Source organism: Streptomyces sp. NPDC043876 (assembly GCF_056435825.1).
Window position 1 is genome coordinate 281,802 of sequence record NZ_JBWKDV010000006.1, and the last position, 115,343, is coordinate 397,144.

At 73.4% G+C, this 115,343-nt stretch carries 92 protein-coding genes, 1 tRNA gene and 1 pseudogene (1 of these 94 only partly in view); 48 read left to right on the plus strand and 46 right to left on the minus strand.

Going from position 1 to position 115,343, the window contains the following annotated elements; translation table 11 throughout:
- Window positions 1–308 precede the first annotated feature (308 nt).
- The 4 genes from acnA to AC0693_RS20840 all read left to right on the plus strand — a co-directional run bounded on the left by acnA (window position 309) and on the right by AC0693_RS20840 (window position 6,804).
- Entirely contained in the window at window positions 309–3,038 is a 2,730-nt protein-coding gene (gene acnA, locus AC0693_RS20825; RefSeq protein WP_468464862.1) for an aconitate hydratase AcnA, read from the plus strand.
- Between the two features lie 356 nt (window positions 3,039–3,394).
- Window positions 3,395–4,843 carry an N-acetylglucosamine/diacetylchitobiose ABC transporter substrate-binding protein gene (ngcE, locus tag AC0693_RS20830; protein ID WP_468465123.1) on the plus strand — a complete coding sequence of 483 codons (1,449 nt, stop codon included), beginning with the start codon at window positions 3,395–3,397 and terminating at the stop codon, window positions 4,841–4,843.
- Between the two features lie 77 nt (window positions 4,844–4,920).
- A complete protein-coding gene (locus tag AC0693_RS20835) occupies window positions 4,921–5,865 on the plus strand; it encodes a carbohydrate ABC transporter permease (protein WP_356405419.1) in 945 nt (314 codons plus the stop codon).
- A gap of 12 nt (window positions 5,866–5,877) precedes the next feature.
- Window positions 5,878–6,804 carry a carbohydrate ABC transporter permease gene (locus AC0693_RS20840; protein WP_356405421.1) on the plus strand — a complete coding sequence of 309 codons (927 nt, stop codon included), beginning with the start codon at window positions 5,878–5,880 and terminating at the stop codon, window positions 6,802–6,804.
- A 62-nt stretch (window positions 6,805–6,866) separates the two neighbouring features.
- Here the strand turns inward: AC0693_RS20840 and mgtA are convergent, their stop codons facing one another.
- Complete coding sequence (gene mgtA / locus AC0693_RS20845; RefSeq protein ID WP_478802509.1) at window positions 6,867–9,587, minus strand: magnesium-translocating P-type ATPase; 2,721 nt, start codon at window positions 9,585–9,587, stop codon at window positions 6,867–6,869.
- Window positions 9,588–10,142: 555 nt separating this feature from the next.
- On the opposite strand from mgtA, the gene AC0693_RS20850 reads away from it, so the two are divergent.
- The 6 genes from AC0693_RS20850 (at window position 10,143) to AC0693_RS20875 (ending at window position 18,840) form a co-directional block, all read left to right on the plus strand.
- Complete coding sequence (locus AC0693_RS20850) at window positions 10,143–11,345, plus strand: ROK family transcriptional regulator (protein ID WP_356405425.1); 1,203 nt, start codon at window positions 10,143–10,145, stop codon at window positions 11,343–11,345.
- Between the two features lie 118 nt (window positions 11,346–11,463).
- The gene (locus tag AC0693_RS20855; protein ID WP_356405426.1) at window positions 11,464–12,573 is read left to right on the plus strand and encodes a sugar ABC transporter substrate-binding protein; all 1,110 of its coding nucleotides are present in this window, start codon (window positions 11,464–11,466) and stop codon (window positions 12,571–12,573) included.
- Window positions 12,574–12,773: 200 nt separating this feature from the next.
- On the plus strand, window positions 12,774–13,562 hold the full coding sequence (locus tag AC0693_RS20860; RefSeq protein WP_356405428.1) for an ATP-binding cassette domain-containing protein: 789 nt from the start codon (window positions 12,774–12,776) through the stop codon (window positions 13,560–13,562).
- Between the two features lie 86 nt (window positions 13,563–13,648).
- Window positions 13,649–14,869, plus strand: a complete 1,221-nt coding sequence (locus AC0693_RS20865) for a sugar ABC transporter permease (RefSeq protein ID WP_356405650.1) — start codon at window positions 13,649–13,651, stop codon at window positions 14,867–14,869.
- 291 nt (window positions 14,870–15,160) lie between these two features.
- Window positions 15,161–17,077, plus strand: a complete 1,917-nt coding sequence (dxs, locus tag AC0693_RS20870; protein WP_469334147.1) for a 1-deoxy-D-xylulose-5-phosphate synthase — start codon at window positions 15,161–15,163, stop codon at window positions 17,075–17,077.
- A gap of 170 nt (window positions 17,078–17,247) precedes the next feature.
- Window positions 17,248–18,840: an amino acid permease gene (locus AC0693_RS20875; RefSeq protein ID WP_478802510.1), complete on the plus strand. Its 1,593-nt coding sequence runs from the start codon at window positions 17,248–17,250 to the stop codon at window positions 18,838–18,840.
- 60 nt (window positions 18,841–18,900) lie between these two features.
- On the opposite strand, the gene AC0693_RS20880 is transcribed toward AC0693_RS20875, so the two are convergent.
- Window positions 18,901–20,073: an LCP family protein gene (locus tag AC0693_RS20880; protein ID WP_478802511.1), complete on the minus strand. Its 1,173-nt coding sequence runs from the start codon at window positions 20,071–20,073 to the stop codon at window positions 18,901–18,903.
- A gap of 232 nt (window positions 20,074–20,305) precedes the next feature.
- Between AC0693_RS20880 and AC0693_RS20885 the strand changes: the two genes are divergently transcribed.
- From AC0693_RS20885 to AC0693_RS20915, 7 genes are all read left to right on the plus strand, one after another.
- Entirely contained in the window at window positions 20,306–21,919 is a 1,614-nt protein-coding gene (locus tag AC0693_RS20885) for a PLL family lectin (protein WP_478802512.1), read from the plus strand.
- 142 nt (window positions 21,920–22,061) lie between these two features.
- Window positions 22,062–23,657 carry a stealth family protein gene (locus tag AC0693_RS20890; RefSeq protein ID WP_469334139.1) on the plus strand — a complete coding sequence of 532 codons (1,596 nt, stop codon included), beginning with the start codon at window positions 22,062–22,064 and terminating at the stop codon, window positions 23,655–23,657.
- A 14-nt stretch (window positions 23,658–23,671) separates the two neighbouring features.
- Window positions 23,672–25,471 carry a sugar phosphotransferase gene (locus AC0693_RS20895; RefSeq protein WP_478802513.1) on the plus strand — a complete coding sequence of 600 codons (1,800 nt, stop codon included), beginning with the start codon at window positions 23,672–23,674 and terminating at the stop codon, window positions 25,469–25,471.
- Window positions 25,468–27,258 (plus strand): stealth family protein, encoded by a 1,791-nt coding sequence (locus tag AC0693_RS20900; protein WP_478802514.1) that lies wholly within the window; start codon window positions 25,468–25,470, stop codon window positions 27,256–27,258. Before AC0693_RS20895 ends, AC0693_RS20900 begins: the two co-directional genes overlap by 4 nt.
- A complete protein-coding gene (locus AC0693_RS20905; RefSeq protein WP_478802515.1) occupies window positions 27,255–29,360 on the plus strand; it encodes a glycosyltransferase family 4 protein in 2,106 nt (701 codons plus the stop codon). The genes AC0693_RS20900 and AC0693_RS20905 overlap by 4 nt, the downstream gene beginning before the upstream one ends.
- Window positions 29,357–31,324 (plus strand): hypothetical protein, encoded by a 1,968-nt coding sequence (locus AC0693_RS20910; protein ID WP_356405445.1) that lies wholly within the window; start codon window positions 29,357–29,359, stop codon window positions 31,322–31,324. Before AC0693_RS20905 ends, AC0693_RS20910 begins: the two co-directional genes overlap by 4 nt.
- Window positions 31,321–32,310: an endonuclease/exonuclease/phosphatase family protein gene (locus tag AC0693_RS20915; RefSeq protein WP_478802516.1), complete on the plus strand. Its 990-nt coding sequence runs from the start codon at window positions 31,321–31,323 to the stop codon at window positions 32,308–32,310. Before AC0693_RS20910 ends, AC0693_RS20915 begins: the two co-directional genes overlap by 4 nt.
- 82 nt (window positions 32,311–32,392) lie before the next feature.
- On the opposite strand, the gene AC0693_RS20920 is transcribed toward AC0693_RS20915, so the two are convergent.
- From AC0693_RS20920 to AC0693_RS20945, 6 genes are all read right to left on the minus strand, one after another.
- On the minus strand, window positions 32,393–34,534 hold the full coding sequence (locus AC0693_RS20920; RefSeq protein WP_469316573.1) for a 3-hydroxyacyl-CoA dehydrogenase NAD-binding domain-containing protein: 2,142 nt from the start codon (window positions 34,532–34,534) through the stop codon (window positions 32,393–32,395).
- Complete coding sequence (locus AC0693_RS20925) at window positions 34,531–35,751, minus strand: thiolase family protein (RefSeq protein WP_356405451.1); 1,221 nt, start codon at window positions 35,749–35,751, stop codon at window positions 34,531–34,533. The genes AC0693_RS20920 and AC0693_RS20925 overlap by 4 nt, the downstream gene beginning before the upstream one ends.
- Window positions 35,752–35,886: 135 nt before the next feature.
- Window positions 35,887–36,693, minus strand: a complete 807-nt coding sequence (locus AC0693_RS20930; protein ID WP_478802517.1) for a ferritin-like domain-containing protein — start codon at window positions 36,691–36,693, stop codon at window positions 35,887–35,889.
- A gap of 183 nt (window positions 36,694–36,876) precedes the next feature.
- Complete coding sequence (locus AC0693_RS20935) at window positions 36,877–38,157, minus strand: HRDC domain-containing protein (protein WP_478802518.1); 1,281 nt, start codon at window positions 38,155–38,157, stop codon at window positions 36,877–36,879.
- 148 nt (window positions 38,158–38,305) lie between these two features.
- Window positions 38,306–38,968 (minus strand): response regulator transcription factor, encoded by a 663-nt coding sequence (locus AC0693_RS20940; RefSeq protein WP_283449916.1) that lies wholly within the window; start codon window positions 38,966–38,968, stop codon window positions 38,306–38,308.
- A 309-nt stretch (window positions 38,969–39,277) separates the two neighbouring features.
- The gene (locus AC0693_RS20945) at window positions 39,278–39,928 is read right to left on the minus strand and encodes a DUF3000 domain-containing protein (RefSeq protein WP_356405457.1); all 651 of its coding nucleotides are present in this window, start codon (window positions 39,926–39,928) and stop codon (window positions 39,278–39,280) included.
- 91 nt (window positions 39,929–40,019) lie between these two features.
- Between AC0693_RS20945 and hemE the strand changes: the two genes are divergently transcribed.
- Window positions 40,020–41,084 carry a uroporphyrinogen decarboxylase gene (gene hemE / locus AC0693_RS20950; RefSeq protein ID WP_469316570.1) on the plus strand — a complete coding sequence of 355 codons (1,065 nt, stop codon included), beginning with the start codon at window positions 40,020–40,022 and terminating at the stop codon, window positions 41,082–41,084.
- 206 nt (window positions 41,085–41,290) lie between these two features.
- On the opposite strand, the gene AC0693_RS20955 is transcribed toward hemE, so the two are convergent.
- Together AC0693_RS20955 and AC0693_RS20960 are read right to left on the minus strand one after the other, a co-directional pair.
- A complete protein-coding gene (locus AC0693_RS20955; protein WP_478802519.1) occupies window positions 41,291–42,682 on the minus strand; it encodes an FAD-dependent oxidoreductase in 1,392 nt (463 codons plus the stop codon).
- Between the two features lie 42 nt (window positions 42,683–42,724).
- Window positions 42,725–43,792, minus strand: coding sequence for a DUF4349 domain-containing protein (locus AC0693_RS20960; RefSeq protein WP_478802520.1), 1,068 nt, complete (start codon window positions 43,790–43,792; stop codon window positions 42,725–42,727).
- A gap of 137 nt (window positions 43,793–43,929) precedes the next feature.
- On the opposite strand from AC0693_RS20960, the gene hemG reads away from it, so the two are divergent.
- Entirely contained in the window at window positions 43,930–45,429 is a 1,500-nt protein-coding gene (gene hemG / locus AC0693_RS20965) for a protoporphyrinogen oxidase (RefSeq protein WP_478802521.1), read from the plus strand.
- Between the two features lie 23 nt (window positions 45,430–45,452).
- On the plus strand, window positions 45,453–46,166 hold the full coding sequence (hemQ, locus tag AC0693_RS20970; RefSeq protein WP_330333270.1) for a hydrogen peroxide-dependent heme synthase: 714 nt from the start codon (window positions 45,453–45,455) through the stop codon (window positions 46,164–46,166).
- Between the two features lie 113 nt (window positions 46,167–46,279).
- Here hemQ and AC0693_RS20975 read toward each other — a convergent pair whose 3' ends face one another.
- The 5 genes from AC0693_RS20975 to AC0693_RS20995 all read right to left on the minus strand — a co-directional run bounded on the left by AC0693_RS20975 (window position 46,280) and on the right by AC0693_RS20995 (window position 52,216).
- On the minus strand, window positions 46,280–48,010 hold the full coding sequence (locus tag AC0693_RS20975) for an alpha/beta hydrolase (RefSeq protein ID WP_478802522.1): 1,731 nt from the start codon (window positions 48,008–48,010) through the stop codon (window positions 46,280–46,282).
- 82 nt (window positions 48,011–48,092) lie between these two features.
- Window positions 48,093–48,875 (minus strand): TIGR04222 domain-containing membrane protein, encoded by a 783-nt coding sequence (locus tag AC0693_RS20980; RefSeq protein ID WP_478802523.1) that lies wholly within the window; start codon window positions 48,873–48,875, stop codon window positions 48,093–48,095.
- 9 nt (window positions 48,876–48,884) lie between these two features.
- The gene (locus AC0693_RS20985; protein ID WP_356405471.1) at window positions 48,885–49,946 is read right to left on the minus strand and encodes a TIGR04222 domain-containing membrane protein; all 1,062 of its coding nucleotides are present in this window, start codon (window positions 49,944–49,946) and stop codon (window positions 48,885–48,887) included.
- Window positions 49,943–51,376: an MbnB/TglH/ChrH family RiPP precursor modification enzyme gene (locus AC0693_RS20990; RefSeq protein WP_478802524.1), complete on the minus strand. Its 1,434-nt coding sequence runs from the start codon at window positions 51,374–51,376 to the stop codon at window positions 49,943–49,945. The genes AC0693_RS20985 and AC0693_RS20990 overlap by 4 nt, the downstream gene beginning before the upstream one ends.
- Before the next feature lie 135 nt (window positions 51,377–51,511).
- Window positions 51,512–52,216 (minus strand): peptidyl-tRNA hydrolase, encoded by a 705-nt coding sequence (locus tag AC0693_RS20995; protein ID WP_469316563.1) that lies wholly within the window; start codon window positions 52,214–52,216, stop codon window positions 51,512–51,514.
- An 82-nt stretch (window positions 52,217–52,298) separates the two neighbouring features.
- On the opposite strand from AC0693_RS20995, the gene AC0693_RS21000 reads away from it, so the two are divergent.
- Together AC0693_RS21000 and AC0693_RS21005 are read left to right on the plus strand one after the other, a co-directional pair.
- Window positions 52,299–52,973 carry an AIM24 family protein gene (locus AC0693_RS21000; RefSeq protein WP_356405477.1) on the plus strand — a complete coding sequence of 225 codons (675 nt, stop codon included), beginning with the start codon at window positions 52,299–52,301 and terminating at the stop codon, window positions 52,971–52,973.
- Between the two features lie 61 nt (window positions 52,974–53,034).
- Window positions 53,035–53,244, plus strand: coding sequence for a hypothetical protein (locus AC0693_RS21005; protein WP_478802525.1), 210 nt, complete (start codon window positions 53,035–53,037; stop codon window positions 53,242–53,244).
- Between the two features lie 19 nt (window positions 53,245–53,263).
- Here the strand turns inward: AC0693_RS21005 and AC0693_RS21010 are convergent, their stop codons facing one another.
- The 5 genes from AC0693_RS21010 to zapE all read right to left on the minus strand — a co-directional run bounded on the left by AC0693_RS21010 (window position 53,264) and on the right by zapE (window position 58,300).
- A complete protein-coding gene (locus AC0693_RS21010; protein ID WP_478802526.1) occupies window positions 53,264–54,136 on the minus strand; it encodes a polysaccharide deacetylase family protein in 873 nt (290 codons plus the stop codon).
- 17 nt (window positions 54,137–54,153) lie between these two features.
- The gene (locus AC0693_RS21015) at window positions 54,154–55,068 is read right to left on the minus strand and encodes a PPK2 family polyphosphate kinase (RefSeq protein ID WP_356405481.1); all 915 of its coding nucleotides are present in this window, start codon (window positions 55,066–55,068) and stop codon (window positions 54,154–54,156) included.
- An 83-nt stretch (window positions 55,069–55,151) separates the two neighbouring features.
- Window positions 55,152–56,528 (minus strand): alkaline phosphatase PhoX, encoded by a 1,377-nt coding sequence (locus tag AC0693_RS21020; RefSeq protein ID WP_478802527.1) that lies wholly within the window; start codon window positions 56,526–56,528, stop codon window positions 55,152–55,154.
- Window positions 56,529–56,719: 191 nt separating this feature from the next.
- Window positions 56,720–57,145: an OsmC family peroxiredoxin gene (locus tag AC0693_RS21025; protein WP_356405485.1), complete on the minus strand. Its 426-nt coding sequence runs from the start codon at window positions 57,143–57,145 to the stop codon at window positions 56,720–56,722.
- Between the two features lie 66 nt (window positions 57,146–57,211).
- Complete coding sequence (zapE, locus tag AC0693_RS21030) at window positions 57,212–58,300, minus strand: cell division protein ZapE (protein ID WP_469316686.1); 1,089 nt, start codon at window positions 58,298–58,300, stop codon at window positions 57,212–57,214.
- A gap of 99 nt (window positions 58,301–58,399) precedes the next feature.
- Between zapE and AC0693_RS21035 the strand changes: the two genes are divergently transcribed.
- The 6 genes from AC0693_RS21035 to AC0693_RS21060 all read left to right on the plus strand — a co-directional run bounded on the left by AC0693_RS21035 (window position 58,400) and on the right by AC0693_RS21060 (window position 64,900).
- On the plus strand, window positions 58,400–59,173 hold the full coding sequence (locus tag AC0693_RS21035) for a pyrimidine reductase family protein (protein WP_469316559.1): 774 nt from the start codon (window positions 58,400–58,402) through the stop codon (window positions 59,171–59,173).
- A 125-nt stretch (window positions 59,174–59,298) separates the two neighbouring features.
- A complete protein-coding gene (locus AC0693_RS21040; protein ID WP_356405489.1) occupies window positions 59,299–59,766 on the plus strand; it encodes an indole-3-glycerol phosphate synthase in 468 nt (155 codons plus the stop codon).
- Window positions 59,767–59,814: 48 nt separating this feature from the next.
- Window positions 59,815–61,209, plus strand: coding sequence for a UDP-N-acetylmuramate--L-alanine ligase (gene murC / locus AC0693_RS21045; protein ID WP_356405491.1), 1,395 nt, complete (start codon window positions 59,815–59,817; stop codon window positions 61,207–61,209).
- A gap of 13 nt (window positions 61,210–61,222) precedes the next feature.
- Window positions 61,223–61,630, plus strand: a complete 408-nt coding sequence (gene msrB, locus AC0693_RS21050) for a peptide-methionine (R)-S-oxide reductase MsrB (protein WP_356405493.1) — start codon at window positions 61,223–61,225, stop codon at window positions 61,628–61,630.
- A 301-nt stretch (window positions 61,631–61,931) separates the two neighbouring features.
- Window positions 61,932–63,995 (plus strand): phosphocholine-specific phospholipase C, encoded by a 2,064-nt coding sequence (locus tag AC0693_RS21055; RefSeq protein WP_478802528.1) that lies wholly within the window; start codon window positions 61,932–61,934, stop codon window positions 63,993–63,995.
- 149 nt (window positions 63,996–64,144) lie between these two features.
- Window positions 64,145–64,900 (plus strand): alpha/beta fold hydrolase, encoded by a 756-nt coding sequence (locus tag AC0693_RS21060; RefSeq protein WP_478802529.1) that lies wholly within the window; start codon window positions 64,145–64,147, stop codon window positions 64,898–64,900.
- A gap of 70 nt (window positions 64,901–64,970) precedes the next feature.
- Here AC0693_RS21060 and AC0693_RS21065 read toward each other — a convergent pair.
- A tRNA-His gene (locus AC0693_RS21065) sits at window positions 64,971–65,043 on the minus strand.
- A gap of 155 nt (window positions 65,044–65,198) precedes the next feature.
- On the opposite strand from AC0693_RS21065, the gene AC0693_RS21070 reads away from it, so the two are divergent.
- Window positions 65,199–66,350, plus strand: coding sequence for an aminopeptidase P family protein (locus tag AC0693_RS21070; protein ID WP_356405499.1), 1,152 nt, complete (start codon window positions 65,199–65,201; stop codon window positions 66,348–66,350).
- Between the two features lie 25 nt (window positions 66,351–66,375).
- On the opposite strand, the gene treZ is transcribed toward AC0693_RS21070, so the two are convergent.
- Entirely contained in the window at window positions 66,376–68,190 is a 1,815-nt protein-coding gene (treZ, locus tag AC0693_RS21075; RefSeq protein WP_478802530.1) for a malto-oligosyltrehalose trehalohydrolase, read from the minus strand.
- Window positions 68,191–68,317: 127 nt separating this feature from the next.
- Between treZ and AC0693_RS21080 the strand changes: the two genes are divergently transcribed.
- The 3 genes from AC0693_RS21080 to AC0693_RS21090 all read left to right on the plus strand — a co-directional run bounded on the left by AC0693_RS21080 (window position 68,318) and on the right by AC0693_RS21090 (window position 70,061).
- Complete coding sequence (locus tag AC0693_RS21080; RefSeq protein ID WP_356405502.1) at window positions 68,318–68,893, plus strand: DUF1707 and FHA domain-containing protein; 576 nt, start codon at window positions 68,318–68,320, stop codon at window positions 68,891–68,893.
- Window positions 68,894–68,979: 86 nt separating this feature from the next.
- Window positions 68,980–69,498, plus strand: a complete 519-nt coding sequence (locus AC0693_RS21085) for a DUF1203 domain-containing protein (protein ID WP_478802531.1) — start codon at window positions 68,980–68,982, stop codon at window positions 69,496–69,498.
- A gap of 62 nt (window positions 69,499–69,560) precedes the next feature.
- Window positions 69,561–70,061 (plus strand): N-acetyltransferase family protein, encoded by a 501-nt coding sequence (locus tag AC0693_RS21090; RefSeq protein WP_478802532.1) that lies wholly within the window; start codon window positions 69,561–69,563, stop codon window positions 70,059–70,061.
- Here AC0693_RS21090 and AC0693_RS21095 read toward each other — a convergent pair.
- Together AC0693_RS21095 and treY are read right to left on the minus strand one after the other, a co-directional pair.
- Window positions 70,051–71,364, minus strand: coding sequence for a M14 family zinc carboxypeptidase (locus AC0693_RS21095; RefSeq protein WP_478802533.1), 1,314 nt, complete (start codon window positions 71,362–71,364; stop codon window positions 70,051–70,053). The genes AC0693_RS21090 and AC0693_RS21095 overlap by 11 nt on opposite strands.
- A 252-nt stretch (window positions 71,365–71,616) precedes the next feature.
- A complete protein-coding gene (gene treY, locus AC0693_RS21100; protein ID WP_478802534.1) occupies window positions 71,617–73,839 on the minus strand; it encodes a malto-oligosyltrehalose synthase in 2,223 nt (740 codons plus the stop codon).
- Between the two features lie 82 nt (window positions 73,840–73,921).
- Between treY and AC0693_RS21105 the strand changes: the two genes are divergently transcribed.
- On the plus strand, window positions 73,922–75,199 hold the full coding sequence (locus AC0693_RS21105) for an MFS transporter (protein WP_478802535.1): 1,278 nt from the start codon (window positions 73,922–73,924) through the stop codon (window positions 75,197–75,199).
- Here AC0693_RS21105 and glgX read toward each other — a convergent pair.
- Entirely contained in the window at window positions 75,184–77,298 is a 2,115-nt protein-coding gene (gene glgX, locus AC0693_RS21110; RefSeq protein WP_478802536.1) for a glycogen debranching protein GlgX, read from the minus strand. The two genes, AC0693_RS21105 and glgX, sit on opposite strands and share 16 nt — an antisense overlap.
- 266 nt (window positions 77,299–77,564) lie before the next feature.
- Here glgX and AC0693_RS21115 point away from each other — a divergent pair, with 266 nt between their 5' ends.
- Together AC0693_RS21115 and AC0693_RS21120 are read left to right on the plus strand one after the other, a co-directional pair.
- Window positions 77,565–78,836 (plus strand): SAV2148 family HEPN domain-containing protein, encoded by a 1,272-nt coding sequence (locus AC0693_RS21115; protein WP_469316550.1) that lies wholly within the window; start codon window positions 77,565–77,567, stop codon window positions 78,834–78,836.
- A gap of 119 nt (window positions 78,837–78,955) precedes the next feature.
- Window positions 78,956–79,681 (plus strand): exonuclease domain-containing protein, encoded by a 726-nt coding sequence (locus AC0693_RS21120; RefSeq protein ID WP_478802537.1) that lies wholly within the window; start codon window positions 78,956–78,958, stop codon window positions 79,679–79,681.
- A gap of 73 nt (window positions 79,682–79,754) precedes the next feature.
- On the opposite strand, the gene AC0693_RS21125 is transcribed toward AC0693_RS21120, so the two are convergent.
- Complete coding sequence (locus AC0693_RS21125; protein WP_478742828.1) at window positions 79,755–80,609, minus strand: phosphotransferase enzyme family protein; 855 nt, start codon at window positions 80,607–80,609, stop codon at window positions 79,755–79,757.
- A gap of 152 nt (window positions 80,610–80,761) precedes the next feature.
- On the opposite strand from AC0693_RS21125, the gene AC0693_RS21130 reads away from it, so the two are divergent.
- On the plus strand, window positions 80,762–81,325 hold the full coding sequence (locus AC0693_RS21130; protein WP_478742826.1) for a DUF1697 domain-containing protein: 564 nt from the start codon (window positions 80,762–80,764) through the stop codon (window positions 81,323–81,325).
- Here AC0693_RS21130 and AC0693_RS21135 read toward each other — a convergent pair.
- Window positions 81,322–82,170: an aldo/keto reductase gene (locus AC0693_RS21135; RefSeq protein WP_478802538.1), complete on the minus strand. Its 849-nt coding sequence runs from the start codon at window positions 82,168–82,170 to the stop codon at window positions 81,322–81,324. The two genes, AC0693_RS21130 and AC0693_RS21135, sit on opposite strands and share 4 nt — an antisense overlap.
- Window positions 82,171–82,214: 44 nt before the next feature.
- Here AC0693_RS21135 and AC0693_RS21140 point away from each other — a divergent pair, with 44 nt between their 5' ends.
- Window positions 82,215–83,216: a ketopantoate reductase family protein gene (locus AC0693_RS21140; protein ID WP_478802539.1), complete on the plus strand. Its 1,002-nt coding sequence runs from the start codon at window positions 82,215–82,217 to the stop codon at window positions 83,214–83,216.
- A gap of 195 nt (window positions 83,217–83,411) precedes the next feature.
- On the plus strand, window positions 83,412–83,699 hold the full coding sequence (locus tag AC0693_RS21145) for an HAD family hydrolase (RefSeq protein ID WP_478802540.1): 288 nt from the start codon (window positions 83,412–83,414) through the stop codon (window positions 83,697–83,699).
- Here the strand turns inward: AC0693_RS21145 and AC0693_RS21150 are convergent.
- The 14 genes from AC0693_RS21150 to AC0693_RS21215 all read right to left on the minus strand — a co-directional run bounded on the left by AC0693_RS21150 (window position 83,648) and on the right by AC0693_RS21215 (window position 97,952).
- On the minus strand, window positions 83,648–84,403 hold the full coding sequence (locus AC0693_RS21150) for a sirohydrochlorin chelatase (RefSeq protein ID WP_356405530.1): 756 nt from the start codon (window positions 84,401–84,403) through the stop codon (window positions 83,648–83,650). The two genes, AC0693_RS21145 and AC0693_RS21150, sit on opposite strands and share 52 nt — an antisense overlap.
- 7 nt (window positions 84,404–84,410) lie before the next feature.
- On the minus strand, window positions 84,411–85,313 hold the full coding sequence (locus AC0693_RS21155) for an ABC transporter permease (protein WP_469316543.1): 903 nt from the start codon (window positions 85,311–85,313) through the stop codon (window positions 84,411–84,413).
- On the minus strand, window positions 85,300–86,100 hold the full coding sequence (locus AC0693_RS21160; RefSeq protein WP_356405534.1) for an ABC transporter ATP-binding protein: 801 nt from the start codon (window positions 86,098–86,100) through the stop codon (window positions 85,300–85,302). Before AC0693_RS21160 ends, AC0693_RS21155 begins: the two co-directional genes overlap by 14 nt.
- 36 nt (window positions 86,101–86,136) lie before the next feature.
- Window positions 86,137–87,285, minus strand: a complete 1,149-nt coding sequence (locus tag AC0693_RS21165) for an aliphatic sulfonate ABC transporter substrate-binding protein (protein WP_478802541.1) — start codon at window positions 87,283–87,285, stop codon at window positions 86,137–86,139.
- 223 nt (window positions 87,286–87,508) lie between these two features.
- Window positions 87,509–88,864, minus strand: coding sequence for a sulfate adenylyltransferase subunit 1 (locus AC0693_RS21170; protein ID WP_469334079.1), 1,356 nt, complete (start codon window positions 88,862–88,864; stop codon window positions 87,509–87,511).
- Between the two features lie 2 nt (window positions 88,865–88,866).
- Entirely contained in the window at window positions 88,867–89,805 is a 939-nt protein-coding gene (gene cysD / locus AC0693_RS21175) for a sulfate adenylyltransferase subunit CysD (RefSeq protein WP_469316539.1), read from the minus strand.
- On the minus strand, window positions 89,802–90,347 hold the full coding sequence (gene cysC, locus AC0693_RS21180) for an adenylyl-sulfate kinase (RefSeq protein WP_356405654.1): 546 nt from the start codon (window positions 90,345–90,347) through the stop codon (window positions 89,802–89,804). Before cysC ends, cysD begins: the two co-directional genes overlap by 4 nt.
- A 44-nt stretch (window positions 90,348–90,391) precedes the next feature.
- Window positions 90,392–91,099, minus strand: coding sequence for a phosphoadenylyl-sulfate reductase (locus tag AC0693_RS21185; protein WP_469316538.1), 708 nt, complete (start codon window positions 91,097–91,099; stop codon window positions 90,392–90,394).
- The gene (locus AC0693_RS21190) at window positions 91,096–91,275 is read right to left on the minus strand and encodes a hypothetical protein (protein WP_478802542.1); all 180 of its coding nucleotides are present in this window, start codon (window positions 91,273–91,275) and stop codon (window positions 91,096–91,098) included. Before AC0693_RS21190 ends, AC0693_RS21185 begins: the two co-directional genes overlap by 4 nt.
- Window positions 91,272–92,975 carry a nitrite/sulfite reductase gene (locus AC0693_RS21195; RefSeq protein ID WP_478742820.1) on the minus strand — a complete coding sequence of 568 codons (1,704 nt, stop codon included), beginning with the start codon at window positions 92,973–92,975 and terminating at the stop codon, window positions 91,272–91,274. The genes AC0693_RS21190 and AC0693_RS21195 overlap by 4 nt, the downstream gene beginning before the upstream one ends.
- Window positions 92,976–93,192: 217 nt before the next feature.
- Window positions 93,193–93,276: a putative leader peptide gene (locus tag AC0693_RS21200; RefSeq protein WP_309550570.1), complete on the minus strand. Its 84-nt coding sequence runs from the start codon at window positions 93,274–93,276 to the stop codon at window positions 93,193–93,195.
- Window positions 93,277–94,131: 855 nt separating this feature from the next.
- Entirely contained in the window at window positions 94,132–94,695 is a 564-nt protein-coding gene (locus AC0693_RS21205) for a GNAT family N-acetyltransferase (RefSeq protein ID WP_468464764.1), read from the minus strand.
- A 5-nt stretch (window positions 94,696–94,700) separates the two neighbouring features.
- Window positions 94,701–95,954: a GAF domain-containing protein gene (locus AC0693_RS21210; protein ID WP_469316685.1), complete on the minus strand. Its 1,254-nt coding sequence runs from the start codon at window positions 95,952–95,954 to the stop codon at window positions 94,701–94,703.
- Between the two features lie 363 nt (window positions 95,955–96,317).
- Window positions 96,318–97,952 carry an acyl-CoA dehydrogenase family protein gene (locus AC0693_RS21215; RefSeq protein ID WP_356405549.1) on the minus strand — a complete coding sequence of 545 codons (1,635 nt, stop codon included), beginning with the start codon at window positions 97,950–97,952 and terminating at the stop codon, window positions 96,318–96,320.
- A gap of 17 nt (window positions 97,953–97,969) precedes the next feature.
- On the opposite strand from AC0693_RS21215, the gene AC0693_RS21220 reads away from it, so the two are divergent.
- On the plus strand, window positions 97,970–99,085 hold the full coding sequence (locus AC0693_RS21220; protein WP_356405550.1) for a YihY/virulence factor BrkB family protein: 1,116 nt from the start codon (window positions 97,970–97,972) through the stop codon (window positions 99,083–99,085).
- Window positions 99,086–99,378: 293 nt separating this feature from the next.
- A complete protein-coding gene (gene rsgA / locus AC0693_RS21225) occupies window positions 99,379–100,488 on the plus strand; it encodes a ribosome small subunit-dependent GTPase A (protein WP_478802543.1) in 1,110 nt (369 codons plus the stop codon).
- 672 nt (window positions 100,489–101,160) lie between these two features.
- Here the strand turns inward: rsgA and AC0693_RS21230 are convergent.
- Both AC0693_RS21230 and AC0693_RS21235 read right to left on the minus strand, forming a co-directional pair.
- A complete protein-coding gene (locus AC0693_RS21230; RefSeq protein ID WP_478802544.1) occupies window positions 101,161–101,661 on the minus strand; it encodes a DUF456 domain-containing protein in 501 nt (166 codons plus the stop codon).
- A gap of 24 nt (window positions 101,662–101,685) precedes the next feature.
- Complete coding sequence (locus AC0693_RS21235) at window positions 101,686–102,663, minus strand: helix-turn-helix domain-containing protein (RefSeq protein ID WP_478802609.1); 978 nt, start codon at window positions 102,661–102,663, stop codon at window positions 101,686–101,688.
- A 212-nt stretch (window positions 102,664–102,875) separates the two neighbouring features.
- On the opposite strand from AC0693_RS21235, the gene AC0693_RS21240 reads away from it, so the two are divergent.
- The 3 genes from AC0693_RS21240 (at window position 102,876) to AC0693_RS21250 (ending at window position 110,387) form a co-directional block, all read left to right on the plus strand.
- Window positions 102,876–106,649, plus strand: coding sequence for a S8 family peptidase (locus AC0693_RS21240; RefSeq protein WP_478802545.1), 3,774 nt, complete (start codon window positions 102,876–102,878; stop codon window positions 106,647–106,649).
- 630 nt (window positions 106,650–107,279) lie between these two features.
- Window positions 107,280–108,581 carry a protein phosphatase 2C domain-containing protein gene (locus AC0693_RS21245; RefSeq protein WP_478802546.1) on the plus strand — a complete coding sequence of 434 codons (1,302 nt, stop codon included), beginning with the start codon at window positions 107,280–107,282 and terminating at the stop codon, window positions 108,579–108,581.
- 63 nt (window positions 108,582–108,644) lie between these two features.
- Window positions 108,645–110,387, plus strand: coding sequence for a pyruvate dehydrogenase (locus tag AC0693_RS21250; RefSeq protein WP_478802547.1), 1,743 nt, complete (start codon window positions 108,645–108,647; stop codon window positions 110,385–110,387).
- A 46-nt stretch (window positions 110,388–110,433) separates the two neighbouring features.
- Here AC0693_RS21250 and AC0693_RS21255 read toward each other — a convergent pair whose 3' ends face one another.
- Window positions 110,434–110,646 carry a DUF397 domain-containing protein gene (locus AC0693_RS21255; protein ID WP_478802548.1) on the minus strand — a complete coding sequence of 71 codons (213 nt, stop codon included), beginning with the start codon at window positions 110,644–110,646 and terminating at the stop codon, window positions 110,434–110,436.
- Window positions 110,643–111,500: a helix-turn-helix domain-containing protein gene (locus AC0693_RS21260; protein WP_478802549.1), complete on the minus strand. Its 858-nt coding sequence runs from the start codon at window positions 111,498–111,500 to the stop codon at window positions 110,643–110,645. The genes AC0693_RS21255 and AC0693_RS21260 overlap by 4 nt, the downstream gene beginning before the upstream one ends.
- A gap of 182 nt (window positions 111,501–111,682) precedes the next feature.
- On the opposite strand from AC0693_RS21260, the gene AC0693_RS21265 reads away from it, so the two are divergent.
- From AC0693_RS21265 to AC0693_RS21285, 5 genes and pseudogenes are all read left to right on the plus strand, one after another.
- A complete protein-coding gene (locus tag AC0693_RS21265) occupies window positions 111,683–111,898 on the plus strand; it encodes a hypothetical protein (protein WP_469334071.1) in 216 nt (71 codons plus the stop codon).
- Complete coding sequence (locus AC0693_RS21270) at window positions 111,895–112,131, plus strand: hypothetical protein (RefSeq protein WP_478802550.1); 237 nt, start codon at window positions 111,895–111,897, stop codon at window positions 112,129–112,131. Before AC0693_RS21265 ends, AC0693_RS21270 begins: the two co-directional genes overlap by 4 nt.
- A 152-nt stretch (window positions 112,132–112,283) precedes the next feature.
- A complete protein-coding gene (locus AC0693_RS21275; protein ID WP_478802551.1) occupies window positions 112,284–113,441 on the plus strand; it encodes a protein-L-isoaspartate O-methyltransferase family protein in 1,158 nt (385 codons plus the stop codon).
- A gap of 23 nt (window positions 113,442–113,464) precedes the next feature.
- Window positions 113,465–113,832 (plus strand): annotated as a pseudogene (locus tag AC0693_RS21280) (thiamine pyrophosphate-dependent enzyme); the annotation flags it as partial.
- A gap of 156 nt (window positions 113,833–113,988) precedes the next feature.
- Entirely contained in the window at window positions 113,989–114,426 is a 438-nt protein-coding gene (locus tag AC0693_RS21285) for an ATP-binding protein (RefSeq protein ID WP_469316527.1), read from the plus strand.
- A 68-nt stretch (window positions 114,427–114,494) separates the two neighbouring features.
- Here AC0693_RS21285 and AC0693_RS21290 read toward each other — a convergent pair whose 3' ends face one another.
- Window positions 114,495–115,343: the 3' portion of a DUF2637 domain-containing protein gene (locus tag AC0693_RS21290; RefSeq protein ID WP_478802552.1), read on the minus strand. 231 nt of this gene lie beyond the right edge of the window; the window shows 849 of its 1,080 coding nt (coding positions 232–1,080); its start codon lies beyond the right edge, outside the window; it ends in the stop codon at window positions 114,495–114,497.

Consider the following 115,343-nt stretch of genomic DNA (forward strand, 5'->3'; position numbering starts at 1 on the left):
CGTGCGGGGCACCGGCACGGCCGCGGCCCGCCTCCCCCGGCCCGGGGGCCATGCCCAGCCCCGCCGGCGTTTGAGGCGCGCCCCGCCAGGGGCGTGCCTGGCGGACCCGGCGGCCCCGGAGCCACGCCCCCGCCCCACCGGGAGCACCCCGCACGCGGACATGTACTAGAGTTATCTCGACATCGAGATAACTGCCGAAGGCGCGCCGCAGCCCCCCGCCGGGGTAAGGGTTACCTAACTTAGCTCCACCTTAGCGGATTGGCCCCAGTGCCACGCGGCAGGATGCGGTAGAACGCGCGAATTCATGCATGAAGGAGACTGTCGTGTCGGCGAACAGCTTCGACGCCCGCAGCACGCTGCAGGTGGGCGACGAGTCGTACGAAATCTTCAAGCTGGACAAGGTCGAGGGCTCCGCCCGCCTGCCTTACAGCCTGAAGGTGCTGCTGGAGAACCTGCTCCGCACGGAGGACGGCGCGAACATCACCGCCGCCCACATCCGGTCGCTCGGCAACTGGGACTCGCAGGCCCAGCCGAGCGAGGAGATCCAGTTCACGCCGGCCCGCGTGATCATGCAGGACTTCACCGGCGTGCCGTGTGTCGTGGACCTCGCCACCATGCGCGAGGCCGTGAAGGCCCTGGGCGGCGACCCCTCGAAGATCAACCCGCTCTCCCCGGCCGAGATGGTCATCGACCACTCCGTCATCGCCGACAAGTTCGGCACGAAGGACGCCTTCGCGCAGAACGTCGAGCTGGAGTACGGCCGCAACAAGGAGCGCTACCAGTTCCTGCGCTGGGGCCAGACCGCCTTCGACGACTTCAAGGTCGTCCCCCCGGGCACCGGCATCGTCCACCAGGTCAACATCGAACACCTGGCACGCACGGTCATGGTCCGGGGCGGCCAGGCGTACCCCGACACCCTCGTCGGCACCGACTCGCACACCACCATGGTCAACGGCCTCGGCGTGCTCGGCTGGGGCGTCGGCGGCATCGAGGCCGAGGCCGCGATGCTCGGCCAGCCGGTCTCCATGCTGATCCCGCGCGTCGTCGGCTTCAAGCTGACCGGCGAGCTGCCGACCGGCACCACCGCCACCGACCTCGTGCTGACCATCACCGAGATGCTCCGCAAGCACGGCGTCGTCGGCAAGTTCGTCGAGTTCTACGGCCAGGGCGTCGCCGCCACCTCGCTCGCGAACCGCGCCACCATCGGCAACATGTCGCCGGAGTTCGGTTCCACCGCCGCGATCTTCCCGATCGACGACGAGACCCTGAAGTACCTGCGCCTGACCGGCCGCGACGCCCAGCAGGTCGCGCTCGTCGAGGCGTACGCCAAGGAGCAGGGTCTGTGGCTGGACCCGGCCGCCGAGCCCGACTTCTCCGAGAAGCTGGAGCTCGACCTCTCCACGGTCGTCCCCTCCATCGCCGGCCCGAAGCGCCCGCAGGACCGCATCGTCCTCGCCAACGCCGCGCAGCAGTTCGCGCAGGACGTGCGCAACTACGTCAGCGACGACGAGGAGGCCGGCAAGGAGTCCTTCCCGGCGTCCGACGCCCCGGCGTCCTCCAACGGTGTGCCCACCAAGCCCACCCTGGTGACCCTGGCCGACGGCACCTCGTTCGAGATCGACCACGGCGCCGTCACCGTCGCCGCGATCACCTCCTGCACCAACACCTCGAACCCCTATGTCATGGTCGCCGCGGCGCTCGTGGCGAAGAAGGCGGCCGAGAAGGGCCTGACCCGCAAGCCCTGGGTCAAGACCACCCTGGCCCCGGGTTCGAAGGTCGTCACCGACTACTTCGACAAGGCCGGCCTGACCCCGTACCTGGACAAGCTGGGCTTCAACCTGGTCGGCTACGGCTGCACCACCTGCATCGGCAACTCCGGTCCGCTGGACGAGGAGATCTCGAAGGCGATCAACGAGGCCGACCTCGCGGTCACCTCGGTGCTCTCGGGCAACCGCAACTTCGAGGGCCGCATCAACCCCGACGTCAAGATGAACTACCTGGCCTCCCCGCCGCTGGTCGTCGCGTACGCCATCGCGGGCTCCATGAAGGTGGACATCACCAAGGACGCCCTGGGCACCGACCTCGACGGCAAGCCGGTCTTCCTCGCGGACATCTGGCCCTCCGAGGCCGAGGTCAACGAGGTCGTCGCCAGCGCCATCGGCGAGGACATGTTCAGCAAGTCCTACCAGGACGTCTTCGCGGGCGACGCGCAGTGGCAGGCGCTGGAGATCCCGACCGGCAACACGTTCGAGTGGGACCCGCAGTCCACCTACGTCCGCAAGCCCCCGTACTTCGACGGCATGACGATGGAGACCACCCCGGTCTCCGACATCGCGGGCGCCCGCGTGCTGGCGAAGCTGGGCGACTCGGTCACCACCGACCACATCTCCCCGGCCGGTGCGATCAAGGCCGACACCCCGGCGGGCAAGTACCTCACCGAGCACGGTGTCGAGCGCCGCGACTTCAACTCGTACGGTTCCCGCCGCGGCAACCACGAGGTCATGATCCGCGGTACCTTCGCCAACATCCGCCTGCGCAACCAGATCGCGGCTGGCACCGAGGGCGGCTTCACCCGCGACTTCACGGTCGAGGGCGCGCCGGTCGCGTTCATCTACGACGCCTCGCAGAACTACCAGGCCGCCGGCATCCCGCTGGTCATCCTGGCGGGCAAGGAGTACGGCTCGGGCTCGTCCCGCGACTGGGCCGCCAAGGGCACCGCGCTGCTCGGCGTCAAGGCCGTCATCGCCGAGTCCTACGAGCGCATCCACCGCTCCAACCTGATCGGCATGGGCGTCCTGCCGCTCCAGTACCCGGAGGGCGCCACGGCGGCCTCCCTCGGCCTGACCGGCGAGGAGACCTTCTCCTTCACCGGTGTCGAGGAGCTGAACAACGGCACCACCCCGCGCACGGTCAAGGTCACCACCGACACCGGCGTCGACTTCGACGCGGTCGTCCGGATCGACACCCCGGGCGAGGCGGACTACTACCGCAACGGCGGCATCATGCAGTACGTGCTGCGGAACCTCATCCGCAACTGAGCACGACCGGCACGACCGAGCAGGGCCGGGCGTAGCCGAGCACGGCGAAGCACATCGGCACCAAAGGGCCGTATCCCCGTTAAAGGGGGTACGGCCCTTTTCGTTGTCCCGGACCACCTCCGGCGGGCGGGGCCAGGTGACGGTGAGGTCTCAACTCGGAAAAGCCCAAGGTCTTCTCTGTGCATGATCTTGCTCATCCGAGCGGAAGTGGACTATACCTGTGCCCGTCCGGACTACCGCGTCTCCCGCGGCGCCGGACCGGGGGACGGGCGGGGACCTGCGGCGTTGTCCGCATGCGCGGCGACTGCCGCGACTTCCGGCCTCCTTCACACTTCTGAGAAGGCGAGGACATGAGCATGGGATCCATCTCCGCCCAGGGCGAGCACAACAACGGTGAGGGCCTCGGCCGCCGTGACCTGATCCGGCGGTCGGCGGCACTCGGCCTGATCGCGGTGCCGACGATGAGCTTCCTTTCGGCCTGCGCCTCCGGCGGCGACGCGCCCTCGGACACCGCCTCCAAGGGGGTCACGTCCAAGGACAACCCCTTCGGTGTCGCCAAGGGCAGCAAGATGGACGTGGTCGTCTTCAAGGGCGGCTTCGGCGATGACTACGCGAAGGCCTGGGAAGCGGCCTTCGACAAGAAGTGGGGCACCAGCACGACCCACCTCGGCACCCAGGAGATCACCGCCAAGCTCCAGCCGCGCTTCAACGGCGGCACCCCGCCGGACGTCGTCGACGACTCGGGCGCCCAGCAGATCAAGATCGACGTCCTCGCCAAGTCGGGTCAGCTCGCGGAGCTGACCCAGGTCCTGGACGCGCCCTCGCTCGACGACCCGGCCAAGAAGGTCCGGGACATGCTGCTCCCCGGCACCGTCGAACAGGGCACCCAGGGCGGCAAGTTCGTCGCCCTCTACTACGTCTACACCGTCTTCGGCCTCTGGTACTCGGGCAAGCTCTTCAAGGAGAAGGGCTGGGCCGAGCCCAAGACCTGGGACCAGTTCCTCGACGTCTGCGCCAAGGCCAAGGCGGCCGGCATCGGCGGCCTCGCCCACCAGGGCAAGTTCCCGTACTACATCAACGTCGTCATCATGGACCTCATCGCCAAGAAGGGCGGCCTCGACGCCGTCAAGGCGATCGACAACCTCGCGCCGAACGCCTTCGCGGACAACCCGGCCGCCCTCGCCGCCGTCGAGGCGGTCTACGAGGTCGTCGAGAAGGACCTCCTGATGCCGGGCACCAACGGCCTCACCCACACGGAGTCGCAGACCGCCTGGAACCAGTACAAGGCCGCCTTCATCCCCTCCGGCTCCTGGCTGGAGAACGAGCAGCTCAAGCAGACCCCGGACGACTTCGACATGAAGTTCCTCCCGATGCCCGTCCTGGCCGACAGCAAGATGCCCTTCGAGGCCATCCGCGCCGGCGCCGGTGAGCCCTTCATCGTCCCGGAGAAGGCCGCGAACAAGGCGGGCGGCCTGGAGTTCCTGCGCTCGATGCTCTCCCGCGAATGGTCGACCCTCTTCGCCCAGCAGGCCAACTCCCTGACCGTGGTCAAGGACGGCGTCGACCCGAACGTCAAGCTGCGCCCCGGTACCGCCTCGGCGGTGACCGCGGTCAAGGCGGCCGGCACCAACACCTTCGCCTACCTGTACCCGGACTGGTACAGCGAGATGGACAACGAGATCCAGGCCGCGTCCAATGAGCTGATGGCCAAGCGAATCCAGCCGAAGGAATGGATCAAGCGGGCCCAGGCTGCGGTAGACAAGGCGGCCAAGGACCCCAACGCCAAGAACAACCACCGCAGCTGACGCCACCGCCCCCGTCCGGCCCGCCGGCCGGGGGCACCACCCGGCGCCAGCCGGGGGAACCATCAGGGACGGACACCATGAGTCACGTTGCCCGGGGCAGAGGACAGGTCGGCTTCATCGCCGGATTCCTCTTCCTGCCCCTCGCGCTGTATCTGACCTTTGTCATCTGGCCGTACATCCAGACGTTCGGCTATTCCTTCACCAACTGGTCGGGCCAGTCGCCGACGTTCGACTTCGTGGGTCTGGACAACTACGCGACCCTGATGAAGGACGAGGTCTTCCGGGGCGCCCTGCTGCACAACCTCTTCCTCCTGGTGTTCGTCCCGACCATCACCATCCTGCTGGCCCTCTTCTTCGCCTTCATGGTGAACGTCGGAGGGCGCAGCGGCGCGGGCGGCGTGCGTGGCGTCCGGGGCGCGGCCTTCTACAAGATCGTCTACTTCTTCCCGCAGGTCCTCTCGCTCGCGATCCTCGCGGTGCTCTTCGGTGCCGTCTACCGCAGCGACGAGGGCGGCCTGCTCAACGGCCTGCTGACCAAGCTGCACGTCATCGACCGGCTGCACCCCATCGAGTGGCTCAACGAGCCCGACCTGGTGCTGTGGTGCATGCTCGGCGTCGTCGTCTGGCACGGCGTCGGCTTCTACCTGGTGCTCTTCTCCGCGGCGATGCAGACCATCCCCAAGGACATCTACGAGGCCGCGCTGCTCGACGGCGCGGGACGCGCCCAGACCTTCATCAAGGTCACGCTGCCCCTGCTGTGGGACTCTGTGCAGACCTCCGCGGTCTATCTGGGCATCGCCGCGATGGACATGTTCGTCCTCGTGTCGACCATGACATCCGGCCAGTTCGGCGGCGGACCCGACCACCACGGCGAGGTCATGGCGACGGTCCTGATGCGCAACTTCCTGTACTTCGGCAAGAGCGGCTACGCCTGTGCCATGGGAGTCGTCATGCTCCTCCTCACCCTGATCCTTTCCCTCGTCACGCTGCGCGCCACCCGCCGCGAGCGCATCGAGTTCTGAGCGGGAGACACCATGACCACAGTCATCAAGGCACCCGGTGAGGCCGCCGCCGAGGGCGGGGACCGCAAGAAGCCGGCCGCGCCCGGCCGCTCCGGCCGCTCCGAGGGGGCGGTGCTCAACGTCTTCTCGCACGGCTTCCTCGCCGTGTGGGCCATATTGATCGTCCTGCCCCTGATCTGGCTGGCGCTCGGTTCCTTCAAGACCGACGTCCAGATCGGCGGTTCGGCCCTGAGCTGGCCCTCCAACTGGCACTTCGACGCCTTCTCCCGGGCCTGGGACAAGGGCATCGGCGACTACTTCGGCAACACCGTCATCGTGATGGTGTTCTCCGTCCCGCTGACCATGCTGCTGGGCTCGATGGCGGCGTACGTGCTGGCCCGCTACCCCTTCAAGGGGAACCGGGTCATCTACTACTTCTTCGTCAGCGGGGCGATGTTCCCGGTGTTCCTGGCGCTCGTACCGCTGTTCTTCATGGTCAAGCGGCTCGACATGCTCAACAGCTTCCAGGGCCTGATCCTGGTGTACGTCGCCTACTCGATGCCGTTCACCGTGTTCTTCATGCACTCGTTCTTCCGCACGCTGCCCACCGCGGTCTACGAGGCGGCGGTGATCGACGGAGCCTCCGACACCCGGATCTTCTTCCAGGTGATGCTGCCGATGGCCAGGCCCGGCCTGATCTCCGTCGGGATATTCAATGTCCTGGGGCAGTGGAACCAGTACATCCTGCCCGCCGTGCTGATGCAGCCGCAGTCCGGATCGGACCCCGAGCGCTACATGCTCACCCAGGGCCTGATCCAGCTCCAGTACCAGATGGGCTACGAGACGGACCTGCCGGTGCTTTTCGCCGGCGTCACCATCGCGATGATCCCGATGCTGGTGGTCTACCTGTCCTTCCAGCGGCAGATCCAGGCCGGTCTGACCTCCGCCACCCTCAAGTAGCGGGACTCGCCGACGGCCGGCCGCGCGGGAACCTTCCCGTCGCGGCCGGCCGTTGGCGCGCCTTACAGCCAGCTGCCGAACTTCTTGATGTAGAGGCCCTTCAACAGCTGCGTGAGCGTGCAGTAGGCGAGCAGGACGCCGATCAGCCACGGGAAGTAGCCCGCGGGCAGCGCCACCAGGCCGAGCGGTCCGGCCAGCGGCGAGAAGGGCAGGTACAGCCCGGTCAGCACGGCGAGGACGGTCATCACCAGCACCGGCCAGGACGCCCGCGACTGGATGAAGGGGATCTTGCGGGTGCGGATCATGTGGACGACCAGGGTCTGCGAGAGCAGCCCCTCGACGAACCAGCCGGACTGGAAGAGCGACTGGGCCGCCTCGTTGTCGGCGCCGAAGACGTTCCACATGATCAGGAACATCGCGATGTCGAAGACCGAGCTGATCGGGCCGATGCAGACCATGAACCGGCCGATGCCCTTGGCGTCCCAGCTGCGCGGCTCGCGCAGGTACTCCTCGTCCATCCGGTCCCAGGGGGTCGCCAGCTGGGCGATGTCGTAGACCAGGTTCTGCATCAGCAGCATGATCGCGAGCATCGGCTGGAACGGGATGAACGCGCTGGCCACCAGGACCGAGAAGACGTTGCCGAAGTTCGAGCTGGCGGTCATCTTGATGTACTTGACGGTGTTGCCGAAGGTGGTCCGGCCCTGGACCACGCCGTGCTCCAGGACGGTCAGGTCCTTCTCCAGCAGGATGATGTCCGCCGACTCCTTCGCGATGTCGACGGCGGTGTCCACCGAGATGCCGACGTCCGCGTCGCGCAGCGCGGCCGCGTCGTTGATGCCGTCCCCGAGGAAGCCGACCGTGTGTCCCCCGGCCTGCAGGGCCCGCACGATGCGGGCCTTCTGGACCGGGTTGACCTTGGCGAAGACGGTCGTACGGGCGGCCAGCTCGCGCAGGTCCGTGTCGTCGAGGGTGTCCAGGGCGCGGCCCTGGACCACCCGGCCCACGTCGATCCCGACGTCGGCGCAGACCCGCGCCGCGACCAGCTCGTTGTCACCGGTGATCACCTTGACGGCGATGCCCTTGTCGGCCAGGGCCTTCAGGGCGCGGCCCGCGTCGGCCTTCGGCGGGTCCAGGAAGGCGAGGAAGCCGACCAGGGTCAGCCGGTCCTCGTCCGCGACGGTGTAGGTGTCGCGGGGGGAGGCGATCGTGCGGGTGGCCACGGCCAGTACCCGCAGGCCCCGGCGGTTGTGGTCCTCGGCGACCCGGGTGGCGTGCCACCGCAGCTGATCGGTCAGCTCGACGATCCGCCCGCGGTCCCGCACGTGGCCGCAGAGCCCGAGGACCTCCTCGACCGCCCCCTTCGTGATCATCACGTGCTCGGACCTGTCGGACGGCCCGTCCAGGGCGTTGCGGGCCAGGACCACGGACATGCGGCGCCGGGCGAAGTCGAAGGGGATCTCGTCGACCATCGAGAACCGGGTGTCGACGACAACCTCCTCGGCCTCGCCCACGCGGTCGATGACCGCCTGGTCCATCAGGTTCTTCAGGCCCGTCTGGAAGTGCGCGTTGAGGTAGCCGTACTCCAGCACCTCGCCGTCCTCGTCGCCGTGCACGTCGAGGTGGCGGTCGAGGACGATCCGGTCCTCGGTGAGGGTGCCGGTCTTGTCCGTGCAGAGCACGTCCATCGCGCCCAGGTTCTGGATCGCGTTGAGCCGCTTGACGACGACCTTGTGCCGGGCCATCGCGACCGCGCCGCGCGCCAGGTTGGCGGAGACGACCATCGGCAGCATCTCGGGCGTGAGGCCCACGGCCACGGCGATGCCGAGCAGGAAGGCGGCGTTCCAGTCGCCCTTGGTGAAGCCGTTGATCATGAAGACGACGGGGACCATCACCAGCATGAAGCGGATCAGCAGGAAGCTGACCTTGCGCACGCCGGTGTCGAAGGCGGTCTGCGGGCGCTCACCGGCCAGCGAGCCCGCCATCGAGCCGAAGTAGGTGTCGGTGCCGGTGGCGACGACGACCGCGGTGGCGGTGCCCGAGGTGACGGAGGTCCCCATCAGGCAGAGGTTGTCGGCCTCGACCGGGTCGGCGGTCGCGGCCTGCCCGAGGTCCACCGGGCGGGTGTCGGCCTTGGCGACCGGCAGCGACTCGCCGGACAGGGCGGCCTGGCTGACCATGAGGTCCTTGGACGTGACCAGCCGCAGGTCCGCGGGGACCAGGTCACCGGCGGCCAGCTTGACGACGTCACCGGGCACGACCCGGTCCATCGGGATCTCGAAGGTCGTCGGGACCGAGCCGCCGTCCGCCCGCCGCTGGACCGCGCAGGTGGTGGTGACGAGCTGCTTCAGCGCGTCGGCGGCCCGGCCCGAGCGGTACTCCTGCCAGAAGCGCAGCAGTCCGCTGACGGCGACCATCACCGAGAGGATGATGACGCCCGGGTCGGCGGGGTCCTGCCAGAACATGACGGCGGCCAGGAAGACCAGGACCGCGATGAAGGGGTTCGCGTACGCCCTGGCGAGCTGGACCCACCAGCGGGGCGCGCGCTCCCGGGCGACGGCGTTCGCGCCGCCGCGCTCCAGGCGCAGTGCGGCCTCGGCGCGGATGAGGCCGTCGGGGGTGGCGGACAGGTCCCGCAGCACCTGCGGGCCGGGCCGGGCGCTGAGCGCGGTGAGCCGCTCGCCGACCGCGCGGGTCCGGGCTTCGAGTTCCGCCGCCTTGCGCTCGCGGCGGGCCCGGCCCGGCGGTGCGAGCTTCGTGGGGGTCCGGGGGGTGAGCATGGTCATGACGAATACCTCCCTCCACGGCGTCCGGGCGGCACGGAGCCGCGCGGTCACGTGGAGTGATCATGGGTCGGCGCGGGGCGGCAGGGGCCGCGCGGAGCGCCGACGGGCATGGATGACGCACGCCGGGCGCGGGGCCGGGGCGTGCGGAGGGCATGAGGACGTGCACGGGCCTCCGCGGGCATGCCGCGGCCGTGCGCACTCAAGGAAGAAGGGTCAGCCGGTGCGGCCGATCAACCGACGAGAGCGCGGCAAGGACTTCGGTCGGGACTCATTCCCGAACACCTCCTCGCGTAGCGCCGTCATCGACGTGGCGCCCGGTCCGGCCGGAATGGCCGCAGAGGACCGGCGCCTCAGCGACCGTAACACGGGCCCCGGGGATGTTTCTCCCGCCTTATGACCGGTAGTGGCCGATTCGTGCTGCGTCGGCCTCTTGACGTCTGGATGTCCAAAGGCTCGACTAAGGGTTCACAAGTTGGAGAGACGCCGGGGTCTCGTCAAGGCGATCCCGGCCGGGGGGCGACGCAGGCCGTCGCTCATGGCAGGAGTGGATGAGTCGTGAAGACTCCGGGATCGCAGTCGTCACTGCACCGCGCGAACCTCGAACGGGTCGTGCGGGCGGTCCGGCTCGCCGGCTCGCTGACCCAGGCGGAGATCGCCCGTACCACCGGACTGTCGGCGGCCACGGTCTCCAACATCGTCCGCGAGCTGAAGGACGGCGGGACCGTGGAGGTCACCCCGACCTCCGCCGGGGGCCGCCGGGCCCGCAGCGTCTCGCTGAGCGGCGACGCGGGCATCGTGATCGGCGTCGACTTCGGCCATACGCACCTGCGCGTGGCGGTCGGCAACCTCGCCCACCAGGTGCTGGCCGAGGAGGCCGAGCCGCTGGACGTCGACGCCTCCTGGGTGGACGGCTTCGACCGGGCCGAGGCGCTGGTCGGCAGTCTGATCGACGGCATCGGGGTGAGCCGGGACAAGGTCATCGGCGTCGGCCTCGGCGTCCCCGGCCCGATCGACGGCGAATCCGGGAACCTGGGGTCCACCTCGATCCTGCCGGGCTGGGCCGGCATCAATCCGCGCCGGGAGCTCTCGCAGCGGCTCGGCGTCCCGGTGTACGTCGACAACGACGCGAACCTCGGCGCGCTGGGCGAGCTGGTGTGGGGCAGCGGCCGGGGGGTCAAGGACCTGGCCTACATCAAGGTCGCCAGCGGCGTCGGCGCCGGTCTGGTGATCAACGGGCAGATCTACCGGGGCCCGGGGGGCACCGCGGGCGAGATAGGCCACATCACGCTGGACGAGTCGGGTCCGGTGTGCCGCTGCGGGAACCGGGGCTGCCTGGAGACCTTCGCGGCGGCCCGCTACGTCCTGCCGCTGCTCCAGAGCAGCCACGGGCCGGAACTGACCATGGAGCGGGTGGTCGAGCTCGCCCGCGGCGGCGACCCGGGCTGCCGCCGGGTGATCACCGACGTGGGCCGGCACGTGGGCAGCGGCGTGGCGAGCCTCTGCAACCTCTTGAACCCGAGCCGGGTGGTGCTGGGCGGTTCGCTGGCGGACGCCGGAGAGCTGGTCCTGGCCCCCATACGCGAGTCCGTGGGCCGGTACGCCATCCCGAGTGCGGCGCGTCAGTTGTCGGTCCTCACGGGCTCGTTGGGCGGCCGGGCCGAGGTGCTGGGCGCGCTGGCGCTGGTGCTGAGCGAGATGGGCGATTCGACCGTACTTGGCGGGTTTCAGGAGCCCGTGCTGCTGCATTCAGTTAGATAACGGATGGCACCGTTGTCATCTCGTTAAGGATTCACTCCTTGACGGCAATCTTGCGGCCGGGGTTGACTCACATCCACCTCGGCCGCAACGTTGCGGCCTCGTCAGGGAGGTTCAAGTAATGAACACGCGTATGCGCAGAACCGCTGTTGCCGTCGCCGCGGGCGCGATGGCCGTCTCGCTCGCCGCTTGTGGCAGTGCGAAGGAGTCCGGAAGCAAGTCGGACACCAACACCGTCAAGGGCAACGCGATCAAGGTCGGCCTGCTCCTGCCGGAGAACCAGACCGCGCGCTACGAGAAGTTCGACAAGCCGCTGATCGAGAAGCAGGTCGCCGAGCTCACGGGCGGCAAGGGCGAAGTGGTCTACGCCAACGCGAAGCAGGACGCGACCACCCAGAACTCGCAGGTCGACACGATGATCACCAACAAGGTGAACGTCCTGATCATCGACGCCGTGGACTCCAAGGCCATCGCGGGCTCCGTCAAGCGGGCCAAGGACGCGGGCATCCCCGTCGTGGCCTACGACCGTCTGGCCGAGGGCCCGATCGACGCCTACACCTCCTTCGACAACGAAGAGGTCGGCAAGGTCCAGGGCAAGGCGCTCCTGGAGGCGCTCGGCGACAAGGCCAAGGACGGCCAGATCGTCATGATGAACGGGTCCGTCACCGACCCGAACGCCAAGCTGTTCAAGCAGGGCGCGCACTCCGTCCTCGACGGCAAGGTGAACGTCGCCAAGGAGTACGACACCGTCGAGTGGAAGCCGGAGAACGCCAACACCAACATGGCGGCCGCGCTCTCCGCGGTCGGCAAGGACAAGATCGTCGGCGTCTACTCGGCCAACGACGGCATGGCCGGCGGCATCATCACCGCCCTCAAGGCGGCCGGTCTGTCCACCCTGCCCCCGGTCACCGGCCAGGACGCCGAACTCGCCGGTGTGCAGCGGATCGTGGCGGGCGAGCAGTTCATGAGCGTCTACAAGCCGTACGCCCCCGAGGCCGAGGCCGCCGCCAAGATGGCCGTCGCCCTCGCCAAGAAGGAGCGGATCGAGGTCGTCGCCACGTCCAAGGTCGACAGCCCCACCACCAAGGGCGTCCCGTCCGTGCTGATCCCGGTCGTCTCGCTGACCAAGGCGAACATCAAGGACACCGTCATCCGTGACAACGTCTACACGGCCGACGAGATCTGCACCGACAAGTACGCCGCCGCCTGCGCCACCCTCGGCCTGAAGTAGGGCCCCGCCGCGCCCGGCGACCGCAGGCCCCCACGGGCCGACGCCCCCGCCGAGCGCGGCCCCCACGCCTGTCGGCGCCCCGCCTTCCAACTCCCGCCACTGGCGGGGCGCCGTACAGAAACGTTTTACCTACCCTTGTTCATACCCCCTGTGGTCCTGCTCTTTTGCACGACATCCCCGCCGGTCAGGCGGCGAAGGAGATGGTTCATGTGTCCGCTGCGCCCGTGCTGGCGTTGCGAGGGGTCTCGAAGAGGTTCGGCGCCGTCCAGGCCCTGACCGACGTAGAACTCGAGATCCACTCAGGCGAGGTGGTCGCCCTCGTCGGCGACAACGGCGCCGGTAAGTCCACGCTGGTCAAGACGATCGCCGGCGTGCACCCCATCGATGACGGAGTCATCGAGTGGCAGGGGCGCCCGGTGTCCATCACCAAGCCCCACGACGCCCAGAACCTGGGCATCGCGACGGTCTACCAGGACCTCGCGCTCTGCGACAACATCGATGTCGTCGGCAACCTCTTCCTGGGGCGCGAGATCAAGCGGCGCGGGGTCCTCGACGAGGTGGAGATGGAGCGCCGCGCACGCGAGCTGCTCACCACCCTGTCCATCCGGATCCCCAGCGTGCGCATCCCCATCGCCTCGCTCTCGGGCGGCCAGCGCCAGACCGTGGCGATCGCCCGCTCCATGCTGGGCGAGCCCCAGCTCGTCATCCTCGACGAGCCCACCGCCGCCCTCGGCGTCGAGCAGACCGCACAGGTGCTCGACCTCGTGGAGCGGCTGCGCGAGCGCGGCCACGCCGTCATCCTCATCAGCCACAACATGGCCGACGTGAAGGCCGTGGCCGACAAGGTGGCCGTCCTGCGCCTCGGGCGCAACAACGGCGTCTTCTCCGTGAAGGACACGTCGCAGGAAGAGATCATCTCCGCCATCACCGGGGCCACGGACAACGCCGTGACCCGCCGGGCGGCCCGTACCGGGGAGGCCCGCAAGTGAGTACCCAGAATCGCCCGGCCGGTCCGCTGGGCAAGGGACCGCAGCACGCCAGGCCGACCGACCCCGTCCCGGCCGCCGCGGACGCCATCCCGGCCGTGGACCCCCGGCTGCTCGTGCGCGAGCAGGGGTTCGCCGGTTACCTGAACGAGTTCGGCCGCAAGCTCAAGGCCGGCGACCTGGGCTCCGTCCCCGTCGTCCTCGGTCTGATCATCATCTGGAGCATCTTCCAGAGCCTGAACTCGAACTTCCTCGGCCCCGAGAACCTCACCAACATCGCGATCACGATGACGGCCACCGGCATGATGGCGGTCGGCATCATCTTCGTCCTGCTGCTCGGCGAGATCGACCTCTCGGTCGGTTCGGTCAGCGGCGTCTCGGGCGCCATCGTCGCGGTCCTCGCCGTCACCCACGGCGTCAACGAATGGCTGGCCGTCCTCGCGGCGATCGCCGGAGGCGCCCTGATCGGCTCCCTCCACGGCTTCTTCTTCGCCAAGATCGGCGCCCCGGCCTTCGCCGTCACCCTGTCGGGCCTGCTGTTCTGGTCCGGCGCCATGCTGCAGATCCTCGGCAGCAACGGCACCGTCAACATCGACGCGGACGGCGTGGTCGGCAAGCTGACCACGTACTTCTTCTCGGACGTGGCCGTCGGTTACGGGCTCGCCGCCCTCGCCACGGCGGCGTACTTCCTCGCCTCCTTCTCCGACGCGCGGCGTCGCGAGGCCGCCGGGGTCCCCTCCCGCCCGCTCGGCGAGATCCTGCTGCGCACCGCGCTCCTCGCGGTGTTCACCTTCGGCCCCGCCGTCGTCTTCAACCAGTACAAGGGCATGCCGCTCGCGGTCCTGCTCTTCCTGCTGGCCCTGGTCGCCACGGACTTCGTCCTGCGGCGCACCACCTTCGGCCGCCAGGTCTTCGCCCTCGGCGGCAGCGTCGAGGCCTCCCGGCGCTCGGGCATCAACGTGAACCGGGTGCGCATCACCGTCTTCGCCATCGCGGGCACGTTCGCGGCGATCGGCGGCCTGTTCTGGGCCTCCAAGATCGCGGCGGCGAACCAGAGCGCCGGCGCGGGCGACCTGCTGATGAACGTCATCGCGGCGGCCGTCATCGGCGGCACCAGCCTCTTCGGCGGCCGCGGCCGCACCTGGAACGCCCTCCTCGGTGTCATGGTCATCACATCGATCCAGTACGGTCTGGCCCTGGAGGGGATCGCCACACCGATCCAGTACATGATCACCGGCGCGGTGCTGCTGGCCACCGTGGTGATCGACTCCGTCACCCGCAAGACGCAGAAGACGGCGGGACGCGCCTAGCCGCACCCCGCCCGGATCCCGGTCCGCCCCTGGTCGGACCGCGATCCGGCCCGGCGGCGGCCGGGACACGCCCGGGCCCGACACGTCCGGGCGTACACCGCTCATGTGCCCGGCGCCACCTCGTGTGGTGCCGGGCACCTGTGCGTACGTCCACTCGAACGTGGTGTGTGAGCCCGTACCGGTGTGTACAGATATGACAAAGGCGGGACAGTGGCGGGACGGCCCGGCGACCGGCGCCGTGAGCGGAACATTAGACTCGACAGACCAGCAAGCAACTGCAAGGAGGCACGGGTGCTGCTGACCCGCATCAAGGGACCGCGCGATCTGGACCGGCTCAGCCAGGAGGAGCTCGACCAGCTCGCCGCCGAGATCAGGTCTTTCCTCGTCGACGCCGTCTCCAAGACCGGCGGGCACCTCGGCCCCAACCTCGGTGTGGTCGAACTGACGATCGCCCTGCACCGGGTCTTCGACTCGCCGAAGGACAAGGTCCTCTTCGACACCGGCCACCAGGCCTACGTCCACAAGCTGCTCACGGGCCGCCAGGACTTCGGGAACCTGCGCGCCAAGGGGGGCCTGTCCGGCTACCCCTCGCGCGCCGAGTCCGACCACGACGTCATCGAGAACTCGCACGCCTCCACGGTCCTCGGCTGGGCCGACGGCCTCGCCAAGGCCAACGAGGTGCTCGGCCGCGAGGACCACCACGTCGCGGCCGTCATCGGCGACGGCGCCCTCACCGGCGGCATGGCCTGGGAGGCGCTGAACAACATCGCCGCCGCCAAGGACCGCCCGCTGGTGATCGTCGTCAACGACAACGAGCGCTCCTACGGGCCCACCATCGGCGGTCTCGCGAACCACCTGGCCACCCTGCGCACCACGGACGGCTACGAGCGCTTCCTGGCCCGCGGCAAGGACCTGCTGGAGCGCACGCCGGTCGTCGGCAAGCCGCTCTACGAGACCCTGCACGGAGCCAAGAAGGGCCTCAAGGACTTCATCGCCCCCCAGGGCATGTTCGAGGACCTCGGCCTGAAGTACATCGGGCCGATCGACGGGCACGACATCGACGCCCTGGAGTCCGCCCTGCAGCGCGCCAAGCGCTTCAGCGGGCCGGTCATCGTGCACTGCCTCACGCAGAAGGGGCGGGGGTACGAGCCCGCCGTCCAGGACGAGGCGGACCGCTTCCACGCGGTCGGCGTGATCCACCCGGACACCGGCCTGCCGGTGACCACCGACGCCGCCAGCTGGACCTCCGTCTTCGCCGACGAGATGGTCAAGCTGGGCAAGGAGCGCAAGGACCTCGTCGCGATCACCGCGGCCATGCTCCAGCCCGTGGGCCTGAAGAAGTTCGCGGACGCCTACCCGGACCGGATCTTCGACGTCGGCATCGCCGAGCAGCACGCCGCCACCTCGGCGGCGGGCCTGGCGACCGGCGGCGCCCACCCGGTCTTCGCGGTCTACGCGACCTTCCTCAACCGCGCCTTCGACCAGGTCCTCATGGACGTGGCCCTGCACAAGTGCGGGGTCACCTTCGTGCTCGACCGGGCCGGGGTCACCGGTACGGACGGCGCTTCCCACAACGGCATGTGGGACATGTCGATCATGCAGGTCGTGCCGGGCCTGCGCCTGGCCGCCCCGCGCGACGCGGAACAGCTGCGCGCCCAGCTGCGCGAGGCCGTCGAGGTCAAGGACGCCCCGACCGTGGTGCGCTACTCCAAGGGCGTCGTCGGCCCGGCCGTCCCGGCCGTCGGCCGGATCGGCGGCATGGACGTGCTGCGCACCCCGGCCCCCGAGGTCACCCGTCCGGACGTACTCATCGTCTCGGTCGGCGCGCTCGCCCCGATGTGCCTGGAGATCGCCGATCTGCTGGACAAGCAGGGCATCTCCTCGACCGTCGTGGACCCGCGCTGGGTCAAGCCGGTGGACGAGGCCCTGGCCCCGCTCGCCGACGGCCACCGCGTCGTCGTCACCGTCGAGGACAACGGGCGCACCGGCGGCGTCGGCTCGGCCGTCTCGCAGGCCCTGCGGGACGCGGGCGTCGACGTACCGCTGCGCGACTTCGGCATCCCGCAGCGCTTCCTGGACCACGCCTCCCGCAAGGAGGTCATGGCCGAGATCGGGCTGACGGCTCCGGACATCGCGCGGCAGGTCACCGGCCTGGTCGCCAAGCTGGACGGCCGCTACGAGAGCGAGCCCGCCGCCACGGTCGACTAGCGGGCCGGGGGCGCCGGGAGCGTCCCGGCGCCTGATCATCTGCGGTTGCACGCCACGGGCCGGAAGGTTCACCCTGAGGGGGTGGGCCCTCCGGCCCGTCTCGTTTCCGGTGCTTTCCCGCGCGGTCCGATCCCGCGCGGTGCGATGCGGTCTCTTCTGGAGGTGCGTCGGTGCGTACGAATCTGAACAGCCCCTTCCGTACCAAATCCGTCGAACAGTCCATCCGTGACACGGAAGAACCGGAACACGCGCTCCGGAAATCCCTCTCGGCCTGGGACCTCACCGTCTTCGGCGTCGGCGTCATCATCGGCACCGGCATCTTCGTCCTCACCGGCAAGGTCGCCAAGGAGACCGCCGGTCCCGCCACCGCCCTCGCGTTCGTCGCGGCCGGCGTGGTGTGCGCGCTGGCCGCCCTCTGCTACGCCGAGTTCGCCTCGACCGTGCCGGTGGCCGGCTCCGCCTACACCTTCTCGTACGCCTCGATCGGCGAGCTGCCCGCCTGGATCATCGGCTGGGACCTGGTGCTGGAGTTCGCGCTGGGCACCGCCGTCGTGGCCGTCGGCTGGTCGGGCTACGTCCGCTCGCTGATGGACAACGCGGGCATCCACCTGCCGGCCTCGCTCCAGGGGCCCGACGTGCCGGGCGGCACCTTCGACCTGCTCGCCTTCGTCCTGGTGCTGGTCCTCACCGCGATCCTCGTCGTCGGGGTGAAGCTCTCCGCGCGGATCACCGGGATCGTCGTGGCCATCAAGGTCACGGTGGTGCTCATCGTGATCATCGCGGGCCTGTTCTTCATCACGAAGTCGAACTACCACCCGTTCATCCCACCGGCCCAGCCCCAGAAGGGCGGCTCGGGGCTCGACGCCCCGCTGGTCCAGCTGATCTTCGGCTACCAGCCCACCAACTTCGGTGTGATGGGCATCTTCACCGCCGCCTCCGTCGTCTTCTTCGCCTTCATCGGCTTTGACGTGGTGGCCACCGCCGCCGAGGAGACCCGGCTGCCGCAGAAGGACATGCCGCGCGGCATCCTCGGCTCGCTGGTCATCTGCACCGTGCTCTACGTCGCGGTGTCGATCGTGGTCACGGGCATGCAGAACTACAGACAGCTCTCCACCAGCGCCCCGCTGGCCGACGCCTTCAAATCCGCCGGGCACCCGGTGTACGGGGGCATCATCAGCTTCGGCGCGGCCGTCGGTCTGACCACCGTCTGCATGATCCTGCTGCTCGGCCAGACCAGGGTGTTCTTCGCGATGAGCCGCGACGGACTGCTGCCCCGCTTCTTCTCGCGGACCCACCCCAAGTTCCGTACGCCCTACCGGCCGACGATCCTGCTCGGCGTGATCATCGCGATCGTCGCCGGGTTCACCAGCATCAATGAGCTGGCCACCCTGGTGAACATCGGCACGCTCTTCGCCTTCGTCGTCGTGGCGCTCGGAGTGATCGTCCTGCGCCGCACCCGCCCCGACCTGCACCGGGCCTTCCGGACCCCGTGGGTGCCGCTGGTGCCGATCCTGTCGATCGCGGCGTCGCTGTGGCTGATGCTCAACCTGCCGGCCGAGACCTGGCTGCGGTTCGGGATCTGGATGGTCGTCGGCTTCTTCGTCTACTTCCTGTACGGAAGGCAGCACAGCCGGCTGGGACGGGGCGAGGGCATGCCGGTGGCCGATGCCCCGGTCACCGGAACCGGCCAGGGGCCCGACACGGGGCCGGGGCCCGACGCGGGCCGGACGCCCGGCGCGGGCCCGGGGCCCGGCACGTACTGACCGGCGGGGCTCCGGCCGCGCGAAGCCCGCGACTGCGAGGAGTCCCCGGCCGCCGACGGATCAGCCGCCGGTGGCCGGGGACTTCGTCGCGTCGGCCGGGATCGGCCGGTCGTTGCGCAGGGCCTCCCACAGGGTGCCGGCCTGCGGCTCGGCGACGACCACGCGGTTGCGGTCGACCTTGTCGTAGTCGACCGGCAGCATGATGGTCTCCATCGTGCTCGGGTCGACGCCCTTCATGCTCTGCGCGAAGTCGGCGAGCGCGGTCAGCGAACCGAGGCCGGAGTCGGTGGTCAGCGACTTGGTCCCGGCGTCGGCGAGCTTGTACAGCCGGGCCGGGTTGCCGAGGGCGTCCTGCTGCTTGATCTCGGAGAGCATCGCCATCATGAACTGCTGCTGGAGGCCTATGCGTCCGAGGTCGCTGCCGTCGCCGTAGCCGTAGCGGGTACGGACGAACTTCAGCGAGTCGGTGCCGTTGAGGCGGTGCGTCCCGGCATCCAGCTTGAGCCCGCCCTTGGACCCCGACATGGGCTTGTCCAGGGTCACGGTGACCCCGCCGAGGGCGTCGACCAGGCCCTTGAACCCGGCGAAGTCCACCTCCACGAAGTGGTCCACCCGGATCCCCGACATCTGCTCCACGGTCTTGACCACACAGGCCGGACCGGCCGCGGAGTAGACGGAGTTGAACATGACCCGCTTCGCGGTTCCCAGAGTCTTGCCGTCCTCGTCCTTGCACTCGGGCCGGGTGACCAGGGTGTCGCGGGGGATGCTCACCGCGGTGGCCTTCGCCCGGCCCTCGGGCAGGTGCACGAGCATGGCGGTGTCCGAACGGGCCCCGCTGACGTCGCCGTGGTCGAGGTCGCCGTTGGCCCCGGCACGCGAATCGGATCCGAGCACGAGGACGTTCTGGGCCCCGGGGACCACCTTGGCGGGCCGGTTGTCCCCGATGGCGTCGTCGAGGTCGACGCTGTCGATGTTCCCGTTCAGGTGGCTGTAGGCCCACCACCCGGCGCCCGCGCCCGCGAGGAGCAGCACCGCGACCAGCGCCAGGACGGTCCGCAGGACCCGGCGTCCGCGCGAGCGCGGCGGTCGGGCGCCCGTACCGCCCGTGCCCCCGGCGCCGTCCGCACCGCCGGAGCCGCCCGCGCCGCCCGCCGCGGCCACGTCGACCGGGCCGTCGGAGCCGTCCGCAGATGCGGCCGACGTGCTGTCTGGTGACGCGGCGTTGGTCTTCATCTGCCCCGGTCCTCCGCTCGATTGTTCGATCGCGCACTATAGACCACCGGCGCCCTTCCTATAGTCGACCGATGTCATCGGTGTGCGAGGATCACGGGCGCGAAGGAACGGGCGGGAGCGACGGGTGGGGGCGGGCCCAGCGGTGAAGAGCGAGCGATCGTCGCGGCGCCGGCGCCGCGGGGCCCCCGCCGCCGGACCGGCCCCCCGCATCCCCTCCCACACCCTCCACGTGGTGGCCCATCCGGCCGACGCCCTCGCCGTGACCGGCAGCGCGCTGTTCGGCGCGCTGGCCGAACCGGACCGCGCGGTGACGGTCGTCTGCCTGGTCCCGGGACCGCCGCAGGCCCGCGACCACCTCCTCGACGTGATCGGCCGCGGCGGCCCCTGGGAGCGGGCCGCCGAACCGCTGGGCCGCGACGCGGTGTTGCACCTCTTCCGGCTCCGCACCCGTCCGGCGACGACGGTCTGCTTCGCCGAGCCGTCGCGGTCGCCGGTCGCGGCGGCCCCCCGAGCCCCGGGCGGCGCACCGGAGTTCGCCGCCCTCGCCGCCGCGCTGCTGCGCCGCTTCGCGCCCACCCTGGTGTGCACCCTGGACCCGGATCCCGAACACCTCGGGTGGAGCGAGCCGCAGGGCGCGGTGTACGCCGACCACCCCGACCACGCGGCCGTGGCGGAGGGCGTGCTGGAGGCGGTGCGGTCCGAGCGCCTGCCCGGCCTCGTCGTGGAGTGCTTCCGGGCCGCCGGTTCCTGCGGCCGGGCCGCCCCCACCGCCATCGCCCGCTACCCCGGGCCCCGGATCGGGCTCGGCCGGGGCCCCGACGGGCGGCTGACCGCCCACGCCGCGCTCGGCGGGGCGGTGGTGCGCTGGACCGAGCGGGCCCCCGGCGGCCCCGACTGGGTGCGCGAGGAACTCGACACCCCGCCCCTGCTGCCGGTGCTGTCCGTGGCCCGGACCGCGCAGGGGTGGGTCCACCTCTTCTCGCTGCGCCGCACCGCCGCGTCCGGACCGGCGGGCGCCGGGGTCGAGGTGGTGCACGCCGTGCAGTACCAGACCGGGCGCCCCGTGGGCAGCTGGCACGGGCTGGGCAACCCGAACGGGGCGCACACCGGCAAGGGCCGCGCGGCCGGGGTGCCGTGCGCGGTGGTCGACGCCGAGGGCTGCGTCCACGTGTACGTCCGCAACTTCGGGCGCGGGCTGAGCGCCCGCTCGCAGCGCGAGGACGGCTCCTGGACGCCCTGGCGGGACCTCCAGGGGTCCGGGGTCCAGGACGGCGCGGCCGCCGCGCTCGACGCCGCGGGACGGCCCGTGCTGTTCGCCCCGTCCCGGGACGGGGTGCTGCACTGGCGCCACGACCCCGCGGCCGGCGACCTGCGCCGCGCCGGACCGCCGCTGCCGTTGCTCGCGCCCCCGGGCGCCGGGCTGACCGCGCTGGCCACCGGGCCCGGCCGGGTCACCGTCTACGGCTGCGACGAACGGGACGGGTCGACGTACGCCCTGCGCCCCGACGGGACGCTGACGTCCCTGGGCGGCGCAGGAGCGGCCGGGCCCGCCGCGGCGGCCGCGACGGGCGCGCTGCGCACGGCCATCGACGGCTACGACTGCACGGTGCTGCTGCGCCGGACGCCCGACGGCCCGGTCGGGATGGCGGCGTACCCGACCGAGCAGGAGCAGGCCGGACTCTGGTGGGAGCCGCTGGGCGCGCCGGGCCTGCGGGAACCGGCGGCCGCCGTGGACGCGTTCGGCCGCCTCACGGTCGTCTCCCTGGGCGCGGACGGCCGATTGTCCGTGGCCCGCCAGGATCCGGCGGTCCCGGGGCTGGCCTTCGGCGGATGGGTGGTCCTTTAGCATCCCGGGGCGTCGTCCGGGTGCCGGGGGGTAAGCCGCCTTCCTTTATAATTTCCGAATCTTGCGGCGATGGGACCGGGAACTCGGCAGCGTGCGAGACGCGGCGCGAGAGACCGGTGACAGAAGGCGCGGAAAGGTTCACATGCCTGGTGGTGCGATACGGGCCGGGGCGGAGCACATGGGTCCGGTCGGTGGGACCGGCGGTCCCACCCTGTCGGTGGGGGACGCGGGCGACACGGCGTACGCCGACCCCCGCGCGACCCCGCTGGCCGCCCGCGAGGCCAACCGCGCCGCCGTCGCCGGACTCCTCGACGCCCTCGGGGTCGCCCACTTCGCCGTCCGCGGCAAGTCCGACCACGGCACGGTCATCGCGGTGGAGGAGGCCGACCGGGCCCGGGTGCTCGAAGGCCTGCGGCGGCTCCTGGCCCCCTCCGCCGGGTACGTCACCGCCCTGGCCGCCGAACCGCTGCGCACCCCCCGGCCCGTCCCCGGTCATGATCCGGCGGTGTGGCAGCGCGCCCGGACGGCCGCCGCGGTCCAGGTCAGCTGGTACCGCACCGACCCCGGCGGACACCTGGTCCTCGGGCACGAATACGGCTGCGCGGTCGAGTTCTGGGCCCGCCAGGGCGACCGGCTGACCGCCCCGCGCGCCAACCGCGTCGCCTGGTCCGTGGCCGCCGACGGTCCCCTCATGCTGGGCGCCGGACGGCTGTTCAGCCGCTTCGTGCCCGTCCACACCACCCTCCCCGAGGCACCCGCGCTGGCGACCCGGCCGGAGTTCCTGGTCCCGCTGGTCGAGGACATCGACTTCCCCGTGGACGCCGTCTACACCTGGGTCGACGGCAACGACCCGGTCTGGGCGGCCCGCAAGGCCTCCGCGCGCGGCGAGGCCTACCACGCCGAATCCGCCAGCGACGCCCGCTTCCTCAGCCGCGACGAACTGCGCTACTCGCTGCGCTCGCTGCACCTGTTCGCGCCCTGGATCCGCACCGTCCACGTGGTCACCGACGACCAGGTGCCCGCCTGGATGCGCCGCGACCTGCCCGGCTTCCGGATCGTCAGCCACCGCGAGATCTTCCGGAACCCGGACGACCTGCCCACCTTCAACTCGCACGCCATCGAGAGCCGGCTGCACCACGTGCCCGGACTCTCCGAGCACTTCCTGTACTTCAACGACGACATGTTCCTCGGCCGCCCGCTGACCCCGCACACCTTCTTCAGCCCCGTCGGCACGGCGCGCTACTTCCCCTCCCAGAACCGGATCCCGCAGGGCCCGGTGACCGACGCCGACACCCCCGTCGACGCCGCCTGCAAGAACAACCGGGCGCTGCTTCTGGAGCGGTTCGGCCGGGTCATCACGCAGCCCATGGAGCACATCCCCTACGCCCTGCGCCGCAGCGCCATGGCGGAGGCCGAGGCGGACTTCCCGCGCGAGTGGGCCCGTACCTCCGCCAGCCGGTTCCGCGCGATGACCGACCTGTCCCCGACCTCGTCCCTGGCGCTGTACTACGCGGCGCTCACCGGCCGGGCCCAGCCGGGCTCCATGGCCTTCACCTACCTCCAGCTGGCCGTGCCGGACCTCGCGCGGCGCCTGGAGCGGCTGCTGAAGGGACGGGACCAGGACTCCTTCTGCCTGAACGACGCCTTCTCGACCCCGGAGGACATGGCGGTGCAGCAGGAACTCCTCTCCGGGTTCCTGAACGCGTACTTCCCCGTCCCCGGCCCCTGCGAACTCTGAGGAGGAGCGTGCGCGTGCAAGATTCCGGATCGACGACTTCCGCCTCGCAGGTCTACCAGAAGCTGGTTCCCCGGCCGGTGCGGACCGTGGCCATGAACACCGTGCCCGTCCAGGTGCGCCGCACGCTGAAGAAGCGCCTGGACCGCGCCCTGGCCCAGCGTGAGTCCCGGCTGCACCAGCGGGCGCTGCGGCGGCTGCGGACCACGGACTTCAGCAACTTGCCCGAAGGGCGCACCAAGGCCGCGGACGGCCGGGTCGGCCACGTCCACTCCGGACTCACCCCCGACCTCGCCCGGCGCACCGACCTCGCCCTGGTGACGACCGTGCTCGACGCGGCGAAGATCCCGTGGTTCACCGTGCCCGCCCTCGACGACCGCCGGATGTGCCTGGCCGTCCCCCGCGAGCACAAGGGCGCCGTGCGGCGCGTGCTGCGCGCCCTGCTGGAGCGGCAGACGGGGTACGTCGTCTCCGTCGCTCCGGGCAAGGACGACACGGCGAAGATCCCCGGCAGCCACGTCAAGGCCTGGAAGCACTTCGGCGCGGCCCGGGTGATCCGGATCGTGTGGCTGCGCACCGACCCGACCGGCTCCCTGTGGGTGGGCGAGAACCAGGGCGTCGAGATCGAGTTCTGGACCACGGACACCACCCGGGGCGCCCCCCGGCTGGTCGGCCCCCGCCCCAACCGGGTGCAGCGGGTCGTCCCCGCCGAGGCCCCGCGGACGGTGGAGATCACCCACGACCGGCTCACCGGGTACGCCGACACCGACGCGGGCGCCGAGCCGACGCTGACCCGGGAGGGGTTCGACGTCCCGCGCGTGGAGGAGGTCACCTTCCCCGTCGACGCCGCGGTGCTGTGGTGCCACGACGAGCCGTGGGGCGAGGAACTGCTGCGCGCCACCCTGCGCTCCCTGCACCAGTACGCGCCCTGGACCGACATGGTGCACCTGCTGGCCGTCGCGCCCGTACCGCAGTGGGTGCACGCGGACGACCGGCTGCGGATCGTGCCCGCCGGACCGGACGCGGAGCAGCACCTGCACGCGGTGCCCGGCCTCGCCGACCGCTTCCTGTACTTCCGGCCCGGCGCCCTGCTCGGCCGCCCCGTGCGGCCGTTCGACTACTTCACCGCGCTCGGCGGGACCCGGCCGCGGCGCGGCCCGTGGACGGCCCGGGAGGCGGCGGCGCCCTGGACGGGCTGGGCGTACTCCTTCACGCAGCGCGCGGTGACCCACGGCTACGCGCCGGGCCCGCAGCCCTTCGCGCGGGAGATACTGGCCGCCGTGGCCGACGGGTTCGCCGGCCACCAGCCGCTCACCGACGGCCAGTACGCCCCCGAACTGGAGGGCACCCACCCGCTCGACGGGGTAGTCCACCACGCCGCGCACTTCTCCGGGCACGCCGAGCCCTCCGGCGAGGCCACGATCGCCGTCCACGCGGCCGTGCCCGGCGTCACCCGCTGGCTCGACCGTCTCCTCGTACGCCGCGACGCGCAGCAGATGCAGCTGTGCGGACTGGGCTCGCCCGACGCGCTGGACCACGGCGGGACCCGGTCCGTCACGGACTTCCTGCGCCGGTACTACCCGGTGCCCAGCCCCTTCGAACGGTCCCTGCCCGAGCCCCCGCCCGCAGCCGAGCCCGCCGCGCCGGCCGGGTCCGCCGACCAGGACGGCTTCGGCTCCGCGTCCGCGCTGCTGGCCGGCTTCGCCTTCGAGGAGTTCGGGACCGGCACGGACACCGACGCCGACGGCTTCCGCTTCGGCTTCGAGCCCGCGTCCCCCGTGGCGAGCGCGCGCGGGGAGGCGGGCAGTCCTTCATGACCGTGGCGAACCCCGAAGCGTCCCCGGCCGTCTCCCTCTACCGCGCCGTGCTGCCCACCCGGCTGCGCCGCGGCCTGGCCCGGCGCATCCCGGCCGGGTTGCGGGCCCTGGTCAAGCGGCTGCTGCGCGGGGCCCGGTTCGGCCTCGGCCCGGCCCGCTCGCTGCGCGCCCGGCGGGCCCGCCGGCGCTGGCCCGACCTGTTCCCTACGGGCGGGGGTCTCGCCGCGCCCGCCGAGGGGAGCGCCCGGATCGCGCTGGTCCGGCCCACCGCCTCGCCGCTCGGGCTGCGCGAGGCCAACCTCGAACTGGTCGTCGCCGCCCTGGAGCGGGCGGGCGTCGACCACTTCGCCGTGCGCGGCGCCAGCGACCTGCGGGCCTGCTTCGCCGTGCGCGCGGCGGACCGGCCCCGGGTGGCCGCCGCCCTGCGGGAGTGCGCGCGCCGCACACCGGTGTACGTCGGCCACGGCCCCCTGGACGCGGCGGTGGCGGCGGACGACGCGCCGCGGCCCCCGGGCCGGGTCGCGCTCGGCGGCTCGCGGCGCGGCCGGCGGATCACCGCGGCGGCCGCCGTGCTGCGCGTCGGCATGATCTGGCGGGACCCGGGCGGCACCCTCACACTCGGCCTCGAATACGGCTGCGACCTGGAGTTCTGGGAGCAGGAGGAGGGGCGGCTGATCGCACCCCGGCCCAACCGGGTGACCGGCAGCGTGCCCTGCGACGCGCCCCGCATCACGGTCCCCGTGAACCGGCTCACCTCCTTCGCCTCCCACCACACCCGCCGCACCCGCCACGTCCGTACCGTCGAGGCCTACGCGGCCTCCCTGCCCGAGGACATACGCTTCCCCGTCGACGTCGTCTACACCTGGGTCGACGGCGACGACCCCGAATGGCGGCGCCGCCGCCGCGAACAGGGCGGCGAGGGCTACCACGCGGAGTCCGCCAACCCCGCCCGCTACCTCAACCGCGACGAACTGCGCTACTCCCTGCGCTCGCTGGAGCAGCACGCGCCCTGGGTCCGCCGGATCTTCCTGGTCACCGACCGGCAGCGACCGCAGTGGCTGGAGGAGGGCCACCCCCGGATCACGGTGGTCGACCACCGGGAGATATTCGACGACCCCGCGGCCCTGCCCACCTTCAACTCCCACGCCATCGAGAGCCGTCTGCACCACATCGACGGCCTCGCCGAGCACTTCCTCTACTTCAACGACGACATGTTCCTGGGCCGGCCCGTCACCCCCCGGGACTTCTTCCTGTCGAACGGCATGACCCGCGCGTTCCTCTCGCCGTCCCAGATCCCGCGCTCCGAGGTCACCCCGGGGGACCGCCCGGTGAACGCCGCGGCCAAGAACAACCGCCGGCTCCTGGAGGAGCTGTTCGGCACCACCCTCGTGCAGAAGCTGCGGCACGCCCCCTACCCGCTGCGCCGCAGCGTCCTCGCGGAGATAGAGGAGAGGTTCGCCGGACCGCACCGGGCCACCACCTTCAGCCGGTTCCGCAGCGCGACCGACCTCTCCGTCCCCTCCTCCCTCTACCACTACTACGCCTACCTGACGGGCCGCGCGGTGCCCTCGGACATCGCCTTCGCCTACCTCCCCCTGGACCGGCCCCAGATCGAGCGGCGACTGAACATCCTGCTGGCCCGCCGCGACCGCCAGGCCTTCTGCATCAACGACACCGTCTCCGACGGCCACGACCAGGAGCGCCAGGCCCGCATGGTCCAGGACTTCCTGCGGGCCTACTTCCCCGTCCCCGGCCCCTTCGAGCGGAAGGAGTTCCACGACCGATGAAGATCTCCTTCCTGATCAACAACATCTACGGCATCGGCGGCACGAACCGGACGGTGATCAACCTCGCCGAGGCGCTGTCCGCGGACCACGAGGTCGAGATCGTCTCGGTCTTCCGCCGTACCTCCGCGCCCCCCACATTCACCATCTCCCCCCAGGTCGCCGTGCGCGCCCTGGTGGACCTCAGGCCCGGCGCCGCGGGCGCCGACCGGGGCCACCCGGACCTGGCGGGACCCACCGACGTGGTGCCCCGCCAGGAGGAGTTCCACGAGCAGTACAGCGCGCTGTCCGACCGGCGGATCATCGACGAGCTGCGCGGGACCGCGGCCGACGTGGTCGTCGGCACCCGGCCCAGCCTCAACCTGTTCGTGGCCCGCCACACCCGCGACTCCGCGCTGCGGGTGGCCCAGGAGCACATGACGCACCTGGCCATCCCGGCGGCCGTCCGGGCGGAGATGGCCCGCGTCTACGGGCGCCTCGACCTCGTCACCACGGTCACCGAGGCCGACGCCCGTTCCTTCCGGGAGCACACGCCGGTCCCCGCAGTGCCCGTGCACGCCGTGCCCAACAGCGTGCCCCGCCCCGTGGTCGCCCCCTCCGACGGCACCCGCAAGGTGATCGTCAGCGCGGGCCGCATGCACCACGTCAAACGCTACGACCTGCTGATCCGCGCCTTCGCCCGGCTCGCCCCCGACTTCCCCGACTGGCGGCTGCGGATCTACGGCGACGGGGAGGAGACGGGCGCGCTGCGCACCCTCGTCAACGACCTGGACCTCGCCGGGCGGATCCTGCTGATGGGCGGGTTCTCCCCGATCGAGTCCGAGTGGGCCAAGGGCTCGGTCGCCGCCGTCACCTCCAGCGCCGAGTCCTTCGGGATGACCCTGGTGGAGGCCATGCGCTGCGGGCTGCCCGTCGTCGCCACCGACTGCCCGGTCGGCCCCCGCGAGATCCTGCGCGACGGCGAGGACGGCTTCCTCGTGCCCAACGGGGACGTCGCCGCCATCGCCGCCGGCCTCGGCCGGCTGATGGCCGACGCCCCGCTGCGCGCCGCGATGGCCGCCGCCGCGCTGCGCAACGCCGAGCGCTACGACCCGGCCGTGATCGCCGCCCGGTACACCGCGCTGTTCGAGGAGGCCGCCGGACGCCGCGCGGCCGCCCGCTCCGGCTACCGCGGGCCGACCGCCGCCCGGCTGGGGCGCCCGCCCGGCGACAGCGCCCCGCCCGCGTCCCTGCGCAGCGCCGTCTGCCACGCCGAGGCCCCCGACGCCGGCTGGCTGAGCCTCACCTGCGACGGCCCCGCGGGCACCCGCGGCCGCGGCGCCTTCCTGCTGCGCCACCGCCCCTCCAGCGGCTCCCGGCAGCCCGACCTCACCCTGGACACCGTGCACGAGGAACTGCCCACCGGCGCGGTGCGGCACACCGCCGTCGTGCCGCCCGCAGCCCTCGACCACCTCGGCGACGGCCGGTGGCGGGTCATGCTCTCCACCGGCAAGGGGGACCCCGTCCACCTCGCGGCCGGGATCCGCGACACCCGCGGCCTCATCGACGCCCGCGCCCGCCTGCTGGACGCCCCCGGCGCCGGACCCGTCCTGTGGAACCTGCCCTACGCGCAGCCGAACGGCGCCCTCATGCTGCGCACCGTGCACCGCGAGACGCACGCGGAAGCCCGCGAGGTCCGCGTCGGCGAGGACGGGATCACCGTCTCCGGCGTGCTCTGCGGAGCGCGGACCCTGGAGTACGGGGCCCGCTTCGTCCTCGTCCGGCGCGGCCCCCACCGCAGCGAGGTCTCGCTGCCGGTGGAGGTGCTCGGCGAGCGGTCCTTCCGGATGGAACTGCCCCTGGGCCGGCTGGTGGAGGACCGCCTCGCCCGCTGGGAGGACTGGGACTGGTGGCTCCAGCCGCACCCCGGCACCCGGCGCCGGGTCCGCGTCTGCCACCTCTTCGAGGACTTCCCCGACGTCCGGGGCGCCCATCCGTACCCCGCCGTCCCCCTCTCCGCCGACGACGTGTCCCGTTTCGTCGTCGTGCACCCGTCCCGGCCGGTCCGAGTCCGGCCCTACTGCTCCGTCTCCGGAGCCATGGCTATGAACGTGGTGGACCGATGAACCCGAACCGATCGATCCTGCACGTCGTCGCCCACCAGGACGACGACCTGTACTTCATGAACCCGGACCTGGTCCGCTCGCTCCAGGACGGCGACCCGGTCACCACGGTCGTCCTGACCGCGGGGGAGGGGGACGGCATCAACGCCGACACCAACGACCCCGAACGGGCCGCCCTGCCCACGGACTACACGGGCTACAGCACGGCCCGCGGCTGCGGCCTGCGCTCGGCCTACGCCCGGATGGCCACGGGCGACCGGGACAGCCCCTGGGGGCGCGAGGTCACCGAGCTGGTGCCCGGCTTCGCGGTGGAGCGCTTCACGCTCCTCGCGCACCCGACCGTGCGGATGTACTTCTGCCAGCTGCACATGGGCGTGCCCACGCCCTCCGGCGTCCGCACCCGGATGTTCGAGCTGTGGAACGGCGTCCACCCCACCCAGGCGACCGTGCCGGTCCTCGGCTCCGCGCTGACCCACGTGCAGCAGGTGTCCCGCGAGATGGTCATCGCGGGCCTGACCGCGCTGCTCGCCGAGATCCGGCCCACCACCGTCCGCACGCTGGACCCCGATCCGGAACACGACGGCGGCAAGAGCGAGTTCGTCACCTCCGACCACGTCGACCACGGCACCACCGCCGAGTTCGCGATCGCGGCCCTCGCCCGCCACCGCGACAGCGTGGAGCGCCCCCCGGTCGTCGAGTACTACCGCGCCTACGCCAACCGGTTCTGGGGCCCGAACCTGGACCGGATGGAGCTGGCCGAGAAGGCCGACTACCTGGCCACCTACATCGGCCTGGACGCCACGCACTGCCCGCAGGGCACCTGCCAGACGTGCGGCGACCGCCAGCTCGGCCCCAACCCCTACCGCAGCACCCACATGCGCAGCACCGCCTACCGCTATTCGCCGGCCACCGACTGGCTCCGGCTCGGGCCGGGCGGCCGGCTGAACGCCTTCACCGTCCTGTCGGGCCGCCTCGTGTTCTTCACCGAGACCGGCCCCGCGAGCGGCCGGTGGCAGGGGCCCTTCCCGCTCGGCGACGGCTGGCTCGCGCCCACCACGGCGGTGGCGGGGATCCCCGGGGGACCGGCCCACGTGGTCGCGCAGCGCCGCCGCACGGCCGAGGGCGGCGCGGTCGCCGTCGACCTCGTCTACACGACGCAGAACCCGGACGGCGGCGGGTTCAGCGGCTGGCAGTCGCTGGAGTCCCCGGAGTGGGTCCACCCCGACGGCCGCCGCCAGCGCGAACTCGGCGTCCCGATGGCCGCGGTGGACGGCGCGGGCCTGCTGTACGTATTCGCCCGCAACTTCGACCAGGGCATCTCCATGCGGCGCCAGAACGCCCAGGGCGGCTGGGAACCCTGGGTCAGCCTCGGCGGCAGCTTCCTCCAGGACGCGGGCACCGCCCTCACCACCGAGTTCGGCACCGTCGAGCTGTACGTACCGGGCAAGAACTCCGTGGTCCGCTGGTTCCAGAAGGAGCAGGGCGCACCCTTCACCCGGGACGACTCCCTGGTGACCGGCCCCGTCGCCACCGGCGGCATCACCGCCGTCAACTCTGGCGGCGGGCGCACCTGCCTCTACTTCCGCGAGGCCGGGACGCAGCAGGTCATGGCCTACCGCCAGCACGACACCGGCCGCTGGCCCGGCTCGGGCGCGGGGGTCGGCGGCCACGGCGGTACGGGCGCGGTCGCCGCACTGTGGGCCCCGCAGCGCGGCGCCCGCGAGGCGCACCTGGCCCACCGCAGCTCGCGCGGCCGGCTCACCGTCTCGATGCCCGACCGGGAGAAGGACGTCGCCGGGGCCCGCTGGCGGGAGGGCGGCGAGATGTTCGTCCAGGCCCCCGCCCTCGCCCACGACGCCGCGGGCGCCGTGACCGTCGCGGTCGTCGGGACCGACGGACGGCTGCGGGTCCGCCGCCAGCTCGCCCCGGAGACGGGGAGCCCGCTGGGGCCCGTCGTGACGGCGTGAGACGGCGACTCCCGGCGGCGCTGGGACTCACCGCCGTGGCGCTCGCCGCCGCCCTGGGCTGGGCCGGCGGCGCCGCCGACGCGCCGCTGTGGGACGGCTCCGGCGAGGCGGACCCGTCCGCCGGGCCCTCCGTGGTGGTCCTCCAGTGGAACATCTGCGGGGCCGCCCACCAGTGCGCCAACCACGGCGGCACGGGCAAGGGCACCTCGGTCACCCGGCTGGTCAACGAGGTGGTGCTGCGCCACCCCGACCTGCTCGGCGTCAACGAGATCTGCCGGGGCCAGTTCGAGGCGCTCCAGGGCGCGTTCAAGGAGCGCGGCCTGCCCCTCCAGGGCGCCTACCAGCAGATGCACGGCAACGTCCCGGCCTGCGGCGGCGACAGCTCCTATGGCCTGGCGGTGTTCTCCCGCGAGGCGCCGACCGGCCCGCCGCGCTACCGCGCCTTCACCGACACCGACGGGGAGACCTACCTGGCCGCGGGCCGCTCGGAACCGGTGCGGCGCGGGCTGCTGTGCCTGCCCACCCGGGCGCGCGGCCGCGAGGTGACCTTCTGCGGGGCGCACGCGGGGACCGCCGACAGCCAGCTGAAGGAGCTCCAGCGCTGGTTCGCCGACCCGGTCGCCTTCCCCTCGGCCCTGCCCGTGATCCTGGCGGGCGACCTGAACCAGCAGCCCAACGAGGCCTCCCTGGCCGGGCTGTACGGCCACACGCGCGGCGAGAAGGACCAGCACGACCCGGACGGGCGCTTCCTGGAGGCGGACGAGCGCAACCGGCGCTGGTTCAAGATGGGCGGGACCGGGGGAGTGCGCTGCCAGGACCCGGCGCCGGGGCGGTGCCGCAACGGCGCGCCCACCGCGGACGACGGCCGCAAGATCGACTACATCTTCGCCACCGAGGCCCACTTCACCGCGCCCCGGGCGGCGACGGTGAAGGTCCAGGAGTCCGACCACGTGCTGTACGAAGGCGTCTTCCAGTTCAAGCAGTAACGATTCGGCGGGGTACGCGGAACGGCGGGCGGTACGGGGTGACCCGTACCGCCCGCCGTCGTCGTGCGGGGTGCGTCCGGCGTTATGCCGGGACGCTCGCCACGCCGGGGGCGAGGAACTTCTTGCCGTTCACCCGCTCCGAGACGCCCTCGCGGTCCAGGTACGGCGTGACGCCGCCCAGGTGGAAGGGCCAGCCCGCACCGGTGATCAGGCAGAGGTCGATGTCCTGGGCCTCGGCCACGACACCCTCCTCCAGCATCAGACCGATCTCCTGCGCGACCGCGTCCAGGACGCGGTCGCGGACCTGCTCCTCGGTCAGCACGCTGTCGCCCTGGACGAGCAGCGCGGCGACCTCGGGGTCGAGCTCCGGCTTGAAGCCGTTCTCGGCGTTGTAGACGTAGAAGCCGCGCTTGCCGGCCTTGACGACGGCCGCGAGGTTCGGCGAGACGGTGAAGCGCTCCGGGAAGGCGCGGTTCAGGGTCTCGGAGACGTGCAGACCGATCGCCGGGCCCACGAGCTCCAGCAGCACCAGCGGGGACATCGGCAGGCCGAGCGGCTCGATGGCCTTCTCGGCGGTGGCCACCGGGGTGCCCTCGTCGATGACGTTCTGGATCTCGCCCATGAAGCGGGTGAGGATGCGGTTCACGACGAACGCCGGGGCGTCCTTGGTGAGGACCGCGGTCTTCTTCAGCTTGCGCGCCACGCCGAAGGCCGTCGCCAGCGAGGCGTCGTCCGTCTGCTCGCCGCGGACGATCTCCAGCAGCGGGAGGATCGCGACCGGGTTGAAGAAGTGGAAGCCGACCACGCGCTCCGGGTGCTGGAGCTTGGAGGCCATCTCCGACACCGACAGCGAGGAGGTGTTGGTGGCGAGGATCGCGTGCGCCGGGGCGACCGCCTCGACCTCCGCGAACACCTTCTGCTTGACCGACATCTCCTCGAACACGGCCTCGATGATGAAGTCCGCGTCCGCGAAGCCCTCGGCCTTGTCCAGGACGCCCGTCACCAGGGCGGTCAGCCGGTTGGCCTTGTCCTGGTTGATGCGGCCCTTGCCGAGCAGCTTCTGGATCTCGGCGTGGACGTAGCCCACGCCCTTGTCCACGCGCTCCTGGTCGATGTCGGTGAGCACCACCGGCACCTCCAGGCGGCGCAGGAAGAGCAGCGCCAGCTGCGAGGCCATCAGGCCCGCGCCGACGACGCCGACCTTGGTGACCGGGCGCGCCAGGTTCTTGTCCGGGGCGCCGGCCGGGCGCTTGGCGCGCTTCTGGACCAGGTTGAAGGCGTAGATGCCGGAGCGCAGTTCGCCGCCCATGATGAGGTCGGCCAGGGCCGCGTCCTCGGCGTCGAAGCCCTTCTGCAGGTCCCCGTCCTTGGCCGCCTCGATGATCTCCAGCGCGCGGTAGGCGGCCGGGGCCGCGCCGTGCACCTTGGAGTCCGCGATGCCGCGGCCGCGGGCGACCGCCGCGTCCCAGGCCTCGCCGCGGTCGACCTCGGCCCGTACGACCTCGGTCTCGCCCTTGAGGACCTTCGCGGTCCACAGGAGCGACTGCTCGAGGAAGTCGGCACCCTCGAACAGGGCGTCGGCGATGCCCAGCTCGAAGACCTGCTTGCCCTTGAGCTGACGGTTCTGGTTCATCGAGTTCTCGATGATCACCGAGACCGCGCGGTCCGCGCCGATCAGGTTCGGCAGCAGGGCGCAGCCGCCCCAGCCGGGGACCAGACCGAGGAAGACCTCGGGCAGCGAGAAGGCCGGGATGGCCTTCGAGACGGTGCGGTAGGTGCAGTGCAGACCGACCTCGACACCGCCGCCCATCGCCGCGCCGTTGTAGTAGGCGAAGGTGGGGACGGCCAGCGCGGCGAGGCGCTTGAAGACGTCGTGGCCGCCCTTGCCGATGGCGAGCGCCTCGTCGTGCTTCTTGAGCAGCTCGACGCCCTTGAGGTCGGCGCCGACCGCGAAGATGAACGGCTTGCCGGTGATGCCCGCACCGACGATGGAGCCCGCGAGGGCCTCCTGCTCCAGCTGGTCGATCGCCGCGTTCAGGTTGGCGAGGGACTGCGGGCCGAAGGTGGTCGGCTTGGTGTGGTCCAGGCCGTTGTCCAGCGTGACGAGCGCGAAGCGCCCGGCGCCGAACGGCAGGTCGAGGTGGCGGACGTGCGCCTGCGTGACGACCTCGTCCGGGAACAGCTCGGCCGCGCCCTTCAGAAGCTCAGTGGTGGTGGTGCTCACTTGCTGCCTCCGTCGAAGTGCGGGTTCTCCCAGATGGTCGTCGCGCCCATGCCGAAGCCGACACACATGGTGGTCAGGCCGTAGCGGACGTGCGGCTGCTCCTCGAACTGGCGGGCCAGCTGGGTGAGCAGGCGGACGCCGGAGGAGGCGAGCGGGTGACCGTAGGCGATCGCGCCGCCGTACTGGTTGACGCGCGCGTCGTCGTCCGCGATGCCGTAGTGCTCCAGGAAGGCCAGCACCTGGACGGCGAAGGCCTCGTTGATCTCGAAGAGGCCGATGTCGGAGATCGACAGGCCGCCCTGCGCGAGGGCCTTCTCGGTGGCCGGGATCGGGCCGTAGCCCATGACCTCGGGCTCGACGCCCGCGAAGGCGTAGGAGACCAGGCGCATCTTGACCGGGAGGTTGTTCTCGCGGGCGAAGTCCTCGGAGGCGAGGATCGAGGCGGTGGCGCCGTCGTTGAGACCGGCGGCGTTGCCCGCGGTGACGCGGCCGTGGGTACGGAACGGCGTCTTCAGGTTCGCCAGGTTCTCCAGCGTGGTGCCCGGGCGCATCGGCTCGTCGGCGGTGACCAGGCCCCAGCCCGTCTCGCCGGCGTCCGGGTTGGTGTTGCGCACCGAGACCGGCACCAGGTCCTGCTGGATCTTGCCGTCGGCGTACGCCTTGGCGGCCTTCTCCTGCGAGCGCACGGCGTACTCGTCGGCGCGGAGCTTGGTGATGGCGGGGTAGCGGTCGTGCAGGTTCTCCGCCGTCATGCCCATGAAGAGGGCCGACTCGTCGACCAGCTTCTCGCTGACGAAGCGCGGGTTCGGGTCCACGCCCTCGCCCATCGGGTGGCGGCCCATGTGCTCGACGCCACCGGCGATGACCACGTCGTAGGCGCCGAAGGCGATGGAACCGGCGGCGGTCGTCACGGCCGTGAGCGCACCGGCGCACATGCGGTCGATGGAGTAGCCCGGAACCGACTGCGGGAGGCCCGCGAGGATGCCGGCCGTGCGGCCCAGCGTCAGGCCCTGGTCGCCGATCTGGGTGGTCGCGGCGATGGCGACCTCGTCGATCTTGGCGGGGTCCAGGTCCGGGTTGCGGCGCAGCAGCTCCCGGATCGCCTTGACGACGAGGTCGTCGGCCCGGGTCTCGTGGTAGATGCCCTTCGGGCCCGCCTTGCCGAACGGGGTGCGGACGCCGTCGACGAAGACGACGTCCCTGACGGTACGAGGCACGATGGCTCTCCTCCAGGGTGCGGGGTGGCACTGCTGCGCGGGGGCGCCTCCATCATTGCTGAGCGCCCGCTCACCTGCCCCATGCTACTTGCGGGTAACCCATGTGGACACCCCCACCCGAAGGAGCGGCGAAGGTCACACTCCGCCGGGCGCGCTCCGGGTCGCGGGCCCCCGGCCCGTCCGGTGTCCGACGCCCGCGGTACGGGCGCCAGGGCCCGCGGGACCATCCGGGGCGGCGGGCAGGGGGCCCATGGCGGCGGCCGGCCCGGCCGAGGACCGCCACGCGTCCCGGACGAAGGCGTACCGCCCCACCCCGAGACCGCACAGGGCCGGGCCGTGGTCCACGGCGACCACCGCCGCCCCGGCCGCGAGCAGCGCCCGCCAGGCCGGGGCGGCCGCCCGGCGGACCGGCCGGGGGAGACCCGCCAGGCCCTCCCGCAGGCGCAGGCAGTGGAACGGCACGTGCCGCTCCTCGTCCGCCAGGATCCGCCCCGCCACCTCCGACGCCAGCGGATCCGGACAGCCGTCGCGCACCGCCCGGTAGTACCGCAGCGCCACCACCTCGGCCACCATCAGCACCAGCAGCTCCACCCGCAGGCCCAGCAGCCGCCGCAGGCGGACGAACGCCGCGTCGCTCCAGTGCCCCTCCAGCGTCCCCGCGCCGCCCGCGGCCAGCAGCAGCGCCAGCATCCGCGCGTGGTTCTGCTCCTCCGCCACGAAGAGCCGCACGGCCTCGGTGTACGCCGCGTCCCCCGCCCGCCGCGCCTTGGCCGTCAGTGCGGCGCCGTCCCCGTCCTCGCCGGTCTGGAACCGCTGGAGGCTGCGGACCAGTGCGGGATCCAGCGCGGCGCCCCGGCCCCACGACGGATCGCCCACCCGAGCGCGGCGCTCCCGCTCGGCCTCGAAGTCCCGTACCCACGCCTCGTACCCGGAATTGATCATGTTCAAAAAGCTAGCCGCTTTTGAGCATGTTCAAAAGACGTCGGGTGCCGGCTGTTGCGGAACCGGGACAGGGGGGAGCGTGGGCGAAGGCCTCGGGCCGGGGGCGCGCGGCCCCGCACAACGCGGAACCCCCGGTCGCCGGGACCGGGGGTTCTGGGGTGCGCGCGGGATGCCGGCGGGCTGTCAGGCGGTGACCGCCAGGGCCTCCACCAGGGCCGGGGTGACCTGCTCGATCTGCCAGGGACGGGCCCCGTAGGAGCCCAGCGCCCGGGCCACCGAATCGGCCGACACCTCGGCGGGCGGCTCCCAGCACAGCCGCCGGACGCTGTCCGGGGCGATCAGGTTCTCCTGCGGCAGGTTCAGCCCCTCCGCCAGCGCGGAGACGGCCGTCCGGGCCGCCGAGAGCCTGGCCGCAGCGTCCGGGTCCTTGTCCGCCCAGGAACGCGGCGGCGGCGGACCGGCCGGGGTGGCCCCGGGCTGCGGCAGCTGGTTCTCGGGCAGCGCCTTCGCGCGGTCCACGGCGGCCATCCACTGCTCCAGCTGGCGCCGGCCGACCCGCTGGCCGTACCCGGGCAGGGTGGACAGCTCCTGCACGTTGAGGGGCAGCGCGAGGGCCGCCTCGACGATCGCCGTGTCGCCCAGAACCTTGCCCGGGGATACGTCACGTCGCTGGGCGATCCGGTCGCGGGCCTCCCACAGTTCGCGGACCACCGCCATCTGACGGCGGCGCCGCACCTTGTGCATGCCGGAGGTGCGCCGCCAGGGGTCCTTGCGCGGCGCAGCGGGCGGGGCGGCGGCGATGGCGTCGAACTCCTGGTGCGCCCAGTCCAGCTTGCCCTGCCGGTCGAGCTCCTCCTCCAGCGCGTCGCGCAGGTCCACCAGCAGTTCCACGTCCAGGGCGGCGTAGCGCAGCCACGGCTCCGGCAGCGGGCGGGTGGACCAGTCGACGGCGGAGTGCCCCTTCTCCAGGGCGTAGCCGAGCACGCCCTCGACCATCGCGCCGAGCCCGACCCGGGGGAACCCGGCCAGGCGCCCGGCCAGTTCGGTGTCGAAGAGGGAGGTGGGGACCATGCCTATGTCCCGCAGGCACGGCAGGTCCTGGGTGGCGGCGTGCAGGATCCACTCGGTGCCGGACAGCGCCTCGCCCAGGGACGAGAGGTCCGGGCAGCCGACGGGGTCGATCAGTGCGGAGCCGGCCCCTTCGCGCCGCAGCTGCACCAGGTAGGCGCGCTGGCCGTAGCGGTACCCGGAGGCGCGTTCGGCGTCGACGGCCACGGGTCCCGTGCCCGCGGCGAAGGCCGCGACCACCCGGGCGAGCGCCTCTTCGTCGGCGACCACGGGAGGGATGCCCTCACGAGGTTCGAGCAGCGGGATGGGCAGCCCGTCGGACGAAACCTCGTCGTCCGGGGGGCCGCCCCCGGTGGTGGTGCGCAGGTGTGCTGCGGTCTCTTGGGCGTCGGTCACCGCTCAAGGGTATCCGTGGATGCGACGAGCCCGTCGCCGGAACGTTCCGGCGACGGGCTCGACGGGTGGGGGCGAACGCTCCCCCGGGTGCCCCGGGGCGCCGCCCGGCGGTCACCGGGGGCGTGGGCCGGGGGTTGCGGGTACGGGGTCAGTGGATGATCCCGGTCCGGAGTGCGACGGCGACCATCCCGGCCCGGTCGCCGGTGCCCAGCTTGCGGGCGATCCGGGCGAGGTGGGACTTGACGGTCAGGGCGGACAGGCCCATCGAGACGCCGATGGCCTTGTTGGACTGGCCCTCCGCGACGAGGCGCAGGACCTCGACCTCGCGGCCGGAGAGCTCGCGGTAGCCGCCCGGGTGGCTCGGGGCACCCGGGGGGCGGCGGTGCATCCGGGCGGCGGCCGCGCCGATGGGCGCGGAGCCGGGCCGGCTGGGGAGCCCGATGTTGGTGCGGGTTCCGGTGACGACGTAGCCCTTGACTCCGCCCGCGAGGGCGTTGCGTACGGCGCCGATGTCGTCGGCGGCGGACAGGGCCAGGCCGTTGGGCCAGCCCGCGGCACGGGTCTCGGAGAGCAGGGTGAGACCGGAACCGTCGGGCAGGTGCACGTCGGCCACGCAGATGTCGCGCGGGCTTCCGATGCGGGGGCGGGCCTCCGCGATGGACGAAGCCTCGATGACGTCACGAACCCCGAGGGCCCACAGGTGGCGGGTCACGGTGGAGCGGACGCGCGGGTCGGCCACGACAACCATGGCCGTCGGCTTGTTCGGGCGGTAGGCGACCAGGCTTGCGGGCTGCTCGAGAAGAACGGACACCAGGCCTCCTGAGGGAGTGGCGAGTGGGTTCGGGCCGGGGAAGGAGCCGGGTACCCACCGTGCGGATGGTCACTCACTCCTTCGGCACGTCACCCGCCCGGCTTTAGGGAATGATCACGATTTGGTGAGTAACAATTCGGGCAATTCGGACGAGCGATCGATCAAGGGGCGATCAGAAGGCCGCAACGGTTGCCCCGTTCCGACCGCCCGCCGCGGGCGCCGAGGGGGTGCCGGGGGCCTCGGGAGGCGCCGCGAGGCCCCGCGCGCAAGGCCCGCGGGACCGCGCGACAGGGCCGTCCGGCCCCTTCCCTACGGGTGGTGCGGACCGCGGCGCTGTGGCAGGGAGACGACACCCGTGTCCACGGGCCCGGTCGGCGGCAGCCCCGCGATCTGGCACAGCAGATCGCACCAGGCGGCCAGGTGGGCCCCCGTGTCCGGCACGCCGCCCACCCCCTCGCGGGGCGTCCACGAGGCTCTGATCTCGATCTGGGTGGCGGGCCGCCGCTCCGCGAGGCCCCCGAAGTAGTGCGACCCGGCCATGGTCACCGTGCCGCTCGGCTCCCCGTAGGCGAGCCCGCGCGCTTCCAGCGCCCCGGTCAGCCAGGACCAGCACACCTCGGGCAGGAGCGGATCGGCCGCCATCTCCGGTTCGAGCTCCGCCCGTACCAGCGTCACCAGCCGGAAGGTCCCCTGCCAGGCGTCGTGCCCCGACGGGTCATGGAGCAGGATGAGGCGGCCGTCGGCGAGGTCGTCCTCGCCGTCGACGACCGCGGCCTCCAGCGCGTAGGCGTGCGGAGCGAGCCGCTGGGGCGGCTTCGTCGGGTCGATCTCGATCCCGGACCGCAGCCGCGCCTTCTTCAAGCCGTCGACCGCCCGCCGGAACGGGAGCGGGACGGAGCTCTCCTTCGCGCTGTCCACACCGTCAGCGCCATCTGAAAATCGTCCCTGAGCCGCAGCCATGCGGGGAAGACTAGGCGCAGCGGGCGCCCGTACGGCGCAGGGACACCCGCGCCGGGCCGGGCACTTCTTCATACGTGCGAAGATTTGGGTCGTGAGCGCCAACGACAGCCCGCAGGGCACGCCGAGTCAGACGTACGATTCCGCCTTCCTGAAGGCCTGCCGCCGCGAGCCGGTGCCGCACACGCCCGTGTGGTTCATGCGCCAGGCGGGGCGCTCGCTCCCCGAGTACCGCAAGCTCCGCGAGGGCACGCAGATGCTGGAATCCTGCATGCGGCCCGACCTGGTCACCGAGATCACGATGCAGCCGGTGCGGCGCCACGGGGTCGACGCGGCGATCTTCTTCTCCGACATCGTGGTCCCGCTCAAGGCCATCGGCGTCGACCTGGACATCAAGCCGGGCATCGGCCCGGTCGTCGCCCAGCCGATCCGCCGTCGCGAGGACCTCGCACAGCTGCGCGACCTCACCCCGGAGGACGTCTGGTACGTCACCGAGGCGATCGGCATGCTCACGAGTGAACTCGGCGGCACGCCGTTGATCGGTTTCGCCGGTGCGCCGTTCACCCTCGCGAGCTACCTCGTCGAGGGCGGCCCGTCGAAGAACCACGAGCACACCAAGGCCCTGATGTACGGGGACCCGGAGCTGTGGGCCGACCTGCTCGACCGGCTCGCGGAGATCACCTCCTCCTTCCTGAAGGTCCAGATCGAGGCGGGCGCCTCCGCCGTCCAGCTCTTCGACTCCTGGGTCGGCGCGCTCGCCCCGGCGGACTACCGCCGCTCGGTGATGCCGGCCTCCGCGAAGGTCCTGGAGTCCGTGGCCCCGTACGGGGTCCCGCGGATCCACTTCGGTGTCGGCACGGGCGAGCTGCTCGGCCTGATGGGCGAGGCCGGTGCGGACGTCATGGGCGTCGACTACCGGGTCGCGCTCGACGAAGCGGTGCGGCGGGTGGGGCCCGGCAAGGCGCTCCAGGGGAACCTGGACCCGGCGGTGCTCTTCTCCACTCCGGAGGCCGTCGAGGCCAAGACGGACGAGGTGCTCGCGGCGGCCGCCGGTCTGGAGGGCCACATCTTCAACCTGGGCCACGGGGTCCTCCCGACGACCGACCCGTCGGCCCTGACCCGCCTCGTGGACTACGTCCACACCCGCACGCAGCGCTGACCCCGGCGGGCGGCCGCGCCGCTCCCGGGGCTCCGCCCCGGACCCCGCGCCTCAAACGCCGGCGAGGCTGGATTCGGCCGAGGCCGGCCTCCAGCCCGCCCGGCGAGGGAGAGCTTTTCAGCCCGTCCGGCGTTTGAGGACGTCTTTTCAGCCCCGCCGGCGTTTGAGGCGCGGGTACCGGGCGGAGCCCCGGGCGGGGACGGCCGCTACACCCCCGCCGCCCGCACCGCGGACACGGCCTTGCGGGCCGCCACCAGGACCGGGTCCCACACGGGAGAGAACGGCGGGGCGTAGCCCAGGTCCAGGGACACGACCTGATCGACGGTCATGCCCGCGGTCAGGGCGACGGCCGCGACGTCCACCCGCTTCGCCGCCCCCGCCCCGCCCACGATCTGGACGCCCAGCAGCCGCCCGGTCCGCTGCTCGGCCAGCATCTTGACCGTCATCTCGGCCGCCCCCGGGTAGTACCCGGCGGTGTTCGTCGAGCGGATCGTCGAGGTCACGAACCGCAGCCCGACCTCCCGCGCGTCCCGCTCCCGCAGGCCCGTCCGGGCGATCTCCAGGTCGCACACCTTGCTCACCGCCGTCCCCACCACCCCGGGGAAGGTCGCGTAGCCGCCGCCGCCGCCGACGCCGGAGCCGATGACCTGGCCGTGCTTGTTGGCGTGGGTGCCCAGCGGGATGTGCCGGGTGCGGCCGGAGACCAGGTCCAGGACCTCCACGCAGTCCCCGCCGGACCAGATGTCCTCGTGTCCCCGGACCCGCATCGAGAGGTCCGTCAGCAGCCCGCCCGACTCCCCGAGCGGCAGCCCGGCCGCCCGGGCCAGGGCGGTGCGCGGCTCCACGCCGAGGCCGAGCACCACGACGTCCGCCGGGTACTCGTCGCCCGCCGCCGTGGCCACCGCGCGGGCCCGGCCCGCGTCGTCGGTGAGGATCTCCGTCACCTCGGCCCCCGACACCGTGGTGATCCCCATCGCGTTCATCGCCCGGTGCACCAGGCCGCCCATGTCCGGGTCCAGGGTGGCCATCGGCTGCTCGCCCCGGTGCAGGACGGTCACCTCGAAGCCCCGCAGGACCAGGGCCTCCGCCATCTCCACGCCGATGTACCCCGCGCCGACGACCACCGCCCGGCGGACGTCCGTACGCTCCAGGGTGTCCATCAGGCGCTGGCCGTCGTCCAGGGACTGGACGCCGTGCACGCCGTGCGCGCCGATCCCGGGGAGCCGGGGGCGGACGGGCCGGGCGCCGGTGGCCAGGACCAGCCGGTCGTAGCCGGTCCACGATTCGGACCCGGAGTCCAGGTCCCGGGCGCGGACGCGCCGGCGGGCCAGGTCCAGCTCCACCACCTCGGTCCGGGTGCGCAGGTCGATCCCGCGCGCCCGGTGCTCCTCCGGGGTCCGGGCGATCAGCTCGTCCCGTCCGCCGACGGCGCCGCCGATCCAGTAGGGGATCCCGCACGCGGAGTACGACGTGAAGTGCGACCGCTCGAACGCGACGATCTCCAGCTCCGCCGGGCCCTTGAGCCGCCGGGCCTGGGACGCGGCGGACATCCCCGCCGCGTCGCCGCCGACCACCACCAGTCGTTCCGTCGCCGCCATCGTCCCTACCGTCCCTCCGCCGCCCTGCAGGTCGGGAACACGCTACGGCCGAACGGACGTTCCGCCCGCCACGCGGGGCTCCGGGTCCGGCGCGTCCCCGGCCCCCGTGTCCGCCGCGTCCCGGGCCTCCGGGGACGGCGCGGCCCCGGGCGCCGGGGCGCGCAGCCGACGCAGCACCCGCAGGCCGAGGACGACCAGCGCGGCCGTCGCCGCGAACGGCAGGACCGCCCCGAGCGCGAGCACGAGCCAGCGCAGCACCGTCGTGAACACCGACCACCCGCCGCCCAGCGCGTCGGTGAATCCCGCCCGGTCCTCGTTTCCGGCCCCCGCGGCCTGCCGCGGCTGCGCGACCTGGAGGGTGATCGTGCCCAGCGCGGTCTGGTCCTTGAGCGCGGTCTGCTGCGCGAGCAGCGACTCCAGATCGGACTGGCGGCGGCTCAGTTCGCCCTCCAGCAGCACCACGTCGCTCAGCGCCGAGGCCTTCTCCATCATCTCCCTGACCCGGACCACGCTCGCCTGCTGGGACTTCACGCGGCTGTCGACGTCCGCGACCTTCTGTGTCACGTCCACCGCCTCGACCGTGCGGCCGCGCAGCGTCCCGGCGCCCTCCAGCGCCGTGAGGACCGCGTCGAACCGCTCGGCGGGCACCCGCAGGGTCAGCGTCGAGGTCAGTGCCCCGCCGGCCTCGCGCCGGGTGCTCTCGGCGCCGACGAACCCGCCCGCGCCCTCGGCGGCGGACCGGGCCCCGGCCAGGGCCCGCTGGGCCTGCGCCGTCTCGATCGCGAGGGTCGCCGTCCGGATGACCTGCGGGCGCCCGGTCACCGGCTGCTTGGCCTGGTCGGCCGGAGCGGAAGGCGCCGGTGCGGCGGCGCCCGGGGCGCCCTCCGCGTCCTGCCGGGCGGGCGCGGGCGCCACCGCCGCCTTGTCGTCCTTGGCGCCGGGGTCGGCGGAGGCGTCGGAGGACCGGGCCGCACCGCCGCAGCCGGTGAGGGCGAGCGCCGCGGCCAGGGCCAGGGCCGCCCAGACCGCGCCCGACCGGCGCCGCCGGTGCGGCGGCCGGTCCTGTCCGCTGTGCCGTGTGCCGTGTCGCGTTTCACGGTGTGTGCGCATCGCTGGTCCCCCCCGGTGCTCGGCTGGTGTCCGCCCTTCGACGCGCCCCGGGCCGCCCGGGTTTCGCCGACGGGTCCCGGGCCGGTCCCGATGAGGTCACGGTCCGGCGTCGGTGATCGGTCTGAGACGATGTGTCCATGCAGGAAGCGGACACGAGTACGCACGGGCACACTGGCTCCGGCCCCGGGACCCCCGGCCACGCGGTGGTCATCGGCGGCGGCATCGCCGGACTCGCGGCGGCCCACCGGCTGCTCGCCACCGGCGCGCGGGTGACCGTACTGGAGGCCGGTTCCCGGCTCGGCGGCAAGCTGTACGCCGGGGAACTCGCCGGCCTCCCCGTCGACCTCGGCGCCGAATCGGTGCTCGCCCGCCGCCCCGAGGCCGTGGAACTGGCCCGCGCCGTCGGCCTCGGCGACGCCCTCCAGGCTCCCGCCACCGCCACCGCGAGCCTGTGGACCCGCGGCGCCCTGCGCCCCATGCCGCGCGGCCACGTCATGGGCGTCCCCGGCGACATCGGCCCGCTGGCCGCCTCCGGCGTGCTCTCGCCCGAGGGGCTCGCGAGGATCTCCGCCGAAGCGGACCTCGCGCCCGCCGACCCGGGCGAGGACGTCGCCGTCGGCGCGTACGTCGCCGCCCGGCTGGGCCGCGAGGTGGTGGACCGGCTGGTGGAACCGCTGCTCGGCGGGGTCTACGCCGGGGACGCCTACCGGATCTCGATGCGCGCCGCGGTGCCCCAGCTCTTCGAGGCCGCCCGCACCCACCGCTCGCTCGGCGCGGGCGTCCGCGCGATCCAGCGCCGGGCCGCCGAGGGCCCGCAGGCCGCCGGGCCCGTCTTCGCGGGCATCGAGGGCGGCATCGGGCGCCTCCCGCTCGCCGTCGCCGACGCCTGCCGGGCCGCCGGGGCGCGGATCCTGACGGGAGCGCCCGTGCGCGAACTGCTGCGTACGGAAACGGGCTGGCGCGTGGTGACCGGCGGCGCCGGCTCCGCCCCGGCCGAGGTCATCGAGGCCGACGCGGTGGTCCTGGCCACCCCCGCCGGGCCCGCGGCCGGGCTGCTGGAGCGCCTCGCGCCCGCGGCCGCGAGCGAGCTGCGCGGGGTCGAGTACGCCTCGATGGCCCTGGTCACCCTGGCCTTCCGGCGCGCCGACCTGCCGCCGACGCTGACCGGCAGCGGGTTCCTGGTGCCGCCGGTGGACGGCCGGACCATCAAGGCCTCGACCTTCTCCAGCAACAAGTGGGCCTGGTCGGGCGCCGATCCGGAGCTGTTCCTGCTGCGCACCTCCGTCGGCCGGCACGGCGACGAGGCGGTCCTGGAACGGGAGGACGCCGAGCTGGTCGGCGTGTCGCTGGCAGACCTCGGCGACGCCGTGGGCCTGGCCGCGCGCCCCGTGGCCTCGGCCGTCACCCGCTGGAACGGCGGGCTCCCGCAGTACCCCGTCGGGCACCTGGACCGGGTCGCCCGGATCCGGACGGCCGTCGCGGCCCTGCCCGGGCTCGCCCTCTGCGGGGCGCTGTACGAGGGCGTGGGCATCCCGGCGTGCGTCGCGAGCGCCCACCGGGCCGCCGACGCGGTGGCCGCCGTACTGCCCGCGGCGGCCCCCGCGGGCGCGTTCGGCACCCCAGGCACAGAGCACTGATCAGGACACGGGACAATAGGCACATGACTGCACCAGAGAAGATTCCCAACGCGGGGAAGAAGGCGAAGGACCTCAACGAGGTCATCCGCTACACCCTGTGGTCCGTCTTCAAGCTGAAGGACGTCCTCCCGGAGGACCGCGCCGGTTACGCCGACGAGGTCCAGGAGCTGTTCGACCAGCTCGCCGCGAAGGACATCACCGTCCGCGGCAGTTACGACGTCTCCGGCCTGCGCGCCGACGCGGACATCATGATCTGGTGGCACGCCGAGACCTCGGACGAGCTGCAGAGCGCCTACAACCTGTTCCGCCGCACCAAGCTGGGCCGCGCGCTGGAGCCGGTGTGGTCGAACATGGCCCTGCACCGCCCGGCGGAGTTCAACAAGTCGCACATCCCGGCCTTCCTGGCCGACGAGAACCCGCGCGACTACGTCAGTGTGTACCCCTTCGTCCGCAGCTACGACTGGTACCTGCTGCCCGACGAGGACCGCCGCCGCATGCTGAAGGACCACGGCATGATGGCCCGCGGCTACCCGGACGTGCGGGCCAACACCGTCGCCTCCTTCTCGCTGGGCGACTACGAGTGGCTGCTCGCCTTCGAGGCCGACGAGCTGTACCGCATCGTCGACCTCATGCGCCACCTGCGCGCCTCCGAGGCCCGCATGCACGTCCGTGAAGAGGTGCCCTTCTACACCGGACGCCGCAAGTCCGTCGCCGATCTGGTGGCCGGGCTCGCCTGATACCTCCCCTGGGGGGAAGGACCGGAAGACAGCGCGTCCAGACCGACGCGTGCTTCCGGGGATCGGGAGGCCCTGCCCCCGAATCGACGCAGCCGGAGATCCCGCCCGGAAGTTCAGACGACAGGCGGCAGCGGCACCCTGCGGGTGCGCGCTGCCCGGTCGTCCAGCGACACCGGTGCGGGCTCCGGATGCGGCGCGCACATGACGCGCCGTCCCGCTGTGTCACCCGTCAGCAGATACCGCTCCACGTGCCGGTCCACGCAGTCGTTGCGTCCGCCGACCACGCCGTGGGTACCGGCCCCCGCCTCCGTGACCAGCGAGGCCCGCGGGCCGAGGCGCCGCTGGAGTTCCAGGGCCCCCGGATAGGGCGTCGCCCCGTCCCGCTCCGCGGCCACCACGAGGGTCCGCGGCAGCGCCGCAGCGCCCGCCCCGCCCGTGCCCACCTCCACCGGGCGCTGCCGCCGCGCGGCGGCCGGCCAGGACGCGCACGGCAGGTTCAGGAAGGCGTTCGGCCAGGTCTCGAAGGGGGCGGTGCGGGCCAGCTCGGTGTTGTCTCGGTCCCAGGTCGCCCAGTCCGCGGGCCAGGGCGCGTCGTTGCACAGCACCGTGGTGTAGACCGCCCGCGCGTTCTCGTTCGCCGCGGCCGCCGCCGGGTCCGGGCCCGCCTGTTCGACCAGCGGCCCGGGGTCTCCGCGCAGGTAGGCGCTGAGCGCGGCCGCCCGCTGCGGCCAGACGTCGTCGTAGTAGGCCGCCTTGAGGTACGCCGCCTGCAGTTCACCGGTGCCGACCACGCCGCCCGCGGGCGCGCGGGCCACCCGCGCACGGACCTTCTCGTAGCTCGCCCGGACCGCCTCGGCGGTGGCGCCGAGGCGGTAGACGTCGTGGTGGCGGGCCGCCCAGGCGCGGAAGTCGGCCCAGCGCCGCTCGAACGCCGGTGACTGGTCGAGGTTGTCGCGGTACCAGATCCGCCGCGGGTCCGGGTCGACCGCCGAGTCGAAGACCAGCCGTCGCACCTGCCGCGGGTACAGCGTCGCGTAGACCGCGCCGAGGTAGGTCCCGTACGAGGCCCCGTAGAAGTTCAGCCGTTCGTCGCCGAGGGCGGCGCGCAGCACGTACAGGTCGCGGACGTTGTCGAGGGTCGTGTAGTACGGCAGCGCTGCGCCCGCCCGTCGCGCGCAGCCCCGCCCGTACTCCTCGGCGGCCGCGAGCCGCTCCTTCTTGTACGCCTCGGAGGGCCGCTCCGGGACCTGGGTGGGGCCCTGGGGCCGGGCGGCCGGGTCCTGGCAGGAGAGGGGGGCCGAGCGCCCGACCCCGCGCGGGGCGTAGCCGACCAGGTCGTAGGCGGCGGCGACGCGCCGCCACTCGGGCAGGTCGGCGACGAGCGGGAAGTACATGCCGGAGGCGCCGGGGCCGCCCGGGTTGTGCACGAGGGAGCCCTGCCGGGCGGCCCGGCCGCCGGTCGCGGCGATCCGGCTGACGGTCAGCGAGATCTGCGGGCCGTCGGGGCGGGCGTAGTCGAGCGGCACGCGCAGCAGGGCGCACCGGACGGGATCCGCCAGCCCCTCGCTCGCGGGGCAGGGGCCGAAGGCGGGGCGGTGCGCGGCGGTCCGGCGGGCGACGGTCACGGCCCCCAGGCGCCGGGCGCGCTCGGCCGTTGACTCCGCCGGGGGATCGCCCGCCGGCGTGCCCGGCGTGCCCGGCGTGCCCGGCGCGTCGGCCGCGGAGCCCGAGGTGTCGGCCGCGGCGCCCGGGGTGTCGGCGGCCCGGGCCGGAGCCACGGGGACGCAGAGGGCCAGGGAGAGGACCGCCGCGGCGGCCCCGCGGCGTGCGCGCGTCGTTGCCATGGCGACCCCTGTCCTTTCATCGGATCAGCTGATGGGACGTCAGGGCGGCCCGCTTGTACAGGATCACGACCGGGTGTCGCGCTCAGTACCTCCCTTGCCGCGGCAGCGTCGCCCGGTCGCCGCAGGACAGCGCGGCCCGCAGCTCCGGATCCGCGACGGCGCGGATCCCGCGCACGGCGACGGCCACCAGCGGCTCGTCGCGCCCGCGCTCGCGGTCCAGCGCCGTGAGCAGTCGCTGTCCGGCGGGGGAGGCCCAGGAGGAGTACGGGTGGGACTCGAAGCGGGCGATGCCCAGGCAGCCCAGGGTGAGGACCAGCGGCAGCGCGAACCCGCACAGGATCAGGGCCGGGGAGGTGGCGCCGGGTACCGCGAGGGAGGCCGCGGCCAGCACGAGGATCAGCGCACCGGCCCCCCGCACCGCCCCCACCCCCGCGGCGATGCCCGCCCGGGCGCCCCCGGGCAGGGCGAGGCCCGCCGTACCGAGCCGCTCCGCGAGCGCCCGTACGGCCCCGCCCCCGGCCACGGCGCTACGGACGGCCTCCACCGGTGCCTGCCCGTCGGGCCCGAACGCGGCGAGCACGCAGCGTTCCAGCGGATCGCGGCCGGCCGGGTCCAGCACGGTCGCCCAGCCGGTACGGCTCAGCAGCAGGCCCCGCCGGGCCTCCAGGGAGAGCATCGCCAGCTCGGCGACCCGCCGGGGACCGCCCGCCAGGTAGGCCGCCTCGTACAGGCCCAGCCCGTCGTAGCGGTGCGCGGGGGCCCCGCCGGGGGCGGGCTCCGCGTCGCCGGACGCGGCTGCGAGGAGACGGGCGCAGGACAGCAGCGCCCCGGCCCAGGCCGTCAGCAGCAGCGGGATCCAGAACACGGCCGGACGTCAGGAGCTGCTGGAACAGCTGCTGCTGGACGAACCGCCACAACTCGAACCGCTGGAACAGCTGCTGGAGGAGCTGGAGCAGCTGCTCCCCGAGGAGCCGCAGCCCGACCCCGACGAGCCGCACGAGGAACCGGACGATCCGCAGCTCGACGACGGGGCGGCGCAGCTCGACCCGGAACTGCCGCCGCAGCCGCTCGCCCCGCCGCCGTCGCTCCCGGCGCACCACACGACGGGCAGCATGTCGACGGATGACCCGGCGGACCCGCCGGAGTGCGGGGAGCGGCGGCGCGCGGAGGCGGCGCGGGCGGCGCCGAGCCGCGCGGCGGGCAGCAGCTGCGCCCGCAGGTACGGGTCCCGGACCCCCGCCAGCCCGAACAGCGCGGCCTGGACCTGCGCGCTCCGGTCGCGCACGTGCAGCGCGCGGATCTCGTTCAGCGCCCGGCGCCCGGCCGTGGTGACCCGGCCCAGGGCCCGGGAGGCGCCGACCCCGCCCGCCACCGCGCCGCCCAGCAGCACCGGGAACACCATGAAGACGAAGGGCACCTGGAAGCCGTGCGGGGGGCCACCGGTGAACTGCAGGACGGTGAGCGCGATCGCGAGCGGGAAGCCCAGCACGCAGGTGACGGCCTGGATCTTGCCCCAGCGCCGCCACACCCGGCCGGTGCCGGGCAGCGCGATCAGCCCGCGGTCGGCCAGCGCGTCCCCGGTCTCCTGGACGGCCGGGTCCCGCATCGCCGCCGCCCGCAGGACGTGCAGGGCCCCCGAGGGCGCCGCCGCGTGCGCCTGGAGCACCGCCCGTTCGGCGGGGTCGTGGGCGCGCACCCCGGGCAGCGCGTGCACGATGCCGGGACCGCCGATGACGAGCCGGCCGTCGCAGAGCAGCGAGACGAGCGCGGCGTCGACGACCCGGCCCGGGCCGCCGGAGAGGAAGGCGGCCTCGGAGAGGTCGTGCAGCCGGGGCACGGGACCGGCCGGGCGGGTGCGAAAGCGCCGGATCCCCAGGTGCAGTGCGACGGACGAGGCGATGACGGTCACCCAGACGAGGACCGCGAGCGCGTTCATCTCGCGCTCCGGGCGGCCGCCGGACCGGTGTGCCGGGCGGGCGCGGCGTGCCCGCTGCGGGCCGGGTGCGCGCCCGCGGCGGCCGCGGCCGGGGCGTCGGGGCGCGGCGGCCTGCGCCGCCCGGGCAGCAGGGTCCGCGCCCAGCGGGCCAGCCGTCCCGGGGGACGGACCCCGGCCCGGTCCTGCCACCACTCGGTCAGTAGGCGGCGGGCCGCCGCGTCTTCGGGGAGGTCCCGGATGAGCAGGTGCTCGGCGAAGTCGAGCGCGTCGCGGCGGTAGCCGCCGGTCATGGGGCGGCTGCGGGCGTACCGCAGGAAGGCTTCGCGGTAGGCCGCGGCGCCCAGGATCTCCACCAGTTCCGGGGCCAGCTTGCGGACCACTCCCGCGCGCTTGGCGGCGAGGGCGCGCGACTGCACCCGCAGCCGCCGCCCGTCGAACCCCTCGGGTACGGGCGTCCCCGCGACCAGCGCCGACAGCAGGGCGGCCTGGCCGAGGCCGACCCGGGTGCGCGCGGCCGGCAGGTCCCCGGGCGCGGGGGTCTTCCCGGGCGCGCCGGAGCCGCCGGGAACGGGGGGCGCGGGGGAGCGCGGCGCGGGCGGCTCCGGGCTTCGGCCGGCGCCCCGGACCACCGCGCGGACGGCGCTCAGTTCGCCCGCCAGCTCGGCCTCCGCAGGGAAGTCGTCGTCGCGCTCCAGCAGCACGCCCGGCGGGTCCACCCGGGCGCGCAGCTCCGCCAGCAGGTCGAGGACGACCGGCGCGACGGGGTGCGCGTGGGTGTCGTGCCACACGCCGTCCCGCTCGACCCCGCCCGCGACGTGGACGTACGCCAGCGCCTCCAGCGGGATCGCGTCCAGCGCGGCGAGCGGGTCCTCACCCCGGTTGACCCGGTTCGTGTGCAGGTTGGCCACGTCGATCAGCAGCCGTACGCCGGTCCGCTCGACCAGCTCGGCCAGGAACTGCCCCTCCGTCAGCTCCTCGCCGGGCCAGCGGATCAGCGCGGCGATGTTCTCCAGGGCCAGCGGGACCGGCAGCGCGTCCTGGGCGATGCGCACGTTCTCGCACAGCACGTCCAGGGCGTCCCGGGTCCGCGGGACGGGCAGCAGGTGCCCGGCCTCCAGCGCCGGCGAGGAGGTCCGTACGAAAGCGATGTGCTCGCTGACCAGCGGCGCCCCCAGCGCCACCGCACGCTCGGCCAGGGCGGCCAGCCGCGCCGGGTCGGGCCGGTCGGCGCCGCCGAGGCCGAGGCCGACGCCGTGCGGGACGACCGTGGTGCCGCGCTCGCGCAGCCGCAGCAGCGAGGCGGGGAGGTGGCCCGGGCAGATGTTCTCGGCCACCACCTCGACCCAGTCCAGGTCCGGCAGCCGCTCCACCGCGTCCGCGATCTCCGGCCGCCAGCCGATGCCCACCCCCAGGTGTGCCGTGCGCTTCATGTACCCCTCGCCCCCTTCCAAGCGGTCGTGCCGGTGTCATGGCCCCGGCGAAGACCCGCCAACCGCAGGATAGGGACGTTCAGAGCAATATTTGAGGTTCCGTACGGGACGGAAGAAGGGGAGGGCCTCCTGCCGCTACCGCAGGCGGGCGCGCAGGGCCGGGTGGTCGGAGACCACGGTGCAGGAGCCGGGCGCGATCTCGGTGAACCCGGCGTCCCGGACCACCGGAAGCCCGCTCCCGGTCAGCGCGGCCCACCGCCCGGGCGCGGCCGTCCGCACGGCCAGCCGGAAACCGTCCGCCCGCCAGGCCGCCCGCTCGGGGCCGGTCAGCTCCCACCAGGCCAGCTGCGCCGCGTGCCCGGCCTGCGCCATCTCCTTGCCCGCCGACATCTCCAGCTCCGGGTTGAGCCACAGCACCGGCACGCCGGGCGCCGCCGGAGCGACCGGTTCCGGGTCGTCCAAGTCGGTGCCGGACACCTGGAGCTTGGCGAGTTCCTTCGGCCAGCCGTCCAGCGGGACGGGCGGGAACACGCGGACCTCGGCCCCCGCGCCCCGGACCGTGATGCCCGGCAGGGTCTCCGCCTTGCGCCACTCCGCGCCGCGCGCCCGGCGCACCACCTTGCGGATCCGCGCGTCCTGCCAGTCGTGGACCGCCCGGGCCCACTCGCCCTCGCCGCACGCCCGCTCGTCCGAGAGCAGCACCAGGACCGCGCGGGCCGCGGTCTCCAGCGCGTGCGTCCGGGCCGGGGGAGCGGTCTTCTCCAGCCGGACCACCAGCGGCAGCACGAACTGCGGGGCCTCGTCGCGGGAGGTGTCGGGGGCCGTGTCGGGAGCGCTCATCCGGCCAAGTCTGCCATCCCGCTTCGCCGCCTCCGACTTCAGGAGGATGCCCGTGCGGCCCTGCGCGGGCGAGGATCCCCCCATGAAGAGTGATCTTTTCGCAACCGAGAACCTGGCCCAGGCACCCACCGCCCCCGGCATGGAGCTGCAGAACGCCAAATCCGTCAAGTACACCGTCAACGGTGAAATGCTCGCCCGCCAGGGCGCGATGATCGCCTTCCGGGGCAACCTCCAGTTCGAGCGCAAGGGACAGGGCATCGGGGGCATGCTCAAGCGCGCGGTCACGGGCGAGGGCCTGGCCCTGATGTCGGTCCGCGGGCAGGGCGAGGCCTGGTTCGCGCACCAGGCCGGGAACTGCTTCATCGTCGAGATCGAGCAGGGCGACGCGCTGAGCCTCAACGGCCGCAACGTCCTGTGCTTCGACCCGACGCTGGCGTACGAGATCAAGATGGTGAAGGGCGCCGGAATGACCGGTGGCGGCCTCTTCAACAGCGTCTTCACCGGCTACGGCAAGCTCGCCCTGGTCTGCGACGGCAATCCGATCATCATCCCCGTCACCGCGCAGGCGCCGGTGTACGTCGACACGGACGCGGTCGTCGGCTGGAGCGCCCAGCTGGAGACCGGCCTGCACCGCTCGCAGTCCGTCGGTTCGATGATCCGCGGCGGCTCCGGCGAGGCCGTCCAGCTGATGCTGCGCGGCGAGGGCTTCGTCATCGTCCGCCCGAGCGAGGTCACCGAGGCGGCCGCCGCGCACTGAAACGGCGCCCGCGAAGCCGCCGCCGCGGCGGTGGCCGGCGGGCCCGGGTACCGTCGGGGGCATGGACCAGTGGGAGGGGCCGCAGCGCCCGGACGAGAACGCGACGTACTGCCCCGCGCCCGCCGCGCCGGCCGGGCGCGTGCCCGGGCCGCCGTACGCGGACTGCGTGCAGTGCGGCAAGCCCACCGAGTACGGGGTCGCCACCCCGGGCGTGGTGCTGTGCCCGGTGTGCGAGTGGCAGGAAGCGCAGCGCACCGCCTGCTCCGGCTAGCGGGCGCGGGGCCCGGGTCTCACTTGCCGATCAGGTCGGACACCTTCACGAAGCGGTAGCCGCGCTTGCGCAGCTCCGGGACGACCTTGGCCACCGCCTCCTCGGTCACGGGGGCGGCGCTGCGGGTGCAGTGCATGACCACGACCGAACCGGGCTTCACGCCGGCCAGCACCTGCTCGGCCACCGCGTCCGGGTCCTTGGCGAAGGCGTCCCCGCTGACCACGTCCCACTGCACGGCCGTGACCTTGGCCGAGGACAGGACCCGCAGCGCCTGGTCGTCGTAGCAGCCGCCGGGGAAGCGGAAGTAGGGGACGGTGTTGACCGCGCCGGCCTTCCGGAAGGCCTCGAAGGCCCGGTCGACGTCGGCCCGGGCCGCGGCGGCGTCCAGCGCGGGGAGTCCGTAGCAGGGGGACTTGAAGGCGTGGTGGCTGTAGGAGTGGTTCGCGATCTCGAAGTCCGGATCGGTGCCGATGGCCTTGGCCTGGTCCGGGTACTCCTCGGCCCAGCGGCCGGTCATGAACACGGTGGCGGGCACCTTCAGCCGCTTCAGCGTGGAGATCAGCTGCGGGTTGTCGAAGTGCTCGCCCGCCGCCGCGCGCGGCCCCTGGTCGGAGGTCATGTCCGCGTCGAAGGTGAGTGCGACGGTCTTGTCGGTGCTCTGCCGCGCGCGCTCGAAGACCGGGGTCAGCCCGCCCGGGCCGGGGGCGATCGTGGGGGCCTTGGCGGCCGGGGCCGCGGCGCTGGGCGACGGCGGGCCCGACGGCGTTGCCGAACGGGGCGCCTCCGGCTTGGCCGGGCCGAGGGCCGCCGGGGCGGCCGGGCCGCCTCCGCAGCCGGCGAGGGCGGCGCCGAGCGCGACGAGTACGGCCACTTTGCGTACAGGAATGGTCACGTACGCAAAATATATGACTATGAGGTAAGCAGCCGGGAGCGGCACTCCTCCACGTCGAAGTCCGCCTCGGGATAGCGCGGCGCGAGCGCCTCCAGGTGCTCCAGGAGCAGCGCGGCAACCGCCCAGTTGCGGTACCACTTGCGGTCGGCGGGCACGACGTACCAGGGCGCGGCGGCGCTGGAGCAGCGTTCCAGGGCCAGTTCGTAGGCCTCCTGGTAGGCGGGCCACAGGGCGCGCTCCTCGATGTCCCCGGGGCTGAACTTCCAGTGCTTCGCCGGATCGTCCAGCCGGGCCAGCAGCCGCTCGCGCTGCTCCTCGTAGGAGAGGTGGAGGAAGACCTTGACGATGCTCACCCCGTCGTCCGCGAGGGCCTGCTCGAACCGGTTGATCTGCGCGTAGCGGCGGCGCAGCCGGTTGCGCGGCGCCAGCTCGTGGACCCGGGCGATCAGCACGTCCTCGTAGTGCGAGCGGTCGAAGACGCCGATCTCGCCCGGCCGCGGGAGGGCCTTCTTGATCCGCCACAGGAAGGGGTGGTCCAGCTCCCGCGCCGTGGGAGCCTTGAAGGCCCTGGTCCGGCAGCCCGCGGGGTTGAACAGGCCGGCCACGTGCTTGACCGTGCCGCCCTTGCCACTGGTGTCCATGCCCTGGAGCACGAGCAGCACCCGGCGCCGGTCCCCGGCGGTCGCGGCGGCGTACAGCCGTTCCTGGAGGGAGGCGAGCCGCTCGCCCATCGCGGCGGTGTCGGCCAGCCCGGCCGCTTTGCGGCCCGCCTTGCCGGCCCCCTTCCCGCCGGGCGCGCCGGGCGTCGAGCGGGCGTCGATCCGCGCCAGGTGGACCGCCTCCCCGACGGGCACCCGCAGCAGCTCCCCGACGGACCGGTCCGGTCCGGCGGACCCGGTGTGCGTGTCCTTGTCCTTCTTCCGCTCGGCCACCACGGCCCCCTCTGCCCTCGCACGGCTTCCGTACGATCTTCACCCGGATCGGGCGGCGGCGCGAGGGCGCGGGCGGCGCGGGGTCAGTGCCAGGGGCCGGTCACCGCGAAGGTGGTGCCCGGGGCGTAGGCGTTGACGTACATCGTCCGGCCGTCGGGGGCGAAGGTGACCCCCGCGAACTCGCCGTACTCCGGGGCGCCCGGCGTACCGATGTCGTCCGCGTTGCGGGCCATCGGGTACACCGTGCCGGTCCGCGTCAGTCCGAAGACGTACTGCGCCCCGCCGCCGTCCTCGCACACCATCAGGCCGCCGTCCGGCGCCGGGCAGATGTTGTCCGGCGAGTCCCCCGGCAGCCGGATGTCCGTGGAGGGGCCGAAGACCACCTCCAGGCGGATCCGGGCGCGCACGGGATCGTAGGACCAGACCTGGCCGAAGTGGTCGGCGGCGGCCCCCTCGCGGCTGCGGGCGAAGCTGGAGACGAAGTGCACGACGTCCCCGCTCCAGTAGCAGCCCTCCAGCTTCTGCGCGTGCGTGATCCCGCCCGGGCCGAAGTCCTGGAGCCGGATCGGCGTGCGGGCCGCCGACGGGTCCGGTACGGGCACCCACTCGACCGGGAACACCGCCCCCGGCCCGGTCACGGACGCCAGGTCCGCCACCCCCCGCACGCGCATCGCCTCCAGCGCGCCCCCGGCCCGCAGCGAGCCCGCGCCGCCCAGCGGTCGCCGCGGCAGGAAGCGGTAGAACAGCCCGAACGGCTTGACGAACGCGTCCTCGGTCTCGTAGACGATCCCGCGCACCGGGTCCACCGCCACGGCCTCGTGGGCGAAGCGGCCCATCGCCGTCAGCGGGACCGGATCCGAGCGCCGCGGGTCGGCCGGGTCCACCTCGAAGACGTAGCCGTGGTCCTTCGCGTACCCGGCGACGCCCGCCGTGTCCTCGGTCTCCTCGCAGGTCAGCCAGGTGTCCCAGGGGGTGCGCCCGCCCGCGCAGTTGACGGCCGTCCCCGCGATGCCCACCCGCTCGCCGACCACCTCGCCCGCCGGGCAGAGGTCGATGACGGTGCAGCCGCCGAGCGCGGCCGGGTCGTAGGTCAGCCCCTCGACCGGCGGTACGCGCAGGGCCGCGGTGGTGCGGTTCTCGTGGTTGCGCACCAGCCGCACGCCGCCGGCCGGGGCGGCGAAGGCGGCCATGCCGTCGCAGTTGGCCGGGACGGCGCCCTCGCCGGAGCGCAGCCGGTCCCCGGCACGGGACAGCACCCGGTAGCGGAACCCGGCGGGCAGGTCCAGCAGCCCGGCGGGGTCCGGTACGAGCGGTCCGTAGCCCTCGGCGGGCGGCGCGGGGAGCGCCGCGCGCGGACGGGCTCCCGCGGCGGTCGGGAAGAGGGCCCCCAGGGCGCCCGTGAAGGCGATGGCGGCGGCCGTGCCGCCTGCGGCGAGCAGGCTGCGGCGGGTGGTGGGCATCGGCAACTCCCCAAGGCGGGACCGGAGATGTTCCGGGCCGTCCTACCACGGGGCCGGGCCGGGGGGACCGAGACGCGGTCGGGCCCGCCGCGGCGTCACACCTGCGGGTAAGCCCCGGTTGCGCCGCCCGCCCGCCGCCCCGTTCCCGGAGCGGGGCGGCAGCGGACGGGCGGGAGCCGGTGGCGCCGGGGTCAGAGCAGCTCGGCGGAGAGCGTGATCGTGGTCCCCGTCAGGGCCTGGCTGACCGGGCAGTTCTTCTTGGCGTCCTCGGCCGCGGCGGCGAAGGCCTCGGCGTCCAGACCGGGCACCTCGGCGCGCACGCTGAGGTGGATGCCGGTGATGCCCTCACCCGGCTGGAAGGTGACGTCGGCCTTGGTCTCCAGGCGGGTGGGCGGAGTGCCCGCGCCGTCCAGACCGTGCGAGAGCGCCATCGAGTAGCAGCTGGAGTGCGCGGCGGCGATCAGCTCTTCCGGGCTGGTCTTGCCGTTGGCCTGCTCGGCGCGCGACGGCCAGGAGACGTCGTAGGAACCGATCCCCGAGGAGTCGAGGGTGACGACCCCCGAGCCCCCCAGCAGGTTGCCTTCCCAGACGGTGTGCGCGTGACGCGTGGTGGCCATGGGCGATCCCTTCACATAGGCGGAAGCTGCCGGGCGGCTTGGGGACCGGCCCGGCGAACCCCAAACCTACTGGGCGACCAGGCCCTTCGCGTCGCGGGCGAGCGCGGTGAGGCGCGAGATGGCGCGGAAGTACTTCTTTCGGTACCCGCCGTTCAGCATCTCGTCACTGAACAGCCGGTCGAAGGGCACCCCGGAGGCCAGCACGGGTATCTCGCGGTCGTAGAGCCGGTCGGCGAGCACCACCAGGCGCAGCGCCGTCGACTGGTCCGGCACCGCGCCGACGTCGGTGAGGCAGACCGCGGTGACGCCCTCGGTGAGCGCGCCGTAGCGGCTCGGGTGGACCTTGGCCAGGTGTTCGAGCAGCCCGGGGAAGTCGTCGAGGCTGGCGCCGGGCGTGGCGTACGCCGCCTTGGCGACCTGCTCGTCGGAGTACGGCGCGGGCGCCTCGGGCAGGCCGCGGTGGCGGTAGTCCTGGCCGTCGATCCGCAGCGGGCGGAACTGCGCCGACAGGCCCTGGATCTCGCGCAGGAAGTCGGCGGCCGCGAACCGGCCCTCGCCGAGCTTGCCGGGCAGCGTGTTGGAGGTCGCCGCGAGCGCGACGCCCTGTTCGACGAGCCTGCTGAGCAGCGAGGACACGAGCACGGTGTCGCCCGGGTCGTCCAGTTCGAATTCGTCGATGCACAGCAGCCGGTGCCCGCCCAGGGTCTGGACGGTCTGCTGGAAGCCGAGCGCGCCGACCAGGTTCGTCAGCTCCACGAAGGTGCCGAAGGCCTTGAGCGCGGGCTCGGCCGGAGTGGCGTGCCACAGGGAGGCCAGCAGGTGGGTCTTGCCGACGCCGTAGCCGCCGTCGAGGTAGACCCCGCGCGGGCCGGTCGCGGCGGCCGCCTTCTTGGGGTTCTTGGCGAACCAGCGCCGCTTGCCCGCGCCGCTCGCGTGCGCCCCGCCCAGACCGGCGGCGAAGCCGCTGAGCACGGTGACCGCCTCGGACTGGCTCGGCTGGTCCGGATCGGGGTTGTAGGTGGCGAAGCGCACCGAGTCGAAACGGGGCGGCGGCACCATCTCGGCGACGAGCCGTTCGGCGGGCACGTGGGGCGCGCGGGCGCACAGCGCGAGCGGGCCCGCGTCGGGTCCGTCACCGGTTCCCGCGTCGGCCATCGGGCTCCGTCCGGTGGCGGCGGGGTGGGCGTCGGCACCGGAGGGGGAGAGAGAGGTTGACACAGCACTCAACTCTACGGGGCGTGGCAGACTGCACCGATGCGACGCCTGTTCCCTGTGACCGATCAGACATCCCCCGCCCCGGACGACCGGCCGTGGTCCCTGGACGAGCTGGCGGAGGCCTACGCGTACCCCGCGCTCGACGGCGGGGCGCACTGGCTGCGCGCCAACATGGTCGCCTCGCTCGACGGCGCCGGTCAGCACGACGGGCGCTCGCACCCCCTCTCCAGCGAGACCGACATGCGGATCTTCGGCACCCTCCGGGCCCTGGCCGACGTGGTGGTCGTGGGCGCGGAAACGGTTCGCCAGGAGGGCTACCGCCCGGCCCGCGCCCGTGCCGATTTCGCCGCCCGCCGGGCCGCCGCGGGCCAGGGTCCCGCCCCGGTCATCGCGGTGGTCACCGCCAGTCTGGACCTGGACTTCGCCCTGCCCCTCTTCCGCGAGCCGCTCGTGCCCACCCTGGTGCTCACCGGGGCCGCCGCCCCCGCGGACCGGGTCGCGGCGGCGACCGCGTCCGGGGCCGAGGTGGTGGTCGCCGGTGAGGGTGCGGGCGTGGACCCCGCCCGGGCGGTGCGGGAGCTGGCGGACCGGGGGCTGCGCCGTCAGCTCACCGAGGGCGGGCCGCGGCTGCTGGGCCAGTTCGTGGCCGCGGAGGTGCTGGACGAGCTGTGCCTGAGCGTCTCGCCGACCCTCACGGCGGGTGACGCCCAGCGGATCGCGGGGGGCCCGCGGGTCGACGTACCCCAACGGCTCGCGCTGGCCCTGCTGCTGGAAGAGGCCGGGTTCCTCTACACGCGTTACCGTCGGATCTGACAAGAGGCGGAATTTATCGTTCCGCTTTGCTTCCGCTGGGCACATATACCAGCGCGCCCCGTGCGCCAGCGGGGCAGGATGGTTTCCGCAGGGGCCGGCCACGGCCGATGAAGGAGAGGACGTCCGTGTTCACGAGCGTTTTGATGATCGAGCAGCCTCTGACACCCGTAGACGTGGACTTCGTCACCAGCCTGCACGGGGACGACCCGGTCTCCTTCTTCGTCCTGATGCAGCCGCGGGGCGACCAGGACCGGCTGCTGCGCGCCATCGACGACGTCGCGCTCGGCGAGCTGCCCGAGGCCCTGCGCGAGGGGGAGGAACCCGAGGGCGACGCCGCCCGCGGCCCCGCCGAGCAGGCCCTGGCCCTCTCGCTGGCGGCCCTGCGGGCCAAGGGCGCCAAGGCCGTCGGACAGGTGATCGAGGACCACCCGCTCGACAAACTGAAGGCCGTCGTGGCGGAGACGGGAGCCGACGAAGTGATCGTCCTGACCGCCCCGCACTTCGTGGAGGAGTTCTTCCACCGGGACTGGGCCTCCCGGGCGCGGCACAAGGTCGGGGTTCCGGTGCTCAAACTCTTCGCCCACAACGAATAGGCTGGGCGCCACGCACACCGTCACGTTTGACCATCAGGAGCGACCTGTATGACGCCCGGCCTGCCGACCGCCATGGAACGGCCCCACTTCATCGGCATCGGCGGCGCCGGAATGTCCGGCATCGCGAAGATCCTGGCCCAGCGCGGTGCGCGGGTCGCCGGAAGCGACGCCCGTGACTCCGAGACCGCCGCCGCGCTGCGCGCCCACGGCGCCACCGTCCACCTCGGACACGCCGCCGGGCACCTCGCCGACGACGCGACCTGCGTGGTCGTCTCCAGCGCCATCCGCGCCGACAACCCGGAGCTGGCCCGCGCCGCCGAGCTGGGCGTCCCGGTCGTGCACCGCTCCGACGCGCTCGCCGCGCTGATGGACGGCCTGCGCCCGATCGCGGTCGCCGGTACGCACGGCAAGACCACCACCACCTCGATGCTGGCGGTCTCCCTCTCGGCGCTCGGCCTGGACCCCTCCTACGCCATCGGCGGCGACCTGGACGTCCCCGGCTCCAACGCCCACCACGGCGAGGGCGACATCTTCGTCGCCGAGGCGGACGAGAGCGACCGCAGCTTCCACAAGTACGCGCCCCAGGTCGCCATCGTCCTCAACAGCGAGCTCGACCACCACGCGAACTACGCCTCGATGGAGGAGATCCACGACTCCTTCGAGACCTTCGTCGGCAGGATCGTCCCCGGCGGCACCCTGGTCGTCTCGGCCGACCAGGAGGGCGCCGTCGAGCTGACCCGCCGGGTCCGCGACCTGTCCTCCGTCAACGTCGTCACCTACGGCGAGACCGAGACCGCCGACGTCCGCGTCCTGAAGATCACCCCGCGCGGGCTGGCCGGCGAGGTCACCGTCCTCATCGGCGGCAAGCTGCTCACCTTCACCGTCTCGGTGCCCGGCCGCCACTACGCGCTCAACGCGGTCGCCGCCCTCGCCGCGGGCGTGGCCCTCGGCATCCCGGCGCACAACCTGGCCTCCGCACTCGGCAAGTACACCGGCGTCAACCGCCGCCTCCAGCTCAAGGGTGAGGCTGCGGGCGTGCAGGTCATCGACTCCTACGCGCACCACCCCACCGAGATGACCGCCGACCTGGAGGCCATCCGCGGCGCCGCCGGGGACGCCCGGATCCTGGTCGTCTTCCAGCCGCACCTCTTCTCCCGCACCCAGGAGCTGGGCCGGGAGATGGGGCAGGCCCTCGCGCTCGCCGACGCCTCCGTGGTCCTCGACATCTACCCGGCCCGCGAGGACCCGGTCCCCGGGGTCACCAGCGAGATCATCATCGCCGCGGCGCGCGCCGCGGGCGCCGATGTCAGCGCCGAGCACGACAAGAACGCCGTCGCGGACGTCATCGCGGGAATGGCGAAGCCGGGCGACCTCGTTCTCACCATGGGGGCGGGTGACGTGACCGACCTCGGTCCGGCCATCCTGGCCCGGCTGGCGAACTAAGGGGAGAGGCGCGATGGCGTACGAGATCGAGAAGCCCGACGAGCAGTGGCAGGCGGAGCTGACCCCGTCGGAGTACCAGGTGCTGCGGCTGGCCGGCACCGAGCCCGCCTTCCGCGGTGAGTACACGGACACCACCACGCCCGGCGTCTACTCCTGCCGGGCCTGCGGCTCCGAGCTGTTCCGGTCCACGGAGAAGTTCGCGTCGCACTGCGGCTGGCCGTCCTTCTTCGACCCGAAGGACTCCGAAGCGGTCGAGCTGATCGCGGACACCACGCACGGCATGGTCCGCACCGAGGTCCGCTGCGCGAAGTGCGGCTCGCACCTCGGACACGTCTTCGAGGGCGAGGGCTACCCGACCCCGACCGACCAGCGTTACTGCATCAACTCCATCTCCCTGCGCCTGGCCCCCGAAGAGGGGTAGCCCGAAGGGGAGTGGACGAGGAGAGCCGGGCCGGGAGGCCCGGACGCCGTCCGGACACCGCCGGGGCCCGCTGTCGACCGACAGCGGGCCCCGGCGTTTTCGCGTGCCGCGCGGTATCCCCCGCGCCCGAGCCATGTCCCGCGCCGCGCCCGAGCCATGTCCCGCGCCGGGGACCGGCGTTGGCCGACTGTACGGCGGCGCGTCACGAAGGAGTTTCCTGAAGGTGGGACGGGCACGTTGTCCTTGGGTCGCCCCTCAGCGCCCCGCAGCACCCCTCCTCACCCCCAGAGGTCCTCACGCCATGGCAGAACTCGACCGCCGCCGGTTCCTCCGGATCACGGGCGGCGCCGCCGCCGCCTCGCTGCTCTCGGAGAGCATCGCCCGCGCCGCCGCCATCCCCGCGCAGGGCACGACCGGCACCCTCCAGGACGTCGAGCACATCGTCGTACTGATGCAGGAGAATCGTTCCTTCGATCAGTACTTCGGCACGATGAAGGGGGTCCGCGGCTTCGGCGACCCGCGCCCGGTCCTCCAGGACAACGGCAAGTCCGTCTTCCAGCAGTCCAACGGCACCAAGGACATCCTGCCGTTCCACCCCACCGCCGCCGACCTGGGCATGCAGTTCGTCGAGGGGCTCAACCACGACTGGGCCGGCGGCCACCAGGCCCACAACAACGGCAAGTACGACAAGTGGGTCCCGGCGAAGACCGCCACGACCATGGCGTACATGAACCGGAACGACATCCCGTTCCACTACGCCCTCGCCGACGCCTTCACCGTCTGCGACGCCTACCACTGCTCCTTCATCGGAGCCACCGACCCCAACCGCTACTACCTCTTCTCCGGCCACACCGGCAACGACGGCACCGGCGGCGGCCCGGTCCTCGGCAACCAGGAGGCGGGGTACGGCTGGAAGACCTACCCCGAGCGGCTCGAAGCGGCCGGGGTCTCCTGGAAGGTCTACCAGGACGTGGGCGACGGGCTGAACGCCGCGGGCGGCTGGGGCTGGACCGGCGACGCCTTCCGCGGCAACTACGGCGACAACTCCCTGCTGTACTTCACCTCCTACCGCACCGCCCAGCCCGGCAGCCCGCTGTACGAGAAGGCCCGTACCGGTACGAACGCCAAGGCGGGCGAGGGCTACTTCGACCGGCTGCGCGCCGACGTCAGGAACGGCGTCCTGCCGAAGGTCTCCTGGATAGCCGCCCCCGAGGCCTTCAGCGAGCACCCGAACTGGCCCGCCAACTTCGGCGCCTGGTACATCTCCCAGGTCCTCGACGCGCTGACCTCGAACCCGGACGTATGGGCGAAGACGGCCCTCTTCATCACCTACGACGAGAACGACGGCTTCTTCGACCACGTCGTCCCGCCGTACCCGCCGGCCTCCTCGGCCTGGGGCCTGTCCACCGCCGACGTCAGCCGGGACCTCTACACCGGCGGGGTCACCGGCTACGCCGCCGGCCCCTACGGGCTCGGCCCGCGCGTGCCGATGATCGTGGTCTCGCCCTGGAGCAAGGGCGGCTACGTCTGCTCCGAGACCTTCGACCACACCTCGGTGATCCGCTTCATCGAGAAGCGCTTCGGCGTCCAGGAGCCCAACATCTCGCCCTGGCGCCGCGCCGTCTGCGGTGACCTGACCGCGGCCTTCGACTTCACCCGGGCCGACGCCGTGCCCGCCGCGCTGCCGTCCACCGCGGGCTACCTGCCGCGGGACCACAACACGCACGCCTCCTACCACCCGGTCCCGCCGGCCACCGGCGCCCTGCCGGTGCAGGAGCCGGGCGCCAAACCCACCCGCGCGCTCGGCTACGCCCCGTACGTGGACGGCCGGGCCACCGTCTCCACCGGCCAGTTCACCCTCACCTTCGCCAGTGGACCGGCGCTGGGCGCCCACTTCCACAGCACCTCGGGCAACCGGACGGACGGCCCCTGGCCCTACACCGTCGAGGCGGGCCGCACGCTCTCCGACACCTGGAGCACCAGCAGCTCCACCGGCAACCGGATCGACCTCACGGTCTGGGGACCCAACGGCTTCCTGCGCACCTTCAGGGGACCCGCGAAGAAGGCCGGGCCCGAGGTGAGCGCGCGTCACGTCGCGGCCTCCGGCAACCTGGAGCTGTCCATGACCAACGCGGGCACCACCGCCGTCAGCCTCACGGTGACCAACGCCTACGGCGGCGCCGCCCAGACCTTCAAGGTGCTCGCCGGGGCCACGGTCGCGCACACCGTGAACCTCCAGGCCACCGGCCGCTGGTACGACGTCAGGGTCGTCTCCGACGCGGACGCCGGCTTCCTGCGCCGCTTCGCAGGCCACGTGGAGACGGGCGCCCCGGGCGTCTCCGACCCGGCGATCAGGACCGCCTGACGCGGTCCCCGCCGCCCCCGGCCGTCCCCGCGCGCGCCGCGCACGGCCGGGCCGGGGGCGTGGTGTGACGGGGGGCCGGCCGGGCAGAACGTACGGCGGCGGAGTCCGTCACCCGCACCGCCCCCGTTCCCGTCACCGAGGGAGAACGCATGGCCATCGCCCACCGCAGGATCGGTACCGGTCCCGTCCGCGTCATCGTGCTGCACGACTGGTTCGGGACCTGCGCGCACTGGGGGTCGGCCCTCGACGCCCTCGACCCCGGGGCGTTCTCGTACGCCTTCCCCGACTACCGGGGCTACGGCGACCGCAAGGAGGTACCCGGCCGCTACACCGTCCGCGAGATCGCCGACGACGTGCTGGCCCTCGCCGACGAGCTGGGCTGGGACACCTTCTCCCTGATCGGGCACTCCATGGGCGCCAAGGCCGCCCAGCAGGTGCTGGTCCGGGCTCCGGGGCGGATCGAGAAGCTGGTCGGCGTCGCCCCGGTGCCCGCCGGGCCCTACGCGATGGACGAGGCCACCCACGCGCTCTTCCGCGGCGCCGCCGAGGACCCCGGCAAGCGCCGGATCATCCTGGACCTGGTCACCGGCAACCGCGCGAGCCGTCACTGGCTGGACGGCATGGTGCGCCACTCTCTGGAGGCTTCCCGCCCCGAGGCCTTCGCCGCGTACTTCGCCGACTGGCAGACGCTCGACCTGTCCGCCGCGGTCAAGGGGAACACCGTCCCGGTGCTGGCCCTCGTCGGGGCGTACGACCTCGCGCTCACCGCCGACCTGATGCGGTCCACCTGGCAGGCCTGGTATCCGCACTGCCGCGTCCACGTACTGCCCGGTTCCGGCCACTACCCGGCGCAGGAGACACCGGTCGCCTTCGTGACGGAGACCGAGGCCTTCCTGAGGTCCTGACGCCCCGTGCGCGGCGCGCGAAAAACCCGTGGGGGGTACGAGGAAAACCTCGTACCCCCCACGGGATCAGGGTGAGTGACGGGACTTGAACCCGCGGCCACCTGGACCACAACCAGGTGCTCTACCAACTGAGCTACACCCACCACGAAGGGCGGCGGAACCACCCGTTCGATGTGCATGCACAGCATAGCCGATCAGGGGGGCCGCCCCGCGACACCATTAAGCGGGCCGCCCGCGCCCCCGGATCCGACCGGCGCGGCCGTCGCGCTCGCCGCGGGGCGCACGGCAGGATCGCCCCATGGCCTTCGACACCGCACCGGGTACCGCACCCGACACCGCCCCCGAGCCCTTCACCGCCGCCGACTACGCCGCCCGGATGGCCGCCGCCGCGCAGAGCGCCGCCGACGCCGGGCTGGCCGGTCTGCTGATCTCCCCGGGGCCCGACCTCGCCCACCTGACCGGGTACCGGCCCGTGGACACCGAGCGGCTGACCCTGCTCGTGCTGGCCGCAGGACGGGACCCGGTGCTCGTCGTGCCCACCCTGGAGGCTCCCGACGCGGCCGCGGCGCCGGGTGCGGGCGCGCTCACCCTGCGCGACTGGACCGACGGCAAGGACCCCTACGGCGCCACCGCCCCGCTGCTGGACGCGTCCGGCCGCTTCGGGGTCAGCGACAACACCTGGGCGCTCCACCTGCTGGGCCTCCAGCGGGAGTTGCCCACCACGTCCTACGTCTCGCTCACCGACGCGCTGCCCATGCTCCGCGCGGTCAAGGACGCCCGCGAGCTGGCCCGGCTGGAGGCGGCGGGGGCCGCCGCCGACGCCGCGTACGCCCGGATCCTGGGAGTGCGCTTCGCCGGTCGCGCCGAGACCGAGGTCGCCGCCGACCTGGCCGCCCTGCTGCGCGAGTACGGACACTCCCAGGTGGACTTCACGGTGGTCGGCTCCGGACCCAACGGCGCCAACCCGCACCACGAGGCGGGCGAGCGGATCATCACCCACGGTGACATGGTGGTCCTGGACTTCGGCGGCCTCAAGCACGGCTACGGCTCCGACATCTCCCGCACCGTCCACGTCGGCGAACCGACCGCCGAGGAGCAGCGCGTCCACGACGTCGTCCGCGAGGCCCAGCGGACCGCCGTGGCGGCGGTCCGGCCGGGCATCGCCTGCCAGGACGTGGACCGGGCGGCCCGCGCCGTGATCACCGAGTTCGGTTACGGCGAGCGGTTCATCCACCGCACCGGCCACGGCATCGGCGTCACCACGCACGAGCCGCCCTACATGATCGAGGGCGAGGAGCGCCCCCTCGTCCCCGGCATGTGCTTCTCCGTCGAGCCCGGCATCTACCTGCCGGGGCGCTTCGGCGTCCGGATCGAGGACATCGTCACGGTCACCGAGGACGGCGGGCGCAGCTTCAACAACGCCCCGCACGAACTGGCCGTCGTCGAGTAGCCGCGCCCGCCCGCCCGGCCGGTCCTCACGGACCCAGGACGGCCGCCGACTCGCCCGCGAGGTGGAGGCGGCCGTCCGGACCGGGGTGCTCCAGCGGCTCCCACGCGGCCAGCACCCGCACGCCGTTGCGGCCCAGCGCGATCGTCACCGGCTCGGCGGCCAGGTTGACCGCGACCCGGACGTCACCGCGCCGGAAGGTCAGCCAGCGCCGCTCCTCGTCGCAGGCCACCCGGACCGCCGCGAGATCCGGGTCCCGCAGGTCGGGCAGGGTCCGGCGGAGCGTGATCAGCCGCCGGTACCACTCCAGCAGCCGGACGTGGGCGGAGCCGCCCTCCGCGCCGGTCTCCGCGGCGGCCCCCGGCGTCCCCGGCACCTCGGCTTCGGCCCAGTCCAGGCAGGACCGCGCGCGGGTCGCCGGGTCCTGCGGATCGGGGATCTCCTCCGCCTTCCAGCCGTGCGCCGCGAACTCCCGGCGGCGCCCGGAGCGCACCGCCTGTGCCAGCTCCGGGTCCGGGTGGTCGGTGAAGTACTGCCAGGGGGTCCGCGCCCCCCACTCCTCGCCCATGAAGAGCATCGGCACGAAGGGCCCCGTCAGCGCCAGGGCCGCGGCGCAGGCCAGCAGCCCCGGGGAGAGCGACGCGGAGAGCCGGTCGCCCAGCGCGCGGTTGCCGATCTGGTCGTGGGTCTGGGTGTAGCCGAGGAAGCGGTGTGCGGGGGTGCGGCGCCGGTCCACGGGACGGCCGTGGGTGCGGCCCCGGAAGGAGGACCAGGTGCCGTCGTGGAAGAACGCCCGGGTCATGGTCTTGGCGAGGGCGTCGAGCGGGGCGCGGGCGAAGTCGGCGTAGTAGCCCTGCGATTCGCCGGTCAGCGCGCAGTGCAGGGCGTGGTGGAAGTCGTCGTTCCACTGCGCGGTCAGACCCAGGCCGCCGGCCGCGCGCGGGGTCGTGGTCCGCGGGTCGCACTGGTCCGATTCGGCGATCAGGAACACCGGCCGTCCGCTGTCGGCGGCGAACGCGTCGACGGCCGCGGCCAGTTCCTCCAGGAAGGTCAGCGCCCGGCCGTCGGCCAGCGCGTGCACCGCGTCCAGCCGGAGCCCGTCGATCCGGTAGTCCCGCAGCCAGCCGAGCGCACTGTCCAGCAGGTACGCGCGGACCTCGTCGGAGCCGGGCGCGTCCAGGTTGACCGCCGCACCCCACGGCGTCTGGTGCGTGTCGGTGAAGTACGGGCCGAAGGCGGGGAGGTGGTTGCCCGAGGGGCCGAGGTGGTTGTGCACCACGTCCAGCACCACCCCGAGCCCGGCCGTGTGCGCCGCCTCCACGAACCGGGCGAGCCCGGCCGGGCCGCCGTACGGTTCGTGCACGGACCAGGGCGCGACCCCGTCGTAGCCCCAGCCGTGCCGTCCGGGGAAGGAGCAGACGGGCATCAGCTCGACGTGCGTGATGCCGAGGGCCACGAGGTGGGGCAGCCGGGTGGCGGCCGCGTCGAAGGTGCCTTCGGGGGTGAAGGTGCCGACGTGCAGCTCGTAGAGGACGGCGTCCTGGAGCGGGATGCCGGGCGCGGGGGCCGGCGCGCCGGGGAACAGCGCCTCGAAGTCCACCACCGCCGACAGCCCGTCCGGGCCGTCGGGGAGCCGCCGGCCGCGGGGGTCGGGCCGTACGCGCGGCCGGTCCCCGTCCGGGGCGTCGGTGTCCAGCAGGAACCCGTACCGGTCACCGGCGGCGGCGGGGGCCGCCGCCACCCACCAGCCGTCCCGCTCCGGATCGGGCGCCATGTCCCGCGTGCCGTCGTTCAGCCGCAGACCCACCTGCCCTGCCTGCGGTGCCCACACCTCGAACTGCATGGAGGGTCCCCTCGTCTCGTGCGGCACCCGGTGTGCGTGCCACGACGGCGTCTCGACCCTGCCCATCATCGCGGGCCGGACGCGGGTGTTCTGGACACTTGGCGCACGACGGGCCGACAATCACCCTGTGACGTCCAGTTTCGAGTTCTCCGCCTACCCGGCGCCGCGGGTCTCCGACGCCGAACGCGACCGTGCCCTCGGCCGGCTGCGGGACGGCGCGGCCGACGGCCGGCTCTCGCACGACACCTTCGTGCGCCGGATGGAACTCGCGCTGGTCGCGCGCCGGTCCGAAGACCTGGCCGTCCTGACCGCGGACCTCGACGTGCGGCGCCGCGGCGGATCCGAAAGCCCCCTGACGCAGCGGTTGTTCGGCTGGGTCGGCCGGGCCTCCGCGGTCAGCGCCGGGATCCGGCGCGCCTGGGCCGCGGAGAAGCTGCCGAAGCTGATGCTCCCTCCGCACCGCGCGGGCGGGTACGCGCTGACCATCGGCCGGGACCCCGGCAGCGGGCTGCGGCTCGTCCACGAGACGGTCTCCCGCCACCACGCCGAACTGAGCCTGCGCGACGGCCTGTGGGTGCTGCGGGACCTCGGCTCCACCAACGGCACCACCGTCAACGGCCAGCGGGTCACCGGCGCGGCCGTCGTCCGCGCCGGCGACCAGGTCGGCTTCGGCAACATGGTCTACCGGCTGTCCGCCAACTAGCCCGCCCCTGCCGCTCCTTGCCGCCGCCGAACGAGACGTCGGATTTCCGCCAGCGGGGGCCCGGGACGGCCGCCGACACTGGGCCCATGACCGCCTACCTCCCCCTTCCCATCCCTCCCGCCGCCCTCCGGGAACTGCGGACCGCCGACGACTGCGGCCGGCCGGTGCGGCCGTACACCGCCCGCGAGGACGGGGTGCCCCTCGCGTGCGTCGGCAGCCCGCTGCGCTGCTGCCTGCGGCCGGTCGAGCCGGGCGACCGGGTCGCCCTCGTCTCCTACGCGCCGCTGCGCCGCTGGGCGGCGCAGACCGGGGCCGAACCCGGCGCCTACGACGAAGCGGGGCCGGTGTTCATCCACGCCGACGCCTGCGGAGCGCCGCGCGCGGCGGGCGGCTACCCGTTCGCCCGCCCGGGGGCACTGCGCACCGTCCGCCGGTACGACGCCCGCGGGCACATCGTCGGCGGCCGCCTGTTCGAGGTGCCGGACGACGCCGAGGCCGGGTTCGACCGGGTCCTCGGCGAGGCGTTCGACGCGCCGGAGGTGGCGCTGGTGCACGTACGGGCCGTGGAGTACGGCTGCTTCCAGTTCGAGGTCCGCCGCCCGTAGGCCGCATCCCGGCGCCGGACCCCGCGGGCGGCGCGCTGAGGCCGGGCGCGCAGGATGGTCTCATGGACCCCATGGATCACCGGCCGGCGGTGCGCCCGGCCCGCCCCGACGACCTTCCGCGCGTGGTCGAACTCATCCACGAGCACGTCGCCTACGAACGCGCCGCGCCCCGGCCGCCCGGCCTGGCCGAGCGGCTCGGCCCGCTCCTCTTCCCCGCCGACGGACTCCCGCCCCGGCTGTGGGTGCTGGTCGCCGAGGACCCGGCGGGGAACACCGTCGGATACGCCGCCTGCTCGCGGGAGTTCGCCTTCTGGGACGCCGCGCACCACCTCCACATGGACTGCCTCTACCTCGCCGCGGACGCGCGCGGCCACGGCCTCGGCGCCGCCCTGATGGCCGCCGTCGCGCGGCTCGCGGCCGAGCAGGGCCTCGGCCAGGTGCAGTGGCAGACGCCCGAGTGGAACGAGGGCGCCATCCGCTTCTACGACCGCCTCGGCGCGGCGGGCGCGCCGAAGCGCCGGTACGAGTGGCCCGCTCCGGGGGCCGGCCGGCTCAGGGGCTGACCGCCAGGAGGCGCTCGTACGTCGCCAGCACGGTCCGGGTCTGGTGCTCGACCTGGGTGGCCACCGGCACCCAGCGGGCCTCGAACCGGGCGGCGAAGGCGTCGCACCAGCCCGTGACCAGCCGGTCCAGCGCGACCGCCGCCGGGTCCCCGGTCGCCAGCAGCACCCGCAGCAGCATGGCGGCGGCCCGCAGCGTGAGGCGGCGCGCGAAGGCGTCGATGCTCCCGATGTACGCGGCCGTCGCCTCCGGGGGCGCGGAGCCGCCGTACCACCGCTCGGCGATCCGCGGGATCAGCGCGAGGGTCCACTCCACCGCCCGCAGCAGCGGCCCGGCCACCGGATCCCCGTAGGGCAGGGCGGTGCGCGCCCCCGCGAGCACCCGGGCCACCTGATCGGCGTCCTCGGTGAGCCGCCGGGCCAGCAGCCGCAGGGCGCGCCGCGGGTCGGGGTGCGGAGCCGGATCGTCCACCAGGTCACTGGCCCACATGGGGACTTCGACGATCGCGGTCGTCCCGTCGTAGGTGTGGGCGTGGTACCAGGTGCTGAGCCGGGTGTCCTCCGGGTGGAACGCCCCCGCGGCGTCGGTGTCCGGCGGGGGCATCACGAAGATGCCGGGGCCGGGGGAGGGCCAGCCCGCCGCGTCCGAGGCCCCGGTCTCCACCGGGATCCGCAGGGCGGCGGCCGACCGGGCGAACGGCTCGGCGAGCCCCGGTATGTCCCGGGTGAGCTGGACCCAGCTGCCGCCGAGGTCGGTGGCGTGCAGGGACACCTGGAGCACCGGGCGCAGCTCGTCGATCAGCGCGGTCAGGGCCAGCGTCTCGGGCGGCAGCCGGTCCGGAGGCAGTAACGACGGCGCCCACTCGGGCTGCTCGGGTCCGGGCGGCCGGAAGAAGTTGCGGTGGTATTCGAGGATCGAACGCGGGTGCGGGGTGCGGTGCAGGGCCGCCCCGTCCGGGTCGGCGCAGAGCAGGAAGTGCCAGTCGCAGGCGGCGCGCAGGCCCGGCGCGTCCAGGACGCGGCGGGCGAGCGCGAGGGCGGTCGGGCCGCCGACAGGTTCGTTGGCGTGGGCCCCGGCGACGACGAGGACGTTGCGGCGGGGGAGCCGGGGGGCGTCCGGCGACGGTCCGCGCTCCGGCCCGGACCCGGCGGGGGACCGGACGGAGAGCAGCCACAGGGGCCGCCCGCCCCGGGAGGTGCCGGTGCGGCGGAGCCGGACCAGGGCGGGGTGCGCGTCGGCCAGCGCGCGGGCGGCCGCGACGAGTTCCCGCGGCGTGGGGTAGCACATGTCTCGGAGGAGGGTCACGGTGATGCTCTGCCCGCCCGAAGTGCGCCCCTACCACCGCGGCGGCTGGCTAGGGCGTGTTTTAAAAGTAGCGCCGGGCGCCCGGAGGGCGCGGGCCTGCGGCGTCTGGTGCCGTGCATCGCAAGGCGGAGGGGCGCCCGTGTACTGGAGTACTCGGGCGCCCCGACAACGCAGGGGGCACCTCCCAGCGGTAGCTGGGGGAGAGGTGCGGTGCCAGGCGTCGCAGGCCAGGCGGGACTTTTAAAACACGCCCTAGGACCCCTCCCGGATCAGGACCGCCACCGGGGTCGCCGACAGGAGGGCCTTGAGGGGGACGCGGCCGGTCAGGGGGTCGGTGTCGGAGGTCAGGGCGGAGGTCCAGCGGCCCGGGGGCAGGGGAAGCAGGGTGTCGTGCCAGCCGCCCGCCACGTCGAGCAGGTGCGGCAGCCGGGTGACCGCGACCAGCAGGTCGGGGGAACGGGTGTACGCCAGGCAGTGCTCCGCCGCGGGTCCCTCGGCCGCCAGCGGGGCGTAGCCGGCGAACAGCTCGGGGCGGGCCCGGCGCAGCCGCAGCAGCGTGGTCGTCAGGGCGCGCTTCGCCTCGCCGGTCCCGGTCTGCGGCGGGCCGGGGAAGGCCACCGGGCGGCGGTTGTCCGGGTCCACCAGGGCGCGGCACTCGTCCTCGCAGCCCTGGTAGACCTCCGGGACGCCCGGCATGGTCAGGTGCAGCGCGGTCATCGCGAGGATGCCGTCCCCGGCGGCCGCGCAGACGTCCGGCAGGGCGTCCGGGCCGGGCACGTACCCGGCGAGGGTGGCCTCGTACGCCGGGTCCGGATCCGTCCAGGCGGTGTGCACGGCGGCCTCCCTGGCCCCCTTGAGCAGCGCCGCGGCGAGCCGCTCCGCCCGGTCCGGCACCTCGCCCAGGCCCAGGGCGCTCTGGAAGGCCACCCATGCCTGCTGCGGGTCCGCGACCCCGTCGAAGCGGGGCATCAGGTCCGGGCGCTGCGAGAGCACCGCGATGCGCGCCCGGACGTCCGCGCTGCGTTTGGTGTCGTGGGTGGACAGGACGGTGCCCGAGCCGGGCCAGTCCCGCTCCAGGTGGGCGCAGTAGGCGTGGAACTCCTCCGGGGAGAGCGCCGGACGGCCCGGATCGCCGCCCACCTCGGTCGCCGACAGCAGCGGGGCGTAGCGGTAGAACGCCCGGTCCTCCAGGGACTTGGCGCGCAGCGCGGCCGAGGTCTGGGCGAAGCGGGCCGCGAAGCCCGCGTCGCTCACGAGCAGGGCGCGCACCGCCGCCACCGCCTCGGGGGCGGCCATCGACTGCGGCGGATCGACCAGCCCGGGCAGGTCCGGCAGGCCCGGGTAGGTCCGGTAGACCGGGCAGGCGACGAGGAGCTCCCGCACGGCGCTCTCCAGGCCGGGCCCCGCCCGCCGCACCAGGGTCGCCAGCTCCGCCGCCAGATCCTCCGTCAGCACCTCGCGGGTGGCGGCGTCGGCCGTCTCGGACCAGCCGGGCAGGCCGGTCGCGCGCCGGTAGCGGGCGGCGAGCTCGTCGGCCCCGGCGCCCGAGGTCAGGACCCCGTCCACCCGGCGCAGCGCGTCGTAGCCGGTGGTGCCCGCCACCGGCCAGTCGTCCGGCAGCCGTTCCCCGTCGGCCAGGATCTTCTCCACCACGATCCACACCCCGGGCCCCACCGCCTCCCGCAGCCGCCGCAGGTACCCGGCCGGGTCCGCGAGCCCGTCCACGTGGTCGATCCGCAGCCCCTCGGCCACTCCGTCGGCCACCAGCTCCAGGAGCTTGCCGTGCGTGGCGGCGAACACCCCGGGGTCCTCCACCCGGACCCCGATCAGGTCGGAGATGGTGAAGAAGCGGCGGTAGTTCAGATCGGTGCGGGCCTCGCGCCAGTACGCCGGCCGGTACCACTGGGCCGCGAGCAGCGCGGGCGGCGCCAGGTCGCGCGTCCCCTCCCGCAGCGGGAAGCGGTGGTCCCCGACGCACAGCAGCCCGTCCGCCACCCGGACGGCGTCCGGATCCAGCGGCTCGCCCAGCACCGGCAGCAGCAGCTGGCCGCCGTTCACCTCCCAGTCGATGTCGAACCAGCGCGCGTACGGCGATCCGGGGCCCTCCCGCAGCACCTGCCACAGCGGATGGTTGAGGTGCAGGGGCGCCGGTACCGCCATGTGGTTCGGCACGATGTCCAGCACCAGGCCGAGGCCGTACTCCCGGGCCGTGCGGGCGAGCGCGCGCAGGCCGTCCTCGCCGCCCAGCTCCCCACGGACCCGGGTGTGGTCGACCACGTCGTAGCCGTGCGAGGACCCGGGCACCGCCTCCAGGACCGGGGACAGGTGGAGGTGGGAGATCCCGAGCCCGGCGAGGTGGGGCACGGCGGCCGCCGCCGCCGCGAAGGGGAATTCCGGGCGCAGCTGGAGTCGGTAGGTGGCGGTCGGGCGCGCCGCGGCGCGCCGCCGGTTCACGGAAAGGGGCTGCTGGCTCATGAGAACGTACGTACCCAGCCTGCCGGATTCCGTGCCATGACCCAATGCATCCGGGTGACTGCGCCCGGTTAACGTTCCTCGGGTGCGTGGAACCGTCGACACCTATCGAAAAGTCATCGCCCTCACCGGGCCCCTCCTGCCGATCCTCTCCTTCTTCGCCCGGCTCCCCGTCGCGATGTCCCAGTTCGGGAGCGTCCTGCTGGTCGTCCAGACCAGCGGCTCCCTCGCCGCCGCGGGCATCGTCGGCGGCTCGCTCTCCGCGGGGCAGGTCGTGTGCGGCCCGCTGCTCGGCCGCCTCGCCGACCGCCGCGGCCAGCGGCCCGTCGTCCTGGCCGCCGCGGCCGTCAACGCCCTCGCCACCGGCGCCCTGGTCGCCGGCGCCCTCGCCGGCCTCGGTACGGTCCCGCTCGCCGCGATCGGAGCCGTCACCGGGGCCTCCATCCCGCTGATCGGACCGCTGGCCCGGACCCGCTCCGTGGCCCTCGCGCGCCGCGCCGGGGCCGACGAGGAGGTGCTCGGAGCCGTCCACTCCCTCGAAGGAACCCTGGACGAGGTGTCGTTCGTCTTCGGGCCCGCCCTCGTCGGGCTCGCCGTCCTCGGCGCGCACCCGGCCGTGGCCCTGGCGGGCGCCGCCGTCCTCGTCGTCGGCTTCGGCAGCGCCTACGCCCTGCACCCGACCGCCGCCGCCACGGCCGGATCGCCCCGGCCCGCCCGGGCCGCGACGGCCCGCCGTCCCCGCCACCCGGGCATCGTGCACGCGGTCCGCGGCTCGCTCGCCCTCCAGGGGGCCATGTTCGGCGCCTGCCAGGCGGGCATCGCCTCGCTCACCGACCGCCTCGGCGTCCCCGGGCAGGCCGGGATCGTGTACGCGGCGATGGGCGTGGTCAGCGCGGCCGTCGGCCTCGGGATGGGCGCCCTGCCCGCCCGCTTCGGGCTGCGGCTGCGCTGGCGGGTGGCCACCGCCGCCGCCCTCGCGCTGTCCGCCCCGCTCCTGGTGACCGACACGCTGGGAGGCCTGTACGCCGTCGTCACCGTCCTCGGCGCGGCCTACGCGCCCCACCTGATCACCGCCTTCGCGCTCACCGAGCGCGCGGTGGCGCCCGGCCGGCTCGCCGAGTCGATGGCCTTCGCTGCCAGCTCCCTGGTCGCCGGACAGGCCCTCGCCCTGGCCGTCTGCGGGCGCCTCGCCGAGGCGCACGGGCCGGCCGGGGCCTTCGCGGTCGCCGTGGGAGCGGCCGCGCTGTGCCTGGCCCTCGCCCTCTTCGCGCGGGTGCCGTCCGCCCGCAGCCACCCGGCCGCGGCGGCCGCCCCGGCGGCCGCCGTGCCCGCGGGCCCCCGCGGGTCCTACGCCGGGCGCTGAAGCACCACCAGGCTCCGTCCCGTCAGGGCCACCCGGTCCCCGGCCGCGTACTGCGGCCCGGTGCCGGGTGGCAGTACGTCCGCCCGCGCCGTGTCGACCACCAGCCGCCAGCGCGCGCCGTGCCCGGCCGGGAGCGTGAAGTCCTGCGGCTCCGCGCCCGCGTTGAACATCAGCAGGAACGAGTCGTCGGTGATCCGCTCGCCCCGGGGGCCCGGCTCGGAGATCGCCTCGCCGTTGAGGAACACGGTCAGCGCCTTGGCGTGCTGCGCCTGCCAGTCGCGCGCCCGCATCGGCTCGCCGTGCGGGGTGAACCACGCGATGTCCGACAGCTCGTCGTCGGTGCCCTCGACCGGCCGGCCGTGGAAGAACCGGCGCCGCCGGAACACCGGGTGGTCGCGCCGCAGCCACACCATCTGGCGGGTGAACTCCAGCATTCCGGGCGCCGGCTTGCCCGGTTCCGGCCAGCTCACCCACGCCAGCTCGTTGTCCTGGCAGTAGGCGTTGTTGTTGCCGCCCTGGCTGCGGGCGAACTCGTCGCCGTGGCTCAGCATCGGCACGCCCTGCGAGAGCATCAGCGTGGCCACGAAGTTGCGCATCTGGCGGGCGCGCAGCTCCAGCACCTCGGGATCCTCGGTGGGCCCCTCGACCCCGCAGTTCCAGGACCGGTTGTGGCTCTCGCCGTCCCGGTTTCCCTCGCGGTTCGCCTCGTTGTGCTTCTCGTTGTAGGAGACCAGGTCGTGCAGGGTGAAGCCGTCGTGGCAGGTGGCGAAGTTGATCGAGGCGAGCGGGCGCCGCCCGTCGTCCTGGTAGAGGTCGGAGGAGCCGGTGAGCCGCCCCGCGAACTCGGCCAGGGTGCGCGGCTGGCCGCGCCACAGGTCTCGTACGGTGTCGCGGTACTTGCCGTTCCACTCGGTCCACAGCGGCGGGAAGTTGCCCACCTGGTAGCCGCCCTCGCCCAGGTCCCACGGCTCGGCGATCAGCTTCACCTGGCTGACCACCGGATCCTGCTGGACCAGGTCGAAGAAGGACGAGAGCCGGTCCACCTCGTGGAACTGGCGGGCCAGGGTCGCCGCCAGGTCGAAGCGGAAGCCGTCCACGTGCATCTCGGTGACCCAGTAGCGCAGCGAGTCCATGATCAGCTGGAGGACGTGCGGGGACCGCATGAGCAGCGAGTTCCCGGTGCCGGTGGTGTCCGTGTAGTAGCGGGGGTCGTCCGAGAGGCGGTAGTAGGACGCGTTGTCCAGGCCCCGGAAGGAGAGGGTCGGGCCCAGGTGGTTGCCCTCGGCGGTGTGGTTGTAGACCACGTCGAGGATCACCTCGATGCCCGCCTCGTGCAGGGCACGGACCGCCGACTTGAACTCCAGCACCTGCTGGCCCCGGTCCCCGGAGGCGTAGCCGTTGTGCGGGGCGAAGAACCCGATGGTGTTGTAGCCCCAGTAGTTGCTGAGGCCGTCGTTGAAGAGCCGGTGGTCGTTGACCGACTGGTGCACCGGCATCAGCTCCAGCGCCGTCACCCCGAGCTTGGTGAGGTGCCCGATGACCGCCGGGTGCGCGAGGGCGGCGTAGGTGCCGCGCAGCTCCTCCGGCAGATCGGGGTGACGCATGGTCAGCCCCTTGACGTGGGCCTCGTACAGCACCGTGTGGTGGTACTCGGTGCGCGGCGGCCGGTCGTTCGCCCAGTCGAAGTACGGGTTCACCACGACCGAGGTCATCGTGCGCGGCGCGGAGTCCAGGTCGTTGCGCGAATCGGGCCGCCCGAAGTGGTAGCCGTACACCTGTTCGCCCCAGTCGACCGAGCCGCTGATGGCCCGCGCGTACGGGTCCAGCAGCAGCTTGGCCGGATTGCAGCGGTGCCCGCGCTCCGGCTCGTAGGGGCCGTGCACCCGGAAGCCGTAGCGCTGCCCGGGCATCACCCCGGGCAGGTAGGCGTGCCGGACGAAGGCGTCCGTCTCGCGCAGTTCGACGGCCGTCTCCGAGCCGTCGTCGTGCAGAAGGCACAGCTCGATGCGCCGTGCGGCCTCGGAGTAGACCGCGAAGTTGGTGCCCGCCCCGTCATAGGTGGCACCCAGGGGATACGCCTGTCCTGGCCAGACCTGCATAGATGCGACTCTTCCAATCTGATCCGGCGTCGGACTACGTCTCCCAGATCTTCCCCGAAAGAGCGGAGCTACGCGGGGACTTGCCATGCTCCTACCGGGTGACGCCGTAGAGCCGATAGGCGGGTCAGCGGACCATGTGGGCATCGGATAATGGGTCAACGGGGGTCCGGTGTACGGGCCATCCGGCTGCACCGGGCCGTGCGCGCGGGATACCCTTCCTTGATCGTTGGAGGCGGGCGATCCCAGAAGCGGGAGGCGGTGCGCGGGTGAGCTCGGGAGGTCTGGAGCTGCCCCCTGGTGACGGCGGTCACGAGGGCGGTCCGGCGGACGCCCCGGGAGGTGTACCCGGCGCCATGGCCGGGGCGGTCTCCCTGGCGGGTCCGGCGGAGACCGGAAGTGCGGGGAGTGCCCGGACCGGGGCCGAGCTGGACTGGGGCGCGGACGCGTGGAGCGAGGTCCGCACCCGGGCCCAGCGGGCGGGCCGTGCGTACATCTGGCTCAATCTGATCGAACAACGGCTGCGGGCCGTGGTCGGCGCGGTGCTCCGCCCCATCTACGAGCCCGTGCACGGCCAGGACGACTGGGTGGTCGCGGCCGCCGGGCCCGCCGGGCAGGAGTGGGTGCAGCGGGCGGTGGCCGTCCGCGAGGTCAGCCGCCGCAAGGGCTACCTGCTCGACTCGGCCGACGACAACGTGCTGAGCTTCCTCACCCTCCCGCAGCTGCGCGAGCTGATGGTCCAGCACTGGCCCTGCTTCGAGCCGTACTTCGACGACCGGCGCGAGATCGAGCAGGCCCTGGACGAGCTGGAGGTCACGCGCAACGTGGTCTCCCGCAACCGGGCGCTGTCCCGGCCGGTGCTCGAACAGGCCGAACGGGCCTCGGCGCGGCTGCTCGACGTCCTCGGCGGCGGATCGGGCAGCCCCTCGGCCGACCGGCTGCCGATCGACGCCGTCGAGGACCTGGTGGGCGACCGGTACGCGGACGTCATCTCCGTCCACCCCGACCGGGTGCGGCTCCAGCGCCAGCTGCCCGCCGAGGACCTCTTCGGCGGCGCCCGCCGCCTCGACGCCATCGGGATAGGCCTGAACCTGCTGGTCCAGAACTATTCGGGGCGAAGGCTGGTCCGGCTCACCGAGGCCGGGTGCCGGGTGCGGCTGCTGTTCCTCAATCCGGCGAGCAGCGCCGTCAAACGGCGCGAGCGCGAGCTGGGGCTGCGCAAGGGGGAGCTGAGCCGCTCGGTGGAGATGAACATCCTCCACGTGCGGCGCGTCCGGGCGGGCCTGCGGGACCCCTCCCGCTTCGAGATCCACGTCTTCGACGAGACCCCGCGCTTCACCGCCTACCTGGTGGAGGGCGAGGGCTCGGGCATCGCCGTCGTCCAGTCCTACCTGCGCCGGGCGCGGGGCATGGAGGCCCCGGTCCTGGTGCTGCGCGGCGGCGGCGGCCGCGGTGCGGCGCGCGAGGCGGACCACGGGCTTTTCACCACGTACCGGGAGGAATTCGAATCGGTGTGGGAGGACTCCCGGCCGGTGTCGTGACCCCGTTGTCGTGACCCGGTTCAACCCCGGAGGCCCGGCTGTCAGTGCCCCGTGGCAGGCTGAAAGCCGTTGACCGGATGTGTACGGGGGAGGGGCACGGGGTGGAGGGGGAGCACGGCATGGGGGACTGGCACGGCGGTGTGCTGATCGGGTTCGACCTGGAGACGACCGGCACGCAGCCGGGGGCTTCGCGGATCGTGACGGCCGCGCTGATCGAGGTGCGGGGCGGGGCGGTGCGCGAGCGGCGCGGCTGGCTCGCGGACCCGGGGATACCGATCCCCGAGGAGGCCTCGGCGATCCACGGGATCAGCACCGAGCGGGCGGTCCGCGAGGGCCGGCCCGCGCGGGAGGTCGCGGACGAGGTCGCGGCGGCGCTGGTGGAGCACTGGGAGCGGGGGGCGGTGGTCGTCGCCTACAACGCGGCCTTCGACCTGACCATGCTCTCGGCCGAACTCGCCCGCTACGGACTGCCCTCGCTGGCCGAGCGCCTGGGCGGACCGGAGACCGGGCCGGTGGTGGACCCGCTGACCATCGACCGGGCGGTGGACCGCTACCGGCGCGGGAAGCGGACCCTGGAGGCGGTGTGCGGGGTGTACGGGGTCACCCTGGAGGACGCGCACGACGCGGGCGCCGACGCGCTGGCGGCGGTTCAGGTGGCCCGGGCGATAGCGGTCCGCCACCCCGAGGTGGCCGCTCTCGCCCCGGCCGAGCTGCACACCCGTCAGGGCACCTGGCACGCGCGCTGGGCCCGGGACTTCGAGGCCTACCTGCGCCGCGAGGGCACCCCGGACGCGGTGATCGACGCGGCGTGGCCGCTGCGGGGGCTGCTCCCGGCCGCGGGGTGACGGCCCGTGGGATGGGCGGGTGCGGGTGCGGGTGCGGGTGCCGTGAGGCGTGCGGCCCCGGTTCCGGTCCCGGTCAGAACGGGTGCCAGCGGACCTCGGGGGCTCCGTCGCGCAGCGAGGCGACCCGGCGGCGGAATTCCGCCAGCGCCTTCGGGTTGGCCGGGGCGTGCTGGGAGACCCAGGCGCAGCTCGCCGTCTCCCGGGCCCCGCGCAGCACCGCGCAGCCGTCCCACGCGCGCACGTCCCACCCGTACGCCGTCACGAAGGCGTCGTAGGACTCCTCGGGCAGGCCGTAGCGGTCGCGGGAGAGGGCCATCACCACCAGGTCGTGCTCCCGCAGGTCCAGGGCGAAGGTCTCCAGGTCGACCAGGACCGGTCCGTCCGGTCCCACGTGCACGTTGCGGGGCAGCGCGTCGCCGTGGACCGGGCCCGGCGGCAGGTGTGGGGTGAGGGCGGCGACCTGGGCCGCGTAGCCGTCGCGCCGCTCCCGCAGGAACGCCGCGTCCTCGGGGTCGATCGCGTCCCCGGCCAGCCGCAGCCAGCGCTCGACGCCGCCCAGCAGGTCCCGGGGCGCCAGGTCGAAGGGCGGCGCGGGCAGGGCGTGCACCCGGCGCAGCAGCGCGGCCAGATCGGCCGGGCCCGCCGGCCGGACCGCGTCCGGCAGCCGGTGCCACAGGGTCACCGGATGGCCGTCGACCAGCCGGGGCGCCGGTTCGGCCGCGCGTACCGCCGCGATGCCGGCTCCGGCCAGCCAGGCCGCCACCTGGAGCTCCCGCTCCGCGCGGGCCACGAGCGCCGGATCGGGGCGGCCGACCTTCACCACCAGGGGGCCGTCCGCGAACACCGCGTTCTCCCCCAGGGCGAGCAGCCCGGCCCCGCGGCCGAGGCCCGCCGCCGTCAGTACGTCCCTGGCCCGTGCCTCGTCCATGCCGCCCCGCCGCCCTCTTCCGTTCCGGTCCCGCTGCGATCCGGTCCCGCGCCGTCGTGAACGGCCAAGTCTCGCATCCCGCCGCGCGCCGCCCCGACGGGCGGGAGGGCCGCCTCGGGGGCGCTGTCGGTGGGCGCCCCTATCGTTCGGGGATGACCACACGGACGTACGCCGCCCTGCTGCGCGGCATCAATGTCGGCGGGCACAAGAAGGTCCCGATGGCCGAGCTGCGCCAGGTCCTGGCCGGGCTCGGCCACACCGGGGTCCGGACCCACCTCCAGAGCGGCAACGCCGTCTTCACCACCGCGCGCGCCGACGCCGACCCGGCCGCCCTCGCCCGGGAGCTGGAGGCGGCGATCGAGGAACACTTCGGCTTCCGCGTCCCCTGCCTCGTGGTCGACGGCGCCCACCTGCGGGCCGTGGTCGCCGCCTGCCCCTTCCCGGCCGACACGCTGGAGGGCAGGCAGCTGCACGTCACCTTCCTGTCCGGACAGCCCGACGAGGAACGCTTCGCCGCCCTCGACGCGCAGGCCTTCCTCCCCGAGGAGTTCCGCCTCGGAGACCGGGTCGTCTACCTCTACGCCCCCGAGGGCCTCGGCCGCTCCAAGCTGGGCGAGGTCCTGGCCCGCCCGGCCCTGCTCAAGGGCCTCGACGCCACCAGCCGCAACTGGAACACGGTCACCAAGCTCGTCGAACTCACCCAGGAGGAAAGCTAGGGCACGAGGGCATCCAGCAGCGCCCGTTCCGCCGGGGACAGCGCGATCGAGGCCGCGGCCAGGTTCTCCGCCAGGTGGACGGGCGAACCGGTCCCCGGCGTCGGGCACAGCACCGGGGAGTGGTGCAGCAGCCAGGCCAGGGCGATCTGGCCCGGCCCGGCGCCGTGCGCGGCGGCCACCGCCGCCAGCGCGGCCGACCCGTCGCGGGTCAGCGCCCCGCTGCCGAGCGGGTAATAGGGGAGGAAGGCGATCCCCTCGGCCTCGCACAGGGCGAGGACGGGCGCGGCCGAACGGTCCAGCAGGTGGAAGGCGTTCTGGACGGCGGCCACCGGCTCGCACTCCAGGGCCAGTGCCAGCTGGTCGGCGCCCACGCTGTCCAGACCGATGTGCCGGATCTTGCCCTCGGCCCGCAACTGGGCCAGCACGCCCAGCTGTTCGGCCTCCGGCAGGGCCGGATCGAAGCGGTGCAGCTGGTACAGGTCGATCCGGTCCACCCGCAGCCGCCGCAGACTCGCCTCGCAGGCCGCCCGCAGCTGCTCCGGCCGGCCCGCCACGTGCCACGCGTCCGGACCGGTGCGCACCACCCCGCCCTTGGTGGCGATCACCAGGTCGCCGTCGTACGGGTACAGCGCTTCCGCGATCAGCTCCTCGGCCAGCTCGGGGCCGTAGTTGTCGGCGGTGTCGACGAGGCGGACGCCGCCCGCCACCGCCGCGCGCAGCAGCTCCCGCGCCGCCCCGCGGTCCCCGCGCGGTCCCCAGTACCCGGGGCCGACCAGGCCGCCCGTACCGAAGCCGAGGCGCCGCACCGGCAGGTCCCCGCCCAGACTGAACACCGTGTCCACCATGCCCCGACCGTAACGCAGGGCCCGCGATGTGCCAGGCTCGTCCCATGCGTTACATCATCATCGGCGCGGGCGCGATCGGCGCCACCATCGGCGGGCGGCTCGCGGAGGCGGGCGGCGAGGTCGTCCTCGTCGCGCGCGGCCCGCACGCGGACGCCCTGCGCGCGGACGGCCTGCGGCTCACCACCGCCGACGGCGCCCGCGTGCACCGGCTGCCCGTGGTCACCGGACCGCAGGAACTCGGCGAGCTGCGCCCCGACGACGTCCTCCTGCTGGCCGTCAAGACCCAGGACGCGATCGCCGCGCTCGACGCGTGGGGCGACGCGGAGGTGACCGGCGGCGGCACCGCCGCCCAGCGCCTCGCCCTGGTCTGCGCGCAGAACGGGGTGGAGAGCGAGCGCCTCGCGCTGCGCCGCTTCGACCGGGTCTACGGCCTGTGCGTCTGGCTGCCCGCCACCTTCCTGGAACCCGGCGCGGTCTCGGCCCTCGGCAGCCCGCACACCGGGATCCTGCACCTGGGCCGGGCCGCGGGCGGGGTGGACGCGCGCGCCCGGCGGATCGGCGCCGACCTGGCGGGGGCCGGGTTCGCGACGGTGGTCACCGAGGACGTGATGCGCTGGAAGTACGCGAAGCTGCTGGGCAACCTCGGCAACGCCGTCCAGGCCACCACCGGCCCCGAACCGGATCCCGCCAAGGGGGCCCTGCTGGTGCGGGCGGTCCGCGAGGCGAAGGCCGTCTTCGCCGCCGCCGGGATCGCGTACGCCTCGCCCGCCGAGGAAGCGGCGGCGCGCGACGGCAAGGCGGCCCAGCCGCCCGGAGTGCGCGGCGGCTCGTCCTGGCAGAGCCTGCGCCGCGGCACGGGCAGCATCGAGGCGGACTACCTCAACGGGGAGATCTCCCTGCTGGGCCGGCTGCACGGGATCGCGACCCCCGTCAACGACGTCCTGCGGCGCGCGGCCAACATCTTCGCCCGCGAGGGCCTGCCCCCGGGCTCCATGACCATCGGGGACCTCACCGCCCTCGCCGACGAAGCGCAGGCCCGCGCGTGAGCCGGTACGTCCTGTTTGACGTAGACGGCACCCTGACGACTGCCTCGACAACCAGCGCCGGGTGTCGGCCACTTGGGCGCGTCGGTACGGGCCGGACCCGGCCGGGGCGTACCGGGTCGCGCTGCGCACCCGCCCGAAGCGGCCCCGCACCCGGTGCGCGCAGTTCGAGGTGACGAGCGTCCAGGCGCCGCGGCGGTGACCGAGGGCAAGCCCTCGCCGGCGCCCTACCTGCGGGCCGCCGAACTGCTCGGCGCGGACCCGCGGGACTGCCTGGTGATCGAGGACGCGCCGTCGGGGGTGCGTGCGGGCCTGGCCGCCGGGACGACCGTGTGGGGGGTCAACACCGCTGACGCGGCGGACGGCGCGCACCGGCACTTCAGCACGCTCGCCGGGGCGGCCCCGGAGATCATCGCCTTCGCGCGCGGCGCGGCTCAGGCGGTCAGCGCGGGCACGCGGGCCGGGCTCAGCGCCGCCGCGTCGTAGCGGCGCAGCAGCAGCCGGGCCACCTCGGGGGCGGCGCCGAGCACCTCGGCCACCAGGTCGGCCCCGGCCGCCGCGGCGCCCGCCGCGATCCGGTCCGGCAGCCGCCCGGGGGCCAGGACGTACGGCGCCACCACCACCCGGTGGACGCCCTCGGCGCGCAGCGCCCGTACGGCGTCCTCCGTACGGGGCAGTGCCGCGGAGGCGAACGCGGGCCGCACGGCGCACCAGCCGGTGTGCCGCCACTCCCGCGCGATGTCAGCGATCACCGCGATCGCCTCCGGGTCGGAGGAACCGGCGGACGCGAGCACCACGCCGGTGGTGGAACGGTCGGCCGGACGCAGGCCGGCCTCCGCGAGCCGGCGCTCCAGGGCGCCGGTCAGCAGGGGCGAGGGGCCGAGCACGTCGGCCACCCGCACGGACAGCCCGGGCAGCGCGGCCCGGGAGCGCTCCAGCGCCGCCGGGACGTCCGCCTTCGCGTGGAAGGCGCGGGTCAGCAGCAGGGGCAGGGCGACGACGTCCCGCACCCCGTCCGCGTACAGGGCCGCCAGGACCTGCGGTACGGCCGGGGCGTTGAAGTCGAGGAACGCCGTCTCCACCCGCAGCCCGGGCCGCAGCGCCCGCACCCGCCCGGTGAGGGCGTGCACGGTCGCCGCGTGCCGCGGGTCGCGGCTGCCGTGGGCGATGACCAGCAGAACGGGACTCATGGCGGTGTCAGCTCTTGACCAGCAGACCGCGGGTGCGCAGCACCCGGCGCTCCAGCGGACTGAAGATGAGCAGGTCGATGGCGATGCCCACGAGCAGGATCAGGATGATCGCGAGGAACACCCCGGGCATGTCGATGTTGTTGCGGCCGTTCTCCAGCAACTGCCCCAGGCCCAGGCCCAGATCGGGCGACGAGGCGATGATCTCGGCGGCCATCAGCGAGCGCCAGGAGAAGGCCCAGCCCTGCTTGAGGCCCGCGAGGTAGCCGGGCAGCGCCGCCGGCATGACCACGTGCCAGGTTCCCCTGACGCCGGTGGCGCCCAGCGTGCGCCCGGCCCGCAGGAACAGCGGCGGGATCTGGTCGTGGCCCGCGACGAGGCCGTTGGCGATCGAGGGGACCGCGCCGAGCAGGATGACCGCGTACATCATGGAGTCGTTCAGGCCGAGCCAGATGACGGCCGGCGGCACCCACGCCACCGACGGCAGGGACTGCAGGCCCTGGAGGATCGGGCCGATCGCGGCGCGGACGAACTTCACCCGGGCGACCAGCAGGCCGAGCGGGGTGCCGATGGCCAGGGCCAGCAGGAAGCCGAGCAGACCGCGCGACACGCTGGTCCAGACGACCTCCAGCAGGGTGCCCTTGAGCCACATCGCGGACAGGCCGTCCCAGACCGCGGACGGCGAGGGCAGCTTGGTCTGGTCGGCGACGTGCGCGGAGACCAGCACCTGCCACACGGCGAGGACCAGGCCGACGGCGATGACCGGCGGCAGGACCTTCTTGACGAGGACCTCGCGCAGTGGCGTGCGGTGGGTCTGGACCGCGTCGAGCGCGTCCAGTCCGGCCTCCAGGCCGGCCAGGTCGTCGCTCGGGGCCTTGGCCGCGGCCGTTTCGGTGATCTCAGTGCTGGCCATGGCGGCGGATCTCCCCACGCAGGTGTTCAGTGATCTCGACGGACAGCTCCGCGACGTCCGGGTCCTCGATGCGGCGCGGCTGCGGGATGCCGACCGTCCACTCCTTGGCGACGCGGCCGGGCCGCGAGGAGAGCAGGACCACGCGCTGCGCGAGCCGGACGGCCTCGCGGACGTTGTGCGTCACGAAGAGGACGGAGAGGTTCGTCTCGGCCCAGATGCGGGTCAGTTCGCCGTGCAGCACGTCACGCGTGATGGCGTCCAGTGCCGCGAACGGCTCGTCCATCAGCAGCAGCCTGCTGTCCTGGGCCAGCGCCCGGGCGAGCGCCACGCGCTGGCGCATGCCGCCCGACAGCTCGTGGACGCGCTTGCCGTAGGCGCCGCCGAGGCGGACCAGCTCCAGCAGCCGCTCGGCCTCCGGACGGCGCTCGGCCTTGGCCACCCCGCGCAGCCGCAGGGCGAGTTCGATGTTCTTGCCCGCGGTCAGCCACGGGAAGAGGGCGTGCTCCTGGAACATCAGGGCGGGCCGGCCGCCGGGGGTCTCGATGGACCCCGCGGACGGCGCGTCCAGCCCCGCGACCAGGTTGAGCAGGGTGGACTTGCCGCACCCCGAGGCCCCCAGGATGGTGACGAACTCGCCGGGCGCGACATCGAGGCTGATGTCGTCCAGGACGAGCTGCGAACCGGCCGGGCCGGAGAAGGACTTGGAGACGTGCTCGATCCGCGCGGCGTGCGTCGCGGACGCCGTCGCCGCCGTGTCCTCGGCAGCCTTGGCGAGTGTGGTGGCCATGGTCGTCACCTCCTGGGGATCAACTGCGCTGACGGATTACTTGGCGCCGAGACCGGCGTCGGAGACCGCGGGCTTGCCGGCCGCCTTGAGCACCTTGTTCAGGAGCGACAGGTCGTAGATGCCGTTCAGGTCGGGCTGCTCGATGAGCTTGGCCTTGACCGCCCAGTCGGACTCCGTCTTCAGCGTGGCCGCCAGCGGGTCGTCGGTGACCAGGATGCTCGGCCACGCCGGGTCGATGACCTTGGCGTCGAGCTCCTTGCCGCTGAGGGTCTTCAGCGCCGCGTTCGCGGACGCCTTCGCCTTGTCCGGGTTGGCGTTGATCCACTCGTTCGTCTTGACGGTGCCGCGCAGCACGGCCTCGACCACGTCCGCGTGCTCCTTGAGGAACTTCTGCGACACGATGACGTTCGTGATCACGAACTTCTTGTCGGGCCACAGGGAGGTCTCGTCCAGGAGCACGGAGCCACCGTCGGAGACGAGCTTGGAGGCCGTCGGCTCCGGCACCCAGGCGCCGTCGATCGAGCCCTGCTTGAAGGCGTCGGGAGTGACCTTGTTGTCCGTACGGACGACGGAGACATCGCCCTTGCCGGACTCCGGGTCGACCTTCCAGCCCTTCTCCGAGATCCAGTTGAGGAACGCGACGTCCTGCGTGTTCCCCTTCTGCGGGGTGGCGATCTTCTTGCCCTTGAGATCGTCCAGGGTCTTGATCTTGTCCGGGTTCACGACCAGCTTCACGCCGCCGGAGGCCGAGCCGGAGATGATCCGCAGGTTGGAACCCTTGGACTTCACGTAGCCGTTGATGGACGGCGAGGGGCCGATGAACCCGATGTCGAGGGAGCCGCCGTTGAGGGCTTCGATCTCGGAGGGGCCCGCGTTGAAGGTCTGCGGCTTGATCGCGGTGCCGCCGAGCTCCTTGGCGATCAGGCCCTCCTGGATGCCGACGAGCGCGGTGGCGTGCGTCAGGTTGGGGAAGTAGCCGATGCGGACCTCGGAGGCCGACAGCTTCTCGGCGCCGGCGGGGGCGGCCTTGGCCCGGTCGGCGGCGGGCTCGTCCTTCGCGGCCTCGGAGCCGTAGCCGCAGGAGGCGAGCGCCCCGATCAGCAGGGGCAGTGCGGCGGCGGCGACGGCGCCGCGGCGCAGGCCGTTACGGGAGGGCGCGGTGCGGGTGGTGCGGATGGCAGGCACGGGAGGTGTTCCTCTCGTTGCGTCGTGATCTCACGACGCACGTCTTCGTCTACGGAGCGGGGGCGGGTACGGCTCGTGGAGCGCGTGGGGGGTGTGGGCGCGCAAGCGGTGCGCGTACGTCATCGCGCACATCGCGCCACCCCGCCCTGCCCGCTGCCGAGGACGCCGCTGCCCACGCGGCCGCCCTCTTTCGCGAAGGTCGAGTACATGTCGGTGGTCATGCTCAGAAGTCCCACCCTTCGTCATCCTGGGGGGCCTCGTCGGCGGGCTCGGCCCGGGCGGCGAAGGCCGCCCCCGCCATGCCCGCCGCCAGGGTGGTGCCGTCGGCCGGGTCGATCAGCAGGAAGGACCCGGTACGGCGCGAGGCGGCGTAGGCGTCGAGCGCGAGCGGCTCGGCGGTCCGCACGACCACGCGGCCGATGTCGTTGGCCACCAGCTGCCCGGGCTCCGGGTGCTGGGAGAGGTCGTCCAGGGTCAGCCGCGAGGGGATCTCCTTGACGATCGCCTTGACCGTGCGCGTGGTGTGCTTGAGCAGCACCCGGGCGCCCACGGCCAGCGGCTGGTCGGCGACGTGGCAGACCGTCGCCTCGACGTCCTGCGTGGTGGCCGGGGCGCTCGCGGACGGCGCGATCAGGTCGCCGCGCGAGATGTCGATGTCGTCGCTCAGCCGCAGCGTCACCGACTGCGGGGCCCAGGCGATGTCGACGCTCTCGCCGAGCGCGTCGATCCCCTCGATGGTGCTCGTGCGCCCCGACGGCAGGACGGTGACGGCCTCGCCGACGCGCAGCACGCCGGAGGCGATCTGGCCCGCGTAGCCGCGGTAGTCGGGGTGCTCGGCGCTCTGCGGGCGGATCACGTACTGCACCGGGAAGCGGGCCGGGCAGGCGGTGAGGTCGTGGCTGACCGGGACGGTCTCCAGGTGCTCCAGCACCGTCGGGCCGCCGTACCAGTCCATGTTCGCGGAGGGCTCCACGACGTTGTCCCCGGCCAGCGCGGAGATCGGGATCGCGGTGATCTCCGGGACGCCGAGGCCGGAGGCGTAGGCGGTGAACTCCTCGGCGATCGCCGCGAAGACCTTCTCCGCGTAGCCCACCAGGTCCATCTTGTTGACGGCCAGGACCACGTGCGGCACCCGCAGCAGCGCGGCGACCGCCGCGTGCCGGCGGGTCTGCTCGATCACGCCGTTGCGGGCGTCGACCAGCACCACGGCCAGGTCGGCCGTGGAGGCGCCGGTGACCATGTTCCGGGTGTACTGCACGTGCCCGGGGGTGTCGGCGAGGATGAACCGGCGCCGGGCCGTGGCGAAGTACCGGTAGGCGACGTCGATGGTGATGCCCTGCTCGCGCTCGGCCCGCAGGCCGTCGGTGAGCAGCGCCAGGTCGGGGGTGTCCTGGCCGCGCCGCGCGGACGCCGCCTCGACGGCCTCCAGCTGGTCGGTCAGGATCGACTTGGAGTCGTGCAGGAGGCGTCCGACCAGGGTGGACTTGCCGTCGTCGACGGATCCGGCGGTCGCGAAGCGCAGCAGGGTCGTCGCGGACGGATCGCCCAGGTCGGCGAACTGCTCGGTGGTGGCGGTCATGTCTAGAAGTACCCTTCGCGCTTGCGGTCTTCCATCGCGGCCTCGGACATCTTGTCGTCGGCGCGGGTGGCGCCCCGCTCGGTGAGCCGGGAGGCGGCGATCTCGGCGATCACGGCGTCCAGCGTGGTGGCGTCGGAGTCGACGGCGCCGGTGCAGGACATGTCACCGACGGTGCGGTAGCGGACCAGGCGCGTCTCCGTCGCCTCGCCCTCCTTCGCGCCGCCCCAGTCGCCGGCGGTCAGCCACATGCCGTGCCGCTGGAAGACCTCCCGCTCGTGGGCGAAGTAGATCTGCGGCAGCTCGATGCCCTCGCGGGCGATGTACTGCCACACGTCCAGCTCGGTCCAGTTGGAGAGCGGGAAGACGCGCACGTGCTCGCCCGCCGCGTGCCGGCCGTTGTACAGGTTCCACAGCTCGGGGCGCTGACGGCGCGGGTCCCACTGGGAGAACTCGTCCCGCAGCGAGAACACCCGTTCCTTGGCGCGGGCCTTCTCCTCGTCGCGCCGGCCGCCGCCGAACACCGCGTCGAAGCGCAGCCGCTGGATCGCCTCGGTGAGCGGGACGGTCTGGAGCGGGTTGCGTGTGCCGTCGGGGCGCTCGCGCAGCTTCCCGGCGTCGATGTACTCCTGTACGGACGCCACGTGCAGGCGCAGTCCGTGCTCGGCCACCGTGCGGTCGCGGTACTCCAGCACCTCGGGGAAGTTGTGGCCCGTGTCGACGTGCAGCAGCGTGAAGGGGACCGGCGCGGGGGCGAACGCCTTGAGCGCCAGGTGCAGCATGACGATGGAGTCCTTGCCGCCGGAGAACAGGATCACCGGCTTCTCGAACTCGCCCGCCACCTCGCGGAAGATGTGCACGGCCTCGGACTCGAGGGCGTCCAGGTGGGACAGCGCGTAGGGCGCGTCCGCCTCGGCGTGGACGTGGGCGACCGTGGTGGTCATGCCAGACCCCTCTCGTTGAGCAGCGCGAACAGTGCCGCCGCGGACTCCTGCACCGACTGGGTGTGCGACTCGATCCGCAGGTCCGGTGAGTCCGGGGCCTCGTACGGGTCGTCCACCCCGGTCAGACCGGAGATCTCGCCCGCCGCCTGCTTGGCGTACAGGCCCTTCACGTCGCGCTCCGAGCAGACCTCGACCGGGGTGGCCACGTGGACCTCCAGGTACGTCGTCCCCTCGGCGGCGTGCCGCTTCCGCACCGCCTCCCGGCTGTCCGCGAACGGCGCGATGACCGGGACCAGCGCCTTCACGCCGTTGCGCGCGAGCAGTTCGGCGACGAAGCCGATCCGCTGCACGTTGGTGTGCCGGTCCTCGCGGGTGAAGCCCAGCCCGGCGGAGAGGAACTCGCGGATCTCGTCCCCGTCGAGCACCTCCACCCGGTGGCCCTCGCCGCGCAGCCGCTCGGCCAGCGCGCGGGCGATGGTGGTCTTGCCCGCGCTCGGCAGCCCGGTCAGCCACACGGTGGCGCCCTGGTCGCTCACGCTCATCTGCTCGTTCTCCGTCGGTTCCGTACGGTTCGCGGACTCGGTCATCAGCCGTGCAGTCCGCATTCGGTCTTGCCGCGCCCGGCCCAGCGGCCGGCCCGCGCGTCCTCGCCCGCCGCCACGCGGCGGGTGCAGGGGGCGCAGCCGACGGAGGCGTAGCCGTCCGTCAGCAGCGGGTTGGTCAGTACGCCGTGCTCGGCGACGTAGGCGTCCACGTCGTCCTGGGTCCAGCGGGCGATGGGGGAGACCTTGACCTTCCGCCGCTTCTCGTCCCAGCCGACGACGGGCGTGTTCGCCCGGGTCGGGGACTCGTCGCGGCGCAGCCCGGTCGCCCACGCGTCGTACGCCGTCAGGCCCTCTTCCAGCGGCTTGACCTTGCGCAGCGCGCAGCACAGGTCCGGGTCCCGGTCGTGCAGCCTCGGACCGTACTCGGCGTCCTGCTCGGCGACGCTCTGGCGCGGCGTCAGCGTGATGACCCTGACGTCCATCACGGCCTCGACCGCGTCCCGGGTGCCGATGGTCTCCTCGAAGTGGTAGCCCGTGTCGAGGAAGACCACGTCCACGCCGGGGCGGGCCCGGGAGGCGAGGTGGGCGACCACCGCGTCCTCCATCGAGGAGGTCACGGCGAACCGCGGGCCGAAGGTGTCGGCCGCCCAGCGCAGGATGTCCAGCGCGGAGGCGTCCTCCAGGTCGCGGCCGGCCCGCTCGGCCAGCTCGCGCAGTTCGGCGGTGCGTGCGTCCTGAACCGTCGTCATATCTCTTCCCTTCCACCACTACCGGTGCGAAGTCCGCGGGACAGCAGCCCGAGGTACTTCAACTGGAAGGCCCGGTTGCAGGACCGGCATTCCCAGGCGCCGTGGCCCTGTTCGTTCGGGAACAGGTCCTCGTCGCCGCAGTACGGGCAGTGGAACGGGGCGGCGCGCTCGCTCATGCCAGGCTCTTCTCGTCTGCGCGCGCGACCCAGGACGCGAAGCGCTCGCCGTCCTCGCGCTGCTCCTCGAAGCGCGTGACGACCCGCTCGACGTAGTCGGGCAGACCGGTCGCGGTGACCTTGAGGCCGCGGACCTTGCGGCCGAAACCGGCCTCCAGGCCCAGCGCGCCGCCGAGGTGCACCTGGTAGCCCTCGACCTGGTTGCCGTCGTCGTCCAGGACCAGCTGGCCCTTGAGACCGATGTCCGCCACCTGGATACGGGCGCAGGCGTTGGGGCAGCCGTTGATGTTGATGGTGAGCGGCTCGGCGAAGTCCGGCAGACGGCGCTCCAGTTCGTCGATCAGCGAGGCGCCGCGCGCCTTCGTCTCGACGATGGCCAGCTTGCAGAACTCGATGCCGGTGCAGGCCATCGTGCCGCGGCGGAACGGGGACGGCTTGACCCGAAGGTCCAGCGCCTCCAGCGCGGCGACGAGGGAGTCCACCTGGTCCGCCTCGATGTCCAGCACGACCATCTTCTGCTCGGCGGTGGTGCGCAGCCGGCCGGAACCGTGGCGCTCGGCCACGTCCGCGATCTTCGTCAGGGTGGCGCCGTCCACGCGGCCGACCCGGGGGGCGAAGCCGACGTAGAAGCGGCCGTCCTGCTGCTGGTGCACGCCGACGTGGTCGCGCCACTGGCCGGTGGGCTGCTCGGGGGCGGGGCCGTCGGTCAGCTTGCGCTGCAGGTACTCGTCCTCCAGCACCTGGCGGAACTTGGCCGGGCCCCAGTCGGCGACGAGGAACTTCAGCCGGGCGCGGGTGCGCAGGCGGCGGTAGCCGTAGTCGCGGAAGATCGAGATGACGCCCTCGTAGACGTCCGGGACCTCTTCCAGCGAGACCCAGGTACCCAGGCGCACACCGAGCTTGGGGTTGGTGGAGAGGCCGCCGCCGACCCAGACGTCGAAGCCGGGGCCGTGCTCGGGGTGGTTCACGCCGACGAAGGCGACGTCGTTGATCTCGTGCGCCACGTCGAGCAGCGGCGAGCCGGAGACGGCCGACTTGAACTTGCGGGGCAGGTTGGAGAAGTCCTTGTTGCCCACGATCCGGCGGTAGATCTCCTCGATGGCGGGGGTGCCGTCGATGATCTCGTCCTTGGCGATGCCGGCGACCGGCGAGCCGAGGATGACGCGGGGGCAGTCACCGCAGGCCTCGGTGGTCGACAGGCCGACCGCCTCCAGGCGGCGCCAGATCTCCGGGACGTCCTCGATGCGGATCCAGTGGTACTGCACGTTCTGCCGGTCGGTGAGGTCGGCGGTGCCGCGGGCGAACTCCTGCGAGACCTCGCCGATCACGCGCAGCTGCTCGGTCGTCAGGCGGCCGCCGTCGATGCGGACGCGGAGCATGAAGTACTCGTCGTCCAGCTCCTCGGGCTCCAGGATCGCGGTCTTGCCGCCGTCGATCCCGGGCTTGCGCTGGGTGTAGAGGCCCCACCAGCGCATCCGGCCGCGCAGGTCGTTGGGGTCGATCGAGTCGAAGCCGCGCTTGGAGTAGATCGTCTCGATGCGCGTCCGCACGTTGAGACCGTCGTCGTCCTTCTTGAACTGCTCGTTGCCGTTGAGGGGCGTGTGGTGGCCGACGGCCCACTGGCCCTCGCCGCGGTGGCGGCCGGGCTTGCGGCGCGCGGCTGCGGGGGCGGCTGCGGGCGTTTCGGGGGTGGCGGCCATGGCGGTACGTCCTTCTGTGGCGGCTCGAAGCAGGGGCGGGCGGAGCGGCGTTGCCCCGCGGCTTCGACCTGCGGTGATGCGCGTCGGTGCGCGGACAGGTGCGGCGGATCGCGCCCCCCTTCGCCGGTGGGCGGGGGCGGTTCTCGGCCTGCGGGGGCTTGCGGAATCGGCGCGTCCGCGGAGGCGGCGGCGACGAGGTGCGGCGGGGCTGGTTCCGTCAGCTCGCCGGACAGATGGCGCTGGACATGCGGCCGAGGTCGACGTGCCGCCGACTCACCAAGGCAATTCCAGCTCCATTCATGGCGGAAGCGTGGCATGGGCCTGTTGGAGGAGTCCACTACTGTCCAGCATCCGGACGAATGCGTCCCGCATCCCGAGACGTGTGTCCCGGGTCACGTCCCGGGGGCCGAGCCGGACCGCGCCGGGGGACACCGCCCCGGGCCCCGGCGGCGCGAGGAGCCCGGGGGTCCGGGGGCGGAGCGGCTCCGCAGTCCGATCGAGGGTGCCTCCGGCGGCGCCTCAAACGCCGGCGAGGCTGGATTGCCGCCCGTGGCGGTCCGGTCACGGCACGGGGGTGGCTGGCCGGGTCGAACCCCGTGGCGCCTCCGGCGGCGCCTCAAACGCCGGCGGGGCTGGATTGCCGCCCGTGGCGGTCCGGTCATGGCACGGGGGTGGGGTGGCTGGCCGGGCCGAACCGTCTGCGGCCCCCAATCCCCCCGGGGTGCCTCCGGCGGCGCCTCAAACGCCGGCGGGGCTGGGAGGGTGCGCTGCAACCGGGGGCTGCTCAGGCCGATCACCGGGACCCGGCCACCGTCGTCGCTGGGAGCCTCCGGCCATCCCAACCTCGTCGGTCGGGAGCCCCCGGCCGCCCCCAGCCTCGTCGGTAGGAGCCCTCGGCCACCCCAGCCCCGCCGGCGTTTGAGGCGCCCCCGGAGGGCAGTCCGGGCGGGCGTCCGCGGAGGCCCCCGGCCACCTCCAGCCTCGCCGGTGGGGAGCCCCCGGCCACCCCAGCCCCGCCGGCGTTTGAGGCGCCCCCGAAGGGGAGGCCGGGCCGCGGCCGGGGTGTCGACCGGCGCTCCCCCGTCAGGGGATGCGGGGCCCCGGGGCCAGGGGGAACGGGCGCACCCCGCCAGGGGTCAGGCACCCCCGCCAGGGGTCAGGCGCCCGGCCAGGGGCCCGGGGTCGGAGTGGCGGGCTTGGGTTCGGTTTCCGTGCGGAAGAGGCGGAACCCCCGCCGCAGGTAGTTGTCCATGGCCGTCGGCCCGTCCTGGCTGCACGTGTGCAGCCACACCCGCTTCGTCGGCTCCCGCTCCGGCCAGCGGACCGCCAGGTCCCACGCCCGGGCCACCCCCACCGACAGCAGGTGCCCGCCGATCCGCCGCCCCCGGAAGTCCGGCAGCAGGCCGAAGTACACGATCTCCACCACACCGTCGTCCTGCGGGTCGAACTCCACGTACCCCGCCGGCGTCCCCCGGTCGTAGGCCACCCAGGTCTCCACCCCCGGACGCCCCAGCTGCTCCACCCACTGCGCCCGCGTCAGCGACAGCCGGTCCGTCCAGTGGATGTCACCGCCCACCGACGCGTACAGGAAGCGGCTGAACTCGGGCGAGGGGACCTCCGCGCGCGAGATCGTGATCTCGGAACCTGGAACGGCCGCCGGTACGAGGTCGTCCGGCGAGGTCATCTCCAGGGACCAGGTGGTGAGGGTGAGGGTGCTCATGCAGGTCAGGGAATCACATCCCCGGCCCGCCGCGCCCTGGCCACCGCCGGGGCACTGGAATGCGGCAGGAGGTCGGCGGGCCGCTCCGGCCGGACCACCTCCACCTCCACGTCCTCCGCGAACCGGTACGGCCGGTGCGTCAGCACCCCGGCCAGGTGGCGCCGTACCCGCGACATCTCGGCCCGCACCGTCACCGTCCGCGTCGCGTCCCCGAACAGCTCCAGCGCCAGCTCCGCCGCCGACCGCCCCCGCGGGCTGTCCGCCAGCAGGAACAGCAGCTCCGCGTGGCGCGGGCTCAGCTCCTGGGTCCAGCTGCCCGCCGCCCCGTACACCGTCGCCGACCAGGCCCGCGGCCGGCTCAGGTCCAGTACGACCCGGCCCGCCGCCGCGCCCGTACGGGCCTCCGCGACCCGCAGCAGCCAGCCGCCCGGCAGCGGCTCCACCACGCAGTCGCCCAGCTGCGGAACCCACTGCCGCCCCGGTCCGAAGGACTTCGCCAGCGACACCCGCTCCACCGGCGCCAGCCCGGTGACCGCGGCCGTCCAGCCGTGCGGGTCCACCGCCAGCGCCCGCCCCGGCAGCCGCGCCAGCAGCGGAGCCGCCACCGCCCGCAGCCCCTCCAGGGACTCCAGGTGGCGGATCCGCAGCTCCCGCTCCGCCAGCCGCGCCACCGAGGCCACCCAGGTCAAGGTGGCCGGGTGCATGGTGGCGAGCGGCCCGCTGACGTCGATCACGCCCAGCAGCTGCCCGTCGCGCGGATCGTGGACGGGCGCGCCCGCGCACGTCCAGTCGTGGTGACTGGAGACGAAGTGCTCCGCCGAGAACACCTGGACGGGCCGCCGCGTGACCAGGGCGGTGCCGACCCCGTTGGTGCCGACCACCGCCTCGTCCCAGTGCGCGCCCACCCCGAAGCCCAGCCGGTCCGCCCGGCGCAGTATCGAGGCGGCGCCCTCCCGCCACAGCAGCCGCCCGTCCGCGTCGGCGATCACCATGATGTGCAGCGCTTCGTCCAGGGCGGGCAGCAGCCCCTCGCGCAGCACCGGCAGCAGCGTCCGCAGCGGCGACACCTGCCGCCGCTCCTCCGTCTCGGCGGCCGACAGCATCCGCGAGCGGGCGTCCCGGTCGGGGTGCACCCCGACCTCCATCATCCGCCGCCACGAGGCGGCGATCTCGGGGCGCGGCGCGGCGGGCGGCCGGTCCCCGGCGAGCGCCGCCGCCCGGACGCCCCTGAGCAGCCGGGCCGCGGCGCGCGCGTCCATGGCGGCGAGCCGCGCCACGTCGACCGCGCCCCCCGCGGTACCCGAGCCGCCTGCAGTGGTTGCCACAGGATCCTCCTGAATGAAGCCGGACCGTGCGTTGTGGACTGCCGCGCGGGCCGGCGCGGCGCCGTACGGACCACACCGCCGCCCGCGCCACTGGCCCCACAGCGGACCCACAGGTTGCAACGGTACGCAACCCTCGCCAAGTGCCGGTCGCCCGACCGAAACTGTGCGTCACGCCGACAGGCGGCGTGAAGGCTCCTCCTCGGGGCTGCCCGGAGCAGGCGTGGTGCCGAGTCGGCGCGGCGCCGCCCTGCTGCGGAGACGGGCCGGATCCGGCTCGGAGTGGTTTGGGGACCGCTCCTAGCCCGTGATCCGCGCCCGTTCGACCACCGCGCCCAGGTCAAGGCTGTGCGGCAGCGTCCCGAAGGCGGCCCCCCAGTCCCCGCCCAGGCGCGAGGCGCAGAAGGCGTCGGCGACCGCGGGCGGCGCCCAGCGCACCAGCAGGGAGCCCTGCAGGACCAGCGCCATCCGCTCCACCACGCGCCGGGCCCGCGCCTCGATCCCCTCCAGGTCGGCCAGCTCGGTCAGCAGGTCCTTGACCGCCGCGTCGAGGCGGTGGTCCGCGCCCCGGGCGAGGCCGACCTCCTGGAGGAACGCGTTCAGCGCCTGCGGTTCGCGCTGGAGCGCCCGCAGCACGTCCAGCGCCTGCACGTTGCCCGAGCCCTCCCAGATCGAGTTCAGCGGGGACTCGCGCAGCAGCCGCGGCAGCCCGGACTCCTCGACGTACCCGTTGCCGCCCAGGCACTCCAGCGCCTCCGCGACGGCCGGGGTGCAGCGCTTGGTCACCCAGTACTTCGCGGTGGGGACGGCGATCCGCAGGAAGGCGCGCTCCTGCTCGGTGCCCGCGTCGTACGCCGCCGCCAGCCGCAGCGTCAGCACGGTCGCCGCCTCCGACTCCACGGCCAGGTCCGCCAGCACGTTGCGCATCAGCGGCTGGTCGAAGAGCTTCGCTCCGAAAGCGGAGCGGTGCTCCGCGTGGTGCACGGCCTGCGTCAGCGCCTGCCGGATCAGCGAGGCCGACCCGATCACGCAGTCCAGCCGGGTCGCGGCGACCATCTCGATGATGGTGCGCACCCCCCGGCCCTCCTCGCCGACCCGCCGGGCCCAGGTCCCGTCGAACTCCACCTCGCTCGACGCGTTCGACCGGTTGCCGAGCTTGTCCTTCAGCCGCTGGATCGCGAACACGTTCCGCGTCCCGTCCGCCAGCACCCGCGGCACCAGGAAGCAGGTCAGCCCGCCCGGTGCCTGCGCCAGGACGAGGAAGCCGTCGCACATCGGGGCCGAGCAGAACCACTTGTGCCCGGTCAGCAGGTACTCGCCGGACGCGTCCAGCGCCACCGCCCGCGTGGTGTTGGCGCGCACGTCGCTGCCGCCCTGCTTCTCGGTCATCCCCATGCCGAAGAGGACGCCCGGCTTCTGCGCGGCCGGGCGCAGGCCCGGGTCGTAGACGTGCGAGGTGAGCCGCGGCTCCCACTCGGCGGCCAGCTCCGGGTCCGCGCGCAGCGCGGGCACCGCCGCGTGCGTCATGGAGACCGGGCAGCCGTGCCCCGACTCGGCCTGCGACCAGACGAAGAACCCGGCGGCGCGTCGCAGGTGGCCCGCCTCCCGCCCCCAGGCGTCGGTCAGCCCGGCGCTCACCGCGCGGTCGAGCAGCCGGTGCCAGGAAGGGTGAAAGTCCACTTCGTCGATCCGGTTCCCATACCGGTCGTGTGTGCGGAGCTTCGGTGGGTTCTCGTTCGCCTGGGCACCCCATTCCTGGGCCTGCGCGGAGCCCGCGGCGAGCCCGAGCGCGGTGAGTTCTTCCCTTGCCTCCCTGCGGAGTTCGGGGGCGAGGTGCCGCTCCACGCCCTCCGTGAGGGCGCGGTCGCCCCCGTAGACGTCGTGCCCGACCAGGGGTGGTGCCTGGTTGCTGACTGTGTGGGTGGTGGCTGCCATGCCGATACGGTAAGGAGGTGCAGCCAGCAAATGAAACACCCGAGCGGCCTCCGGGGCGGCTCCACCGGGCCAGGGCCCTCTACCGCAACGTCTCCAAGCGCAAGATGGCCTGGCTGCTGCTCAAGGACACGGTCAATTCGTGCATCGAGTACCGGATCCTGGGACTCGCGGCCGAAGCGGCGTTCTTCACGCTGCTCTCGCTGCCGCCGCTGTTCCTGGGCCTGCTCGGGCTGGTCGGCTACGTGGACGGCTGGAGCGGCACCACCTCGGTCCAGAGCATCGAGGAGAACATCCTGCGAGCGGTCGGCACCGTGCTCTCCGACCGGGGCGTCAACGACATCGCGCGGCCCATGCTGGACGACGTGACCCGCCAGGCCCGCCCCGACCTGATCTCGCTCGGCTTCGCCTTCGCCCTGTGGTCGGGCTCGCGCGCCGTCAACGTCTTCGTCGACACCATCACCGTCATGTACGGGCTCGACGGCCAGCGCGGCATCGTCAAGACCCGGCTGCTGGCCTTCGTGCTGTACGTCGTCGCACTGCTGGTCGGCTCGATCGTGCTGCCGCTGCTCGTGGCGGGCCCGGACGCCGTGGTGCGGTGGGTGCCCTGGGGGACGGAGGTGGTGGCGGTGCTGTACTGGCCGACCGTCACCCTGCTGTCGATCGTCTTCCTGACCACGCTCTACCACGTGTCCGTACCGGTGCGCTCGCCGTGGATCGAGGACGTGCCGGGGGCGCTGGTCGCCCTGGCCATGTGGGTGCTCGGGTCCTTCCTCCTGCGGATCTACCTCACGAACACGGTCGAGGGACCGACGATCTACGGCTCCCTGGCCGCGCCCGTCGCCATCCTGCTCTGGATCGGCATCTCGGCCTTCGCCGTCCTCGTGGGGGCCGCCGTCAACGCGGCGATCGACCGCGTCTGGCCGTCCGTGGCGACGGCGGCGGCCCGCGAGGCCAACGAGCGGGTGCGGGAGGCGGAGGCCGCCCAGCTGATCGCCCGTGCGGCCGCCTGGCGGGCCCTGGCCGAGGGCGAGTCGGAGGACGACGAGGACGCGGGAATGCCGTCCGAGTTCCCCGAACGCTGGTCCAAGTTCCTGCCGCCGGAGGACTACTCCTCCCGGCTGCGCAAGCACTAGCCGCGCGGACATCTGCAAGTCTCGCTGCCCGCCCGGGGCGTTGAAATAAAAAGGGTTGGCGCGGGGGCGCGGGCGCGCGCTACCGTGAAGCCGTTCACGCCGAGTGGACCGGAGCCGCTGCGTGCGGATCCGCACGTCACAGGAGGTGAGTCCATTGATGACTGTCGTCGAGCAGGGCACTGCCCGCACTCAGGAGTTCATCAATCTCATTCCTGTGGTCTCCGGCTGACCTTCACCGCACTTCCGCGCGCAGCGCGCGCGTCCTGCCGGGGCCACCCTGTGAAGGGTTCCCCTTGTCTTCCTCTGCCTTCCCGCAGATCGCTTCCCTCTCCCACGCCCTCGGCGCCTACGGCTGGGACGACGCCTGGGCCGCCGAGTTCGCACCGTACGCCGAGCAGGGCCTCGTGCCCGGCCGCGTCGTCCGGGTCGACCGCGGCCAGTGCGACGTCATGACCGCGGACGGGATCGTCCGCGCCGACACCGCCTTCGTCACCCCGCACGACCCGCTGCGGGTCATCTGCACCGGTGACTGGGCCGCCGTCGAGGCGGCCGGCAACCCCCGTTACGTCAAGGCGTACCTGCCGCGCCGGACCGCGTTCGTACGGTCCACCTCCTCGCAGCGCTCCGAGGGGCAGATCCTCGCGGCCAACGTCGACCACGCGATCATCGCGGTGTCGCTCGCCGTCGAGCTGGACCTCGGCCGCATCGAGCGCTTCCTCGCCCTCGCGTGGGAGTCCGGCGCGCAGCCGCTGGTCGTCCTGACCAAGGCGGACCTGGTCCCGGACCCGGTCACCCTCGCGCACCTCGTGGAGGACGTGGAGACCGCGGCGCCGGGCGTCGGCGTCCTCACCGTCTCCTCCGTCACCGGCGAGGGTACGGACGTCCTCACCGCCATCGTCGCCTCCGGGACCAGCGTGCTGCTCGGCATCTCGGGCGCGGGCAAGTCCACCCTGGCGAACGCGCTGCTCGGCGAGGAGGTCATGGCGGTCCGGGCCGCCCGTGACGTCGACGGCAAGGGCCGCCACACCACGACGACCCGCAACCTGCTCGCCCTGCCGGAGGGCGGGGTCCTGATCGACACCCCGGGCCTGCGCGGCGTCGGCCTCTTCGACGCGGAGGCGGGCGTCGGGCAGGTGTTCTCCGAGATCGAGGAGTACGCCGCCCGGTGCCGCTTCCACGACTGCGCGCACGAGGCGGAGCCGGGGTGCGCGGTGCTGCGGGCGGTGGAGGAGGGGGCGCTGCCGGAGCGGCGGCTGGAGAGCTACCGGAAGCTGCTGCGGGAGAACCAGCGGATCGTGGCGAAGACGGATGCGCGGCTCCGCTCCGAGATCCGCCGCGACTGGCGCATCAAGTCGGCCGAGGGCCGCGCCAACTACGCCGCCAAACGAAGCGGCCGCCCCTGACCCCCGCCCCGGGGGCCGACCTCCCGGCCCCGGGCCCCCATCCGGGGGCTTGGTGCCGGGGCGGCACGGCCCACTGCACCGACGGGGGCGAAAATCCAGCCTCGCCGGGGCTGGGGGCGCCGGGCCGCTCGGCCCCTTTCGCCGCCGGGGGCGCACATCCAGCCTCGCCGGCGTTTGAGGCGCCCCCGAAGGGCCCTCGACCCGCACGGCGGGGCCGGATCAGCCACGAGGCAACCCCGCCGGGGACCGGGTGCTCGCCCGAGCCCTCACCCCGACCTCGGCCGGTCGTGCCCTCCGGGGGCGCCTCAAACGCCGGCGAGGCTGGGATGGCAAGGCTGGCCCCGGGCCGTCTCAAACGCCGGCGGGGCTGGGATGGCAAGGCTGGCCCCGGGCCGTCTCAAACGCCGGCGAGGCTGGGATGGCAAGGCTGGCCCCGGGCCGCCTCAAACGCTGGCGGGGCTGGGATGGCAAGGCTGGCCCCGGGCCGCCTCAAACGCTGGCGGGTCTGGGATGGCGGGGCTGGCCCCGGGCCGCCTCAAACGCTGGCGGGGCTGGGATGGCGGGGCTGGCCCCGGGCCGCATCAAATGCCGGCGGGGCTGGGGTGGCGGGGCTGGCCCCGGGCCTCTCAAGCGCTGGCGGGGCTGGGATGGCGGCGCTGGCCGCGGGCCGCCTCAAGCGCCGGCGGGGCTGGGGGTGGTCGCCACCACCGCCAGCCACGCCCCGGTCACCAGGAGGCACGCGAACAGCTCCACCAGCACGCTCGTCCCCACCGCCCGCATGACCGCCCGCAGCGAGGTCACCGCCTCGCCGTGGGTGCCCAGGCGGCGCCGCTCGCACAGGTAGATCCCGCCGATGAAGCCCGGCACCGCGCCCAGCACCGGCACCAGGACGAAGCCGAGGAAGGCGCCCGCGCCCGCGTACACCGCCATCCGCCGGGTGACGCCCACCCCCCGCAGCCGCCGCGGCGGGAGCTGCCACTTCACCACCTGGACCACCAGCAGCAGCGCCGTCGCCGACACCAGCAGCGACCAGGCGGGCGCGGTCCGCTCGTGCATCGCCCACCACAGCACGCCCGCCCAGACCAGCAGGGTCCCCGGGACGCCGGGCACCAGCACCCCGAGCACCCCGAGCAGCAGCACCAGGCCCACCAGGAGCAGCTGAGGCAGATCCATCTGATCAGCGTGACCGACCGGGGGCTATCGGGCCACCCAGCCCCGTTCGTACGCGTGCCAGCCCAGCTGCATCCGGGTCGTGACCCCGGCACTCTCCATCAGGCCCTTGACCCGGCGCTGCACCGTCCGCAGCCCCAGCTCCAGGTGTTTCGCCACGCTCGCGTCGGTCATCCCCACCAGCAGCAGCGAGAGGATCTCCAGGTCCGTGGCGTCCGGGCCGCCGCCCGACTCGTCGATCCCGCCGCCCGCCCCCAGCCGCAGCGGGAGCGCCTCCCGCCACACCGCCTCGAAGAGTCCCATCAGGGATTCCAGCAGGCCCGACGCGTGCACCACCAGCGCCGCCGGTTCGGCGGTGCGGGCCGTCAGCGGCACCATCGCCAGGCTCCGGTCCGCGATCACCAGCTTCGTCGGGACCTCTCCCGTCACCCGGACCCGCTCGCCCCGGCCCAGCGCCGTCGAGGCCTCCCGCAGCCCCCTCGGCAGGGTCAGCACCTCGCGCTCGATCACCACCCGGTAGTCGACCCCGCGCACGGCGGCCCGTTCCTCCGCCTCGTTCTCCGTGCCCGTCATCACCTGCGGCCGGCCGGTGACCAGCGCGCACACCTCCTCCACCGCGCCCAGCTGGAGCTGCACGAAGCGGTGCGCCACCGCGCTCGCGCCCGTCACCACCTCCACCAGGTCGTGCACCGCCGGCTCCGCCGCCTCCGCCCGGTACTCCTCGGCCAGCAGGACCGCGGCCAGCTCGGCCTGCTCCAACTCGTGCCGCTGCTGGGTGAGCAGGGCCCCCAGCGCCACCCCGGGCGGTGCGGCCACCCAGCGGCCGGGGCGGGCCGAGGACTGCGCGGCCAGGCCGTGGCGCTCCAGGTGCCGCAGGGCCCGTTCGGTCTGCGGCACCGGCAGGGCCAGCCGGTGGGCGAGGTCCGGTACCTCCGCCGCCCCCAGCGCGACCAGCGCGCGGTACGCCGACTCCTGGCCCTCGTCCAGGCCTACGGCACCCAGCAACCCGTCCACCCCACTCTCCACCCGGTCCCAGGCCGCCCGCTCTGGCGGGAAACGGCCACGGCGCAAACCCGCCGTGGACATCATCACCGCACCCACCGCCTCTCTGCCAAGGTGACGCCACCGCAGCACCACCAACCGCCGGCCCGAAGCCCTCCGCGCGGCAACTTTGCCGTGCAATGGGCCCGTTGGCCGGAATTCACCTGGGGAGAGCGATGCGCCCGATATCGCGTACGGCAGTGGGGGTGGCCACGGCGGCCGTCCTCGCCGTCACAGCCGTCGGCACCTCGGCGGCGCAGCCGAGCGAGGGCGGGCCGGCGAAGAGACCGCTGACCGGCAGCGGGGCGGCCGCCGGGCAGCCCACCGGACCGGTGACCGTCACCCTGGTCACCGGCGACCGGATCCTGGTGTCCACGGACGCCACCGGCCGTTCCGCAGCCGCCGCCCTGCCCCGGGAGGACGGCACCCAGCCGCTCGTGCAGACCCGGCAGTCCGGCAAGGACGTCTACGTCTACCCCGAGAGCGCGGTCGAGGCGCTCGCGGCGGGCACCGTCGACGAGCAGCTCTTCAACGTCACCGGCCTGATCCGGCAGGGCTACGACGACGCGCACGCCAAGAAGCTGCCGCTGATCGCGGTCTACGACGGCCTCGACACGGCGCGCAGCGCCCCGGCCGCCCCGCGCGGCGCCGAGCGTTCCCTGGTCCTCGGTTCGATCGGCGCGGTCGCGCTCTCGGCCGACAAGGCGCAGGCTGCCACCTTCTGGTCGGACGTCACCGCGAAGGCCGCCGCCCGCACGCGCGGCGCGGGCGGCCTGAAGAAGCTGTGGCTCGACGGCAAGGTCCGGGCGAACCTGGAACGTTCCACCCGGCAGGTCAACGCACCCGCCGCCTGGGCCGCCGGATACGACGGCTCCGGCGCCACGGTCGCCGTCCTGGACACCGGCGCCGACCTCGACCACCCCGACCTCAAGGGCCGCGTCGCCGAGTCGAAGAACTTCACCGACTCTGACACCGACGCCGACCGCCAGGGCCACGGCACCCACACCACCTCCACCGTAGGCGGCTCGGGTGCGGCGAGCGGCGGCGCCAAGAAGGGCGTCGCCCCCGGCGCGCGGCTGCTCAGCGGGAAGGTCCTCAACGACTCCGGCTCCGGCCTGGACTCCTGGATCATCGCGGGCATGGAATGGGCCGTCGCGAGCAAGGCCGACGTCGTCTCCATGAGCCTGGGAGACCCCTCCCGGACCGCCTGTGACGACCCGATGAGCGCCGCCGCCGAGCGGCTCGCCCAGAGCGGCGGCACCCTGTTCGTCATCGCCGCCGGCAACTCCGGGCCCGGCGACAACACGGTCTCCTCGCCCGGTTGCACGCCCGGCGTGCTGACGGTGGGCGCGGTCGACCGCGACGACACCACCGCCTCCTTCTCCAGCCGCGGGCCGGCCGGCCTCGCGCACACCCTCAAGCCGGAGATCGCCGCCCCCGGCGTCCAGATCTCGGCCGCCGCCATGGGCGGCCGCGGGGTGTACGCCTACCAGGCCATGTCCGGTACCTCGATGGCCACCCCGCACGTCGCGGGCGCCGCGGCCATCGTCAAGCAGCGCCACCCGGACTGGACGGCGCAGCAGGTCAAGGCCGCGCTCGTCGGCTCCGCAGAGACCGGGATCCCGGGCGACGTACGCGAGACCGGCGGCGGCCGCCTCGACGTGCAGCGGGCCATCGGGACCACGGTCACCTCCGCCCCCGCCGTGCAGGGCGGCGCGTACAACTGGCCGCAGGACCGGAGCGACCGGACCACCGTGACCGTTCCGTACACCAACACCGGCGGCGCGCCGGTCACCCTCCGGCTCGGCGTGGAACACCTCACCGGCAACGACGGCTCCGCGGTCCGCAGCCAGGTCGCCCGCCTGGACCGGCGCGAGGTGACCGTCCCCTCCGGAGCCACCGTCACGGTGCCCCTCGCGCTGGACCCCGCGGCCCGCCTGGAGCGCGCCCAGTACGGCGACGTCACCGGCCGGGTGGTGGCCACCGGCCCCGGCGGCCTGCGCGTCTCGACGCCCTTCTCGCTGTACGTGCAGCCCGAGACCGTCACCCTGCGCGTGAAACTGCTCGACCGGGTGGGCAGGCCCGCCGCCGGACCGTCCTCCCTGGACGTCATCGGCACCGACGACGCCAGCGGCGAACGCCGGTTCAACGACGGCTCCGCCGACCAGGTCTACCGGCTCCGCCCGGGCTCGTACTTCCTCTCCTCCTTCGTCGCCACCCCGGACGCGGGCGGCGCAGAGAACGCGCTGGTCGACTCCCTGACCTATCTCGGGCGCCCGCAGGTCGAGTTGAGGAAGGACACCACGATCGTGCTGGACGCCCGCACCGCCGGGCGGCTCGCGATCGAGGCCGACCGGCCCACCGAGACCCGCGGTGCCACGCTCGCCTTCGCCCGCCACTGGGACCCCAACTGGCTGCACGCCGGCACCGCGATGGGCGGCCGCACCATCCGCGGGTTCTACGCCTCCGTCGAGGGCCGGGCCACCGAAGGCGGCTTCGAGTTCGGCAGCTACTGGCGGCAAGCCGCGCCCCTGCTGGCCGAGTTGAAGGTGTCCGGCGGCCCGGTGCTGCACCCCCTCACCGCCTCCACCGGCAGCGACAACCTCGACGGACGCGGCAGCGCCCCGCTCGTCGACGCGGGCGCCGGCACCCCCGCGGAACTGGCCGCGGCCGGCGCGCAGGGCGCGATCGTGCTGGTGAAGACCGGCGACGGCTCGCTGTACGACCTCGCCGAGGATGCGAAGGCGGCCGGTGCCAAGGCCGTCCTCGCCCACCGCGACGCCCCCGGCCGCTGGGTCGGCTTCAACGGCTACACCGGCGGCCCGCTGCCCGCGCTGTCCATCGAGACCGCCGAGGCCAAGGCGCTGCTCGCCCGGCTCGCGCGGGGCAAGGTGACGTTGACCTGGCAGGGCACCGCGAAGAGCCCGTACGTCTACAACCTCGCCCAGACCGAGCAGGGCACGCTGCGCGGCGACCGGACCTACCGGGTGCGCGACCGCGACCTCGGTACGGTCCGCTCCACCTACCGCGCGATGGGCGTCGACTCCGCCTACATGGACCTGACCGGCGCCTACCGGCCGCTGGGCACGGCCGTGTCCTTCGGCTCCCTGGACACCGTCGCCGTCCCGGGGGAGCGCACCGAGTACTACACCGCCGGGGACACCGCCTGGGACCACATGGTCTCCAGCAGCTTCCCCTGGGGCGAGCTGATGACCGACCAGCAGCGCACCCACACCAAGGGCGGCCGGCGCTCCGAGACCTGGTACGACGGGGTGATCGGCCCGGTCGCTGCCCGCGACGCGAGCGGCAAGCCGCTGCTCGCCGCCGAGCGGCAGGGCAACCTGATCGGCTTCTCCTCCGCGATGTGGGGCGACAGCGGCCACTACGCGCTGCCCGGATCCTTCGGTGACATCGGCGGCCTGACGCTCACCCGCGACGGCGTGGAGATCGGCACCGGCTGGTACCCGAACGCGGGGGTCTTCGAGGTCCCGGCCGAAGCGGGGACGTACGCGCTCACCCAGACCCTGGAGAAGATCGGCGGACCGGCGCGCGACTGGCAGCGCTCGCAGGGCGTACGGACCACCTGGACCTTCCGCTCCGCGCTCGACGCGTCGGCCTACTCGACGGGCCTGCCGGTCCTCTTCCCGGCGCTCACCCTCCCCGAGGACGGCCTGAAGACCCTCCCCGCCCGGAACGGGCAGCGCATCGGGCTGGGAGTCACCGGGCACGCGGGTTACGCGCCGGGAGCCCTCGCGAGCGCCAAGCTGTCCTACAGCTACGACGACGAGCACTGGACGCAGGCTCTGGTCGGCGAGCGGGACGGCCGCTGGAGCGCGGTCGTCGACCACGCGGGCGCGGCCGGCAAGCCGGTCTCGCTCCGGGTCGAGCTGACCGACGCGAAGGGAGCCACCGTCACCCAGACGGTCGCACGCGCCTACGACGTCCGGTAACCCGTTCGGCGCCAGAGGGCAAGGGGTCCGCCGGGCAGTAGCCCGGCGGGCCCTTTTCCGCGCGTTCCGCGTTTTCCGCCGCCCCGGGCGGCCGACACTAGGGGCATGAGTCAGCAGGGGGACGCGGACAACTGGTGGCAGAAGCTCTACGAGGACCCGGCCGGGCCGGAGCCGGGACCCACCGGTTCCGCCGCCCCCGCCGATCCCGCCGACACGCTGGACAGCCGCTTCAGCTCGGCGTCGGTGCTGGTGGGAGAGGTACCACCGCCCCGCGATCCGGCCCCGGCACCGGGCCCAGCGCCCGGCCCGCTGCCGGGGGCACGGTCCGGCCCGCTGCCCGGCCCAGCGCCCGGCCCGGTGCCGGGCACCCCGACTGGCCCGTTGCCCGGTGCGCGGTCCGGCCCGGAGCTTGACGCGGGGTCTGACCCGCTGCCCGGTGCGGGGTCCGACCGGGTGCCCGGTGCGCGGTCCGGTGCGGTCTCCAGCGCGGGGGCCGGCCCGCGGCTTGATCCGGGGTCCGGCCCTGCGCTTGAAGCCCCTTCCGGGCCGCCGCCCCACGAGGTGTCCGGCCCGGAGCCGGGCGCCGGGCCCGGCCCGGCGCCCGGCGGGGGGTCTGACCGGGTGCCGGGTGTGCGGTCCGGCGCGGTCTCCGGCCCGGGGTCCGGCCCGCAGCTTGATACGGCGCCCGGCACCGAGCAGGGCGCACGGTCCGGGCCGTTTCCCGGCACCGCGCCCGGCCCGCTGCCCGGTGCCCGGCCCGGACCGGTGCCCGCCGCGCCGTCCGGCGCGGAGCCGGGGGGCGAGGGGGCGGGCGCCGCCGCGCCGACCGGGTACGCGCTCGGGGACACGGCCGTGCCGCCCGTGCCTCCGCCGCTTCCGCCCCCGCCGCCGGTGCCTCCGCTGCCCGCGGCGCCGCCGACGGCCGTCGTACCGGAGCCCCGCCGCGGCGGACCGGGGCACGCCGACCCTCGCCGCCCCGCCCCGGGCCCCGCCGGGCCGCCGCCCGTACCGCGCCCCGAGGTGCGCCACCTGGGGGACCGGGCGCCGACGTACGCCGCGGAGCCCGGCGCGCTGCCCGTGGCCGACCCGGGCGCCCTCGACGCGCTCGTGCCCGACACCGTCCTGGAGGGCGCCCGGTACGGGACCTACACGCTGCGGGCCGCCTCCGTGCGCGGCGACTCCGCCCGCTTCCGCGCCGAGCCGCGGCGCGACGTGCTGCTCACCGCCCGCTTCGGCGGCGGTGACGACGCGCTGGTGCTGGTCGCCCTGGCGGGCGGGGCCCGCGGCGCGCCCGGCGCGCAGGACGCCGCCGCCGCGGTGTGCCGCTGGGTCGCGGCCGCCGTCGGCCGCAGCCGGGCCCGCCTGGCCGACGACATCCGGGCGGGCCGGCGCGACGCCCTGCGCTCGGGCCTGCAACGGCTCACCGACCGCGGGTACGGGCGCCTGCGGGCCCGCGCCGCCGAGCTGGGGCTGCCCGAGGAGGGGTACACGGCCGGTCTGCGCGCGCTCCTCCTCCCGGTCGACCCCGAGTGCCGCACCCGGGTGTGCTTCGGGGCGGGGACCGGCGGACTGTTCCGGCTGCGGGCGGGGCAATGGGAAGACCTGGAACCGGCGGGACCGGGCCCCTCACCAGCCGGAGCCCCCGCGCCCGCGCCCGCCGCGGCGCTGCCCGGACCGGCCTCCGCGCCGGGGGAGCCCGCCGGCCCCGGATTCCGGTTCCGCGCCACCGTGGCCCGTCCGGGGGACACGCTGCTGCTCTGTTCCGGCGGACTGGCCGAACCGATGCGGGAGGAGGCCTCCCTGCCCGCCGAGCTGGCCGCGCGCTGGGACGGCGCGGATCCGCCGGGCCTCGCGGCCTTCCTCGCGGATACCCAGCTCCGCCTGAAGGGGTACGCGGACGACCGCACCGCCGCCGCGGTCTGGGAGGCGTAACCGGCCCGGCCGTGCGTGGATGGGAGGCGCACGCAGAGCCGGACCGGAAAGGGCGCCCCCTCCATGGCCAAGCAGAACGTGGCGGAGCAGTTCGTCGACATCCTCGTGCGCGCGGGGGTGCGCCGGATGTACGGAGTCGTGGGGGACAGCCTCAACCCCGTCGTCGACGCCATCCGGCGGACCGCCGCCATCGAGTGGATCCAGGTCCGGCACGAGGAGACGGCCGCCTTCGCGGCGGGCGCCGAGGCCCAGCTCACCGGACGGCTGGCCGCCTGCGCGGGCTCCTGCGGCCCCGGCAACCTCCACCTGATCAACGGGCTGTACGACGCCCACCGCTCGATGGCCCCCGTGCTGGCGCTGGCCTCGCACATCCCCTCCAGCGAGATCGGCCTCGGCTACTTCCAGGAGACCCACCCCGAGCAGCTCTTCCGCGAGTGCAGCCACTACTGCGAGATGATCTCCAACCCGAAGCAGATGCCGCGGCTGCTGCAGAGCGCCGTCCAGCACGCCATCGGCCGGGGCGGGGTCAGCGTGGTGACCCTGCCCGGGGACATCGCCTCGTTGCCCGCCCCCGAACGGTCCATCGAGCACGCCCTGGTCACCGCGCGGCCGACCGTACGGCCCGGGGACGCCGAGATCGACACGCTGGTCCGGATGATCGACGGGGCCGACCGGGTCACCCTGTTCTGCGGCAGCGGCACGGCCGGGGCCCACGCCGAGGTGATGGAGTTCGCGGGCCGGGTCAAGTCACCGGTCGGGCACGCGCTGCGCGGAAAGGAATGGATCCAGTACGAGAATCCCTACGACGTCGGCATGAGCGGGCTGCTCGGTTACGGCGCGGCCTACGAGGCCACCCACGAGTGCGACCTGCTGATCCTGCTGGGCACCGACTTCCCGTACAACGCCTTCCTGCCCGATGACGTCAAGATCGTCCAGGTGGACGTGCGCCCCGAACACCTGGGCCGGCGCTCCAAGTTGGACCTCGCGGTCTGGGGCGACGTGCGGGAGACGCTGCGCTGCCTGAACGCGCGGGTCAAGGTCAAGACGGACCGCCGGTTCCTGGACCGGATGCTGAAGAAGCACGCGGACGCCCTGGAGGGCGTGGTCAAGGCCTACACGCGCAAGGTGGAGAAGCACACCCCGATCCACCCCGAGTACGTGGCGTCGGTCCTGGACGAACTGGCCGACGACGACGCGGTGTTCACCGTGGACACGGGCATGTGCAACGTGTGGGCCGCGCGCTATCTCTCCCCGAACGGCAAGCGGCGCATCATCGGCTCCTTCAGCCACGGCTCGATGGCCAACGCCCTTCCGCAGGCCATCGGCGCGCAGTTCATCGACCGGCGGCGCCAAGTGGTCTCGATGTCGGGCGACGGCGGCTTCTCGATGCTGATGGGAGATTTCCTCACCCTGGTGCAGTACGACCTGCCCGTCAAAGTGGTTCTCTTCAACAACTCTGCCTTGGGGATGGTGGAGTTGGAGATGCTGGTTTCCGGCCTGCCGTCGTACGGAACCACGAACCACAATCCGGACTTCGCCGCCATCGCCCGCGCGGCGGGGGTATACGGGGTCCGGGTGGAGAAGCCCAAGCAGCTCGCGGGGGCCCTGAAGGACGCGTTCCGGCACAAGGGCCCCGCCCTGGTGGATGTGGTGACCGATCCCAACGCGCTGTCGATCCCACCGAAGATCAGTGCCGACATGGTCACCGGATTCGCACTGTCGGCCAGCAAGATCGTGCTCGACGGCGGTGTCGGCCGCATGATCCAGATGGCCCGGTCCAACCTGCGGAACGTGCCGCGGCCCTGAGGCAGTGGGGGGCGGTCCGGAAGCCCGGGCCGCCCCCGGGGCCGGGTTAGAGCCGCCCGGCCTTGACGGCGTCGACGAACACCGTCCAGTGGGCATCGGCGACGAGGAGCGCGGGGCCTGCGGGGACCTTCGAGTCACGGACGGGGACGGCACCGGGGAACTGGCCCGCGGCCACCTCGATGCAGTTGTTCCCGCCGTCGCTGTAGCTGGACTTCGTCCAAGTGAGGCCGACGGCGGATGAGTTCGCCAGAGTGGTCATGTGTGCTCCTGCTTGATCTTCGCGGTGAGGTCGGCCGACTTGCCGAACGGGAGGGCGTGCGCTCTCAGGTGCTCGAACGCGCTCCCGTACACCGACACATCGGCGGCATCCTCAACATACAGAGCGCTCGCCAGGTGCTCCACGAGGACTACGTCGAGGTCCGCGCTCTCGGGGAACCCCAGCACGGTGAAGGGACCGGCCATCCCCGGATGCGCCGGAGCGCCGAGCGGCAGGATCTGTATCGAGACGTGCGGAAGGTCCATGAGATCGAGCAGCCGCTGGCACTGGTCCCGCATGACGCCCCGCGCTCCCACGGTGGGCCGGAGCGCCGCCTCGTGGATGATCGCCCACACCTGCAGCGGCTCCGGGCGGGACAGGACCGCCTGTCGCTGCTGCCGTACTTCGACGAGGGCGTTCACCTGATCGGGTGTGGACGACATGTTGATGGCCGCGATCGACGCACGGGCGTACGCGGCCGTCTGCAGCAGACCGGGGACGAGGAGCGTCTGGTAGGACCGGAGGCTCTTCGCATCGGCCTCCAGCGCGATCAGCTCGGCGTAGGCGGGCGAGATGATGTCCTTGTAGGTCTGCCACCAGCCGCGGCGCGTGCCGGCCTGGGCGAGAGCCGCCAGCGCTTCGCGCTTCTCCGGGTCGCTCACGCCGTACTTGTCGAGCAGCAGTTGGACGACGTCGGGCTTGATGCCCAACTGGGCTCGCTCCACGCGGGACAGCCGCGTCTTGTCCCATCCCGGGCCCGCTGCCTGCGCGCTTTCCTCCTGCGTCAGCCCCTTGGCCTCGCGCAGGGTCCGCAGTTCGGCCCCAAGTCGTCGCTGACGTACTGACGGAGCGCTCATGGCCTCGCCCTTCCCCTCGTGCCTCACCGGCTTCCCTGCACGCATGCTTCCACATGCGCAACTGACGCCGAGCCATGCAATTTCGCAGAATCTGTGGCTGTGGTTGCAATACGGCTATGCAACTGCCACGCTGGGTCTGCGAGCACAGTGCGTAGTGCACCGATCACAGTGAGGGGCGACGTATGTCCTACGAGATGAATGCGCCGGTTGTGGCAACGGTCGACCAGCTCTTCCCCCGTGTACCGATCGCCGCGCCCGGATGCGACGTCTGCGGCGCGCTGCTGCGGCAGTGGCACGGACGCAAGGACCCCCGCTCGCCGGAGTACGACCCGTCGGGTGCGGCCGACGCGGCCGTGGAGATCCGCCGGCACCCGGGCCACGGGCCGTCGTCCGCATGAGCGCCGACGGCGCCCACGGCTACCGCTTCAGCGCGCGGTACCTGGCGGAACTGGAGCACGCGGTGAAGACGGCGGTCGAGCAGCGGAGCGCGTCGGTCTTCGCTGTGGCCGCCGCAGAGTACGCACACGATCTCGCGGTGCACCTGGAGTGCCCCGCGGGTGGACCCACGGACCCGCCGCCGGCTGCCCGTTCGGCCGGCGCGCGGAGGGGCGACAGGACCGGAATCGGGTGAGGCCTTCCGGTCCTGTCCGCTCCTGACGGCCACACCCGGCGAGCGGAACTCCGTCCCGCATCATGGTTGTAAAGCATGACAACTCCTATGCATAAGAGGGGAATCACCATGCTCGAAGACGGCAAGCACGGCGGACCGCCGGAGGACAAGCCGTGGACACCGCCCCCGACCCCGCCGAGCCCCGACGGCGACCGGCCGCGAGCCCGGTGAGCGGGCTCGACCGGGCCGTGTGCCGTACGGCGCTGGAGACCATGGCGTTGCTCCGTGAGCCGTGGATGTCCGCGGCGTTCGACGCCGTGGATCGTGAAGCGTTCGTGCCGGCGGCCGTGTGGCTGCCGGAGCGTGACGAGCGGGGCCTCTGGAAGTTCCTCGACCGCGCCACCGACCCGGGGGCCTGGAGCAGTGCCGTGTGGGACCCCCACCGGTCCGTCGTCACGCAGCTCGACGACGGGCGGACCGCCCCGACCGGCGCGGCGGACGGGGACTTCACGTCCTCCGTGCTGGAGATCGGGTACGCCTCCGGCTATCACACCGCGCTGCTGTGCGAGCGCGTCGGCTCCGAGCGGGTCACGTCCGTCGAAGTGGACGGGGCGCTCGCGGCGCGGGGTGCCGAGAACCTGAAGGCCGCGGGCTACGAGCCGCACCTCGTGTGCGGTGACGGACTCGCGGGGGTGCCAGAAAGAGCACCCTTCGACCGCGTGATCAACACGGCCTCCGTCAGGCGGGTTCCGTGGGCCTGGGTCGAGCAGACGCGGGACGGCGGCGTGATCCTGACGCCGTTCGGCACCGCGTACAGCAACGCGGGGCTGCTCCGGCTGACGGCGCACGGTCGGCGGGCCACGGGCCGCTTCGCGGGCAGCTCCTCGTACATGTGGGTGCGGGGCCACCGGCCGCCCCACACCGTCCGCGTCGACGGAAGACCGCGCCGCCGGGCGTCCCCCGTCCGCCCCGCGGAGGTGCTGGGCGGCGGATGGGAACAGGACTTCGCCATGGGGCTCCAGGTCCCGGACGTCACGTACTCGCACCGCGGGGAGGGGGAGGAGAAGGAGGTCCAGTTCGTCGACCTGACGGGTACGTCGGTGTCGATCGTCCGATACGGCGGCTGGTGGCAGCCCGATGCCATCCGCTCGTGGGGACCGCGTGATCTGTGGGCGGAACTCACGTCCGCGTACACCTGGTATCAGGAGCGGGGCCGTCCGCCGGTCACGGAATTCGGCCTGACGGTCGACGAGCGGGAACAGTGGGCATGGCTGGGGCACAGTGGTAATCCGCTGCCCATGCCCGTCGGCTTGGGCGGTGTGGGCGCTTAGCGCCCCCGCGGCTCACCGGTCACGCGGTGTTCACTCCAGAGACGGGCATGTGCAATGTGTGGGCCGCGCGCTATCTTTCCCCGGACAGCGCCCTTCCGCAGGCGATCGGTGCGCGGTTCACGACCGGCGGCGTCAAGTGGTTCCGGTGCCCGGCATGGTGGTTTCTCGCTGCCGAGGGGAGATTTCCTCACCCTGGTGCAGTACGACCGCCCAGTCAAAGCGATCCTCTTCGACAACTCCTTTTTGGAATGGTGGAGTTGTAAGTGTTGGTTTCCGGCCTGCGTTCGTACGGAACCACGAACCCCGGGCCAGCAAGATCGTGCCCGACGGCGGCGTCGGCGGCATGATCCGGATGGCTCGATCCCGCCTGCGCCACGTGCCGCGGCCCTGAGGCGCGAGGCGTGCGGATTCCCCCGGAGGGAAGAAGCCCTCCCGTAGGCCTGTTCGAGAAGGACGCGGGATACGGAGGGCTGTCGCCGTGCGGGTGGGGGCGAATACCGGGAAACTGACGAGAAGAGGGCGGCCCGTGCCGCGGGAACCGTCTGCCGTGGCCGACCCGAGCGCGGGGGAGACCCTGTGGGTCACCCGCCGGGTGCGCCGCGCGGACTTGAGAGCCATCGGCGACGTGCGCCGGACTTTACGGGAGTTACTGCGGCACCGCTGCCGGTGCGACACGGCCGACGTGGCGGAGCTGCTCACCACCGAGATCGTCACCAACGCCCTCGTCCACACCGACCGGGGGGCCGAGGTGTACGCCAGCCTCACCGCCGCCCGGCTGCGGGTGGAAGTGCGGGACTACGCCGACCGCCGGCCCACGCCGTACGTACCGACCGCCGACGACGGTACGCACGGGCGGGGACTGGTGCTGGTGCAGGCCCTCGCGGACACCTGGGGAGTGGACGCCCTGGGCGGCTCCCTGGGCAAGGTGGTCTGGTTCGAACTCGACCGGGGCGCCGACGCGGTGTGGGCGGCGGAGCCGGCCTGAGCGCCGGGCGCCCGGTACCGGCCCCCGCCGCCGCGGTGGCCGGCTCCCGGCACCGGCCGACCGGGTGATCAGCCGAACTGCTGTTCCAGATCCTTCAGTTTGCGCTCCAGGGAGTCGAGCCGGGGGATGGTCTGGGTGTCGTCCTCGGCGGTGAGGTCCACCGTCCGGGAGGCCGCCTCCGCCGGATCCGATCCGGTGACGGCCTGGAGCGACGGGCGCCGTCGCAGCGGCAGTTGGCCCGCGTCGGGCGGGGACGGATCCGCGCCGAGGGCGGGCGTCGCACCCGCCGCCGCGCCGGGGACGACCTCCCGGTCCTCCCTGACGACCTCCTCCAGTTGGCGGCCCCGCGAGCGGCCGAAGGCCCGGCTCTGGCGACCCATCGCCTTGATGCGGGCCCGGTCCAGCCGGTTCTGGTCCCGCCTGCGGTGCCGGTCCTGCGCCTTCTCCCGCTTGTCCTCGCGGACTTCGTCGACGGCCTCGTCCAGGGTGCGCACGCCCTCCAGCAGCATCAGCGACCACGCGCCGAAGGTCTCCCGCGGAGCCCGCAGCCAGCGCACGATCCGGATCTGCGGCAACGGCCGCGGCACCAGGCCCTGTTCGCGCAGCGCCGCACGGCGCGTCTGCTTCAGGGCCCGGTCGAAGAGGACCGCCGCGGACAGCGACATCCCGGAGAAGAACTGCGGAGCGCCGTCGTGGCCGAACCCCCTGGGCGCGTGGACCCAGTTGAACCAGGCGGCCGCCCCCGCGAAGAGCCACACCAGTATCCGCGAGCCCAGGGCCGCGTCGCCGTGGCTGGCCTCGCGGACGGCGAGCACCGAGCAGAACATGGCGGCGCCGTCGAGCCCGAAGGGGACCAGGTACTCCCAGCCACCCGAGAGGTTGAGGTTCTGCCGGCCGAAGCCGACCAGTCCGTGGAA

Bases quoted from the DNA above. Each gene is read 5' to 3' on its own strand.
- acnA (WP_468464862.1), top strand. From the start codon at position 309: ATGAAGGAGACTGTCGTGTCGGCGAACAGCTTCGACGCCCGCAGCACG.
- ngcE (WP_468465123.1), top strand. From the start codon at position 3,395: ATGGGATCCATCTCCGCCCAGGGCGAGCACAACAACGGTGAGGGCCTC.
- AC0693_RS20835 (WP_356405419.1), top strand. From the start codon at position 4,921: ATGAGTCACGTTGCCCGGGGCAGAGGACAGGTCGGCTTCATCGCCGGA.
- AC0693_RS20840 (WP_356405421.1), top strand. From the start codon at position 5,878: ATGACCACAGTCATCAAGGCACCCGGTGAGGCCGCCGCCGAGGGCGGG.
- mgtA (WP_478802509.1), bottom strand. From the start codon at position 9,587: ATGACCATGCTCACCCCCCGGACCCCCACGAAGCTCGCACCGCCGGGC.
- AC0693_RS20855 (WP_356405426.1), top strand. From the start codon at position 11,464: ATGAACACGCGTATGCGCAGAACCGCTGTTGCCGTCGCCGCGGGCGCG.
- AC0693_RS20860 (WP_356405428.1), top strand. From the start codon at position 12,774: ATGGTTCATGTGTCCGCTGCGCCCGTGCTGGCGTTGCGAGGGGTCTCG.
- AC0693_RS20880 (WP_478802511.1), bottom strand. From the start codon at position 20,073: ATGAAGACCAACGCCGCGTCACCAGACAGCACGTCGGCCGCATCTGCG.
- AC0693_RS20890 (WP_469334139.1), top strand. From the start codon at position 22,062: ATGCCTGGTGGTGCGATACGGGCCGGGGCGGAGCACATGGGTCCGGTC.
- AC0693_RS20900 (WP_478802514.1), top strand. From the start codon at position 25,468: ATGACCGTGGCGAACCCCGAAGCGTCCCCGGCCGTCTCCCTCTACCGC.
- AC0693_RS20905 (WP_478802515.1), top strand. From the start codon at position 27,255: ATGAAGATCTCCTTCCTGATCAACAACATCTACGGCATCGGCGGCACG.
- AC0693_RS20910 (WP_356405445.1), top strand. From the start codon at position 29,357: ATGAACCCGAACCGATCGATCCTGCACGTCGTCGCCCACCAGGACGAC.
- AC0693_RS20930 (WP_478802517.1), bottom strand. From the start codon at position 36,693: ATGATCAATTCCGGGTACGAGGCGTGGGTACGGGACTTCGAGGCCGAG.
- AC0693_RS20945 (WP_356405457.1), bottom strand. From the start codon at position 39,928: ATGGCTGCGGCTCAGGGACGATTTTCAGATGGCGCTGACGGTGTGGAC.
- AC0693_RS20955 (WP_478802519.1), bottom strand. From the start codon at position 42,682: ATGGCGGCGACGGAACGACTGGTGGTGGTCGGCGGCGACGCGGCGGGG.
- AC0693_RS20960 (WP_478802520.1), bottom strand. From the start codon at position 43,792: ATGCGCACACACCGTGAAACGCGACACGGCACACGGCACAGCGGACAG.
- hemG (WP_478802521.1), top strand. From the start codon at position 43,930: ATGCAGGAAGCGGACACGAGTACGCACGGGCACACTGGCTCCGGCCCC.
- hemQ (WP_330333270.1), top strand. From the start codon at position 45,453: ATGACTGCACCAGAGAAGATTCCCAACGCGGGGAAGAAGGCGAAGGAC.
- AC0693_RS20975 (WP_478802522.1), bottom strand. From the start codon at position 48,010: ATGGCAACGACGCGCGCACGCCGCGGGGCCGCCGCGGCGGTCCTCTCC.
- AC0693_RS20985 (WP_356405471.1), bottom strand. From the start codon at position 49,946: ATGAACGCGCTCGCGGTCCTCGTCTGGGTGACCGTCATCGCCTCGTCC.
- AC0693_RS20990 (WP_478802524.1), bottom strand. From the start codon at position 51,376: ATGAAGCGCACGGCACACCTGGGGGTGGGCATCGGCTGGCGGCCGGAG.
- AC0693_RS20995 (WP_469316563.1), bottom strand. From the start codon at position 52,216: ATGAGCGCTCCCGACACGGCCCCCGACACCTCCCGCGACGAGGCCCCG.
- AC0693_RS21000 (WP_356405477.1), top strand. From the start codon at position 52,299: ATGAAGAGTGATCTTTTCGCAACCGAGAACCTGGCCCAGGCACCCACC.
- AC0693_RS21005 (WP_478802525.1), top strand. From the start codon at position 53,035: ATGGACCAGTGGGAGGGGCCGCAGCGCCCGGACGAGAACGCGACGTAC.
- AC0693_RS21020 (WP_478802527.1), bottom strand. From the start codon at position 56,528: ATGCCCACCACCCGCCGCAGCCTGCTCGCCGCAGGCGGCACGGCCGCC.
- AC0693_RS21025 (WP_356405485.1), bottom strand. From the start codon at position 57,145: ATGGCCACCACGCGTCACGCGCACACCGTCTGGGAAGGCAACCTGCTG.
- zapE (WP_469316686.1), bottom strand. From the start codon at position 58,300: ATGGCCGACGCGGGAACCGGTGACGGACCCGACGCGGGCCCGCTCGCG.
- AC0693_RS21035 (WP_469316559.1), top strand. From the start codon at position 58,400: ATGCGACGCCTGTTCCCTGTGACCGATCAGACATCCCCCGCCCCGGAC.
- murC (WP_356405491.1), top strand. From the start codon at position 59,815: ATGACGCCCGGCCTGCCGACCGCCATGGAACGGCCCCACTTCATCGGC.
- msrB (WP_356405493.1), top strand. From the start codon at position 61,223: ATGGCGTACGAGATCGAGAAGCCCGACGAGCAGTGGCAGGCGGAGCTG.
- AC0693_RS21055 (WP_478802528.1), top strand. From the start codon at position 61,932: ATGGCAGAACTCGACCGCCGCCGGTTCCTCCGGATCACGGGCGGCGCC.
- AC0693_RS21060 (WP_478802529.1), top strand. From the start codon at position 64,145: ATGGCCATCGCCCACCGCAGGATCGGTACCGGTCCCGTCCGCGTCATC.
- AC0693_RS21070 (WP_356405499.1), top strand. From the start codon at position 65,199: ATGGCCTTCGACACCGCACCGGGTACCGCACCCGACACCGCCCCCGAG.
- treZ (WP_478802530.1), bottom strand. From the start codon at position 68,190: ATGCAGTTCGAGGTGTGGGCACCGCAGGCAGGGCAGGTGGGTCTGCGG.
- AC0693_RS21085 (WP_478802531.1), top strand. From the start codon at position 68,980: ATGACCGCCTACCTCCCCCTTCCCATCCCTCCCGCCGCCCTCCGGGAA.
- AC0693_RS21090 (WP_478802532.1), top strand. From the start codon at position 69,561: ATGGACCCCATGGATCACCGGCCGGCGGTGCGCCCGGCCCGCCCCGAC.
- treY (WP_478802534.1), bottom strand. From the start codon at position 73,839: ATGAGCCAGCAGCCCCTTTCCGTGAACCGGCGGCGCGCCGCGGCGCGC.
- glgX (WP_478802536.1), bottom strand. From the start codon at position 77,298: ATGCAGGTCTGGCCAGGACAGGCGTATCCCCTGGGTGCCACCTATGAC.
- AC0693_RS21120 (WP_478802537.1), top strand. From the start codon at position 78,956: ATGGGGGACTGGCACGGCGGTGTGCTGATCGGGTTCGACCTGGAGACG.
- AC0693_RS21125 (WP_478742828.1), bottom strand. From the start codon at position 80,609: ATGGACGAGGCACGGGCCAGGGACGTACTGACGGCGGCGGGCCTCGGC.
- AC0693_RS21130 (WP_478742826.1), top strand. From the start codon at position 80,762: ATGACCACACGGACGTACGCCGCCCTGCTGCGCGGCATCAATGTCGGC.
- AC0693_RS21135 (WP_478802538.1), bottom strand. From the start codon at position 82,170: ATGGTGGACACGGTGTTCAGTCTGGGCGGGGACCTGCCGGTGCGGCGC.
- AC0693_RS21140 (WP_478802539.1), top strand. From the start codon at position 82,215: ATGCGTTACATCATCATCGGCGCGGGCGCGATCGGCGCCACCATCGGC.
- AC0693_RS21150 (WP_356405530.1), bottom strand. From the start codon at position 84,403: ATGAGTCCCGTTCTGCTGGTCATCGCCCACGGCAGCCGCGACCCGCGG.
- AC0693_RS21155 (WP_469316543.1), bottom strand. From the start codon at position 85,313: ATGGCCAGCACTGAGATCACCGAAACGGCCGCGGCCAAGGCCCCGAGC.
- AC0693_RS21160 (WP_356405534.1), bottom strand. From the start codon at position 86,100: ATGGCCACCACACTCGCCAAGGCTGCCGAGGACACGGCGGCGACGGCG.
- AC0693_RS21170 (WP_469334079.1), bottom strand. From the start codon at position 88,864: ATGACCGCCACCACCGAGCAGTTCGCCGACCTGGGCGATCCGTCCGCG.
- cysD (WP_469316539.1), bottom strand. From the start codon at position 89,805: ATGACCACCACGGTCGCCCACGTCCACGCCGAGGCGGACGCGCCCTAC.
- cysC (WP_356405654.1), bottom strand. From the start codon at position 90,347: ATGAGCGTGAGCGACCAGGGCGCCACCGTGTGGCTGACCGGGCTGCCG.
- AC0693_RS21185 (WP_469316538.1), bottom strand. From the start codon at position 91,099: ATGACGACGGTTCAGGACGCACGCACCGCCGAACTGCGCGAGCTGGCC.
- AC0693_RS21190 (WP_478802542.1), bottom strand. From the start codon at position 91,275: ATGAGCGAGCGCGCCGCCCCGTTCCACTGCCCGTACTGCGGCGACGAG.
- AC0693_RS21195 (WP_478742820.1), bottom strand. From the start codon at position 92,975: ATGGCCGCCACCCCCGAAACGCCCGCAGCCGCCCCCGCAGCCGCGCGC.
- AC0693_RS21200 (WP_309550570.1), bottom strand. From the start codon at position 93,276: ATGAATGGAGCTGGAATTGCCTTGGTGAGTCGGCGGCACGTCGACCTC.
- AC0693_RS21205 (WP_468464764.1), bottom strand. From the start codon at position 94,695: ATGAGCACCCTCACCCTCACCACCTGGTCCCTGGAGATGACCTCGCCG.
- AC0693_RS21210 (WP_469316685.1), bottom strand. From the start codon at position 95,954: ATGGACGCGCGCGCCGCGGCCCGGCTGCTCAGGGGCGTCCGGGCGGCG.
- AC0693_RS21215 (WP_356405549.1), bottom strand. From the start codon at position 97,952: ATGGCAGCCACCACCCACACAGTCAGCAACCAGGCACCACCCCTGGTC.
- AC0693_RS21230 (WP_478802544.1), bottom strand. From the start codon at position 101,661: ATGGATCTGCCTCAGCTGCTCCTGGTGGGCCTGGTGCTGCTGCTCGGG.
- AC0693_RS21240 (WP_478802545.1), top strand. From the start codon at position 102,876: ATGCGCCCGATATCGCGTACGGCAGTGGGGGTGGCCACGGCGGCCGTC.
- AC0693_RS21250 (WP_478802547.1), top strand. From the start codon at position 108,645: ATGGCCAAGCAGAACGTGGCGGAGCAGTTCGTCGACATCCTCGTGCGC.
- AC0693_RS21255 (WP_478802548.1), bottom strand. From the start codon at position 110,646: ATGACCACTCTGGCGAACTCATCCGCCGTCGGCCTCACTTGGACGAAG.
- AC0693_RS21260 (WP_478802549.1), bottom strand. From the start codon at position 111,500: ATGAGCGCTCCGTCAGTACGTCAGCGACGACTTGGGGCCGAACTGCGG.
- AC0693_RS21265 (WP_469334071.1), top strand. From the start codon at position 111,683: ATGTCCTACGAGATGAATGCGCCGGTTGTGGCAACGGTCGACCAGCTC.
- AC0693_RS21270 (WP_478802550.1), top strand. From the start codon at position 111,895: ATGAGCGCCGACGGCGCCCACGGCTACCGCTTCAGCGCGCGGTACCTG.